This window comes from Pseudomonas sp., assembly GCF_046581935.1.
Lineage (GTDB): Bacteria > Pseudomonadota > Gammaproteobacteria > Pseudomonadales > Pseudomonadaceae > Aquipseudomonas.
Window position 1 is genome coordinate 343836 of the sequence record NZ_JAYGFK010000012.1, and the last position, 115343, is coordinate 459178.

The window sequence follows — 115343 nt, forward strand, 5'->3', positions numbered from 1 at the left end:
ATTTTGTAGATAGTGTCAACGTCTTCCAGGCTGATCACCGCGCGCTCTTCAACGTTGGTGAACAGAGCAATCTTACGGCGCGAAGACACATCCACCGGATGATCGGAGCGGCAAATCAGCACATCAGGCTGTAGACCGATGGAACGTAGTTCCTTCACCGAATGCTGGGTTGGCTTGGTTTTGGTTTCGCCGGCAGTGGCGATGTATGGCACCAACGTCAGGTGCATCAGCATGGCGCGCTTGGCACCCACTTCTACACGCAACTGACGAATCGCCTCAAGGAACGGCTGCGACTCGATGTCACCTACAGTGCCACCGATCTCGACCATGGCCACATCAGCATCGCCTGCACCCTTGATGATGCGGCGCTTGATTTCATCGGTGATGTGCGGAATGACCTGAATAGTCGCGCCCAGGTAATCACCACGGCGCTCGCGGCGCAGCACGTCTTCATAGACGCGACCCGTGGTGAAGTTGTTGTTCTGGGTCATGGTGGTGCGGATAAACCGCTCATAGTGGCCCAGGTCGAGGTCGGTCTCAGCGCCGTCGTGGGTGACGAACACCTCACCGTGCTGGAACGGGCTCATAGTGCCCGGATCGACGTTGATATAGGGATCCAGCTTAAGCATCGTGACCTTCAGGCCCCGCGCCTCCAGGATAGCCGCCAATGAAGCCGATGCGATGCCTTTCCCCAATGAAGAAACAACACCACCCGTGACGAATATGTAGCGCGTCATAAAAACCCTAGAAGTCTGCGTTAAGCGGTCAGTGCCGCCGGGGAAAGCGAAGGAGTGCCCAAGCCATGTACTGCAGCTACTGCAATAAGCTAGCCCTGTCGAAACCTAAAGGAGTCAACAAAAGCACTAGTAAGACGGGAGCGTAGTCTACCGGAAAGGGCTTATCAGCTCAAACCTTGATCGCTCGTCGGCGGCTGCCAATTTAATTGCCAGCTGCCGTCAGCAGCGCCCTGCAAACCTGGCAGGTTAGCGACCGCTACAACCTGATTGTCCAGCCGCAACAACGGCAGCCGATCACGAACAAAAACCGGCACGCGTAATTCGTTGAATAAGCGCTTTAGGTCGCGATGCCCGCGCCCCGGCAACAGGATCTGCTCACCAGTCTGGCGGTAACCTAACTGCCAGTTGCCAGCCGGCAACATGCCGGCAATTCGCACACTGCCATTAGCCGGCAATGCCACGCACTGATCACCCTGAACAACCACGCCAAGCGCCTCAGGCGAGCGCAACCAATCATCCGCCAACCACCACAGCCGCCCATCGCTACGCCGCAACTCCCCTGCTGCCAGCCGCCAGACTGGAGAAGCGCCTGCTGCTGCATCACGCAGAGCCTGCCAACCAGCCCAGTGTTCGCTATCAGGCATCGGCGTTAACGGCCGCAGCCAATAACGCAGCGCATTGCGCTGCCGTGACTCACTCAAGCCGTGCAGCACAGATAACCCCAGATTTGGCAACGGCAACCAGGCGAACTCGGGCAACACCTCAGCACTCGCCAGATCCTGCTGCGCTAGCTCATCAAGCAACTGCCCCGCCTCACACAGATGCGCTGCGCTGCGCGACAAGCTAGCCAATGCCTGCGGCCAGCGATTGAGCAACACAGGCAACACCTGACGGCGCAGGTAATTACGCGAGAAGCGCTCATCAGTATTTGACGGGTCCTCGACCCAGGCTAGCTGGTGCTCGTCAGCGTAAGCCAACAACTCAGCACGCGAACAGTTCAGCAGCGGCCGAAGCAATTGCCCAGCGCCCAGTGCACGACTTGCCGGCATACCTGACAAGCCTTGCACCCCAGCACCGCGCAGCAGACGAAATAACAGGGTTTCCGCTTGATCATCGCGATGTTGTGCAACGAGCAACACCTCACCCACAGCAAGGCGCGTCGCAAAAGCGGCGTAGCGCGCATCACGCGCCGCTCGCTCAAGGCTAGCCCCAGAGGCAACCTGAACATGCTCAACATGCAGGGGGATTGCCAATCCAGCACATAACTCACGGCAATGCGCCGGCCAAGCATCGGCAGCAGCCTGCAGACCATGATGAATATGGATGGCGGAAAGTGGCGGTAATGCCTCGCGTTGCGCGAGGCTAGCCAGCAGGTGCAGCAGCACCGTGGAGTCCAGCCCGCCGGACAAGGCAATATGCCAGGCCGGCGCTGTACGCCAGGGAGCCAGAGATTCCAGCAACCTGGCGTGCAGGCTCATACTGCAGGCCGTTTAAACATGTCGACGAGGCAGCCAAGACAAGGCAGAAGTGACCGAAAAAGCGGAGTGTACGAGTTGTACATGAGCATTTTGAGGCCACTTCTAACGCAGTATTGGCAACGCAGGTAGTGTTTCAACGGTCTGCTAGGCGATGCCGTAGCTCATCAAGCGATCATAACGACGCTTCAACAAGGTATCGGTATCGAAAGCCTTGAGCATGTCCAACTGCCCCAGCAATGCCTGACGGACCGATTCAGCCGCTGCCGCTGGGTTACTGTGCGCCCCACCGAGCGGCTCAGGGATCACTTGATCAACAATGCCCAAGCCTTTCAGACGCTCAGCAGTGATACCCATGGCCTCGGCAGCATCGGGAGCCTTTTCAGCGGTCTTCCACAGAATAGAAGCGCAACCCTCAGGCGAGATCACCGAGTACGTGGAGTACTGCAGCATGTTCAACTGATCACACACACCAATCGCCAAGGCACCGCCGGAGCCGCCCTCACCGATAACAGTGGCAATGATCGGCGTTTTCAGGCGCGCCATAACCCGCAGGTTCCAGGCAATCGCTTCACTCTGGTTGCGCTCTTCAGCATCGATGCCTGGGTAAGCACCCGGCGTGTCGATAAAGGTCACGATCGGCATTTTGAAACGCTCGGCCATCTCCATCAAACGGCAAGCCTTGCGGTAACCTTCCGGGCGCGGCATGCCGAAGTTACGGCGTACCTTTTCGCGAATTTCGCGGCCCTTTTGATGACCAATCACCATCACCGGCTCACCATCCAGACGCGCAACACCACCAACCAGCGCGGCGTCATCAGAGAAATGACGGTCGCCATGCAGCTCATCGAACTCGGTAAAGATGTGCTGCAGGTAGTCCAGGGTGTAGGGACGGCGCGGGTGCCGCGCCAACTGGGCGATCTGCCAGCTGCTCAGGTTGCCGAAAATGCTTTCGGTCAGCGAGCTGCTCTTGTCCTGCAGGCGGGTGATCTCATCGCTGATGTTCAATGAGTTGTCATTACCGACCAGGCGAAGCTCTTCGATCTTGGCTTGCAGGTCGGCGATCGGCTGTTCGAAATCGAGAAAATTCGGGTTCATAGTCATCCGTCTTGCGTCGACGGCCAAGTGGCCGGGAGCTGTATCCGTTATCGCGCCTACCTTATAGCAGCAGGCGCATTCAGGTCGACACCCGGTTCTGCAAGAAATCTTCAATACAGAACCCACTGGGCATCATGGCCAATCAACGAAGCTTGAGCCTCGCAAATTAGCGGTAGTGCAAAAAGACGTTGTCGCGGCCGAACTGGTCACGCAATGCCTGAATCAGACTGTCAGCCGGCTCAATTCGCCAGCCTTCACCGAACTGCAACAGCGCTTTGGCATCGCTGCCACTGTAGTCCACGGTGACCGGACATGCGCCGCGATGGCGGCCACACAGTTCGGCCAACCAACGCAGTCGGTCGCCCTGCAACGCACGGCTGGAAACCTTCAAGCGCAAGCTATCGGCCAGGCCGGTGCGCGCCTCTTCCAGACTCATCACGCGCTTGGCACGCAGGCGCAAGCCGCCCGAGAAATCGTCATTACTCACCTCGCCCTCAACCACCACCAGGGCATCGGTCTGCAGCAGGGCTTGCGCAGTGTTGAACGCTTCAGCAAACAAAGACGCCTCGATCCGACCGGAACGGTCGTCGAGGGTGATAAAGCCCATCTTGTCGCCCTTTTTGTTCTTCATAACCCGCAAATTGACCACCAGACCGGCAATCGTCTGATCACCACGCGCGGCTTTAAGGTCAACAATGCGCTGGCGAGCAAAGCGCCGCACTTCACCTTCATACTCATCAATCGGGTGGCCGGTGAGGTACAAACCGAGGGTATCTTTCTCGCCCTTGAGGCGCTCCTTCAGCGTCAGTTCACGGGCACGCAGGTGATTAAGGTAAACATCCGCGTCGGCATCGGCAAAAACCCCACCGAACAAATCCATATGACCGCTCTCGGCGCTACGCGCGGTCTGCTCGGCGGCCTGCACGGCCTCCTCCATCGCCGCCAGCAATACCCCGCGATTGCGGTCAATATTAGCCTTGTAGGCCTTCAACTCTTCGTGGAAGTACGGCCCCAGGCGATCCAGAGCGCCACTACGGACCAACGCTTCAAGGGTGCGTTTATTGATGCGTTTAAGGTCTACCCGCGCACAAAAATCGAACAGATCCTTGAATGGTCCGCCTTGACGAGCTTCGACAATGGCCTCGACCGGCCCCTCACCGACACCTTTGATCGCACCCAGGCCGTAAACAATCCAGCCTTCGTTGTTCACCGTGAACTTGAACTCGGAGATATTCACATCCGGCGCATCGAGGCGCAGCTTCATGCTGCGGCACTCCTCGATCAAGGTCACGACCTTGTCGGTGTTGTGCATATCCGCCGACAGTACCGCCGCCATAAAGGCCGCCGAATGGTGCGCCTTAAGCCAAGCGGTCTGATACGACAGCAAGCCATAAGCCGCGGAGTGAGACTTGTTGAAACCGTAGCCTGCGAACTTCTCTACCAGATCGAAGATGTTGCCTGCCAGGTTCGCATCGATGCCATTGTTGGCGCAGCCTTCGATAAAGCCGCCGCGCTGCTTGGCCATCTCCTCGGGCTTTTTCTTACCCATGGCACGACGCAACATATCCGCGCCACCAAGGGTATAGCCGGCCATAACCTGAGCAATCTGCATCACCTGCTCTTGATACAGGATGATGCCGTAGGTGGGCTTGAGCACCGGTTCCAGGCCAGCGTATTGATAGTCCTGGTGCGGGTAGGAGATCTGCTCGCGCCCGTGCTTACGGTTGATAAAGTCGTCCACCATGCCCGATTGCAACGGACCAGGACGGAACAACGCCACCAGAGCGATCATGTCTTCCAGGCAGTCGGGCTTGAGCTTCTTGATCAACTCCTTCATGCCGCGCGACTCAAGCTGGAACACCGCAGTAGTCTCGGCCTTCTGCAGCATGCTGAACGTCGGCTTGTCATCCAGCGGGATAAAGTCGATGTTCAGGTCCGGCAAGCCTTGCTTGGCCTGCTCGCGGTTGATGGTCTCCATCGCCCACTTGATGATGGTCAAAGTACGCAAGCCGAGGAAGTCGAACTTCACCAGGCCGGCGGATTCCACGTCGTCTTTATCGAACTGGGTGACCAGACCACCACCCTCGTCATCGCAGGCAATCGGCGAGAAGTCGGTGAGTTTGGTCGGTGCGATAACCACACCACCGGCGTGCTTACCTGTACCCCGACAAATACCTTCGAGCTTGAGCGACATTTCCCAGATTTCCCGGGCGTCTTCGTCGACCTTGAGGAAGTCGCGCAGCGGCTCCTCCATCTCGTAGGCTTTTTCCAGAGTCATGCCGACTTCGAAGGGAATCATCTTCGACAGGCGATCCGCCAAACCGTAGGACTTACCCTGGGCCCGCGCCACGTCACGGACCACCGCTTTAGCCGCCATGGTGCCGAAGGTGATGATCTGGCTTACCGCATTACGACCATATTTCTCGGCCACGTAGTCGATAACCCGGTCACGACCATCCATGCAGAAGTCGACGTCAAAGTCGGGCATGGAGACCCGCTCTGGGTTTAGGAAGCGTTCGAACAGCAGGTCATAGGCCAGCGGGTCGAGGTCGGTGATCTTCTGCACATAGGCCACCAGCGAACCCGCACCCGAACCACGGCCTGGGCCGACCGGCACGCCGTTGTTTTTCGCCCACTTGATGAAGTCCATTACGATCAGGAAGTAACCGGGGAAGCCCATCTGAATGATGATATCCAGCTCGAAATTCAACCGATCAATATAGACCTGACGCTTCTCTTCATAGTTTGGCGTAGTGGCCTTCGGCCAGAGCACGGCCAGTCGCTCTTCCAACCCCTCGAAGGACACTTGGCGAAAGTATTCATCCATGGTCAAGCCGGCAGGCACGGGGAAGTCTGGCAGGAAGTATTTACCCAGCTGCACTTCGATATTGCAGCGTTTGGCAATCTCGATGGTGTTTTCCAACGCCTCGGGCAAATCACTGAACAGCGCAGCCATTTCCTCAGGGCTTTTCAGGTATTGCTGATCTGAGTAGGTGCGCAGCCGGCGCGGGTCATCCAGGCTGCGTCCCTCACCAATACACACGCGGGTTTCATGGGCGGCAAAGTCATCTTCTTTTACAAAGCGCACATCATTGGTCGCAACCAGCGGCGCACCGAGCTTGTCGGCCAGCGCCACAGCCGCGTGCACGTGCTCTTCATCATTAACGCGGTTGGTGCGCTGTACTTCCAGATAGAAGCGTTCAGGGAACACGTCCATCCACTCCGTCAACAGGGCCTCAGCCTCAGCCAACTCGCCCTCAAGCAAGGCGTGGCCAACCTCACCCTCTTTAGCGCCGGACAAGGCAATCAGGCCTTCGGCCGCTTGCTTGATCCAGTCACGCTGGATGATCACCAGATCATTGCTCTGCCCATCACTCCAGCCGCGCGAAACCAGCTCAGTCAGGTTGCGATAGCCCTTGGCATTCATGACCAGCAGGGTCATACGACTCAATGGGCCATCTTCTTCAGCACTTGCCACCCAGATATCGGCGCCACAAATCGGTTTGATGCCGCCGCCCATGGCCGCCTTATAGAACTTGACCAATGAGCACATGTTGCTCATATCAGTCACGGCTACTGCGGGCATCCCAGCTGCCGCCACCGACTTGATCAATGGCTTGACCCGCACCAGCCCATCAACCAGGGAAAACTCGGTGTGCAAACGCAGATGGACAAATGAAGCAGTCATGGCAGTCCTATACAAAACACAAAAACGACAAGGCAGGGATTGTACAACCGCAGCAGTGCGCAACAAGCACTACCCGGCGAAGGATAACGGGGGATTTTGGCTAACGCTGCGTCAGTCGTCCAACAACGCGCGCACAGGTGCAAAGGAGCGCCGGTGGATCGGTGTCGGCCCTAAACGCCGCAAGGCCTCTAAGTGCAGCGCTGTGGGATAGCCCTTGTGTCCGGCAATCCCGTAGCCGGGGTATTGCTGGTCCAGTAGCTGCATTTCCCGATCACGACTGACCTTGGCCAGGATCGACGCAGCAGCAATAGCCGGCACCTGACTATCGCCCTTAACCACAGCCGCGCTAGGCACCTGTAATTGCGGGCAACGGTTACCATCGATCAGCGCCAGCTTGGGCGTCACACTCAGCCCTTCAACGGCACGCTGCATGGCCAGCATGGTCGCGTGCAGAATATTCAGCTGATCGATTTCATCGACCTCGGCACGGGCAATACACCAGGCCAGGGCTTTTTCACATATTTCGTCAAACAGCTTTTCTCGACGCGCCTCGGTCAGTTTCTTCGAGTCGTTGAGACCAAGAATCGGCCGCGCGGGATCAAGAATCACCGCCGCCGTGACCACTGCACCACAAAGCGGACCACGGCCAACTTCATCGACCCCGGCGACCAACTCTTGGACCAAGGTGAAATCCAGTCCGAGCTGCATCAGTTACGCCCAACCAATTGCAGCACGGCCTGCGCGGCCTGTACCGAAGCGTCACGACGCAATGCCCGGTGAATAACATCAAAGCCTTCAGTCTGCACCTCGCCACCCTCCAACAAAGGAGCCAGCAACTGAGCCAAGGCTTCTGGCGTGGCCGCGTCCTGAATCATTTCCGGCACGAGCAAACGCTCAGCCAGCAGGTTCGGCAGGGAAATATAGGCACTGCTCACTAGGCGTTTAAGGATTCTGTAGGTCAGCGGTGCAACCTTGTAGGCCACTACCATCGGCCGCTTGTACAGCAAAGCCTCCAGCGTCGCCGTGCCAGAGGCAATAAGCACAGCATCACAGGCCGCCAATGCCTCATGGGAGCGTCCATCAAGCAAGGTTAGCGGTAAATCACGCCCCACCAACATCTGCTCAATCTGTGCACGGCGCTCAGGGCTTGAGCAAGGCAACACAAACTGAATGCGCGGGCGCAGCGCGCGCAAACGCACAACTGCATCGATAAACAGATTGCCTAAGCGCGCCACTTCGCCACCACGACTGCCCGGCAACAAAGCTACCACCGGCTGATCCTGATGCAGATGCAGCGCTTCACGGGCTGCGGCGCGATCTGCCTGCTGCGGGATCACATCGGCCAATGGGTGCCCGACAAAACGCACAGGGACCTGATGGTCCTGATAGAACTGCGCCTCAAACGGAAACAGGGTCAGCATCAGGTCGCAGGCTTCGCGGATTTTCAATACGCGCTTCTGCCGCCACGCCCATACGGAAGGGCTCACGTAATGCACGGTTTTGATTCCAGCCTGACGCAACTTGAGTTCAAGGGTCAGGTTGAAGTCCGGCGCATCGATGCCGATAAACACATCCGGCCTTGCCGCTATCAACGTCTGGATTAGGCGCTTGCGCCGCGATAAAAGCTCGGGGAGGCGTCCCAGCACCTCAACCAACCCCATTACCGACAACCGCTCCATCGGAAAATAGGAATTGAGCCCCTGAGCCCGCATGAGCGGACCACCGACGCCGATGAACTCAATGTGTGGGTACTGGTTTTTAAGAGCCTGCATCAGGCCCGCACCAAGAATATCGCCAGACGCCTCGCCGGCGACCAGCGCGACACGCATCAGCTCAGTCATAAATTATCGGGTAATACCGCGGCTTGAAGCCTGAATGGAATCGCGGAAGATCGCGACTTCGGGGAACTCTGCAGAGGACTCAGCCAACTCCCCCATCGCCTGCTCAATGGTAAGGCCCTGGCGATAGACAATCTTGTAAGCACGCCGCAGCGCGGCAATCGCCTCGGCACTGAAACCACGTCGGCGCATTCCTTCAAAATTCATGCTGCGGGCTTCGGCCGGATTGCCGACCACGGTGACAAACGCCGGAACATCCTTGCCAATCGCCGTGCCCATGCCTGAGAAGCTGTGCGCGCCAATATGACAAAACTGATGCACCAGGGTGTAACCGGAGAGAATCGCCCAGTCGCCGATATGTACATGGCCGGCCAACGCCACATTGTTGACCAAAATGCAGTGATTACCCACCACACTGTCATGGCCAATATGGGCATAGGCCATGATCAGGTTATGGTCACCGACAGTGGTTTCATCACGATCCTGGATGGTGCCACGGTGCATGGTCACACCTTCACGGATGATGTTGTGATCGCCAATGACCAAACGTGTTGGCTCGCCCTTGTACTTACGGTCTGGCGTATCCTCACCCAGCGAGGAAAACTGGTAGATCCGGTTGTGCTTACCAATACGGGTAGGGCCCTTGATGATCACATTAGGGCCAAGTACGGTTCCCTCGCCAATTTCTACATCGGCCCCGACGATCGACCAAGGGCCGACGACTACGTCGTCAGCCAGCTTGGCACTGGGGTCAATGATGGCGCGAGGGTCAATCAAACTCATAGCTTGCGTTCCGCACAAATAATTTCTGCCGAGCAGACTTCCTTGCCATCAACACTGGCCCTGCACTCAAACTTCCAGATACTGCGCTTGCTGCTCAAGTACTTGGCTTCGAGAACCAGCTGATCGCCCGGCACTACCGGTTGGCGAAAGCGTAGCTTGTCGGAGCCAACAAAGTAATACAGGGTGCCGTCGGAGGGCTTCAGATTCATCATCTTGAAGCCAAGGACGCCTGCGGCCTGAGCCATGGCCTCAATAATCAGCACGCCCGGCATGATCGGATGCTCAGGAAAATGCCCATTAAAAAACGGCTCATTGATGCTGACATTCTTGTAGGCACGAATACGCTTGCCTTCAACATCCAGCTCAGCCACACGATCCACCAAAAGGAACGGATAGCGATGCGGTAAGTATTCGCGAATCTGGTTAATGTCCATCATGTGCAGAGGAGCCTGTAAGAGAAAAAAGAGAAACCGGCAAACACCGGCTCAGGCATCAGATGAAGTGTCGGCCGCCGAGGTCACGGCGGCTAACTGTTTTTCCAACTGTTGCAGGCGTCGCGCCATATCGTCCAACTGACGAATCCGCGCTGCACTCTTGCGCCATTCAGCAGCCGGCTGCATGGCGGTACCCGACGAATAGGAACCGGGTTCTGTGATCGACCGGGTGACCATGGTCATGCCAGTGACGAACACGTTGTCGCACACCTCGATATGCCCAACCATACCGACACCACCAGCAATCATGCAGTTTTTACCAATCTTGGTACTGCCGGAAATACCCGCGCAACCTGCCATAGCGGTGTTATCACCGATCTGTACGTTGTGCGCGATCATGATCTGGTTATCCAGCTTGACGCCATTACCAATCAGCGTATCTGAGAGTGCCCCACGGTCCACAGTGGTATTAGCACCAATCTCGACATCATCACCAATGGTTACACCGCCGATCTGCGCAATCTTCTGCCAAACGCCCTTCTCGTTGGCAAAGCCGAAGCCTTCGCCACCGATCACCGCACCAGACTGAATAACCACGCGCTTGCCGATATGCACATCGTGATACAACGTCACTCGCGGGGCCAACCAACCACCCTCACCAATGACAGAGCGCGCACCGACTACTGATTGCGCACCGACAGTTACGCCAGCGGCAATCTGTACGCCCGACTCAATCACCGCATAAGCACCAATACTCGCGCTCGGATCAATTTGCGCATCAGATGCAACCACAGCAGTGGCATGCACACCAGGCAAAGCCCGTGGTTTGCGATCAAACAGATGGGAGAGCTCGGCATACGCCAGGTAAGGATTAACAACAACCAGTGCATTACCGGCATAGCCTTCAGCATCAGCGGCAGTCAACAGAACTGCGCCTGCCTGACAGCCCGAGAGAAACTTGCGGTACTGAGGGTTGGCCAGAAAGCTCAACTGATCAGCGGAGGCTTCCTGCAAGGTCGCCAGACCCCTGACTGCCTTTTCTGCGGAGCCACACAGGGTGGCTCCCAGACGCTCGGCCAACTGACCAAGGGTATAAACCGTTGCGCTCATGATCAGCGCAGCTGGTTCATGCGCTCGATAACTTGACGAGTGATGTCAAACTGAGGCTTCACATCAATCACCGCACCGCGCTCCAGCACCAGATCGAAGCTGCCAGTTTTGATCACTTCTTCTACAGCCTTGTCCAAATTTGGCTTGAGCTTCTTCAGCATTTCACGGTCAGCAACAGCCTTAGATTCATTCAGCTCTTTGGACTGGAACTGGAAATCACGCGCTTTTTGCTTGAAATCAAGCTCCAGACGCTCACGCTCAGCGGTCTGCATTTTTTCGCCATCTTTTACCAAGCGGTCCTGGATCTTCTTAGCGTCGCTTTCCAGCGTTTTCAGCTTGGTCAGTTGCGGACCAAACTTCTTCTCGGCATCAACGGCATAGCGCTTAGCTGCATCAGACTCCAGCAAAGCCATCTGATAATTCAAAACTGCCACTTTCATCTCGGCAAAAGCCGATGTTGACAGCAGAGCAACACTTAACAGAACCAATTGGGTCAACTTACGCACGGTGCAACTCCTGCAAAACTGTTGGTATTCAATAATCTGACGCTTAGAACGTCTGACCGAGAGAGAACTGGAAAATCTGCGTATCAGCATCGTCAGGCTTGACGATCGGCATAGCCAGGCTGAAGCTCAGAGGGCCCAATGCGGTAATCCAGGTCAGACCAACACCTACCGAACTTGCTAACTGCCCTGGGTCGATATTGTTGCAACTGGTTTGAGTCTTACCGCAATTGGTATCAAACACATTACCAACATCCCAGAACAGTGCAGTTCGCAGTGAACGCTGGTCCTTGACGAACGGCATAGGGAACAGTAACTCAGCGCCACCTTGGATAAGCACGTTACCACCATACGGCAGCGGATCTTGGTCTGGATCCTCAGATGTGCCTGGGTTAGTCCCCTTGCTCGGCGTACTACGCGGCCCAAGACTGCTGTCTTTGAAACCTCGTACCGAGTTGAAGCCACCGGCGTAATAGTGCTCATAGAAAGGCAGGTCGGAAGTTGAGCCGTAGCTTTCACCAAAACCCAACTGAGTATGGAAACGCATGGTGTAGGTATCGCTCAACGGCTTGAAGACCTGACCACGGTAATCCACCTTGAAGAATGACAGGTCGCTGCCAGGCACTGTGGATTCAAACACCAGACTTTGCGAATGACCACGGTTAGCCAAGACACCGCGGTTAAGGGTCGACTCCGACCAGCCGATGGAAGCTTTCAGGTTGAGGTAGTTATCACCTTCAGCCTCGATAAAGTCGAAGATCTCATCAACGGTATAAACACCGGTATTGATGCGGTCATTCTGAACAGTCAGCCCATAGGTCAAACGCGAAGTATCACTGATCGGGTAACCAATACTGACACCAGCACCGTAGCTGTCCACGGCATAGCTGGAAACATCAGTATTCAACTCTTCGTAATCAGTCTCACGGAAGAACGCGTTATAGCCAAGACTTACGCCGTCCGGAGTCCAGTAGGGGTCAACAAAGCCGAAGTTGTAGTTGCTCTGGTACTCACTGCGGGTCAAGCCAAGGCTTACCTTGTTACCCGTACCAAGGAAGTTATTCTGGGTAATCGAACCACCCAAGATCAAGCCGGCGTTCTGCGCAAAGCCAACGCTGGCTGTGATCGAACCAGACGCCTGCTCTTCCACGCTATAGTTAACGTCAACCTGATCATCGGTACCCGGCACTTGCGGGGTTTCGACGTTAACTTCCTTGAAGAAGCCCAAGCGCTCAAGACGAGTCTTAGACTGATCAATCAGGTAAGTCGAGGCCCAACCGCCTTCCATCTGTCGCATTTCACGGCGCAACACTTCGTCTTCTGACTTGGTATTACCACGGAAATTGATGCGATTGACGTAAGCACGCTTGCCCGGGTCGACCACAAAAGTAATGGAGACCGTACCATCGTCATGCGCTTCCGGAACACCATTAACGTTAGCGAAGGTATAGCCTTCATTACCCAGGCGACGGGTGATCAACTCGGAGGTAGTCGTCATCACTTTACGCGAGAACACTTGACCTTCCTGCACCAGCAGTAATGCTCGTACTTGCTCCTCAGGGACTTTCAGCTCCCCGCTCAGCTTGACATCACGCACGGTGAACTTCTCACCTTCGTCAACGTTGACCGTGACATATACGTGCTTTTTGTCTGGCGTAATGGACACCTGGGTAGAGCTGATATCCATATTGATATAGCCGCGATCCAGATAGTAGGAACGCAGGCGCTCCAAGTCGCCGGAGAGTTTCTCACGGGCGTACTTGTCATCATTTTTGAAGAAGGACAGCCAGTTGGTGGTCTTCAGCTCAAACAGGCCAATTAGGTCCTCGTCAGAGAAGACAGTATTACCTACCACGTTGATATGCTGGATCGCAGCAACCGAGCCTTCGTTTATATTGATCTTTAGCGCAACGCGGTTACGCGGCTGAGGGATCACCTCGGCTTCAATTTCTGCGGAGTAACGACCTTGAGCAACGTACTGGCGTTGCAGCTCGTTACGCACACCTTCCAGTGTTGCCCGCTGAAAGATCTCGCCCTCAGCCAGACCCGACTGATTCAAGCCTTTAAGCAAGTCTTCGCTGCTAATGGCCTTGTTACCGTCGATCTCGATGCTGGAGATCGACGGACGCTCAACGACGGTAATAACCAGTACATCGCCATCACGCCCAAGCTGGATATCCTGAAAGAACCCAGTTTTAAATAGTTCGCGAGTAGCTTCGACCAGCGAATTGTCATCGGCTTTCGCCCCAACATTCAGAGGCAAAGCACCAAATACGCTACCAGCGGAAACCCGCTGCAGACCGGTAACCCGGATATCGGAGATGGTGAAGGACTCGGCGTGAACTTCGGTGATCATCAGTGCGGCAAGCACCGCAGGTAGCAGCAGACGTTTCATGAAGTCCTTTCTTATTCCAACTGACAATAAAAAATCTGCCGCTAATAGCGGCACTTTTGTGCGTACGTAGAGCGTAACTCAGCAGCGGTTACAGACGACTCAGGTCGTTCACCAGGGCCAGTAACATCACCCCGACCACCAAACTGATGCCGATCTGCATCCCCCAACCCTGTACCCGTTCAGACAGTGGGCGACCACGCACCCACTCGACCAGATAAAAAAGCAGATGCCCCCCATCCAGCACGGGGATAGGCAGCAAATTAAGAACCCCCAGGCTAATGCTTAGGTAGGCGAGAAATTTCAGAAAATCACTCAAGCCCGACTCAGCGGAAGCGCCCGCCACTTTAGCAATGGTTATCGGCCCGCTCAAGTTTTTTACCGAGAGCTCACCAAACAGCATTTTCTTCAGCGAGTTAAGAGTCAGAACGCTCATGGTCCAGGTATTCCTGGCACCTTCTGCAACAGCCTCTAGCGGGCCAAAGCGCACCTCACGCAGCATCTCCGGCGGCCACTTGCCACCCGCAACGCCTGCCCCCATATAGCCAGTTTGAGCTTGCGCTTCGCCCCGTGCGGCCAAAGTCAGTGGCACATCCAGCTGCCGACCTTGGCGTTCAACCAAAAGACTGATGCTCTTACCTGGCAAACTTCGAACCTGATCAACCAACTGCTGCCAGTCGCCCAGCACCTGTCCGTTCAACGCCAGCAGACGATCGCCCTCCTGCAGACCCGCTGCAAACGCAGGACCATCGGGATCAATCTGGGCCAGCACCGGCTCCAGCACGGGCCGCCACGGCCGAATACCCAGCGAGGCGATAGGATCTGGCTCATCGGCACCACGCAGCCAGTTATCCAGCACGATCTGTCGCGGACTATCGACCGAAGAGCCCAGCTCGCGCACCGTCAGATCCAGGCGACCACTTTCACCTAAACGACTAACCAGCTGCAAATTGACCGCCGCCCAGCCGCTGGTCGGCTCGCCGTTTACAGCAACGATTTCCTGGCCAGCCTGTAAACCCGCCACATCACCCAAACTACCCGCTTCAATCGCACCAATAACCGGCCGCACCTGCTGGCTACCGAGCATTGCCACAACCCAAAAGAACAGCAAAGCCAGAAGGAAATTAGCCACAGGCCCGGCAGCAACGATAGCAATACGCTGGTAAACCGACTTTCGATTGAAAGACTGCCCCAGCAACTCAGCAGGGACATCGCCTTCACGCTCATCGAGCATCTTCACATAGCCGCCCAAAGGAATGGCGGCGACAACAAATTCGGTGCCATGGCGATCATGCCAACGCAGCAGCGGGCTGCCAAAGCCCACGGAAAACCGCAGCACCTTTACGCCACAGCGGCGTGCAACCCAAAAGTGGCCATATTCATGAATAGTCACCAGCACCCCAAGCGCCACCAAGGTGCCAACCAGCATATAAAGCGCACTCATCAAACTTCTCCGCGTCAGCGATCAGCGCCGACTCAGCCATTGTTCAGCCAGACCACGCGCCCGACCATCAGCAGCCAGTACCGTATCCAGATTCTCAACCGCCTGAGCGGGCTCAGCATGCAAAACGTCTTCGATAATACTCGCGATTTCCGGGAAACGAATCCGCCGCTCAAGGAAAGCCGCCACCGCCACCTCATTAGCCGCATTGAGCATGGCCGGTGCCGTGCCGCCAGCCTGCGCAGCCTCACGCGCCAAGCGTAGGCAGGGGAATCGTTGCTCATCCGGAGCTTGAAAATCCAGACGAGCAAGCGCAAACAGATCCAACGGCGCCACACCCGAATCAATACGCTCAGGCCAGGCTAAGGCATGACTGATTGGCGTGCGCATATCCGGATTACCCAACTGAGCCAGTACCGAGCCGTCTACATAGTCGACCAGCGAGTGAATCACGCTCTGCGGATGCACCACCACCTCAACCTGAGCGGGCGCAGCATCAAACAACCAGCACGCCTCAATAAGTTCAAGGCCCTTATTCATCATGCTCGCCGAGTCCACCGAGATCTTGCGCCCCATCGACCAGTTGGGATGGGCACAGGCTTGCTCAGGCGTTACAGCATGCAGTTGATCCAATGGCATTTCGCGAAAAGGCCCGCCAGAAGCAGTCAACAGGATTCGACGAACACCAACCTGCTGTAGACCACGAGCATAGTCACCCGGCAAGCACTGAAAAATCGCATTGTGCTCACTGTCGATAGGCAACAGCACCGCGCCACTGCGCTTGACCGCTTGCATAAACAGCGCGCCAGTCATCACCAGCGCCTCTTTATTAGCCAGCAGGACTTTCTTGCCTGCCTCGACCGCAGCCAGAGTCGGCGGCAAACCTGCCGCACCCACAATAGCCGCCATCACTGCATCGACCTCAGGGGCCGCCGCGACCTGACACAAGCCTTGTTCGCCATACAGCACCTGAGTGACAAGGCCGAGCGCGCACAAAGACAGTTGCAGCTGCTGAGCTGCGCGAACATCCGGCACTACGGCAAAACGTGGCCGATGCAGCACACACAACGCTTCTAATTCAGCCAAACGGCTAAAACCAGTAAGAGCAAAAACCTGATAGCGCTCAGGATGACGAGCAACCACATCCAAAGTGCTCAAGCCAATCGAGCCAGTCGCCCCAAGCACGGTTATCTGCTGCACATCACTCACTGCACGCCCCACCCTGCAAGCCACAGCAGCGCGGCGAACAGCGGAATCGCTGCGGTCAGGCTGTCGATACGATCCAGCACGCCGCCATGCCCCGGGAGCAAATTGCTGCTGTCTTTGATTCCAGCCTGACGCTTGAACATGCTTTCAGTCAGGTCACCCACCACAGAGATCAACACCACCAAAGCGGTACCGAGCAACGCCAGCACAAGGCTGACAAACGACCAGTCGCGATAGAGACCAACGCCAATACAGATCAGCAGTGTCGCCAACAGACCACCGAACACGCCCTCCCAGCTCTTGCCAGGACTGACCTGCGGAGCCAGCTTGCGCTTACCAAAGCGCCGCCCCGAGAAATAGGCACCGATATCAGCCCCCCAAACCAGCACCATAACCGCCAAAATCAGCCAATTCGCTTCAGGCCACTGCTTGAACAACACCAGGCCCTGCCAGGCCGGCAGCAAAATCAACAACCCGATCACCAACTTGACCGGTGTGCCAGCCCAGTATTGACTGCTTGCCGGATAGCCGAGCACGAGAAATGTGGCCCCCCCCCACCAGACGACACCAAGCAACAGCAACCAAGTGGATAACTCCGGAAGCTGGTAGAGGCCGAATAGCAGTACAGCCACCAGCAGCGCATAAGCAACACGCTGAGTTTGCGCAGTAAAACCTGCCAAGCGCGCCCACTCCCACGCACCCAAACTGACTACCGCACCGATAAACAAGGCGAATAACGCGCCCTCCAACAGAAAAAATCCACCCAGCGCAAATGGCAGCAGCACCAAGGCAGTGATAATTCGTTGTTTGAGCATCAGGTACGCGCCTCAGCTACAACCTGCTCGCTGGTTTTCCCAAAGCGACGCTGGCGGCTAGCAAAATCGGCCAGGGCTTTACGCATGGCGTCGTGTTTAAAGTCCGGCCAGAAGAGATCAGAGAAGTACAACTCGGTATACGCCAACTGCCACAGCAGGAAGTTACTGATGCGATGTTCGCCGCCGGTTCGTATGCACAAATCAGGCAGGGGCAAATCGCCGGTGACCAGGCAACTCTGCAGCAACTCAGGGGTAATGTCCTCAGCGCGCAAATGGCCACCTTGAACTTCACGCGCCAAGCGCTGAGCGGCCTGAGCAATATCCCACTGACCGCCATAATTGGCCGCCACCTGCAGGACAAAGCGCTTGTCACCCGCAGTTTGCAATTCGGCATCACGCATAGCGGCTTGCAGCTCAGGGTGAAAGCGCGAACGATCACCGATAATGCGCAAACTGATGTCGTTGGCATTGAGTTTTTTCGCCTCACGCCGCAGCGCGCCGAGGAACAACTCCATCAGCGCACTGACTTCCTCGGCTGGGCGCTGCCAGTTTTCACTGGAGAAGGCAAACAGAGTCAACACCTCAACCCCTGCCTCCGCGCAGACCTCAATTACCGCACGCACGGCATCAACACCCGCTTTATGCCCAGCAACGCCTGGCAACAGGCGTTTCTTGGCCCAGCGATTATTGCCATCCATGATGATTGCCACATGCCGTGGCACGGCAATTCGATTACCGTCGTTGGTTTTGTCCATGGCGATAATCTGACCGTTAAACGGCCATCAGATCCGCTTCTTTCTGCTTCACCGCCACTTCGATTTCCGCGACGAACTTATCGGTCAGCTTTTGCACGTCATCAGCCGCACGACGCTCTTCGTCTTCGCTGATTTCCTTCTCTTTGACCAAGTCTTTCAACTGGCTCAACGCATCACGACGGATATTGCGCACGGCAACCCGGCCATCTTCAGCGGCGTCACGAGCTTGCTTGGTAAAGCCCTTGCGGGTTTCTTCAGTTAGCGCAGGCATAGAAATCAGCAGCAACTCACCCAGGTTGGTCGGATTAAAACCCAAGCCCGAGCTCTGAATCGCCTTGTCGACAGCAGCCAGCATATTGCGCTCAAAGGCTACGACCTGAAGAGTGCGCGAATCCTTGACAGTGACGTTGGCTACTTGATTCAGCGGCGTGTCCGCACCGTAGTAAGGCACCATCACGCCACCGAGAATGCTCGGGTGCGCTTGACCGGTACGGATACGACTGAAGGCATGCAGCAGGGATTCCAGGCTCTTCTGCATCCGCACCTGGGCGTCATTCTTGATCTCATTGATCATGTTTATCTTCCTCAATCAGAGTGCCTTCAGCGCCACCCACTACAACGTTCAGCAGGGCACCGGGCTTGTTCATATTGAAAACGCGCAGCGGCATATTATGGTCGCGACACAGGCAGATAGCCGTCAGATCCATAACACCAAGCTTGCGATCGAGCACCTCATCGTAGGTCAGCCGATCAAATTTCTCGGCATGTGGATCCTTGAACGGGTCGGCAGTGTACACGCCATCAACCTTGGTCGCTTTGAGCACTACGTCAGCATCGATTTCGATAGCACGCAGGCAAGCTGCTGAGTCGGTGGTGAAAAAAGGATTACCAGTGCCAGCAGCGAAAATCACCACCTCACCGGTTTTCAGGTGACGCAAAGCCTTGCGACGGTCGTAGTGGTCGGTCACGCCCACCATGGAAATAGCCGACATAACGATCGCAGGAATATTCGAACGTTCCAGCGCGTCGCGCATCGCCAAGGCATTCATCACAGTGGCCAACATCCCCATGTGATCACCAGTAACGCGATCCATACCCGCAGCACTCAAAGCAGCACCACGGAACAGGTTACCGCCACCAATCACCAGGCCGACTTGCACGCCGATACCGACTAACTGGCCGACTTCCAAGGCCATACGATCAAGCACTTTCGGATCGATACCGAAATCTTCCGACCCCATCAGGGCCTCGCCGCTAAGTTTGAGCAGAATGCGCTTGTAGCGCGGTTGACGACCACTCATCTGCTGAGCCATTGCGAGTCTCTCCTGCGGCGTTTGAATTCTTTATGGGCATAACACCCACACTAGCGAGCGCTTTTACCACGCCCTGGGCTATTGGTGCGAACACTCAATTCCCCGTCTTTATTTGACAAAGAGGCCGCGCGCGTTAGCGGGCAGCCTCTTCGGGGCGACAGCTATTAACCGTCTTACTGCTTGCTGGCAGCCAACTGGGCAGCAACTTCTTCAGCGAAGTTATCAACCGGTTTCTCGATACCGTCACCTACTTTGAAGTAGGTAAACGATACGATTTCTGCACCTGCTTTCTTGGCCAGAGCACCGACCTTGATTTCTGGATCTTTAACGAAAGATTGCTCAACCAAGCTAGCCTCAGCAAGGAACTTGCTGATACGACCAGCAACCATCTTCTCGACGATTTCGGCTGGTTTGCCCTTGATCTTGTCTTCGTTGAGACTGATGAATACGGCTTTTTCGCGCTCAATGGCTTCAGCGGAAACTTCCGAAGGCAGCAGGAACTCAGGGTTGCTGGCAGCAACGTGCATAGCGATGTCTTTAGCCAGCTCAACAGAGCCGCCTTTAAGAACAACAGCAACACCGATCTTATTACCGTGCAGGTAAGTACCGACCACGTCACCTTCAACGCGAACCAGGCGGCGAATATTTACGTTTTCGCCAACTTTACCCACCAGAACCAAACGATCAGCTTCACGCGATTCGATCAATGGAGCAGCGTCAGTCAGTTTGTCAGCAAAGGCTTGCTCAACACTAACAGCAACGAATGCCTTGAAATCCTCTTGCAGGGCCAGGAAGTCAGTCTGCGAGTTAACTTCAAGCAGAACGGCAGACTTGCCATCGTCTTTAACAGCGATCGCACCTTCAGCCGCCACGTTGCCGGCTTTCTTGGCAGCTTTGATTGCGCCGGAAGCACGCATGTCGTCAATGGCTTTTTCGATGTCGCCGCCAGCCTTGGTCAAGGCCTTCTTGCAATCCATCATGCCTTCGCCAGTACGCTCACGCAGTTCTTTTACCAACGCTGCAGTAATCTCTGCCATTTCAAAATCCTCTGGATAGGTTGTTAACCATTCCACCCGCAAAAGAACGGGCGCTCAATTCGTAACGCACTGCCGACTATGACCAGAAACATTTGCAACTGTATGTCGACAATGGTTTTCAAGGTGGCAAAAAGGGGGCTAAGCCCCCTTTTTGCGAACTAAGCAAACGCTATGCGCGTTTTACTTAGCCTTCAGCAACTTCTGCAACCGGGGCTTGCTCGACGAATTCGTCGGTGCCGCCGTTAGCGTTGGTGCGACCACGGATTACCGAGTCAGCCATTGCACCCATGTACAGCTGGATGGCGCGGATGGCGTCATCGTTACCTGGGATGATGTAGTCAACGCCTTCCGGGCTGCTGTTGGTATCGACGATGCCGATAACTGGGATGCCCAGCTTGTTGGCTTCGGTGATAGCAATGCGCTCGTGGTCAACGTCGATAACGAACAGAGCGTCTGGCAGACCGCCCATGTCCTTGATACCGCCCAAGCTGCGATCCAGTTTTTCCAGATCACGGGTACGCATCAGCGCTTCTTTCTTGGTCAGTTTGGTGAAAGTACCGTCCTGAGCCTGAACTTCCAGATCACGCAGACGCTTGATCGAAGCACGGATGGTTTTGTAGTTGGTCAGCATGCCGCCCAACCAGCGATGATCGACGTACGGAGAACCGCAACGAGCCGCTTCATCAGCAACGATTTTGCCAGCGGAACGCTTGGTGCCAACGAACAGGATCTTGTTCTTGCCAGCAGCCAGCTTTTCAACAAAGGACAGCGCCTCGTTGAACATTGGCAGGGTTTTTTCGAGGTTGATGATGTGAATCTTGTTACGCGCGCCGAAAATGTATTTACCCATTTTCGGGTTCCAGTAACGGGTCTGGTGGCCGAAGTGCACACCGGCCTTCAGCATATCGCGCATATTGACTTGGGACATGATAGTTCCTTGATAAGTCGGGTTAGGCCTCCACGTATCCCGATCTCCAACCCTGCGAGCTTGTCGCAAAGCACCCAGGAAACCGTGTCGATACGTGTGTGGGTTTAAGCTTCCGGGCACGCAGCCCGTAAAGCGGCGCGTTTTATACCATAAAAGATAACCCCAAGCTACATGCATCATCAGCAAACAGCAGCACTCCCTCACGTGCGCCTTATGGCTAGCAGCCGGTAGCTGTTAAGATACCGGCCTTTCCTGTTCGCGCCCGAGAACCGCATATGACCGTTACCATCAAAACGCCCGACGAAATCGAGAAAATGCGCGTAGCCGGTCGCCTGGCTGCCGAAGTGCTGGAAATGATCGGCGAACACATCAAGCCCGGCGTCACTACCGAAGAGCTCGACCGTATCTGCCACGACTATATAGTCAACGTGCAGCAAGCCATCCCTGCACCGCTCAACTACAAAGGCTTCCCTAAGTCGATCTGCACCTCGGTGAACCATGTTGTCTGTCACGGCATCCCGAATGACAAGCCGCTGAAAGAAGGCGATGTGATCAACATCGACATCACCGTGATCAAAGACGGCTACCACGGCGACACCAGCAAGATGTTCATGGTTGGCAAAGTGCCAGAGTGGGCCGAACGCCTGGCCAAGATCACCCAGGAATGTATGTATAAAGGTATTGAGCTGGTAAAGCCGGGCACACGCCTAGGCGACATCGGCGAAGTGATCCAAAAACATGCTGAGAAGAATGGTTTCTCAGTGGTTCGCGAATACTGCGGCCACGGCATCGGCGCCGTATTCCATGAAGAGCCTCAGGTATTGCACTACGGTCGCGCCGGCACCGGCATGGAATTAAAAGAAGGCATGACCTTCACCATCGAGCCGATGATCAACCAGGGCCGTCCGGAAACCCGCACCCTGGGTGACGGCTGGACCGCAATTACCAAGGACCGCAAACTCTCGGCCCAGTGGGAACACACCATCCTGGTCACTGCCAACGGCTACGAGATTTTCACCCTACGCAGCGACGACACCATCGCCCGCACCTCAGCCTGACCAGCCAAGGGCTCTCGCCGCGCTTGTTCTATTAAAGGAAAGTTGTCATGCCGCAGGTAGACCCGGAGCTGTTCGACCGCGGCCAGTTCCAGGCGGAACTGGCCCTCAAGGCCAGCCCTATTGCCGCCTTCAAAAAGGCTATCCGACACGCCCACGAAGCGCTCAATGAGCGCTTCCGGAGCGGCCGTGACATACGCCGGCTAATTGAAGACCGCGCTTGGTTTGTCGATCAAATCTTGCGCGAAGCTTGGGATCGTCTGCCATGGAACAAAGATGCCGACATCGCCCTGCTGGCGGTTGGTGGCTACGGCCGTGGCGAGCTGCATCCTTTTTCAGACATCGACCTGCTAATCCTGCTCGACAACGCTGACCACGAAATCTTTCGCGAACCCATCGAGCAGTTTCTCACCCTGCTCTGGGACATCGGCCTGGAAGTCGGGCAAAGCGTGCGCAGCGTTGACGAGTGCGCCGAAGAAGCGCGCGCCGACCTGACGGTCATTACCAACCTGATGGAGAGCCGTACCATCGCTGGCCCCGAGCGGCTGCGTCAGCGCATGCAAGCGGTCACGAGCAGCGAGCACATGTGGCCAAGCAAAGACTTCTTTCTGGCCAAACACAAAGAGCAACGCGCCCGCCACAGTAAGTACAACGATACCGAATACAACCTGGAACCCAACGTCAAAGGCTCGCCAGGCGGCCTGCGTGACATTCAAACCATTCTCTGGGTGGCACGCCGACATTTCGGCACACTGAACCTGCACGCCATGGTCGGCCAGGGCTTTTTGCTGGAAAGTGAATACGCCCTGCTCGCATCTAGCCAGGAGTTCCTGTGGAAGGTGCGCTACGCCCTGCACATACTGGCTGGCCGCGCCGAAGACCGCCTGCTGTTCGATCACCAGAGCAAAGTCGCCGAACTGCTTGGCTTCGATGAGAGCGACAGAAAGCACGCCATCGAACGCTTTATGCAAAAGTACTACCGCGTAGTGATGGCAATTGCTGAACTCAGCGACCTGATCGTCCAGCACTTCGAGGAACAAATTCTGCGCGCTGGCCAAATCGGCAAAGCCACGCCAATCAATAGCCGCTTCTTGCTGCGTGATGGCTATATCGAGGTGGCGCACCCCAATGTCTTCAAGCGCACGCCGTTCGCCATCATGGAAATTTTCGTCTTGATGGCACAACTGCCGGATATCAAAGGCGTGTGCGCCAACAGCATTCGCTTGCTGCGTGAGCACCGCCACCTGATCGATGACGACTTTCGCAGCGACATTCGCAACACCAGCCTATTCGTTGAGTTATTCAAAAGCCCCCAAGGCATTCACCGCAACCTACGGCGCATGAACCGCTATGGCATCCTTGGCCTGTACCTGCCGGAGTTCGGTCATATCGTCGGGCAGATGCAGCACGACCTATTCCATATTTATACGGTCGACGCCCACACCCTTAACCTGATCAAGCACCTACGCAAGTTCAAGTGGGTTGAGCTGGCGGAGAAATTCCCCCTGGCCAGCGAACTGATCGACAAACTGCCTAAGCCTGAGCTGATTTATATGGCCGGGCTCTATCACGACATTGGCAAAGGCCGTGGCGGCGATCACTCGGAACTCGGCGCAGTGGATGCCGAAGCATTCGGCGTGCGCCACCAACTGCCCAAGTGGGACACCAAACTGATTGTCTGGCTGGTGCAAAACCACCTGGTGATGTCCACCACAGCCCAGCGCAAGGACCTGTCCGACCCACAGGTGATTTTTGACTTCGCCCGCCTGGTAGGTGATCAGACACGCCTGGACTATCTCTACGTGCTGACCGTGGCCGACATCAACGCCACCAACCCCAGCCTATGGAACTCCTGGCGCGCCAGCTTGCTACGCCAGCTATACACCGAAACCAAACGCGCCCTGAGTCGTGGCCTGGAAAACCCACTGGACCGCGAAGAGCAGATCCGCCTAACGCAAAGCGCAGCCCTGGACATCCTCGTGCGCGCTGGCATTGATCCAGACGATGCAGAGCAACTCTGGTCGCAACTCGGCGACGACTACTTCCTACGCCACAGCGCAATCGACGTAGCCTGGCACTGCGAGGCCATCTTGCAGCAGCCGACTGACGGAGACCCGCTGGTACTCATCAAGGAAACCACCCAGCGCGAGTTCGAGGGTGGCACGCAGATCTTTATCTACGCCCCAGACCAGCATGACTTCTTTGCGGTAACCGTGGCGGCTATGGCGCAACTCAACCTGAACATCCACGACGCGCGGATTCTCACCTCCACCAGCCAATTCACCCTCGACACCTACATCGTGCTTGAGGCCGAAGGCGGCTCAATTGGTGACAACCCGGCACGCATCAAGGAAATCCGCCAGGGACTGGTCGATACCCTGAAAAATCCGGACGAGTACCCAAGCATTATTCAGCGTCGCGTACCACGCCAACTCAAGCATTTTGCTTTTGCCCCGCAGGTGACCATCCACAACGACGCCCATCGCCCGGTGACCATCCTTGAAGTCACGGCACCCGACCGACCTGGCCTGCTTGCTCGACTCGGACGAATCTTCCTGGATTTCGACCTATCACTGCAGAACGCCAAGATCGCCACTCTGGGCGAGCGGGTAGAAGACGTGTTCTTTGTCACCGACGCGCACAACCAGCCGCTGTCTGACCCTGAGTTGTGCACGCGCCTGCAACAAACCATCATCACCAAGTTGTCCGCAACCGGCAGCCCAACGCCGCAACAAATCAGCATCTAAGTAACAACACGAGCAGGCCTCACCAAGAGGCCTGCTGCATCACCCTCAAATCCTGAAACTGTCCACCAACTGCTTGAGCCGGCCAACCTGTTGATCCAGCTCAGTACAGGCGCTGAGGCTGGACTGCAGGTTGCGCACACCGTCCTGGTTCAGCGTGTTGATCTCGGTGATGTCCATGTTCAGACTCTCGATCACCGACGTCTGCTCCTCGGTGGCGGTAGCCACGGACTGGTTCATGCCGTCGATATCACCGATGCGCCGGGTTACGCCACGCAGGTTCTCGCCCGCCTGCCCGCCAATACGCACGCTGTCATCGCTGAAGCGGCGGCTCTCGCCCATGGTCGTTACAGCATCACGGGCACCAGCCTGCAACTGCTCGATCATCTGCTGGATTTCCTGCGCCGAGCTTTGGGTTCGCTGCGCCAGGTTGCGCACCTCATCCGCGACGACCGCAAAACCACGCCCTGCCTCACCAGCACGGGCCGCTTCGATGGCGGCGTTGAGTGCCAGCAGGTTGGTCTGCTCGGAAATACCCTTGATTACATCGAGAATCTGCCCGATGTCATTGCTCTTCTGGCTCAGCACCTCAATATGACTACCGGAGGCCTGGATCTTGTCCGACAGCTCGCCCATAGAACTCAGGGTGCGCTCGACCATACTCTGCCCCTCTTCAGCATCACGCCGCGCATCACTGGCCTGCACCGAAGCATCAGCGGCGTTGCGGGCGATTTCCTGAGCGGCTGCACCGAGCTCATTGATCGCTGCGGCCACACTGTCAGTGCGCGCGGCCTGCTCGCTGGAGTTACCCATTGAGGCATTGGACGCCTCGACCACTGTACTCACCCGCGCATGCACTTCGCGCGTCGCCGAAGCCACTTCACGGAACGACTCGTGGATGCGTTCAACGAAACGGTTGAAAGCGCCTGCCAGCTCGCCAAACTCATCACCAGAGGCGATCGTTAAACGCTGAGTCAGGTCGCCCTCGCCTTCGGCGATACCGCCCATCGCGTGACTCATGACATGTAGCGGGCGCAGCAAAATACGAATCAGCGCACCGAGAAGCAGCAGAATAACCACCACCCCAATCACCGCCGCCATCAGAGCCGAAAGGCGAGACTCACGCAGCGCAGCGAACGCTTTGCCCTCATCAACGGACAGCCCTACATACCAGCGCACGCCTGCCAGCCCCTGTACCGGCAAAAAGGTCACGATACGCGCACTGCCATCGACAGCCGCTACATTCTGCAAGGCGGACTCAAGACGCGGCGCACCACTGGGGAACAGATCGGGCAGTTTTTTCAGCACCAAACTCTTGTCCGGATGCAGCAGCACAGTGCCCTTGTCGTCGACCAAGAAGGCGAAGCCCATGCCACCCAGGTCAAAGGAATTGAGAATATCGTCGATCGTCTGCAACTTGAGGTCACCACCCACTACGCCTTGCAGACTGCCCCCGGCACTCACCGGACGCGTAATGGTAATAAGCAGGCCATCCCGCGGATCAGCCGCCAGATAGGGCTCAGTCAAACCCGGCCCACTGTTGCCAACTGCACTTTTGTACCAGGGCCGCTGACGCGGGTCGTAGCCAGCAGGAAGTTCACTAATGGGAAACTGGGTATAAGTGCCATCAGCCTGACCGTAGTAGGCATACAGAAAGGCCGCAGCAATGCTGCGATGCTGCAGGTTTCTAGCCAGTGGTTGCGCTGCGCTGTCGTCCTGGATCGACTCAGCAAGGTTCTCCAGCAGTTGCATTCGCCCATTAAGCCAGTGCTGAATATTGCCGGTGGAGACCTGGCCGACATCATTGAGATAGTTAGCCAGGTTGGCGCGAATTGAGGTGCGCTGCAAATAATCGTTATACAGCGCGAATGATGCAAAAGCTGCGATGACTACCAGAGACGCCGCCAGCATAATTTTGTGGCTGAACTTGAGAGTGCGCATAGAAGGTCTCGCTAAAAGAAAGGTCGAATATGTATTGCGATCAGCGTATCGGCTTGAAGCAACCAGCCTTTAGAGCCTCAAGCATCAGCATAGCGACACAAAATGATGCTCATCGGACAGGTGAAAGGGAATTTTCCTAGAGCCACCTCACGTGCTAGTGTCAGCAGCTTTTTCGCCGCCCTACAAAGGACACGTCGGATCACCATGAACCACGCCCTCGCCCAGCTGCAGCCTTACCCGTTCGAGAAACTCCGCGCCCTGCTCGCTGGCGTGCAACCCGCCGCCGACCGCTCAGCCATCGCCCTGTCAATTGGCGAGCCTAAGCACCGCTCGCCGGCGTTCGTCGCCCAGGCGCTGACTGATAACCTCGAACAACTGGCGGTTTACCCAACCACGCTGGGTATTGCGGCGCTGCGCGAAGCCATCGCCAACTGGTGTAGCCGGCGCTTTAATCTGCCTGCCGGGGTGCTCGACCCTGCACGCCATGTGCTGCCGGTGAACGGTACCCGCGAGGCGCTGTTCGCCTTCACCCAAACCGTGGTTAAACGCGATGTCGGCGGTCTGGTGATCAGCCCCAATCCGTTCTATCAAATCTACGAAGGCGCAGCCCTGCTCGCTGGTGCGCAGCCGCACTACCTGCCCTGCTTGGAAGAGCATGGCTTCAACCCAGATTTCGACGCAGTCAGCGATGACACTTGGCAGCACTGCCAGATTCTCTTTCTCTGCTCACCCGGCAACCCCACCGGCGCGCTGATCCCAATCGATACGCTTAAAAAGCTGATCGCCCTGGCCGACAAGTTCGACTTCGTGATCGCCGCTGACGAATGCTACAGCGAGCTGTACTTCGATGAAGACCACCCACCAGCAGGCTTACTAACCGCCTGCGCCGAACTGGGCCGCAATGATTTCAAGCGCTGCGTGGTATTTCACAGCCTGTCCAAGCGCTCCAATCTGCCAGGCCTGCGTTCCGGGTTTGTTGCCGGCGACGCCGATATTTTGAAAGCCTTCCTGCTCTACCGCACCTACCACGGCTGCGCCATGCCGGTACAAACGCAACTGGCCAGCGTGGCCGCCTGGAACGATGAAGAACACGTCAAAGCTAACCGCGACCTATACCGCGAAAAATTCGATGCGGTGCTGGCCATTCTTGACGGTGTACTGGATGTACAGCGGCCTGATGGCGGCTTCTATCTGTGGGCCAAAACACCAATAGACGATGAAACATTTACCCGCGAGCTGTTCGCACGCGAGCATGTCACCGTGGTTCCCGGCTCCTACCTGTCGCGCGAAGTGGATGGTTTCAACCCAGGCGCAGGCCGTATACGCATGGCCCTGGTTGCACCGCTAGCTGAATGTATCGAAGCCGCACAACGAATTCGGCGCTTCGTCAGCAATCAGTAAACGCCCCACTTATCGCCGCCAGCGCGTTGCTATCGGGCAACGCAGCGGCACTCGACACCTCGCTAAGGCGCTGCCCACAGGACAGCGCCCGCCAGCAATCCTCAAGCGCCAGACTTAGTGTCGCAGGACACGTTCAGCAACCAAGCCACCCTGCCCACTGAAGACTCGTTTGTTAAGGTAGCCGCGTAAAGATCCTGATTAACCCCAGAGGAGCGGCATGAACGACCTGTACAACAACGCCCAGAATTGGCTTGAGCACTATCCTGAACTCTACAGCCTGACCGGTTTAACGCTGTTGTTACTGGCCGCCTGGCTAGCCAACTGGATGGTCAAACGCATCCTGCTAAAGGGGCTGTACCGCGCACTGAAAGCCACACCCATAGGTCAGAACGGCACCCTGCATGACTCACGGGTTACCGCGCGGCTTGCCAATGTTGTACCGGCAATGATCATCTCCGCCGGCATTTCCCTGGTGCCTAACCTGCCAGAAACTGCCGTCGCGGTAACACGTAATGTCTGCAGCGCGATTATCGTGCTGACCATTGCCCTGGCCATCAGTGGTGCCCTGACGTTACTCAACACACTTTACGAGAAACGCCCGAATGCCCACCTGAAACCGATCAAGGGTTACGTGCAGGTGGTGAAAATCCTGCTCTTTGCGATTGCCACAATCCTGATGATCGCCAGCCTGATCGATCGCTCACCGCTGATCCTATTGTCCGGCCTTGGCGCAATGGCCGCCGTATTGATGCTGATATTTCAAGACACCTTGCTGTCACTGGTGGCCAGCGTACAGATCACGTCCAGCGACATCATTCGCGTTGGCGACTGGGTTGAAATGCCGCAACTGAACGCTGATGGCGATGTCATCGACATCGCCCTGCACACCGTCAAGGTGCAGAACTGGGATAAAACCATCAGCACCATCCCAACCAAGCGTTTTATCAGCGACCCATTCAAGAACTGGCGCGGCATGCAAGAAGCCGGTGGCCGGCGGATCAAACGTAGCCTGCTGCTCGACCAGACCAGCATCCGCTTCCTCTGCCCAGAACAAATCGCCCACCTGCAGCGTTTTCTACTGCTCGGCCAGTACCTAAGCAGTAAACAGAGCGAGCTGCTCAGCTGGAACAGCGAACTGGCTGAAGCCAGCAAAGAGCCGGCAAACACTCGCCGCGTCACCAACATTGGCACCTTCCGCGCTTATATCGAGCACTACCTGCGCCAACACCCGAGTATTCACCAAGAGATGACCCAATTGGTCAGGCAGCTGGACCCGACAGCAAATGGCCTGCCGCTGGAGCTGTACTGCTTCACCAACACCATCGCCTGGGCCCGCTACGAGGCGATCCAGTCGGACATCTTCGACCACTTGCTAGCGATCCTGCCTGAGTTCGGTCTACGGGTTTTCCAGCACCCCAGTGGGGCCGATATGCGCGAACTGAAAAACGCCACGCAACCGGCTAGCCAAGGCTGACTAAAGAACGGGTGGCGATGACAGCAAAGCCGCCCGCAATTTTCACAAAGCCCAAAGCCTTTTACAGGCATAAAAAACAAACAAAAGCGTATTGCGCAACGATAAACACCAATTTTTTTCGCATTGCTTGCCAGCTTTTACCTCAGGGATTAGGGTTGGCGCTATGAACACTCACCACACCCTCATCCTGCTGCGCCAACACGCCAACCTCTGCTTGGTCAGCCAGCGACTGCGTGGCTAATTTCTAACGCCAGCGCCTCAATTTTGTTTTAGCTTTCGCCCGGTTCGCCATCTGCAACCGAGCCCAAAAGGACTCCCCATGAGCATGCTCAAAGATCCATCCAGCAAATACCGTCCGTTCACCCAAATCAGCATTCCAGACCGCACTTGGCCGGACAAAATCATCGACAAAGCCCCTATCTGGCTCTCCACCGACCTTCGCGACGGCAACCAGTCGCTGATTGAGCCGATGGACGCCGAGAAAAAGATGCGTTTTTTCAAATGTCTGCTGGCGGTGGGTCTGAAGGAAATCGAAGTGGGTTTCCCGTCCGCCTCGCAGACCGACTTCGACTTCGTCCGCGAACTGATCGAAGGTGGCCACATCCCGGATGACGTGACCATCCAGGTGCTGACCCAGGCGCGTGACGACCTTATCGAGCGCACCTTTGAGTCGCTCAAGGGCGCGAAGAAAGCCATCGTGCATTACTACAACGCCTGCGCGCCGAGCTTTCGCAAAATCGTCTTCAACCAGGACAAAGCGGGCGTCAAAGCCATCGCCGTGGCGGCTGGCACCACCATCAAGCGCCTGGCCGATGCCGCACCGGAAACCCAGTGGGGCTTTGAGTACTCGCCAGAAGTTTTTAGCAGCACTGAAACCGATTTCGCCGTTGAGGTATGCAACGCGGTGATCGCGGTGTTCCAGCCAACCCCGACCAACCCGCTGATTCTCAACCTGCCCGCGACTATCGAGTGCGCCACGCCGAACAACTACGCCGACCAGATCGAGTGGTTCGGCCGCCATATCGACAAACGCGACAGCGTGCTGCTCAGCGTGCACACCCACAATGACCGTGGCACTGGCGTCGCGGCTACCGAGCTGGCGGTAATGGCCGGCGCGGATCGCGTCGAAGGCTGTCTGTTCGGCAACGGCGAGCGTACTGGTAACGTCTGCTTGGTAACCGTCGCGCTGAACCTCTACACCCAGGGCGTGAACCCACAGCTGGACTTCTCCGACATCGACGCCGTGCGCAAGGTCGTCGAAGACTGCAACCAGATCCCCGTGCACCCTCGTCATCCGTATGCCGGTGACTTGGTCCACACCGCGTTCTCTGGCTCACACCAGGACGCCATCCGCAAAGGTTTCGCCCAACAGAAGAGCGACGCTGTTTGGGAAGTGCCGTACCTGCCAATCGACCCGGCCGATATTGGCCGCGATTACGAGGCGGTGATCCGCGTTAACAGCCAGTCCGGCAAAGGCGGCATCACCTTCCTGCTTGAGCAGGAATACGGCATCAACCTGCCACGCCGTATGCAGATCGAGTTCAGCCAGGTAGTGCAACGTGAAACCGACCGTCTTGGCCTGGAGATGACTGCTGGGCAAATCTACAAATTGCTCGACAGTGAATACCTGCAAGCCACCACCCCTTATGCCCTGAAAGGCCATCGCCTGCAGGAAGAGAACGGCACCAGCGCGGTCGATGTGGAGATTGTCTGCGAAGGTGAAACCCAGCACTGGCGCGGCATCGGCAAAGGCCCATTGGAAGCGCTGGTAGCCGGCCTGCCGGTCGCAGTGGAGATCATGGACTACTCCGAGCACGCCATTGGTGCCGGCACCAATGCCAAGGCAGCCGCCTATATCGAGCTGCGCGTCAACGGTGGCCGTGCTCTGCACGGCGTGGGCATCGACGAAAACCTGACCACGGCGAGTTTCCGTGCGCTGTTTAGCGCACTCAACCGCGCCATTGCTCAAGCAGCTGAACAAGCCGCCTAAGCACCACCTAGCAAGCCGTCAGCCCTGCTTTACGGCAGCTGACGGCGCGCTGGCCAGGTAACCCGCTGTCGCTTGTAAGGCTTGGCCGATATCTGGCCAAGTCAGTTGGTGTCGCTGAACGAATGCTTCGGTCGCAGCGGTATCGAAGCGCGTGGTCTGGATAAAATCCAGCGACTCGGCATCGGTGCGCAACAAACGCGGAACACCCGGCACCTTTAACAGCGTGCGCAATAAACCTATCGATACATGACGGCTCGGCGCAGGCACCCTCAGCGCCTGCGCCAACAGCTGCAACATGCCTTGTAAGTTGGGTGTATGTGCATCCAACGCCAATATCTCCTGCCCGGCCTGATGCACATCAAACGCAGCCGCCACCATCAACGCCGCCAGAAAGTCCACAGTCACCAGCGGCAGCCAATGAGCTGTTGATCCGGGAATTGCACTCAAGCGGCCGCCGGAAAGATTTTCGATCAAGCCAGCCAAGGGCTGCGCAGGCAAGATATGCCCGCTCTGGCTATGGCCACAAACGGTTGCAGGATGCACCACGGTCAACTCGGCGTTCAGCTCACGCATGGCGGCCACGACGCGAAAATGCGCCTCCAACTTGCTGCCTTCATAGCCGCCGGTACGCCGATAGAGCCGATCCCAGTCAGTATTCAGCGGATTAGCCAGATCAATACCAACACGCTGTAAGTGCCCATGATTAGCCAACATATAACCACCGACCATCAGCAAGCGACTACCCTGCTGCGCGGCCAACTCAGCCACTGCCAAAGCCCCCTCGACATTGACCTGGCGCGCCTGCCCGGCAGATAGCCCCCAGGCAAACTGCGCGCCCAGATGGAACACCACCGCCACATCGCGTATCTGCTCACGGGCCGCGGCATCCAATCCCAGGTCCGCACGCGCTAAATCACCTGTCACAGCCGCAAGCAACTCACCGTCACCACCCAACTGATTGATCTGTAACCGCAACGCCGACAAGGCTTGCGGTTGACGCATCAGCAGCGTGACTGAGTACCCCTTACGGGTCAGCACAGCCAAGAGGTGCTGGCCGATAAAGCCGCTGCCGCCGGTTACCAAACAGTGTTTATGCATGATCAATCCACCCGAGCCGTTAATAACCCGAGCACGCTAAACTATCGAGCACACTCTACAGTCAAGCGAGATTTTCATGCGAATTGGCGAGTTGGAAAAACGCAGTGGCGCAAGCCGGCACACCCTGCGCTATTACGAAAGCCTGGGACTGATCAGCACCGGACGATCAGCCAACAACTACCGCGAATACAGCCCACAAACACTTGATGACCTGAGTTTTATTCAACAAGCACAGAGCATGGGTTTTACCTTGGGCGAAATCGGCGAGATTCTCCAGGCCAGGCGTGAACAACAAATGGACTGTGCGCAAGGTGCGCGACTGGTCACGCGCAAGCTGGCGGAGGTTGAGCAGAAGATTGCCGAGCTGCATCAGTTACGCGAGTTTCTACACAACGAGAAGCTACGACTGGAAGCCAGCGCTGCCGCGCAAGCAGCACTGGCCAAGCAGCCCACACGCTAAGCGAGACCACTCAAAATAAAATCATCGGCATCCATATATGCAGGGAAGCGCTGCCGATAAGCAGCCAGTTCTGCCGCTTTGAGTGTCGTGCGGAACACTCCATCTGCACCTTGCGGCATAAGCAATGGCTCACCCTGAAAGTCCAGCACCTGGCTGTCACCGCTGTAGGCATAACCGTTGCCGTCTTCACCGATGCGGTTAACCGCCGCCACATAACACAGGTTCTCGATCGCCCGCGCAGGCAGTAGACGATTCCAGTGATTACGCCGCGCCGCCGGCCAGTTAGCGGTGTACAGCAACAGATCAGTCGCCTGCGAATCTCGACTCCACACCGGAAACCGCAGGTCGTAACAGATCAACGGCCGCACCTGCCAACCTTTCACGTCCAGTACAACTTGCTGCTCGCCAGCGCGGTAATGCTTATGCTCACCGGCCATGCGGAATAGATGACGCTTGTCGTAATGCACCAAACTGCCATCCGGCCGCGCCCACAGCAGGCGATTGCGGTATGAACCGTCAGCAGCCTGAATAATCAGGCTACCTGTGACCACAGCCTGTAGCTCCTGGGCCTGCTCAAGCAGCCACTGGCTGGTCGGGCCATCCTCAGGCTCGGCCAGGGCAGCAGAATCCATGGAAAAGCCGGTGCTGAACATCTCCGGCAAGACGACCAGATCTGCCCCCTTTGCCTGCTGCAGTAACGCCTGAAAGTGCGCGCGATTGGCTGCTGGGTCTTGCCAGGCCAGCGTGGTCTGGATCAGCGCCAATTCCAGATCGGGCAACCGGGTTAAATCGCGCATAGTTTTTCCGCCGCCTGGCTCAGGGTTTCTTCACGTTTGGCAAAGCAGAAGCGCACAAGACGTAAATCCTTGGGTGGCTGCTGGTAGAACACCGATACAGGGATTGCCGCCACGCCATGCTCGCGGGTCAGCCATTCAGCCATCGAAACATCATCCAGATCGGGGCGAATATCCGAATAGTCGGCCAGCTGGAAATAGGTGCCGGCGACGCGGGTAAAAGCAAAGCGCGAGTCAGCCAGCAGGTCGCAGAACAGATCACGCTTGGCCTGGTAGAACGCCGGTAGCTCGTCAACGTGCTCAGGATGCTCAGCCATGTAATCCGCCAACGCCCATTGCAGCGGCGTCACACCACAGAAACTGACGTACTGATGCACCTTACGCAACTCCGCACTCAAGGCGGGTGGCGCGATCACATAGCCAGTTTTCCAGCCGGTGACGTGATAGGTCTTGCCGAATGAACTTACGACAAAAGCGCGCTGATACAACTCGTCATGAGCCAGCACACTGGCGTGCTGGCGACCATCGAACAGCAGATGCTCATAGACCTCATCGCTGATCAGGTAGATATCGCGCCCGCGAATCAGCGCAGCGAGTTGATCCAGTTCTTCTCGGCTAATCAATACACCGCTGGGGTTATGCGGACTGTTAAGAATGATCAGCCGCGTCTTGCTACTCAGCGCTTCCTGTAGCCGCTGCCAGTCGATAGCGAAATCAGGCAAGGCCAGCGGCACATGCACGCAACGCCCGCCGGCCAGTTCGACTGAAGGTTCGTAACTGTCGTAGCAGGGATCAAAGACAATCACTTCATCGCCTGGGTGGACCAGAGCCTGTACCGCGCAGAAAATTGCCTGTGTGGCACCCGGTGTGATGGTGACTTCACTGTCGGCACTGACGACTCGGCCATAACAGCGGGCGATTTTTGCCGCTACCTGCTCACGCAGGGCCGGCAAGCCAGTCATCGGCGCGTATTGATTATGCCGGGCAGCGATATGCCGGGTGACGGCATCACGCAGCCCCTGCGGACCATCGAAGTCCGGAAAACCTTGGGACAGGTTTAGTGCGCCGGTTTCGGCGGCAAGTTGCGACATGCGAGTAAAGATGGTGGTGCCGACGTTCGGCAATTTGCTGACAATCATTAAAGCGGCATCCAGCTTGAGCGCGAGTGATGCAGCAGAATAGCCGATCCCCCAGATACACAAAAGGCACCCGAAGGTGCCTTTTAAGAGCGTTTTAACCCAAGCTTAGCGCTTGTCTTTACGCTTTTTCTCAGCCTTCTTGTGGTGGCTCATCAGGCGACGCTTCTTGTTCACCTGACGATCCGTGAGGGTGTTTTTGTTGCCCTCATACGGGTTATCGCCGCCCTTGAACTCGATACGGATCGGCGTACCGACCAGTTTGAGCACACGGCGGTAGGTGTTTTCCAGGTAACGGATATAGGACTTGGGCACCGCCTCGACCTGGTTGCCGTGAATAACGATCAGCGGCGGGTTAGCACCACCCAAGTGGGCATAGCGCAACTTGATGCGGCGGTTTTGCACCATGGGTGGCGCGTGATCGCTGACGGCGTCTTCAAGAATCGTAGTCAGACGGTTGGTCGGCCAGCGGGTGATCGCCGACTTGAATGAGGCCTGCACCGACTTGTACAGGTTGCCCACCCCGGTACCATGCAGCGCTGAGATAAAGTGGATATCGGCGAAGTCGACGAAGAACAGTCGGCGTTGCAGTTCGACCTTCACATAGTCGCGCTCGCTGGGTTCCATGCCGTCCCATTTGTTCAGGGCGATTACCAGAGCGCGGCCGCTTTCCAGCACGAAGCCGAGCAGATTGAGGTCATGGTCAACCACACCTTCGCGGGCATCCATGACGAATACAACGACGTTAGAGTCCTGGATCGCCTGCAGGGTTTTCACCACCGAGAATTTTTCCACCGCCTCGAAGATCTTGCCGCGACGACGTACGCCGGCAGTGTCGATCAAGGTGTACTTCTCTTCATCACGCTCGAACGGGATATAGATACTGTCGCGGGTAGTGCCGGGCTGGTCATAGACGATCACCCGGTCTTCACCCAGCATGCGATTGACTAGGGTCGATTTACCGACGTTGGGCCGACCGATAATCGCCAGCTTGATGCCATCCTTCTCGCTCGGGCCGGGAATACGTTTAGCTTCCTGACCTTCAAGAACGACTTCCTCTTCCTCGCCCTCTTCCGGCTCGCTGGCATCCTTGGGGAAAGAACCCAGCACGGCTTCGAGCATCTGGGTGATACCGCGACCATGAGCACCGGCAATCGCTAGGGACTCGCCCATGCCCATACTGGCGAACTCGGCGCGAGCCAGATCAGTATCGATGTTGTCGACTTTGTTGATCACTAGAAAGCTGCGTTTGTTACGACGACGCAAGTGCTCACCAATCATCTGGTCAGAGGCAGACAAACCTGCGCGAGCATCAACCAAGAACAGTACGGCATCGGCTTCTTCAATAGCCTGCAGCGACTGCTCGGCCATTTTCGCGTCAATGCCTTCTTCGTCACCGGAAATACCACCAGTGTCGATGACGATGTAGGTTCGCCCCTGCCACTTGGCCTCGCCGTATTGGCGATCACGGGTCAGACCAGACAGGTCGCCGACAATCGCGTCACGGGACTTGGTCAAGCGGTTAAACAGGGTGGACTTACCGACATTCGGACGGCCCACCAGGGCAATTACGGGAACCATTAGGCTCTCCACTTCGTTATTTCAGAAAATACAAAAGCCGCTGCAGAGGCAGCGGCCGGAATTAATTGCACTGGCTATGCTGCACAACCCTATGTGTTGGGCAGCATAACCAAAGCGTCAGCGAACAATCACTTGATGGTCAGCGCCACCAGTTTGCCGCTGTTGCCAAAGGCATACAGCCAGTCGCCCACTACTAGCGGGCGAGCACGCATGCCATCGCTGTCAATGCGTGTACGACCAACGAAACGACCATCCACCTGACTAACCAGATGCAGGTAGCCTTCCAGATCACCGAATGCTACATAGCTAGAGAACACTTCCGGTGCCGACAGTTGGCGGCGTGCTAGAGCATCATTGCTCCACAGTGCCGACGCCGAACGCTCATCGATACCTTCAACAGTACCGCTGGCCAGGTTGACATAAACGCTGCCATAACCCTTGGCCACGCCTACTGAGCTGGATGCTTCACGCTGCCAAAGGATGCGCCCGCTTTCCAAATCCATCGCGGCGACGCGGCCCTGGTAGCTGACGGCATACAGCGTGCCGCCCGAAAGCAGCAAACCACCGTCGATATCCACGACGCGATCCAGCTCGGAACGCCCCTGCGGAACAGCTACACGCTGCTCCCACACAGGAATGCCGCGCTGCGCATCCAGAGCAATCACCTTACCGGTCGACAGACCGGCAATCGCGAGGCGGTTGGTCAGTACAGGACTACCGGTACCACGCAGAGTCAACACAGCCGGAGTGTTTTCGAAAATCCAGCGCTGCGAACCCGTGTTCGCGTCCAAAGCGATCAAGCGATCATCCTGGGTTTGCACCAGCACCACATCGCCATTCAACGCAGGTGCAGCCAGCACCTCGCTGGTCACGCGGGCACGCCACTTCTCTTCACCTGTAGCGATGTCCAGGGCAATGATCTCGCCTTTCAACGTACCGACCACAACCAAGCCATAACCTGCAGCTACGGCACCGGAAACTGGCAGTTCCAGATCAGCCTTCCAGATAACCTTGCCGGTCATGCGATCCATGGCCACGACCAAGCCTTCGACGTCTGCGGCATAAATCTGCTCGCCATCAATGGCCGGCACCAGCATGTTGAAGGTTTCGCCTTGGCCATCGCCAATTGAGCGGCTCCACTCTTTTTGCAGCTGAACCTCTTCCTCGAACTTAGGCAGATCGGCCGGAGGCAGTTCCTTCTTGCTATTGCTGCTGCAACCTACAGCCAGAACGGCCAGGGCCAGCAGTGCGGCATTCTTCCAACGCATCACGTCACGCATCCCCTTTTGCCAGATCATCCAGCTTCATTTGTAAACCCCCGACAGCAGCATCGTCAGAGAGCGCAGCTTTGGCTTTTTCGTAGGCGGCATGGGCATCATCGGCACGGCCGAGTTGCACCAAAACATCACCTTTAACCTCTTCGCGACCGGCTGCAAACGCTGGGTCAACCTTGGCATCCAGCAATTTCAAGGCATCTTCGGGCTTGTTCTGAGCAGCCAAAACACGCGCCAGGCGCTGACGCGCCAATTCACCCAGGCTGTCGTCAGCCGGCTTATCGACGATGGCCTGTAGCTCGCTAGCGGCGTCATCCAACTTACCCGCCTCGACCGCCACTTTGGCCACGAATAGGCTGCCGTATTGGGCGTATTGAGTACCGGCATAATCACTTTTCAGGGTGTGGGCCAGTTCTGCAACTTTACCAGCGTCAGGCTTACCGCTCGGATCCAGAGCGGCTTCTAGCAATTGCTGATAAACCAGCGAGGCACCATGAGCCTGATTACTCTGATACCTCTGCCAGCCCTGCCAGCCGAATACCAGCACTAACGCAAGCGCAACACCGGTCAGCAGTGGCATGCCGTTACGCTGCCACCAGTCCTTGATTACCGCCAGTTCTTCATCATCAGTACGCGAAACCACCCCAACACTCCTATTCGCTAAATCACTTAACAGGCGCTCAGGCCTAATTGGCGCAAGTCGCCAGATGATCGGCGAGTGCCGACCAGGCAATACTTTGTTGCTCGCCCTGACCGCGCAACGGCTTGCAACCTACCACTTGCTGGGCCAGCTCGTCTTCACCAAGAATCAAAGCGTACAACGCACCACTTTTATCGGCCTTTTTGAACTGGCTTTTGAAGCTGCCAGCGCCGGCATTTACCTGTAGACGCAAACCAGGCAACTGATCACGCAGTCGTTCGCTCAAAGCCAGCGCGGCCAACTCAGCAGGCTCACCGAAAGCGCACAGATAGACATCGACCGTGCGGGCGATTTCAGCCGGTACTTTACCTAGAGTTTCGAGTAACAGCACCAAACGTTCGATACCCATGGCAAAACCCACACCAGTGGTCGGCTTGCCGCCCATCTGCTCGACAAGGCCGTCATAGCGGCCGCCGGCGCAGACAGTACCTTGGGAGCCAAGCTGATCGGTGACCCACTCGAAGACCGTCTTGCTGTAGTAATCCAGGCCACGCACCAATTTCGGATTGATTACGTAAGGCACACCGACCGCATCGAGGCGGGCTTTGAGGCCTTCGAAGTGGACCCGCGATTCCTCATCCAGGTAATCCGCCATCTTCGGCGCATCTTGCAACAGCGCCTGAGTCTCTGGCGCTTTGCTGTCGAGCACACGCAATGGATTGCTAACCATGCGCCGACGACTGTCTTCATCTAACTGGTCGGCATGCGCAGTCAAAAACTCGACCAGCGCATCACGGTACACCGCACGAGCAGCGCTGGTGCCCAGACTATTGAGCTCAAGCTTCACGGCATCACGAATGCCCAACAGACCCCATAGACGCCAGGTCAGAACGATTAGCTCGGCATCAATATCCGGGCCATCGATATTGAAAACTTCCACACCAATCTGATGAAACTGGCGGTAACGGCCTTTTTGCGGACGCTCATGACGGAACATCGGACCGATGTACCAGAGTTTCTGAGTTTGCCCACCACCAGACAAGCCATGCTCAAGTACCGCACGTACGCACGCAGCGGTACCCTCAGGACGCAAAGTCAGGGAGTCGCCATTACGGTCATCAAAGGTGTACATCTCTTTTTCGACGATGTCAGTGACTTCACCTATCGAGCGCTTAAACAGCTCGGTGAACTCAACGATGGGCATGCGCATCTGCCGATAGCCATAGCCATCCAACAGACTAGCCACGGCACCTTCAATGTAACGCCAAAGCGGAGTCTGCTCGGGCAGGATATCGTTCATGCCACGAATGGCTTGCAGGGGCTTGCTCAATTTACTTCCTTAATAGTCCTAGCTGCGCACGATAACTGCGGCGTCAGCAGCGACCTTATCAGCCGCTTTCTGGCGGATCAGTTTTTCCAACTCATCAACCAGGTTGTCATTGCCCAGCTTTTGCGCTGGTTTGCCATCGATATAAATCAGGTTCGGCGAACCGCCGGTAAGGCCAATATGAGCCTCCTTGGCTTCGCCAGGACCGTTAACTACGCAGCCGATCACCGCCACATCGAGCGGCACCAAGAGGTCTTCAACGCGCTGTTCCAGCTCGTTCATAGTTTTCACAACATCAAAGTTCTGCCGCGAACAGCTCGGGCAGGCAATGAAGTTGATCCCACGCGAACGCAAGCGAAGGGACTTCAAAATATCGAAGCCAACCTTGATTTCCTCTACAGGATCAGCGGCCAAGGAAATACGAATCGTGTCGCCAATACCCTCGGCCAGCAACATACCCAGACCGACTGCGGACTTGACGGTACCCGAACGCAAACCACCCGCCTCGGTAATACCCAAGTGCAGCGGCTGCTCGATTTGCTTGGCCAACAGGCGATAGGCCTCAACGGCCATAAATACGTCGGAAGCCTTTACGCTGACTTTGAAATCAGGAAAGTTCAAGCGATCTAAATGCTCGACATGGCGCAATGCAGACTCGACCAGAGCAGCAGGGGTCGGCTCTCCGTATTTTTTCTGCAGATCTTTTTCCAGCGACCCGGCATTCACACCAATACGGATCGGAATACCTTTGTCGCGCGCAGCTTCAACTACGGCTCTGACCCGATCTTCGCGGCCGATATTACCCGGATTGATGCGCAGGCAATCAACCCCAAGCTCAGCCACGCGCAAAGCGATCTGGTAATCGAAGTGGATATCGGCCACCAGTGGAACATTGACCTGCTGCTTGATCCGACCAAAAGCTTCAGCGGCATCCATATCTGGCACCGAGACCCGCACGATGTCGGCACCAGCAGCTTCAAGGCGACGAATCTGCGCGACAGTCGCAGCCACATCATTGGTATCGCTATTGGTCATGCTCTGTACGGCAATTGGCGAGTCACCGCCAACAGGTACTGAACCAACCCAGATTTTGCGTGAAATACGACGTTTGATTGGCGACTCGCAATGCATGTTATTGCCCACCCAATTTTAGGCGTGCGGTTTCTCCAGAGACAAAAGGAGCAACATCAACCGGACTACCATTCACACTGACCTGTGCGCCGCGAGCAAAGCCCAGGCGCAATTCCAGTGGAGCCCTGCCTGCAAGCTGCAAGGTGTCACCTTTGCGCTTGAGAGCACTAAACAGCACCTTGCCATTGGCATCAGTCAACTGTGTCCAGCAATCAGCGATATAGACCACTGTCACCGACACCTCACCAGCAGCAGCCTGAACCGGCGTTGCAGCAACCACCTCTGGCACAGCAACGGGGGCTACAGGACTTGTTACTGGAGCAGAAGGCTGTGAGCCGGTAGCTAACTGGGCGTCAACACCAGCAGCCGCACTAGGCTCCGAGTTGGTTGCAGAATCAGGAGTGCTTACAGTCTCCTCATCCAGCATCAGAGGCAGTTCAGCATCGTCTTCGGCCTGCCCTGCTTCTACCGCTTGGTCTTCAGGCTCATCAAGCGGATGAATCTGCGTCATACCATCAGCCCCGTCGACCTCGACATGCTCAAGGCTGGTCGAAGCAAGATCCTGTGCACGACGCTCAGACTGCTCTTGCCACCAGAAAAAACTCAACCCGGCCAACGCCAACAGCAGGACAAAACTGACTAAACGCAACACGTGCTGCGAATAGCTCACAGGCTCTTCAATCCGCCCCAGGCTATGCACGTTACTGCCAACGGCGTCACTCCCAGTAAACTGATCAAACTCCAGCACTAAGCGGTTTTGATCGACTTCCAGCAACTTCGCATATGCACGGACATAACCACGGGCAAAGGTATGTCCAGGCAACTTATCGAACGCACCTTGCTCTATCTGAGTCAGGCGTTGCGAGGTCAGGTTAAGTTGGCCAGCGACTTCAGCAATGGTCAAACCGCGACTCTCACGCGCCTTGCGCAAAGTCTCACCCGGATTAACACGGGGAACTGCTAGCACTTCAGGATGCGCCGCTTTCATCATTGCTCCGACAGATATTGCTGATATTCCGGCGTGCCCGGATAAAGTCGCTTCAACTGCAAACCGAGGCTCGCTGCATTGTCACGCTCCTCAAAAATCTTTGCCAAACGAATACCTAATAACAGGCTGCGTGCGTCATGTGGTGCCAAAAGCAGATAGTTTTCGTAGTAACCACGAGCGGGGACGTATTGCTTATCCTCATAGGACAGCTGAGCCAACTCCATTAATGCTCGGGGCTGGCGACTGTTCAAACGCAAAGAGCGTTCCAAATACGCCTTGGCTTGCTCACGCTGCTTCAACTGTAACGAGACCAAACCGAGGTTTTCAAAAACTCGCGAACGCTCTGGGTAAAGACTGTCCTGAGAGGCCTGGGTGAAACGCTCTAAAGATTCCTGATAGCGCTGCTGTTCAAAGAGGAAACTTCCGTAATTATTCAGTAGCCGAGCATCGTCGCTGCGCAACGAAATAGCCTTGCGAAAGTGATCATCTGCCAGTTTCGGTTCCATCTCAACCTGAAACACCAAGGCCAGAGCGGCATGCGCATCAGCATTGGAGGAGTCAAGTTCCAGTGCTTTTTTCAATGGCACCTTGGCGCGCTCAGTAGAACCCTGCTTTAGATAGCCAATACCTAACTGTATATAGGCATCGCGAGCTTCGTCGCGACCCTTGCTGGTTTTCATCGGATCAACAGTGCCGGTAGTAACACAACCGGCTAATAGACTGGCGACCAACAGCAATAACGCGGGACGCAAGGTCATCGGTATCCTCCCCTTTGGTTCAATTGGCGGCGGAACTTGGCGTTTCGGCCTCGCTACTCAATTCACGCACAGCAATATAGCGCTCGCTACGACGGGTACGGTCCATAACCTGGCCAACCAACTGACCACAGGCCGCATCAATATCTTCCCCGCGCGTGGTGCGTACGGTGACATTGTGCCCTGCTTTGTGCAGCAGGTCCTGGAAACGGCGGATTGCATTGTTGCTAGGTCGTTCGTAGCCCGAGTGCGGGAAGGGATTAAACGGAATCAAATTGATCTTGCAAGGCACATCATTGAGAAGTGCGATCATCTCCTCAGCATGGGCAACCTTATCGTTCACATCTTTAAGTAAGGTGTACTCGATAGTCAGTACGCGCTTCTCGCCAAGACGTGAGACATAACGTTTGCAGGCAGCCAGCAGCATTTCTAGCGGGTACTTTTTATTGATCGGTACCAGCTGGCTGCGCAATTCATCATTAGGCGCATGCAGCGATAACGCCAGCGACACATCAATCACCTCGCCTAGCTTGTCGATCATCGGCACTACGCCTGAGGTAGATAGCGTCACCTTGCGTTTGGAGATGCCATAACCGAGATCGTCCATCATGATTTTCATGGCGGCGACGACGTTGTCGAAATTCAGTAACGGCTCGCCCATGCCCATCATCACTACGTTAGTGATGGCTCGATCGACCTTCGCCGGCACACTACCGAACGACTTGTTAGCGATCCACACCTGACCGATCACTTCGGCAGCAGTGAGGTCGCTATTGAACCCCTGCTTACCGGTTGAGCAGAAACTGCAATCCAACGCGCAGCCGGCCTGCGACGACACACACAAGGTGCCGCGAGTACCCTGGGGGATATACACAGTTTCTACGCAACTGCCTGACGCCACGCGCACTACCCACTTGCGTGTGCCGTCAGTAGAAATATCTTCGCTGACCACTTCTGGGCCGCGGATTTCAGCACAGGCCTTGAGCTTCTCGCGCAAGGCCTTGCTGACATTACTCATGGCATCAAAATCATCGACACCAAAATGGTGAATCCACTTCATCATCTGACCGGCGCGGAAACGTTTCTCCCCGAGCTGTTCGAAGAACTGTTCCATTTCTGCCTGGGTCAGACCCAACAGATTGGTTTTGCCGGTCGATGCGATCATGATTTCACCCTCACTCAATTCGCTTAGCGAATGCGAGCGCAAACTTCGGTGGACGCGAAGAAGTATGCGATTTCGCGAACTGCAGAAGCTTCCGAGTCAGAACCATGTACGGCGTTTTCGTCGATGGAAACGGCGAAGTCAGCACGAATGGTGCCAGCAGCAGCTTCTTTTGGGTTAGTAGCGCCCATCAGGTCACGGTTAGCCAGAACAGCGTTTTCGCCTTCCAGAACCTGAACGATAACCGGACCGGAAGTCATGAATGCAACCAGGTCCTTGAAGAAACCACGCTCGCTGTGCTCAGCGTAGAAGCCAGCAGCTTCACGCTCGGACAGCTGAACCATTTTCGAAGCAACGACGCGCAGGCCGGCTTTTTCGAAACGGCTAGTGATCTCACCGATTACGTTTTTAGCAACAGCGTCAGGCTTGATGATGGAGAAAGTGCGTTGAACAGCCATGTGAAACTCCAGAAACAGTAGTTAAAGCGAAAAATTAAACCCGCGAATTATACGCGGGTTTATAGGGATTGCCTAACAGCGTACAGGCCAGACTTAGTCTGCCTCTTCAATCCAGGCGGCCTGAACCGCCTCCAGCACCTTCTCACCACCGCGCGCAGGGTCATCACTGAACTCCGGCAAGGCCAGAATCCACTTACGCAGATCGACAAAGTTCACGTAGCGCGGATCAACATCAGGCTTGGACTCAGCCAACTGAATGGCGACCTCCAACACATCAACCCATTTCAGGCTCATAGCAAACTCCCGGGATCAGTGCGGCGCTTCGGCAGCGTGGTTAAGCGAATACTTGGGAATCTCGACGGTCAGATCCTCATCGCCGACAATCGCCTGGCAAGACAAGCGTGATTGCGGCTCAAGCCCCCAGGCCTTATCCAGCATGTCCTCTTCCAGCTCATCAGCCTCAACTAGCGAAGCAAAGCCCTCACGGATAATGCAGTGGCACGTAGTGCACGCGCAGACACCACCACAGGCGCTTTCGATTTCAATATGGTGCTCATGCGCCAATTCAAGTACTGAAGTACCTGGCGCCGCGTCAACGACCAAACCATCCGGACACAACACAGCGTGAGGCAGAAAAATAATCTGCGGCATGCTTATTCCCCAATCTCATTAAGACTACGGCCCGCTAATGCAGCCTTGACCGTGGCATCCAGGCGACGCGCAGCAAAGGCATCGGTCACCAGGGTTAAACGTTTCGTCTGCTGCTCGATAGCCAAACCATCGTTGCCGGCCATCAGCTCACGCAACAACTCTATCTGCGCTTCAATAGCCAAGCGCTCATCAGCGTCCAGCAGGCGCTCACCATCGGCCAGCAACGCGGCTTCCACAGCTTCAATCAGGCGTTTAGCATCAACCTGCTGCTCACGCAGCACACGAGCAGCTTTGTCGTCACCCGCGTTACTAAAAGAGTCCTGCAGCATTTTGGCAATTTCGCCATCGGTCAGCCCATACGACGGCTTAACCTGAATGCTAGCTTCAACACCCGAGGCCAACTCACGCGCTGCCACACTGAGCAAACCGTCCGCATCGACCTGGAAGGTCACGCGAATTTTCGCCGCCCCAGCGACCATCGGAGGAATACCGCGCAACTCGAAACGTGCCAGGGAACGACAGTCGCTAATCAGCTCGCGCTCACCCTGCAGTACATGAACCATCATGGCCGTCTGACCATCTTTATAGGTGGTAAAGTCTTGGGCGCGCGCAACAGGGATGGTGGTATTGCGCGGAATCACCTTTTCCATCAACCCGCCCATGGTTTCCAGACCAAGCGACAATGGAATAACATCCAGCAGCAGCAGTTCTTCACCGTCGCCACGCTTATTGCCTGCCAGGGCATCAGCCTGGACCGCAGCGCCGATAGCCACTACTTGATCAGGGTCAATGTCGGTCAACGGCTCACGCGCAAATAATTCCGCCACCGCCTGGCGCACGCGCGGCACACGAGTAGAGCCGCCAACCATCACGACAGCCTCAACCTCATCAAGCTCAATACCGGCATCACGGACTGCGCGACGGCACGCTTTGAGGCTACGCGCCAGCATTGGCTCGATCAGCGCATCAAACTGCCCACGACTTAACTGCCCCTGCCAACCGGCATAGCTAAGTACTGTCGCAGAGCTGTCAGTGAGCGCCTCTTTAGCCGCACAAGCCGTCTCCAGCAACAGACGCTGTTCACCCGGATCGAGATCAGCCGAAACACCGGCCTGCTCAACAACCCAACCCGCTATCGCATGATCAAAATCATCGCCGCCCAGCGCGCTATCACCACCAGTAGCCAACACCTCAAACACGCCACCGGTAAGACGCAGCACGGAGATATCGAAGGTGCCACCGCCCAGATCATAAATAGCCACCACGCCTTCAGCGTGCTGATCGAGACCATAAGCGACAGCAGCGGCGGTAGGCTCATTGAGCAAGCGCAGCACATTCAGACCAGCCAGACGCGCAGCATCTTTGGTGGCCTGACGCTGGGAGTCATCAAAATAGGCCGGCACGGTAATCACCGCCCCCACCAACTCACCACCCAGAGTCGCCTCTGCTCGCTGACGCAACACTTTGAGGATATCCGCCGACACCTCAACAGGGCTTTTGGGCCCCTGTACCGTTTCAATGAACGGCATATGCGACTCGCCGCCAACGAAACGATAAGGCAGCTGCTCACCAAGCTGCTTGACGTCAGCCAGGCCGCGCCCCATCAAGCGCTTAACCGACAACACGGTATTCAACGGGTCACCCGAGGCCGCCGCCTTGGCCAGCTCACCGACTTCGACGCGATCAGCGTGGTAGCGCACAGCCGACGGCAAGATGACCTGGCCATCAGCATCAGCCAGCGGCTCGGAGAGCCCACTGCGCACAGCAGCAACCAGCGAATTGGTGGTACCCAGATCAATCCCCACCGCCAGTCGACGCTGGTGTGGCTGGGGGCTTTGTCCGGGCTCAGCGATCTGCAGTAAGGCCATGATTAGTCAATGCTTAGATATCAGGCGCGCGACAACAGGCGCACGAGTGTTAATCGTCGAGGCGCTCTTCGAGCTGGCGAACCTCGTGGGAAAGCTTGTCGAGGAACTGCATACGGCGCATCAGGCGCTCGGCCTCTTCGCGCCGTGCAGCGTCATTCCAACAAACGGCAAAACTCTGGTTAAGCTCATCCTGAGCCACTTTCAAACGCTGCTTGAACCGCGCGACACCAGCCAGATCCGCACTTTCATGCAAATCCTCCAGCTCTTCACGCAACTGCATTTGCTGCATCAAGAAGCTCGGATCCTGCACGGTGACTTCCAGCGGCAACTCAGGACCACTCAAAGCCAGCAGGTAACGCGCACGCTGCGGCGGATTCTTTAGCGTTTGATAAGCCTCATTGAGACTAGCCGAACGCTCCAGCGCCAAGCGCTGGTCACGCTCGGAAGCATCAGCGAAACGATCCGGATGAACCTGCCCAGCAAGCTCACGATAGCGACTTGCCAGCAGTTTCAAATCCAGATCAAAACCTGGCTGCAGATCGAACAGTGCAAAGTGACAAGGACTGCCCACGAGCACCTCAGATATTGAAACTTTCGCCGCAGCCACACTCGCCGCGCACGTTTGGGTTATTGAACTTAAAACCTTCGTTCAACCCCTCTTTAACGAAGTCGAGCTCAGTACCATCGAGATAAACCAAACTCTTGGGATCAATGATTACCTTGACACCATAGTTCTCGAACACCTGATCTTCGCTGGCGGCCTCATCGACAAACTCCAGCACATAAGCCAAACCGGAACAGCCCGTGGTGCGCACACCCAGGCGAATGCCTTCGCCCTTACCACGTCCGTCGAGGGAGCGACGCACGTGCTGAGCTGCAGCTTCGGTCATGCTGATAGCCATCGACAACCTCCTTAAAGCAAGCCTTTCTTCTGCTTGTAATCGCGCACGGCCGCCTTAATGGCGTCCTCCGCAAGTACCGAGCAGTGGATTTTCACCGGTGGCAGAGCCAATTCCTCAGCCAGCTGGGTGTTCTTAATGGTTTCTGCTTCATCCAAGGTTTTGCCCTTCATCCACTCGGTCGCGAGGGAGCTGGAGGCAATTGCCGAGCCGCAGCCATAGGTCTTGAACTTGGCGTCTTCAATTACACCCAGCTCGTTAACCTTGATCTGCAAACGCATCACATCACCGCAAGCCGGCGCACCGACCATACCGGTGCCAACACTTGGATCTTCCGCGTCCATCTTGCCGACGTTGCGCGGGTTCTCGTAGTGGTCAATGACCTTTTCACTGTAAGCCATGCTGGTATTCCTTCCTCATCAGAGAGTCGCTCTTGCTCGGCGACTACTTAGTGCGCCGCCCACTCGATCTTGGAGATGTCGACACCGTCTTTGTACATATCCCATAGCGGCGATAATTCGCGCAGCTTGGTCACCGCCTCGCACACTTTCTGCGCGGCGTAATCGACCTCTTCATCAGTTGTGAAGCGGCCGAAGGTAAAGCGAATGGAGCTATGCGCCAACTCATCATTGCGGCCCAAGGCACGCAACACGTAAGACGGCTCCAACGAAGCAGAGGTACAGGCCGAACCGGAGGAAACAGCCAGATCCTTGAGCGCCATAATCAGCGACTCACCTTCGACATAGTTGAAGCTCAGGTTGAGGTTGTGCGGCACACGGGCAGTCATGCTGCCGTTGATGTACAGCTCTTCCAGACCATCAACCTGCTTGAAGAAACGGTCACGCAACGCCAGGATGCGCTGGTTTTCTTGGGTCATTTCTTCCTTGGCAATACGGAATGCCTCACCCATACCTACGCACTGGTGAGTCGCCAGGGTGCCGGAACGCATACCACGCTCATGACCGCCGCCATGGGTCTGCGCCTCAAGACGCACGCGCGGCTTACGACGCACAAAAAGAGCACCAACCCCTTTAGGGCCGTAGGTCTTGTGTGCAGAGAAGGACATCAGATCGACCTTAAGCGACTCCAGATCGATTGCCACTTTGCCAGTGGACTGTGCCGCATCGACATGGAAGAACACACCACGCGAACGCGTCAACTCACCGATCGCGGCGATATCGTTAACAGTGCCAATCTCGTTATTCACGTGCATAGCCGACACTAAAATGGTGTCCTCACGCAGCTCTGCCTCGATCATGGCCGGGGTAATCAGACCGTCTTCGCCAGGCTCTATGTAAGTCACTTCAAAGCCTTCGCGCTCAAGCTGGCGCATGGTATCCAGCACCGCTTTGTGCTCGATCTTCGAAGTGATCAGGTGCTTACCCTTGGCTTTATAAAAGTCAGCAATGCCTTTGATCGCCAAGTTGTTCGACTCGGTAGCACCGGAGGTCCAAACAATTTCACGCGGGTCGGCATTAACCAGCTCAGCCACCTGACGACGAGCGTTCTCGACCGCCTCTTCAGCCTTCCAACCGAACACGTGCGAGCGCGACGCAGGGTTACCAAAATTGCCATCGACCAGCAGGCATTCGCTCATTTTTTGCGCAACACGCGGATCAACCGGCGTGGTGGCGGAATAATCGAGATAAATCGGCAATCTCATCAACTTTCTCCTAAATCAGGTATCAGGCCAGCGCCTTACGCTCAGTCAATAGCGGACGCTTCGATCTTATCCAGCAGCGGCGCCCGGCCATTGCAGCGGCGCTGATCCTGGCGCTGGGCGACCTCTTGCACTTCGTGACGGCTCACCAAGTCAGCGAGACTGATGCCACTTAGAAATTCGTGTATCTGCTGACTGAGGTCACACCACAAGTGATGCGTAAGACAGGTATCACCAGCATGGCAATCACCCTGCCCTTGGCAACGCGTAGCATCAACTGACTCGTTGACCGCATCGATCACCTCAGCCACCTGGATACCCTGCATATCTCGCGACAGCTGATAGCCACCGCCAGGTCCACGAACACTGGAAACCAAGCTACCGCGACGCAACTTGGCAAACAGCTGCTCCAGATAGGAAAGGGAGATACCCTGCCGCTCGGAAATGTCCGCCAGTGAGACCGGGCCACGCTGCGCGTGCAACGCCAAGTCAAGCATGGCAGTGACGGCATAACGGCCTTTGGTGGTTAATCGCATAAGGTATTACCGCGTGATCGCAATATGCCGCGAGTATGCAATTCCCGAGCATTTAAGTCAACTATAAGACCAAGTAATTTAGTCGGGATTAAGCTAAGTGAGGGTCCGAATCATAGCAAAATATCCAACCTCATACAGCAGACTCACCACTCTGCTCCTTGCACACACCGGCAAAATCCTCATCGCGCAACTGCGGCAAATCCTTCGCGCAATAATCACTACCGAGCGACTTCAACGCGCCACACATACCTTCTAAGCGACCGTCAACTGCATGCAGGTGATCAAGCAGCTGACCAATGGCACGCGCAACAGGGTCAGGCATATCCTGACTGACGCCATAAGCGTCAAAACCGAACTTCTCGGCAATAGCCTGGCGCTTAGCTTCCTGCTCATCATCCAAGCGAACAATGACCCGCCCCGGAATACCAACCGCCGTAGCGCCAGCCGGTACTGCCTTGGTCACCACGGCATTGGAGCCAATCTTGGCCCCAGCACCAACGGTAAAAGGCCCAAGCACCTTGGCCCCAGCGCCAACAACAACCCCATCCTCCAGAGTCGGATGACGCTTACCCTTATTCCAACTGGTGCCACCCAAGGTCACACCCTGGTAAAGGGTAACGTCATCACCGATTTCCGCGGTCTCGCCGATAACGATGCCCATACCATGGTCAATAAAGAATCGCCGACCGATTTTCGCCCCGGGATGGATCTCAATCCCGGTCATCCAACGCCCGAAGTTTGACACCACGCGCGCCAACCACTTCCAACCAGCCACCCACAGCGCGTGCGCGACGCGATGCAGCCAAACCGCATGCAGCCCTGGATAGCAAGTGACCACCTCAAAGGCATTTCGCGCCGCCGGATCGCGATGAAATACGCTCTGAATATCCTCTCGCATGCGCTCAAACATCTACCTTCTCCTGCTTCTGGTGCTGACCACGCGCAGCCTTGATGGTTTCCGTCAAGATACCGCGCAAAATATTCATTTCCAGCTTGCTCACCGAACTACGCCCATACAAACGACGCAAGCGACTCATCAAGCGTCGAGGCCTAACAGGATCGAGAAATTTGATCTCAATCAGCGCCTGTTCAAGGTGGGCATAAAACGACTCCAGCTCATCTGCCGTAACAGGCTCATCATCCTGCTCGACTACGACCTCCGGCCTCAGCGGCAGCTCTTCTGCCGCCAACCAGGCCATACGTACTTCGTAAGCTAATACTTGAACCGCCGCTGCCAGATTCAACGAACTAAACGCAGGGTCAGAGGGGATATGTACATGAAAATGACAGCGCTGCAGCTCCTCATTAGTCAGGCCGGCATATTCACGCCCAAACACCAACGCAACCTGCGCGCCCTGTTGCGCCTGCTCACACGCTGCAACACCACACTCGCGTGGCTCCAGCATCGGCCAGGGAATATGTCGATCCCGCGCACTGGTGCCCAAGACTAAACGGCAACCGACCAGCGCCTCCTCAAGCGTGCCAACCACCCGAGCACTGTCCAGAATATCAGCAGCCCCTGAAGCTCTGGCAACCGCCTCAGCGCTGGGAAAGTCCTGCGGATCAACCAGCACCAACTGCGATAACCCCATGTTCTTCATGGCCCGCGCCGCGCCGCCGATATTGCCCGGATGACTGGTATTGACCAAGACCACACGAATATTTTCCAGCAACACGAACACCCACAGACAATGCATAGAGCAGCAAATCTTACAGAAGCCACCTGACTTACGCCACGCAAGGCGCAGGTTGCACTTCATCCGCGACACTTTTCTGCTAACATGGCCGGCTTTCTTTAACGACCCAGGTGACAATCCATGCAGCCCATGCTGAATATCGCGCTGCGCGCAGCCCGTAGCGCCGGCGAAATGATCTTCCGCTCGACCGAACGCTTGGACGTCATCTCGGTCGACGAGAAAGAAGCCAAGGATTATGTGACTGAAATTGATCGCTCTGCCGAACAGCTGATCATTCAGGCTCTACGTAAGGCCTATCCAACCCACGGCATTCTTGGCGAGGAAAGCGGCCTAAGCGAAGGCAGCGGCGATGGTGCAGATTATCTGTGGATCATCGACCCGCTAGATGGCACCACCAACTTCATTCGCGGTATCCCGCATTACGCCGTAAGCATCGCCTGCAAATACCGCGGCCGACTTGAGCACGCTGTAATTATCGACCCGGTTCGCCAAGAAGAATTTACCGCTAGCCGTGGCCGCGGTGCTGCGCTCAACGGCCGCCGCCTGCGCGTAGGCAGCCGCAAGAGCCTGGAAGGTGCGCTACTGGGCACTGGCTTTCCATTCCGTGACAGCCAAATGGAAAACCTCGAGAACTACATTGGCATGTTCCGCAGCCTAGTCGGCCAGACAGCTGGCGTACGTCGCGCAGGCGCAGCAAGCCTAGACCTGGCCTACGTTGCGGCAGGCCGTTTCGACGCATTCTGGGAGTTTGGCCTGTCCGAGTGGGACATGGCAGCAGGCGCCCTGCTCATCCAGGAAGCCGGCGGTCTCGTCAGCGACTTCAGCGGCGGCCACGACTTCCTTGAAAAAGGCCAGATCGTTGCCGGCAACACCAAATGCTTCAAGGCTGTTCTGACAGCTATTCAGCCGCACCTGTCAGCCTCATTGAAGCGCTAACTATACGGCAATAAAAAAGCGCCTTACGGGCGCTTTTTTATTTAGCAGTTCAACAAGCCAAGCGACTTATCAATCACTTAGCAGCCTCATCTGACAGCACCAATTGACCATCCTTGACCGGGATTTTTCGACCCGGATCACTGGCCATACGCACCTGACCCACCTTGCCATCCAGGTCGTACTTAACGTCATAACCCACCAGCTTCTCACTGGCGTCGGTTACCGTACTGCAACGCGTTTCAGTGGTGGTGTAGGTATCGCTGGCCTGCATATTTTCCTGCACCTTGTTGCCTGCATAACCACCGCCTACAGCACCAGCAACGGTGGCCAGTTTCTTACCGTTGCCACCACCCACCTGATTACCCAGCAAGCCACCCACTACCGCACCAATAGCTGTGCCGGCAATCTTATGCTGATCCTTTACCGGCGCCTGACGCGTAACCGCCACATCCTTGCACACCTCACGCGGGGTTTTGATGGTTTCCATAACCGGTTTCACAGCAAGCACTTCGGCATACTGTGTCGCATTGACAAAGCTGTAGGTCGCCACAGCGCCACCCGCCGTCACGCCAACAGCCCCCAATACCGCACCAACCAACAATGACTTATTCATATATGCCTCCTTGACCTATTGCTGCGGCGCTCATTGCGCCTTACTCCCAGCCTTGGAGCATAAAAAAACCGAGCAAGTTCAACACCGCCCGGTTCTTTCAATAAATTGCGACTGAACACCCAGTATTAGGGGCGATCATCAACCTCTTCGGCCACTACCGGCGGAATCAGGTCATCAACCGTCAGATCCAACCAAACCAGCACAACGTTAGCGATATAGATCGACGAATAGGTACCCGCCGCCACACCGATAAACAGCGCCACCGAAAAACCAAACAGGTTGTCGCCCGCGAACAGCAGTAGCGCGGTAATAGCCAGCAAGGTAGAAAGGGACGTAGCCATGGTACGCAACAGCGTTTGTGTCGTAGAGATATTGATGTTTTCAATCAACGTCGCCTTACGCAACACGCGAAAGTTCTCACGAACACGATCGAAAACCACGATGGTATCGTTCAACGAGTAGCCAATAATGGCAAGCAACGCCGCCATCACCGTCAGGTCAAACGTGATCTGAAAGAACGACAGAATGCCCAACGTAACGATCACGTCGTGAATCAGCGAGATAATTGCCGCCACACCAAACTTCCACTGGAAGCGGAACGCCAGATACAGCATCACGCCACCCAATGCCAACAGCAGGCCGAGCCCACCCTGGTCGCGTAACTCCTCACCCACTTGCGGGCCGACGAACTCGACCTTTTTCACCTCAAGCTGCTCACCAGCCTGGCGCAGCACAACGGCCACCTTATTACCGAGCGCAGGATCATTACCCTGCATACGCACAACCACATCAGTGGTAGCGCCAAAACTCTGCACCACAGCATCAACATACCCAGCAACAGACAGTTGCTCACGGACTTTGCCCAAGTCCGCAGGCTGCTCATAGCTCAGCTCGATTTGCGTACCACCGGTAAAATCCAGCCCCAGATTCAACCCTTTGGCAAACAGGCTAACCAGCGACAGCACCGTCAGCACCACGGTGAAGGCAAACGCAATATTGCGCACCCCCATGAAGTTGATCGTACGATTCATAACAGCCCCTTAAATCCACAACTTCTTGAAGTCACGCCCACCGCAGGTCAGGTTGACCATGCAGCGCGTTACCAGAATGGCGGTAAACATCGAGGTGAGGATACCCAGCGACAGCGTCACAGCGAATCCCTTGACCGGCCCCGTACCCATGGCGAACAGTATCCCGCCCACCAACAGAGTCGTCAGGTTAGCGTCGACAATCGCCGAATAAGCCCGATCAAAACCCTCATGAATGGCGCGCTGGATCGACATGCCATTGGCGATTTCCTCACGAATACGCGAGAAGATCAGCACGTTGGCATCCACCGCCATACCCATGGTCAAAACGATACCGGCAATACCCGGCAGGGTCAGCGTGGCACTGAGCAGTGACATCAGCGCCAGCAGCAGCACCATGTTCAAACCCAGAGCAATAGTGGCCAGCACGCCAAAGAAACGGTAAATGGCAATGATAAACAGCGAGACAAACAGCATTGCCCATAGCGACGCGTTAACACCCTTGGTGATGTTGTCAGCACCAAGACTCGGACCAATAGTGCGCTCCTCAGCGAAGTACATCGGTGCAGCCAGACCACCAGCCCGCAGCAGCAATGCCAACTCGGACGACTCACCCTGACCATCCAAGCCAGTGATACGGAACTGGCTACCCAGCGGCGACTGAATCGTAGCCAGGCTAATGATCTTCTTCTCTTCGCTGAAGGTCTGTAGCTCAACTTCTTTCTCGACACCATCCACAACCTGGCGCACGGTTCGAGCGACTGGCTTCTGCTCGATAAAGATTACAGCCATGCTGCGCCCAACATTATTGCGGGTCGCACGATTCATCAGGTCACCGCCACGGCCATCCAGACGGATATTGACCTGCGGACGGCCGTTTTCGTCGAAGCTCGCCTGCGCATCAGTCACCTGATCGCCGGTGATGATTAGATCTCGCTCCAACTGGGCTGGCGGACGGCCCTCTTGGCGGAATTCAAAACTCTCAGTTGCAGCCTTGCTCGCATCCGGTGCAGCAGCCAGACGGAACTCTAGATTGGCGGTTTTACCGAGGATGCGCTTAGCCTCAGCGGTATCCTGCACACCCGGCAGCTCAACCACGATGCGATTAGCACCCTGACGCTGCACCAGCGGCTCAGCCACACCCAACTCATTCACCCGGTTACGCACCGTGGTCAGGTTCTGCTTAATTGAGTACTCACGAATTTCTTTCATCTTGGCCTGTGTAAGCGCCAAGCGCAGCACCTGCTGCTCGCCGCGCGGCACAGCAGTCAGATCAAAATCATTGAAATCCTTACGAATCAACTGCCGGGCCTTCTCCAACGTTGCTTCATCGGTAAAGCCCAACTGAATAGCACCATCAAGCTCAGGCAGACTGCGATAACGCACACGCTCCTTGCGCAGCAGGGTCTTGACCTCACCCTCATACACCTTGCGGCGTGCATCCAGAGCTTTGTCCATGTCCACTTCCATAAGAAAGTGCACACCACCAGACAAGTCCAAACCCAGCTTCATCGGGCTGCCACCCAGGTTACGCAACCAATCAGGCGTGGTCTGTGCCAGGTTCAGCGCGACCACAAAGTCATCACTCAAAGCCTTGCGCACCAGGTCTTTGGCTGGCAATTGATCTTCAGCACTGTTCAGACGCAGCAAGCCAGCACGACCCTGCTCGGCCAGACTAGTCGCCTTTACACTGATACCTGCCGCATCCAGAGCGCGAACGGCGCGATCCAGGTCGGCCTGCTCGACGCGCAAAGCGGAGCTGTTGCCACTGATCTGGATCGCCGGATCGTCCGGGTACAGATTGGGCACGGAATAAAGAAAGCCGACTGCCAGTACAGCCAGAATCAGCAGGTATTTCCAAATAGGGAATTTGTTGAGCATGACGCCGCCCGTTATGACGCGGGGCGCATTAAGCGCCCCGTCGAATGGTAAAGGTGTGTTGCTTAGATCGCTTTCAACGTGCCTTTAGGCAGCGAGGCGGCAATCGCCACTTTCTGGATTTTCAGTTCGACGGTATCGGACACTTCAATAACCACGAAGTCATCAGAAACCTTGGTGACCTTGCCAGCAATACCGCCGCTAGTTACCACTTCATCACCCTTCTGCAGGCCGCCAAGCAAACCCTTGTGCTCTTTTGCACGCTTGGCCTGAGGACGCCAGATCATCAGATAGAAGATGACCAGAAAGCCGACCAGAAACACCCATTCAAAACCACTACCAGCAGGACCGACAGCCGGTGCGGCACCATCAGCGAACGCTGCGGGAATAAAAAAGCTCATGTAACACTCCTGTATTAAAGGTACTTATAAGGTTAAGAAATCAGTCCAGAGGCGGCGTTGGCAGCCCGCGCTTGGCATAGAAGGCATCGACAAAGGCGGCCAATGTACCCTGTTGAATAGCCTCGCGCAAACCAGCCATAAGCACCTGATAATGCCGTAAGTTATGGATTGTATTGAGCATGCTGCCGAGCATTTCGCCACACTTGTCCAAGTGATGCAGGTAGGCGCGGGAGAAATTTTTACAGGTGTAGCAATCGCAGGTCGGATCCAGCGGAGAATTGTCCTGCTTATGGAAGGCGTTGCGGATTTTCAGCACACCGGTATCAATGAACAAATGGCCATTGCGCGCATTACGGGTCGGCATCACACAGTCAAACATGTCCACGCCACGACGCACACCTTCAACCAGATCCTCTGGCTTACCCACTCCCATCAGATAGCGCGGCTTATCGGCCGGCAACTGAGCAGGCAGGTAATCCAGCACCTTGATCATCTCCTCTTTCGGCTCACCAACTGACAACCCACCAATGGCATAACCGTCAAAACCGACCTGTTCCAGGCCATCCAGAGAAACTTTACGCAACTCTTCGTACATGCCGCCCTGAACGATGCCAAACAGCGCCGCTGTATTGTCGCCATGCGCCTCTTTCGAGCGCTTGGCCCAACGCAAGGACAACTCCATCGACTTTTTGGCCACATCAAACTCGGCCGGATACGGTGTGCACTCATCAAAGATCATCACGATGTCAGAGCCCAGGTCGCGCTGTACCTGCATCGACTCCTCAGGCCCCATAAACACCTTGGCACCATCAACCGGAGAAGCGAAGTACACACCCTCTTCCTTGATCTTGCGCATGGCCCCCAAGCTGAACACCTGAAAACCACCCGAGTCAGTGAGAATTGGTCCCTGCCACTGCATAAAGTCATGCAGATCACCGTGCTTCTTGATCACCTCAGTGCCAGGACGCAGCCACAAGTGGAAGGTGTTACCAAGAATGATCTGCGCACCAATGGCCTCGATATCGCGCGGCAGCATGCCTTTGACCGTGCCGTACGTACCTACAGGCATAAATGCCGGAGTTTCCACCACACCACGCGGGAAGGTCAGCCGACCACGTCGCGCTTTACCCTCGGTCGCCAACAATTCGAAAGACATGCGACAGGTGCGCGTCATAGCTGTTCCTCTGGCCCGCGCGGCGCGGGATTGCGGGTGATGAACATGGCATCACCGTAACTGAAAAAACGATAATTCCCGGCAATTGCCGCCTGATAGGCAGCCATAGTTTCCGGGTAGCCAGCAAACGCCGACACCAGCATCAGCAGGGTCGATTCCGGCAAATGAAAATTAGTGACCAGCGCGTCGACCACATGCAGCGGCCGACCAGGGTAGATAAAGATGTCGGTATCACCACTAAAGGCCTTGAGCACGCCATCGCGCGCGGCACTTTCCAGTGAACGAACACTGGTGGTGCCCACCGCCACCACCCGGCCACCGCGCGCGCGGCAAGCGGCCACGGCATCGACCACATCCTGGCCGACCTCCAGCCATTCGCTGTGCATATGGTGATCTTCGATCCGATCCACCCGCACAGGCTGGAACGTTCCCGCACCCACGTGCAGGGTCACGAATGCCTGTTCAACACCCTTTTCAGCAAGCGCCGCCAGCAACTGCTGATCAAAATGCAGCCCTGCGGTAGGCGCCGCGACAGCACCGGCACGATCCGCATAGACCGTCTGATAACGCTCACGATCCGCCTGCTCATCCGGCCGATCAATATACGGCGGTAACGGCATATGCCCGACCCGCTCAAGCAGCGGCAGCACTTCTTCACTAAAACGCAGCTCAAACAACGCATCATGACGGGCGAGCATCTCAGCCTCGCCACCACCATCAATCAGAATGCTTGAGCCAGGCTTAGGCGACTTGCTTGAACGCACGTGAGCCAACACGCGATGACTATCCAACACCCGCTCAACCAGAATCTCTAGCTTGCCGCCTGAGGCCTTCTGCCCAAACAGCCGCGCCGGAATCACTCGGGTATTGTTGAACACCATCAAATCGCCTGGCCGCAGATAATCCAGCAGGTCACTGAATTGCTTATGCGCCAGCTCGCCAGTAGAGCCATCGAGCACCAGCAGGCGGCTAGCACGGCGTTCGGCAAGAGGGTGGCGGGCAATCAGAGCATCTGGCAGCTCGAAATTGAAGTCGGCAACACGCATGGTCGGAAAGGAGTCATCTGGCAGGGCGGCAAAGCTTACCGGAAATCGCACATTCTGGCCACGCAATGGATTGACCAACCCAAAAACCATCTCTATACTCCGCCGCCATTGTGCCCCGGTGGCGGAACCGGTAGACGCGGCGGATTCAAAATCCGTTTTCGAAAGAAGTGGGAGTTCGAGTCTCCCCCGGGGCACCATTAGATTCTGTCAGGACGTACCGAAACGACCTGAAACCCCTAGAAAACCGGCCTCTGAGCCGGTTTTTTTATTGCCTGGAATACCCTCAAGCAATGCTTATCAGGCCAGGTAAGCTGGCAGCCAGCAGCCCCCCCCCCAAAAAAAACACAGCCGCAAGAAAGGCATCAATAAATGGCCTCTCAGCCCACCACCAAAACTGTCAGCAAAATATCTTGGCTCGCGACTCTTCTCCTGCTCTTGGGGTTAAGTGAACTCTGCACAGCCGCCAATCACCCCTGCTCCGGCAAGAAAGGTGGCATCGCCCGCTGCGACGGCGAACTGTTCGTGTGCAATGACGGCTCAATCAGCGCCTCAAAGCGCAACTGCAGCACTGAGCGGCACAGCGGTAACGTGGCGCCGTTAAGAACAATAGGCAACAGTGGCGGCTGCCCATGTGGCGAAGGAACGCTCTGTACCGGCCCAAAGGGCGGGCAATATTGCATCACAACCAGCGGCAACAAGAGCTACAGACGCAAGTAATCTGCAACCAGCAACAGCAGCATTCAAGCCAGCACAACCACACCACTGATGCGCGCATCCCAGCAGTAAACAACCAAAATAAACACCCAAAAGCACTCGACCAACACCGGCATTAGCATGGCGTTCAGGGGTTGGCATTTGCCTAATAGTTGGCGTAAAGTTTCGGCCACTGTGTTTGCATGGGTCGCCGAAATTCGTGACCTGGTGCAGTAGATCGACCCGATCCGCTACATCCCGCTCGACGTCGCATAACTCCTTGCAACCAGTATTCAGCCCCTCATGTCGAGTAGCGGCTGTCATCAACTTTAGGTTCAAGGAAATACAATATGTCGAATCGTCAGAACGGTACCGTCAAGTGGTTTAACGACGAGAAAGGTTTTGGTTTTATCACGCCCGAAAGCGGTCCGGACCTATTCGTGCATTTTCGCGCCATTCAAAGCAACGGCTTCAAGAGCCTGAAAGAAGGCCAGAAGGTCAGCTTCATCGCTGTGCAGGGCCAAAAAGGCATGCAGGCTGACGAAGTGCAGATCCAGGAATAATCCTGCCGAGCTGAAGAACCCCTGATGGCAGCATCAGGGGTTTTTTTATGCCTTCGGATACCGCATTGTTACCGCCCCTTTCGACAGCCCGATGAACTAAAGAGCCAACCATGCCGAAACACCTGCTGCACCCGCAGGGAGACTTCCCCCACGCCGGACTTATCCGCCGGTTCGCCGCGATGTTCTATGACCTTCTGCTGTGCATTGCATTGCTGATGGTGGTGACCTTTATCTACAAGCTGATCCTGATGGGGTTCTACGGCGAGGCTCAGCTCAAGCAAATGTCGGACGCTGGCGCACTGGATGGCGACCCACTGTTATCGACACTGCTGTTTTTCAGCCTATTTGGGTTTTTCGCCAAGTTCTGGACGCATACCGGGCAAACACTGGGCATGCAGGTTTGGGGTGTACGCATCCAGAACAGCGACGGCACGGCGATCAGCCTGTGGCAGGCGCTGCTACGCTTTCTGGTCTCTATCGGCTCCTGGCTGTTATGTGGCCTGGGCTTTCTCTGGGTGCTTTGGGACAAGGAGAAGCGCAGCTGGCACGACATTTACTCAGGTAGTCAGGTGGTGCAGCTACCAAAGAACATCCACAAGAAATAGATCGATAGTGACAAGCATGACGCGACGCTACGTCTCACGCCACCCATAAGCTCCCGAAGCTCCCGAAGCTCCCGAAGCTCCCGAGCACAAATTACACGCACTAAAAAGCCGGCTTGCGCGCACTGCGCAAGCCGGCTTTTTTACGCCGAGATCAGATCAACCGGCGCGGCGCAGCAACCAGACACCAGCAAGGGCACAAATACCCGCAGGAATCAGCACCGCCAGTAACGGCGAAAAACCGAACACCAAACTCGACGGCCCGAGCAGATCCTGACTGATTTTGAACACGAAACCGACCAGCACACCGGTAAAGATTCGCTGCCCAAGGGTCACGGAACGCAGCGGCCCGAAGACAAAGGAGATGGCCATCAACACCAATGCCGCCGTCACCAAGGGCTGCAGTACTTTGGTCCAGAACGACAACCAGTACTGACCATTATTCAGGCCTTGATCCGCCAGGTAATGGATGTAATTCCACAACCCGGTTATCGACAGAGCTTCCGGTGATAGCACCACCGTTCCGAGCAACTGTGGCGTCAACTCAACATCCCAACGCTCATGGTCCTGCTTGATGACTTCACTGCTGCGCTCGCGGAAATACGTAGTAGCAACATCCTCCAACTGCCAGTAACCGCCTTCGTAATGAGCGCGCCGCGCAAAGCTGGAAGACTGCATGCGCTTTTGATCATCAAAGCGGTAGCGGGTAACCCCAAACAGCACACCATTAGGTTGCACGGCGTTGATGTGCACATATTCCTGCCCCTGGCGATGCCACAAACCACGCTTGGCTGATTGCGCCTCACCACCACCTTGAGCCATCGCCCGACTGGCTTGGGCCTGATTCTCGGCATAAGGTGCCAGGTACTCACCGACCAGCACACCGACGAGCATCAACACCAACATTGGTTTCATCACTGCCCAGACGATGCGCCCAACCGACACACCCGCCGCACGCATGATGGTCAATTCACTGTTACTGGCCAAAGAGCCCAAACCAATCAAGCAGCCGATCAGCGCCGCCATCGGCAACATCTCATACAAACGGCGCGGCGTAGTCAGAAACATATACCAGAGCGCATCAAGCAGACCGTAGTTGCCCTCAACATCACCCAGCTCATCAATAAAGGCAAACAGCAGGGCCAGGCCCACAAGAATCCCTAACACGCCAAGAATGGCGGTAAATACCTGCGAACCGATGTAGCGATCCAACTTAACCACGGGCCACCTCCAACACAGCACGACGAGCGGCCCAACGTAAGCGCAGAGGCTCCCAATAAAGCAGTAACAATCCAATCAAGGCGAACATCCCATGCACCCACCACAAGCCCAATGCAGCGGGTATTTTTTCTTTATCCAGCGCGCCGCGTGCCGCGATAAGCAGGGCTAGATACGCCATATATAAAAGGATGGCGGGTAACAGCTTGAGGAAGCGCCCCTGCCTTGGATTGACTCGCGACAATGGCACTGCCAGCAACGTGACCACGAACACCAGCAGCGGGATAGACAGCCGCCACTGCAACTCAGATTGCAATTTGCGCTCATCACTGCCGATCAACTTACTCGTGGGAATGGCTTCGCGCTCGGTGACATCTACCGCCACGTCAGGCTTGGGCAGCAACACACCATAGGTGTCGTACTTAATAGCGCGGTAGTCGGCCTGCCCTGGATTACCGTCGTAACGGTAACCGTTTTCCAAAATCAGGTAGCGACTGCCATCTGCTTGAATCTCTTGGCGACCAGAGTCGGCGACCAGCACCGAGATACCACGCTCCTTGTCACCTTTGCTCGACAGTTGCTTCTCGGAGATAAACACCCCGCCTAGCGAGCCACGATCCTTGGACAACTCCTCGGCATAGGTCACCCGCGTACCATTCCTCATGGACTGGAAGCGCCCCGGCACCAATGTATCCAGTTCGGTCATGGCACTCTGCTGATTGAGAATCCGCGCCACATGTTCAACGCCCTGCGGAGCCAAACCAAGGCTTAGCCAGCCGGCCAGCAGCGCGACAACAGTGGCCGGCGCCAGGCTATAGGCGAACAAGCGCTGCTGGCTCATGCCAGTGGCGGCAAGCACGGTCATTTCGCTGTCCAGGTACAAGCGGCCATAAGCCAGCAAAATGCCAAGAAACAGTCCCAAGGGCAGAATCAACTGCAAAAAACCCGGAATCCGGTACGCCATAATCAGCAGCAGCACGCCTGGGTCGAGAAACCCCTGAGCGGCCTGGGCCAGATAGCGAATAAAGCGACCACTCATAATAATGACCAGCAGCACCGCGCTCACGGCACTCAGGGTCAACAACACTTCACGGGACAGATAACGGAAGACGATCAAACCAGACACTCCAGGGTTGTCAGGCTCAGGTGGCTAAGATCAAACTAGCCACACTGCTTGCCGGCTCGCCCAACTGGCGAACCATCGAAAAATTTGCCGGCATTATCCTGCAATACCGACTCGTTGTCTTGGGGACTCCACGTAATGGAATTTATTGTTAAAAGCGCTAGCCCGGAAACATTGAAAACCGCCACCTTGGTTATCCCGGTCGGAGAAGGCCGCAAACTCAGCGAAACCGCCAAGGCGGTCGACGCCGTCAGCGCCGGCGCACTAAGCGCCCTGCTCAAGCGCGGCGACCTGGCTGGCAAGATTGGCCAAACGCTGCTGGTACACAACCTGGCCAACCTCAAAGCCGAGCGCGTGCTACTGATCGGCACCGGTAAAGAAAGTGAACTGACTGCCCGCCAACTGCGCAAATTGATCACTGCTGTTTACGCCACGCTGAAAACCCTCGGCGGCAGCGATGCTACCTTGGCACTCGACGAACTGCTGGTAAAAGGCCGCGACACCTATGGCAAGACTCGCCTGATGGTGGAAAGCCTAGCTGATGCTGGCTACTGCTTTGACCAGTTCAAGAGCCAGAAGGCCGAAGCCGGCGCACTGAAAAAAATCACCCTGCTCAGCGACAAAGCCGGCCTGGCCGACGCTCAGCGTGCCAGCACCCATGCTCAGGCGATTGCCACGGGCATGGCGTTCACCAAAGACCTTGGCAACCTGCCGCCGAACCTCTGCCACCCAAGTTTCCTCGCGGAAGAAGCCAAGGCACTGAGCAAGGCCTACAAAAACCTTAAAGTTGAAATTCTCGACGAGAAGAAGCTTAAAGAGCTCGGCGCCGGTGCCTTCCTCGCCGTCGCCCAGGGCAGCGACCAGCCGCCACGCATGATCGTGCTTAACTACCAAGGCGGCAAAAAGACTGAAAAACCTTACGCCCTGGTCGGTAAAGGCATCACCTTTGATACCGGCGGCATCAGCATCAAGCCAGCCGCCGGCATGGATGAAATGAAGTACGACATGTGCGGTGCTGCCAGCGTCTTCGGCACCCTGAAAGCCGTGCTCGAACTGCAATTGCCAATCAACCTGGTATGCCTGCTGGCCTGTGCTGAAAACATGCCAAGCGGCGGCGCGACTCGCCCTGGCGACATTGTCACGACCATGAGCGGACAGACCGTGGAAATCCTCAACACCGACGCCGAAGGCCGCCTGGTGCTGTGCGACACCCTGACCTACGCCGAACGCTTCAAGCCGCAGGCAGTTATCGACATCGCCACCCTCACCGGCGCTTGCATCGTCGCACTGGGCAGCAATGTCTCCGGCCTGATGGGCAATAACGACGAACTGGTACAGCAGATTCTCGGTGCAGGCCTGACCGCCGACGACCGCGCCTGGCAGCTGCCGCTGTATGACGAGTACCAGGACCAGCTCGACAGCCCGTTCGCGGACATCGCCAATATTGGTGGCCCCAAAGCCGGCACCATCACCGCCGGCTGCTTCCTCTCGCGCTTTGCCAAGAAATACCACTGGGCGCATTTGGACATCGCTGGCACCGCCTGGATCAGCGGCGGCAAAGACAAAGGCGCGACCGGTCGTCCAGTGCCAATGCTGACGCAGTACCTGCTAGATCGTAGCAACGCCTAAGCGTTGACCGGCAACGACGAGGTGCGCAGCGGCTGCATAGTTGCGTACCTCGCGCGCTCCAGCTCGCGAAATCCGCAACAGCTTCTACGCCCCAGGCACATTGCCGGAGCGTTGACTGATAAGCTGCGCGCCTGACAGCAAGCCGCTCCTGCACTTAACGCCGAAACGTGTCGCCATGCCCCGAATTGAATTCTACGTACTCTCCACCGCGCAGCCGGGTGACCGCCTGCGCGCGGCCTGCCAACTGGCGATGAAAGCCTGGCGAGCTGGCCTGCCGGTATTTCTGCGTGGCAGTGATGCCGCGCAGTGCGCGGAGTTAGATAACTGGTTGTGGCGCTTCAAAGCGGAAACCTTTGTACCGCACAGCTTGCATGAAGATGATGGGCACGCACCCGTGGTAATCGGCTTGGACGAAGAGCCGACAAATACCCAAGGCGTGCTGATTAACCTTGGCAGCACGCTCTCCCCACAGGTTGAGCGCTTCAGCCGGGTAATCGAAATCGTCAACCAAGAACCCGACCTGCTGACCGCCTGCCGGGAGAATTTCCGCAGTTACCGCCAGCGCGGGTATGATCCAAAACGAGTCGAACTCTAGTTGCACACCATGGACAACCCAAAGCCGCCACAAAAACCTGCCCACCTGCTGAACGACCTGGAGTCGATCCGCCAACTGCTGGGCGATGAAAATCTCGAACCGCCACTGCTGATCGATTCACTCGACCCAGACAGCATTCCCCTGCTCTCCGAAATCGTCACCCCGCCGTCCAGCCTGGCAGCCCCAGCAGCTGCAGCGAAGGGCACGTCTAACGTTGCGCAAACACTGCGCGAGACGGTCAACCAAAGTATCGGCCGTGACAGTGAATTGAATCGTCTAGACAGCGAACTGCGCGCCGCTGCCCAGTTGATCCTGCAGGATGTGATCGACGATTTCGTCCCACAAATCGAAGCCGAACTGAAGCGCCGCCTGGAAGCCCGCTTGCCTCGCCTACTGCCGCGCCGTAAATAACGCCCAACCCGAAGCCTGGATAAGCCCCAGCGCAATCCGGGGAGACGCTGCCCCGGATTACATCCGGGCTACAAGTAACGCCATACAGCCTTACACCCACCAGTCAGCCGCACCAAGCACGCCCTTACGTCGCACAGGCCATCCCCGCTATACTTGCCGGCTTTTCCGTCTAGCCGTCATGAGGGTCCCGCCGCGCATGGACAAGACCTACCAGCCGCACGCCATTGAAACCGCCCTGTACCAGAACTGGGAGGCGAACAACTATTTCGCCCCGCAAGGTGCAGGCGAGCCGTACACCATCATGATCCCGCCGCCGAACGTCACTGGCAGCCTGCACATGGGTCACGGTTTCAACAACTCGATCATGGATGCACTGATTCGCTTCCGCCGCATGCAGGGCCGCAATACCCTGTGGCAACCGGGCACCGACCACGCAGGTATCGCTACCCAGATGGTGGTTGAGCGCCAACTGGCCGCCGACGGCATTGGCCGCCACGACCTGGGCCGCGAGAAATTCCTGGAGAAGGTCTGGGAGTGGAAGGAACAATCCGGCGGCACCATCACCCGGCAGATCCGCCGTTTGGGCAGCTCGGTGGACTGGTCGCGCGAGCGCTTCACCATGGACGACGGTCTGTCCGAGTCGGTGAAAGAAGCCTTCGTGCGCCTGCACAAAGACGGTCTGATTTACCGCGGCAAGCGCCTGGTCAACTGGGACACCAAGTTCCACACCGCCATCTCCGACCTCGAAGTGGAAAACCACGACGAGAAAGGCAACCTGTGGAACCTGCGTTACCCGCTGGCCGACGGCAACAAAACGGCTGACGGCAAGGATTACCTAATTGTCGCCACCACCCGCCCTGAAACCATGCTCGGCGACAGCGCCGTAGCGGTAAACCCGAGTGACGAACGCTACCAAGCGCTGATTGGCACCTTCGTCGAGCTGCCATTGGTGGGTCGGCGCATCCCGATCATTGCCGACGACTACTGCGACCCGGAATTCGGCACCGGCTGCGTGAAGATCACCCCAGCCCACGACTTCAACGACTATGAAGTCGGCAAGCGCCACAACCTGCCGCTGCTGAACATCTTCGACAAAAACGCTGCGGTACTGGCGCAAGTCCAGGCGTTCAATATCGACGGCAGTGTCAACAGCGACATCGACGGCAGCCTGCCCGCGCAATTTGCCGGCCTCGACCGTTTTGAAGCGCGCAAGCAGATCGTTGCCGCCTTCGAGGCTGCTGGCCTGCTTGAAGGCATCGAGCCGCACGCCCTGAAAGTGCCGAAAGGCGACCGCTCCGGCACCATCATCGAACCCTGGCTGACCGACCAGTGGTACGTCAGCACCAAGCCGTTGGCCGAAAAAGCCATCGCCGTGGTCGAGAGCGGTGAAATCCAGTTCGTGCCCAAGCAGTACGAAAACATGTACTTCAGCTGGATGCGCGACATTCAAGACTGGTGCATCAGCCGTCAGCTCTGGTGGGGCCACCGTATTCCTGCCTGGTACGACGATGCCGGCAACGTCTATGTCGGCCGCGACGAAGCAGAAGTGCGCGCTGAACACAACCTTGGCGACGCCAACCTGCGCCAGGACGAAGACGTACTGGACACCTGGTTCAGCTCCGGTCTGTGGACCTTCTCCACCCTCGGCTGGCCTGAGCAGACCGATGCATTGAAAACCTTCCACCCGACCGACGTGCTGGTGACCGGCTTCGACATCATCTTCTTCTGGGTTGCCCGGATGATCATGCTGTCCACTCACCTGACCGGGCAGACTCCGTTCAAGACCGTGTACGTGCATGGTCTTGTGCGCGACGGTCAGGGCCAGAAGATGTCCAAGTCCAAGGGCAACGTGCTCGACCCGCTGGATATCGTCGACGGCATCACCCTAGATGCTCTGCTGGAGAAACGCACCACGGGCTTGATGCAGCCTAAGCTCGCCGAGAAGATCGCCAAGCAGACTAAAGCGGAATTCCCTGACGGCATCGCCGCCTACGGCACCGACGCCCTGCGCTTTACCAACCTGGCGCTGGCCTCCACCGGTCGCGACATCAAGTTCGACATGGGCCGAGTTGAGGGTTACCGCAACTTCTGCAACAAGATCTGGAACGCCGCCAACTTCGTCATCGAGAACACCGATGGCCAGGACACCGGTATCAACGGTGAAGAAGTTGAGCTGTCCTCGGTGGACCGCTGGATCATCTCTGCCCTGCAGCGCACCGAAGCCGAAGTGACCCGTCAGCTCGACGCCTTCCGCTTCGACCTGGCCGCGCACGCGCTATACGAGTTCATCTGGGACGAGTACTGCGCCTGGTACCTGGAACTGGTCAAGCCAGTGCTGTGGGACGAGAACGCGTCCATCGAACGTCAACGCGGCACCCGTCGCACCCTGGTACGTGTACTGGAAGTCGCGCTGCGCCTGGCCCATCCGTTTATGCCGTTTATCACCGAAGAAATCTGGCAGCGCATCAAAGCGCAGGCTGGCGTCAGCGGTGAAACCATCATGCTGCAGGCCTGGCCAGTAGCAAACGAAAGCCGCATCGATGCCGCTGCCGAAGGCGATATCGAGTGGGTCAAGCAACTGATGCTCGGCCTGCGGCAGATCCGTGGCGAGATGAAAATCTCCATGGCCAAGCGCATCGACATCATCCTGCAGAACGCCAGCGCGGAAGACTTACGCCGCCTGGCCGACAACGCGCCGCTGCTGAACAAGCTGGCCAAGCTGGAGTCGGTACGCGTGCTGGAAGCTGGCGAAGAAGCACCGATGTCCGCCACCGCCCTAGTCGGCGACATGCAGGTGCTGGTGCCGATGGCTGGGCTGATCGACAAGGACGCCGAACTGGCGCGCCTGGATAAAGAGATCGCCCGCCTGGATGGCGAAGTCAAACGCGTCGGCGGCAAGCTGGCCAACGAAGGCTTCGTCGCCAAGGCCCCAGCCGAGGTGCTCGATAAAGAGCGCGCCAAGCTGGCCGAGGCTGAGCAAGCCCTGAGCAAGATGGTTGAGCAACGCGGCAAGATCGCCGCGCTTTAACCATTAGCAACACCCAAAGCCCGCGCCCTCAAAGACGCGGGCTTTTTTGTGGGAGGGGCTTTAGCCGCGATCAACGCGCCGTCGCGGCTAAAGCCCCTCCCACACATCATTTACGCCACGACATATTCGTAGCGGGCGCGACGCCCTGTCGCATAACCACGCGGCACAGCGCTGCTAAAGCATCCAACCCCGCGAAACCAGGGCGCGGCAGCCCTCATTGCAGTAGCCAGCAAAAGCTGATTGAAGCTCGCCCTAAGCGGCTACGTTGTAAATCCGCTGCCAATTTCTGCGTAATTCAGGCATCTTCTGCGACGCTGCAAACGTTGCAGGCACTTCTAACGCAATAAAAAAGCCCTGAAAGTGGAATCCTGACCATGTACGCATTAATGGCGTTGATCTTTGTCCTCGGTTATCTGTGTATCGCCCTCGAACACCCGCTGAAGGTCGATAAGGCCGCTTCGGCGATCCTCACCGCCGTTATCTGCTGGACCATTCTGGTGCTGGGCGCAGACAGCATTCTACCGCTCATCGGTGCTGCGACCGCTGGTGCCAGCGGCAATGACCACCATGTCACCGAAGAGCTGCGTCATCACCTCGGCGAGATTTCCGAGATCCTGTTCTTCCTGATGGGGGCGATGACCATCGTCGAACTGATCGACGCCCACGAAGGGTTCAAGGTCATCACCGACCGCATTCGCAGCAATAAGCGCGTCACCCTGCTCTGGGTAGTGGCGCTGATCACCTTCTTCCTGTCGGCAATGCTGGATAACCTGACCACCACCATCGTCATGGTCTCGCTGCTGCGCAAGCTGGCCGCCGACCAGAAAGAACGCTGGTTCTACGTCGGCATCGTGGTGATCGCCGCCAACGCCGGCGGGGCTTGGTCGCCGATTGGCGACGTGACCACCACCATGCTGTGGATCGGCAACCAGGTCACCACCAGCGGCATTATCAGCAGCCTGTTTATCCCCAGCGTCGTCTGCTTGCTGGTGCCACTGCTGGTACTCAGCATGACCATGAAGGGCGAAATCCAGCGCCCGCAAGTCAGCGCGCTGGATGAAGAACGTCGCGACCCGACCACGCCTTTCGAGCGTAATCTGGTGTTCGCCCTGGGTATCGGCGCACTGGTCTTTGTACCGGTATTTAAAACCGTGACCCATCTGCCGCCCTACATGGGCATCCTGTTTGGCCTGGGCGTGCTCTGGGTGGTGACCGAGGTGATCCATCGCGGCAAGAATTACGAAGACAAACACCCGTTGTCCGTAGTCGGTGTACTGCGCCGTATCGACATCACCAGCGTGCTGTTCTTCCTCGGCATCCTGCTGGCGGTTTCCAGCCTGGCCACTGCTGGCCATCTAACCCAAGTCGCCACCTTGCTGCGCGAAAACCTGGGTGACGTCTACGCCATCAACATCGCCATCGGCCTGCTGTCATCGGTGGTGGATAACGTGCCGCTGGTTGCCGGGGCCATGAAAATGTACCCACTAGCAAGCCCTGCAGACCTCGCACTGGCGGGTGCGGACACGGCCTGGCTAAGCAACTTCCAGGCTAATGGCGTGTTCTGGGAAATGCTCGCTTATTGCGCCGGTACGGGCGGCAGTTGCCTGATCATCGGCTCGGCTGCCGGGGTAGCGGCCATGGGCATGGAGAAAATCAACTTCATCTGGTACTTGAAGAAGATCAGCCTGCTGGCGTTTCTCGGTTACATCTCCGGTGCAGCCGCCTATATCGCGATTGCCACACTGGGCTGACTTTTAACCAGGCCGTGTGCCCTACACACGGCTGCGTGCCAGGAACCTTGCCATGGACGTGAGCAAAACCAAAACCAGCTTCTATCGCCGCCTGTATGTGGCCTGGCTAATCGACAGCGGCAGCGCCAGCAGCGTGCCGGCACTGATGGAAGCGACCGGCATGCCCCGGCGCACAGCGCAGGACACCCTCAGCGCCCTGGTTGACCTGGATATTGATTGCGTGTTCGTGCAACAGCCTGGCGAGCGCAACAATGCCGGGCACTACGCGATTCACAGTTGGGGGCCGTTCGACAAAGGCTGGATCGCCGCCAACCTGCAACAGATCAAGAGTACCCTGGGTTATCCCTGAGACAATCGCCTTCCATTTGTCACGGATGTTGCGATGAACCCCGAGTTGCTCTGGGTGCTTGGCCTGCTAGCCGGTGCCGTTACCCTGTTCGTTATTGGCAAGCCACGCATGGACGTGGTCGCTCTGCTACTGATCCTGGCGTTGCCGCTGTGCGGGGTGCTCGACATCCAGCAAACCCTGGCCGGGTTCAGCGATCCCAGCGTGGTTCTTATTGCAGCGTTGTTCGTGATCGGTGACGGACTGGTACGTACCGGCGTCGCCTATCGCTTGGGTGACTGGCTGGTGGCCAAGGCCGGTAGCAGCGAAACGCGCCTGCTGATCCTGCTGATGCTTGCGGTCGCCGGCCTCGGTTCGATAATGAGTTCCACAGGCGTGGTGGCGATATTTATCCCTGTTGTGCTGGGCGTGGCAGCGCGCCTGCGCATCGCCCCTGGCCGACTGATGATGCCTCTGGCCTTCGCCGGACTGATCAGCGGCATGCTTACCCTGGTGGCCACGCCACCCAACATGGTGGTGCACGCCGAACTGCGCCGCGCCGGCCTGGATGGTTTTAACTTTTTCGCCTTCACCCCAATCGGCCTGGTTGTGCTGGTACTGGGTATCGGCTACATGCTGCTGATACGGCATTGGCTCGTGCGCGAAGACACCAGCGACCAAGACAAGCTGCCGCGCCTGACCCTGGCCGACTTGGCCGAGCGTTACCAACTGAGCGGCCGCGAACGCCGCCTAAAACTACGCAGCGATTCGCCGCTGGCCAATCAAGTGCTCAACGAGCTGACGCTGCGCCGCGACCATGGCATCAACGTGATCGCCGTCGAGCGCCGGCAACGCCTGCGCACCCTGCTTCTGGTCGCTAGCGGAAACACCCTGCTGGAACCTGGCGACGTACTACTCGTGGACATCGCCAGCCCCACCATTGGCCTGCTGGGTACTTACCAGGTACTGGGTCTGGAGCCCATGCAACTGGCGAGTTCCTACTTCAGCTTGCACGCCCACGTCTTGGGCATGGCCGAAGTGGCGCTACCACCGGAGTCGCAGCTGCCGGGGAAGACCATTCAAGAGTTGGGCTTTCGCTCGCGGCACAAACTCAACGTAGTCGGCCTGCGCCGCCAAGGCCAAGCGCTGGAGGGCGTACTGGTGGACGAGAAGCTCAAAGCCTCGGACTGCCTACTGGTGGCCGGCGACTGGAAGGACATCTACCGCCTACAAGGACAGAACCGCGATTTCCTGGTGCTCAGCCTGCCTGCCGAGGTGGCCGAGGTCGCACCTGCTGCGCGCAAGGCACCTTATGCCTTGCTCAGCCTGGGGATTATGGTCGGCCTGATGGTCAGTGGCCTGGTGCCTAACGTTATGGCGGCGCTGATCGGCTGCCTGCTGATGGGGGCATTCCGCTGCATCGATATGGACAGCGCCTACCGGGCGATTCACTGGCCTACGCTGCTGCTGATTGTCGGCATGCTGCCCTTTGCGCACGCCCTACAAAAAACCGGCGGCGTCGACCTGGCAGTCAACGGCCTGGTCAGCCTGTTGGGTGAAGCGAACCCCCGACTCCTCCTAGCCTGTCTATTCAGCGTTACAGCGTTGATCGGCCTGTTTATCTCCAATACGGCCACAGCGGTGTTGATGGCCCCGGTGGCCATTGCCACGGCACAAGCGCTGAATGCCTCGCCCTACCCCTTTGCGCTAACCGTCGCCCTGGCAGCTTCGGCAGCCTTTATGACACCCATTTCCTCGCCGGTGAATACCCTGGTGCTCGGCCCCGGCCAGTACCGCTTTGGCGACTTTGTGCGTATTGGGGTGCCCTTTACTCTGCTGGTGATGCTGGTCAGCGTGCTGATGGTGCCCTGGTTGTTCCCACTCTAGCGCCAGCACCGACACGCAGCAGATCGCCAACAGCTGCTGACGGAATATCCTGCAGCCGCGCGCCAGCTGTGGGAAAATCCCGCGCCCCAAGCCTGCGATCTGCCTGCCATGTCCCTGCCGCCGAAACGCCCCAGCCGTAACCCCGCAGAGCCGCGCCCTGCTGCCAGCAAGCCTGCCGCAGCCAAACCAGATGCAGCCAAGGGCCAATTGCACCCGCGCAATCGTCATCAGGGGCGTTATGACTTCCCCGTGCTGACCAAGGCCAGTCCGGAACTGGCAAGCTTTGTGATCCTCAATCCGTATGGCAAAGAGAGCATCGACTTCGCCAACCCGGCAGCCGTCAAAGTGTTTAATCGGGCGCTGCTGAAACAGTTTTACGGCATCAATCATTGGGATATTCCGGCGGATTATCTGTGTCCACCGATCCCTGGCCGTGCCGATTACCTGCATTACCTGGCCGACCTACTGGCGAGCAGTAACGCCGGCGAAATCCCCCGTGGCGCCAAGGTGCGCGCACTGGATGTCGGCGTTGGTGCCAACTGCATCTACCCGCTGCTGGGTAACCGCGAATACGCCTGGCACTTCCTCGGCTCCGATATTGCCGCCAGCGCCATTGCCTCAGCCAAGACCATCGTGCAGGCCAACCCGGGGCTGAGTGAGGCGATCGAACTGCGCCAGCAGAACGACAGCACACATATCTTCCAGGGCCTGCTGCGCAGCACTGAGCGCTTTGATCTAACCCTGTGCAATCCACCCTTCCACGCCAGCGCAGAGGAAGCCAGCAGCGGCAGCAAGCGTAAATGGCGCAACCTGGGCAAGCTCGACCCCAAGCGCAAACTACCGGTACTGAACTTCGGCGGTCAGGCGGCAGAGTTGTGGTGCAAGGGTGGCGAAGCGGCGTTTGTCAGCCAGTTGATAAGGGAAAGTGCCGAAGTCGGCCAACAGGTGCTGTGGTTTAGCAGCCTGATCTCCAAGGCCGGCAACCTGCCGGGCGTTTACAGCGCGCTGAAAAAGGCTGGCGCGCTACAGGTAAAAACCGTGGAAATGGCCCAAGGCCAAAAACAGAGCCGCTTTGTTGCCTGGACCTTCCTGACGCCGGAACAGCAACAGGCTTGGCGCAAAGAGCGCTGGAAGTAAGTCGTAGTCGTAGGGTGGGTTGAGCGCAGCGATACCCATGCCGCCTAGGTGCCCGTGAAGGGTTACGCCGCGCCTAAGTCTCAGAACGTAGCCCGGATGCAATCCGCGAGCGGATCTTACAACAAGCAAAGCGCCCCGGATTGCATCCGGGCTAGGGGTTACACCTACCAGGGCAACCAGCCGCCCAACACCAGCCATAGCCCTGCCAGGCTGATGCTTAACAAGGTAACGGGGAAACCACTACGAGCGAAGTCGACAAAGCCTAACGGCACACCTTGACGCCCTGCGCTTTCGGCGACGATCAAATTGACCACACTGCCGATCAGCAGCAGGTTGCCGGCCAGCGTCGACATGATCGCCAACCCCACCAACAAGCTCTCGCTAGCATCGGGCAATACGCCCAACAGCAACATCACGTAGGGCACATTGCCGATCAGGTTGCCGCCCAGCAACGACAGGCTTGCCAGGGAAATCACCCCATGGGGCAGCAGGCCCAGCTCGGCCAGTTGCCTGGCCACTGCGGCTACCTGCGGCAGGTCCATCGCCGCACCAGTCACCACAAACAGCCCGACAAACAGCAGCAACAGGTTCCAATCGACCTTCTGCACATAATCGCGGCTATCCACTCGGCGCGAGATCATCACCAGCACGGCAATCAGCAGGGCGGAAAGCTCGCGCGGCATGCTGGTGGAAAACAGCCCAATCAACACCAGGCTGGCGAGTATGGGTTTGAGATAACTACGCGCCCCATAGATATGCTGCACCGGGGTTTCTTCCTGAAGCGCTGGTTTGGCCACCCCCCACCGCTTACGCCATTGCAGCCAAATCACCAGGTAGGTAATGGCCAACGCCGCCAGCGCAGGAGGCCCGGCAATCCAAGTGTATGACCAAAAATCCAAGCCGCCGGCCTGGCCGATCAAGATGTTCTGCGGATTACCTATCAAGCTAGCGCTTGACCCGGCATTGCACGACAACGCCAGGGCCAGAAGAAAGGGCCGCGGATCAAGACCACGCGCAAGCAAGCTATGGCAGAGCAGCGGGGTCAGGGCAAAGGCGACAATGTCATTCACCAGCAGCGCCGAAAGCACACCCCCTAACAGCACCACCCCGAGCAGCAACAATGCGGGCCGCTCGGCAGAGAGGCTGAGGCTCTGGTTGAGCCAGCTGTACACGCCGGAAAAATCGAATTGTGCCGAGATAAGCATCAACGCAAACAACAGCAACAGCGCACCGGCATCCAGATGGCTGGCCGCTACGGCGGGTGTCTGCGCACCGCTAACAAGCAATAACACCGCCGCGCAACCGGCAATCCAACTGCGGTCGACACGTAAGCCGCGAATACCACCAGCGGCCATGCCCAGGTAGGTCAATATGAACAAAATTGCAACAACCCAGAAGGTCATGCCTCGCCATCCCTTGTTATCCGCCCGATTGCGCTGCCGCACTCTAGCAGGCCGTTTTAAAACAACCTACGCCGCCTGCTAACGGGGGATAACGCGGGGAACTAGCAGCCATGAAAAAGCCGGCACAATTGGCCGGCTCAACAACGGTTCGGGATCCGCTACCTGTCAACGTAGGTCACAGTACGGCACAGCCTTGCGGTCACGAGAGCGACCTAAACGGCCGACCAGATCAAGCACTGCATCTGGCCGGCAACAGGCTTGTTACTTAACCAGCTCGAATAGTGCGACGTTACCGCTCTTCTCCAGGCCAGTAACCAGAAAGTGCCGACCGTTCTGCTCGACATGGGCCAAGCCTTCCGGTGCTAGCAAGCCAGAACCCGCGCCCTCGCCGGCGCCAATTACCTGCAGCACCTTAGGCTGTGCCGGCTGATCGAGATCAATCAGCGCCAGGGAATCGGCGCGTTCCAGGGTGGCCACGGCGATGCGTTTGCCAAAAGCATCGAAGCTGACCACACCTTCCGGCTCGCTGCCTTTGTTAGGGCTGCGCGCATCCGGATAAACACCGGCCTCGGCGGCTTTATCGTCCAACTGGCTGGCGGTATCACCGAGCAGCTTGCCGCTCAGAGCATCGAATACACTGACCGTGCGGCCACCACCACTGGGCAGGCCGGGCTTGGTCTTAGCGATTTTCGGATCGCTATCACCTTCATCGGCGCTGATCAGGTAACGGCCATCGGCGCTCACTGCCAGGGCATCCGGCTCGCGCAAGGCGAACAGCTCGGCACTAGGATCGTATTTGCCATCATCAACAATATCCGCAGCATGGCGCACGGTGCCCAAGCCAAAGACTTTATCCAACTTGCCTTGCAGTACATCGACCACTGCGATGGCGTTGTTTTCCTGCAGGCTGACATAGGCGCGCGCGCCATCCGGGCTGAAAATCACGTATTCCGGCTCGATATGTTCGGGGCTGGTACCGAAAGGAACCTTCAACTCCTCACCATCAATCACCCGTTCCAGCAGACGTTGATGCTCCTTCTGGGTCGCGCCTTCAACACCTGCCAGATCCGGCAGTTTGATTAAGGTGTGCTTGGCCGCTGTCACGCCGCCACGCAAATCAATCAAGCTGATCGAGCCTTCGCCGCTACGGAAGCCCTCGCCATCACGTACGTAACCCTCACCTTCGTTGGCTACTACAACGAAATCACCGTTCGGTGAAAACGCCACACTGTCCGGCCAGATACCGATCTCGACTGACTTCAGCAGCGAACCATCAGCCGCTGCACGAAACTCGACGTGACCACTCTTCAGCCCGTCGCTGTCGCGCACGCAGACGGCGAAGATATCTTCACGCGGGTGAAACGCCACCGAGGTAATTTCCCCCGCGCCTTCAGCCACCAGCTTATGCCGGGCGATACGCTCAAGCCCCTTGGCAGGATCTAGCTGCAAAATATCCACCAGGCCTTCGGCACTATTGGACACAGCAACGCGCATACTCGTGGCCTGCACGCTAACAATTTCAGTACCGGCGGCAAAACCGCTCTGGTAAAGCGCCAGGGGTTTCAGCTCAAGGGCCGAAGCCAGTGGCGCCAAGGCAAAGAGTGCACATAAAGCCGGGATTCGCAGCACAGCAACTATCCTTATGCAAAGACATGGGAATTGAACAAATCCGCAGCAGTCTTAACCCGCAAGATGACGCTTTGATGAAGAATTGAAGACGTTTAACCTACGACGCCGCGACCATCCGCCCGGCACCACGGGATGCATTCACAAGCAACACAATGCTATTACTAACGGGTGAACATGCCGGAATAGACAGCCCGCTGGAGTTAGAGGTCGATCAATGATGTTGAAAAGCCTGCTCGTCGCCGTGTGCTTGCTGTTGGCGCTAGCCGCACAAGCCTACGAACAGCCAGAGCTGAAAATAAGCCTCGGTGATTGGCCGCCCTATCTGTCCAGCGATCTGAAGCACAACGGCGTGATTGCTCACCTGATCAGCGACCTGTTGGCCGATGAAGGTTACCGTGTCAGCTTCCAGTTTCTGCCCTGGCCACGCGCCTATTCGGCTGCTGCGGCTGGCCGCTTCGATGCCACGGCAGTGTGGATGCACAAAACTGAGCGCGAGGCGGACTTCCTCTTCAGTGCACCACTACTGAACGAGCAGTTCGTGTTCTTTCACCTGAAAAGCCTGCCCTTCGACTGGCAGAGCTTTGATGACCTAACCGGCATGAACCTCGGCGGCGGCCTGGAGTACAGCTACGGCCCAGCCTTCGATACGTTTCTCGCCCAGCACAAAGTGAAGATGGAGCGTGTCTCCACGGACATGCAGAACTTCGAGAAGTTACTCAAAGAGCGAGTGGTTCTCTACCCACAGGAAATTCATGTCGGCTATGCCGCACTGCGCAGCCATTTCAGTGCAGCGGATCAGGCACGTATCACCCATAATCCGAAGCCGCTGCTAACTAACGCCAGCTACTTGATGCTGCCTAAAAGCCTGGCGGGCAGCCCGGCATTGCTCAAGCGCTTCAACAAACGCTTGCAGCTCTACCGCGACAATGGGCGTTACCAGCGCTATTTCGACGACTTGCAGCAGGGTAAATACCAGCCTGAGCCGGTAGCCAGCACACCCAATGCGCAAGAGTAGAAACCCTTTCCCCATAACGGACTACAGTGTTCCAGAGATACCAATGCCGCTGCTCCTGATATGTACCCACAATAACAACCGCTCAGCGGCCGCCCCCAGACGCGACCATTGCTTATGCCGAGGAACCCACGGATGACACTCCGACAGCTGCTGCACAGCCTTGCTGTCACCTGTCTTCTGCTGTCGCCCTTCGCGGCCACAGCAGAAAATGGCGTTAGCGCGACAGAGCTTCGCGTAGGCATGGTCAACGCCCAGAGCGGCCCAGCTGCCGACCTCGGCCTAGGCATGCACAGCGGGGTCCTTGGCTACTTTGCGCGGATCAACGCCGCCGGCGGTGTGCACGGTCGCAAGCTGGTACTGATCAACATGGATGACGGCTACGAGCCCGAACGCACCGCCGAACAGACTCGTCTGCTGGTGAAAACGCACAAGATATTTGCCTTGCTTGGCTATGTCGGCACACCCACATCGAGAGCCGCACTGCCAATTGCCCAGCAAGCTCAGATGCTCTACCTGTTTCCACTCACCGGCGCGGAATTTCTGCGCACACCGGCCAAGCCTGAGGTTTTCAACATTCGCGCCTCATATATTGAGGAAGCCGAGCGCCTGGTTCAGCACGCGACTGAAGACCTTGGCCTGCAACGTATCGCCATCCTGATGCAGGACGACTCCTTCGGCGAGGCGGTAAAAAGCGGGCTAAGCGGAGCCCTGCACAAACGCGGTTTGCAGATTGACGCGCAAACGCGAATCCAGCGCAACTCACTGGAGGTCGACAAAGCCATCGAAACCTTGCGTAGCACGCAACCGCAGGCGGTGTTCTTTGTTGGCACCCACCGACAACTGGCAGCGGCGATTAAAAAGGCCAAAGCCGTTGGCCTGAAAACGCGCTTTATCACGGTGTCATTTATCGGCACGGAAGAATTTATCCGCGAAGCCGGCAGCGACGCGAACGGTGTCTACATCAGCCAAGTCGTGCCATCGCCGCATGACCGATCGCTCAAACTGGTCCAGAACTACCAGGCCGACGTCGACCCGCAGAACATCAGCCATGCGTCGCTGGAGGGCTATATCGGTGCAATGGTGTTTGTCCAGGCCCTGCGCAATGCCGGCAAGGCACCAACCCGCGAGCGTTTTATCGACGCACTGGAGCATACCGACAGCGATCTAGGCGGCTTTAAAGTGCGCTTCTCGCGCACCGATCATCAAGGTTCCGAGGCTGTGTTCCTAACTCGGGTAGAAAATGGCCAGGCTATCACCGTAGACAAGATGCGCGACTAAACCACGCGCACTGCTATCAAGGTTGCGCACGGGCGAGGAACGCCTGCACCTGCTGTTGATACACCGTCGACTCACGCTGGCGCTCTATCTCATCCCAAAGCTCACTGGCCTGCTGCGGGTGAGCGGCGACATACCCATTGGACAGCATCAGGTAGTAGGCCTTGTCCTCTAACGGCAGCTCCAACTTCTCCAACTGCGCCGCCAAGTCCGGATTAGCCAGCAGGACAAAATCGCCTCGTAGGCTCTGCAAGGCGGCGGCCTCGATACGCTTATGACTAAGCATGCGCAGCAGTGCCACGGGGTCACGATTGGTCTCATCCACCTCTGCGCCCTGCGCCCGGATAAAGTCACTGATCGAGAAACCGCTCAACGAGCCAATACGCCCATGCAACTGGCGAAATTCCTGGCCATTCCAACTGACCGTACTGCCCTTGCGCCGGTAAAGGGCATAAGTTGAGGTGTGCAAACGCTTGCGCTCATCCAGCCGGCCATCGGCATCCAGTGGATAGCGCCCCAAACTCAAACGTTCCGCCTTGAAGCTGGCGGCAAAGGCACCGTCATAGACACCCTGCGCAAGCCCCGCCAGGCAGCGCTTCCAAGGTACCGCAACGAGGCTGAGTTGAATGTGCTGAGCACTGGCAACCAAGTGCAGTAGCTGCAAGTTGAGCCCGCTGCCGTCGGTCATGACCCACGGGTAGGAGTTCTGATCTTCATAACACAGCGTCAAAGCCTGCCCCAAAATAGGGGCTGCTATGGCATTGCTCGCCAGACAGCAGCAACACAGCAAACCGCACAACGCTCTGATCAAATGCAACGCTCCAAGACATACCTCGATATGTACCGATACCGCAGTGACTAAAACGCATCGCTACGCAGTATAGGTAAGCATGTACGGGAAGCCCTGCGGTAAATCAATCTCTGCCAGTGTTGAGCGCAAAACGCCGGTCCAGCGTGCTGTAGCCCATACCGACCGATTTGTGCACTTTCAGCTGTACCGGAATGCGCTCTTTGAGCGCCGCCACATGGCTAATCACGCCGATCATCTTGCCGCTGGCGTTGAGGTTGTCTAGAGCGTCCAGCGCCACCTCTAGGGTTTCGCCGTCGAGGGTGCCGAAGCCCTCATCAAGAAACAGTGAGTCAATGCTGGTCTTGTGACTGACCAGATCAGACAGTGCCAAGGCCAAAGCCAGACTAACCAGGAAACTCTCGCCTCCAGACAGGGTGCGCGTGTCACGGGCGGCATCCGCCTGCCATGTATCGAGCACCTCCAGTTCCAATTCGCCGCTGCTGCGACGTGCCAGTTGGTAACGACCGTGCAAGCGTTCGAGTTGCTGATTGGCCAGATAGACCAGGTGATCAAGGGTCAGGCCCTGAGCAAACTTGCGGTATTTAGCGCCATCGGCCGAGCCAATCAGGCTGTTGAGTTGCTGCCACAGGTCGTACTCGCCCTGCTTGGCGCTGATGGCGGCGAACAGGCTTTGCTGGCCCTGGCGACGCTCCTCATCCCCCGTGAGCTGGGCGCGGATTTCCCCCTGACGCTGGCTCAGCCCACGCAATTGCGCGCTCAGTTCTTGCAACTGCTGCTCCAGCTGTTCAAGGCTCAACGCGTTATGCGGCAACGCCTGCAACTGCGCCAGCTGTTGTGCACTGGACAGCTGCAACGCTTGCGCTTCGGTCAGGGCTTTTTCCAAGCGCTCCTTGAGGGAGCTCAGTTGCGCCTGTTGCTCATCACTGAGTAACGCCGCCTGATAAGTCGCTTCATCGGCAAAGGGGCTAAGGGCTAGCGCTGCGTCCCACGCCTGTTGTTGCTGATCCAGAGCCGTTTGCGCCTGACTCAGCAACTCGCCGAGGGTTTGCTGCTTGCCCTGCAAAGCACTGACGGTCTGCACTGCGTCATCGTAGCCTTGCTGGGCAGCCGCCAAGCGCTCACGGGCATCGGCGACCGGCGGTAGAGCCGGCAAAGCGGGCAGCACTTGCTGATGCAGACGCTGCTGCCAGAGCTCGGCCACCTCCTGGCTGCTGCTCAGGCCGTGCTGCTCATCGCGCAGGCGCTCTTGCAGTTCATGTAGCAGTTGCTGATCCTGCTGCCAGTGCGCCCACTCCTGCTCGCGCTGCTGCAGCCAGTCTTCGCCCTGTTCCGGCAGGCTGTAGTCAAACTCGGACAAGGCGGCCGCGAGCTGCTCCTGCTGTTGTTGCTGTTGCTGTTGCAGGTGCTGCAACTGGCTGTCGATGCTCTGTTGCAGGCTCTGCTGGTGCGCCTGCTGATTGAGCAGCACGGCCTGATCGGCGCGCCGTTGTTGCTGGGTTTTCTCCGCCTGCTGGCTGGCCGCACGGGCGCTGTCCACGGCAACTTTAAGCAGTTCGAGTTGCGCCAGACGCGCCTGCAACTGCTGCACCTGCTCGGCGTGTGTATGCAGTGCGGCCTTGAGCGCGGCGGCATCGGCCAGCGGCTGGCCAAGCAACGCGGTTTGCTGCTGCCATAGCTCAGTCTGTTGCTGACGCTCCTGCTCTACGCGCTGTGCTTGCAGCTGTTGTTGCTCGATGCGCTCACTCAAGGTAGCGACGTCGCTGCGCAGGCTTTCGCCTTGCTCAGCCAGGGCTTGCAACTGCTCGCGCTTGAACTCTAATGCGGCCGCAGTGGCCGAGCTATCCAACGTTTGATACGCCGTTATCGCTGGGTGATCCAAGGAGCCGCAAAGCGGACAGGCCTGCTCGGGCTGCAATTGCTCGCGGTACTGTTCCAGGGCCTGAATGCGTTGCTCCTGCAACAACAGGGTTTCCTTGTCGCGCACCTGTTGCTGCACATCGCGGTACTGCTCACGCAAGCTCAGCAGAGCCTGCTCCTGGATGGTTTTTTGCTGCGTTTGCACCTGCAAGGCATCGCTCAATTGCCCCGCCTGCTTGCTCAGTTCCTGCCGGCGTTGGGCAATTTGCTCCAGACGCTGCAACCCATGCCCCTGTTCCAGCAAGCGCTGCCAGTGCGCGTGCAAGGTCGCTTCCGGCTCCCCGGCCAACAGTTGTTCCAGCTGCGATTGCTGGTCACGCTCGCGGTCCTGCGCGCTAACCAGCGCCGTATCCGCCTGCGCCAATTGCGCGTGCAATTGCTGCTGTTGCTCTGCCAACTGCACGCCAGCCGCTCGTTGCTGCCGCTGCCGGGCCAGCTGTTCGGCCACGGCCACAGCCAACTGTTGGCGCGCGACGAACTGCTCGCGCCAAACACCCAATTGCGCCCCCAGCTGAGCGCGCTGCGGGTGCTGAGCCAGTTGCGCTTGCACCGCCTGCTGCTGGTCACTGAGCTGAGTAATGGTGGCCTGCCTGGCCGCCACCAGTTGCTGGCTAAGCTGGCTGGCCTGCCACAACTGCTGCGTCACCTGCTCCTGCGCCTGCTGCTGGGCACTGGTATTGCGCTGCAGTTCAACCTGACGCTGCGCGAGCAGTTGCTGAGCGTGCTGCCAGGCCTGATGCGCGGGCTGTAGTTTCAGCGCGGGGGCGCACGCCGCGAGTGCTTGCAGCGGCTCTTGGGCAGCCCGCCAGGCTTGCTGTGCCTGTTGCGCCTGTGCCTCGGCCTGCTGATGGTGGCTGTGGGCTTTGGCCAGGTCGAGCGCATGCTGGCGTTGCTGCTGGCAATCTTGCTGCTGCTGGTTGAGGGCCGCCTCCTGTTCACTCAGTAGGCTGGCGTCATCGCGTAACTGCTGGCGTTGCTCCTCACTCAGCAACTCGATACCCGATGCCTTGGCGCTGAGTTGCTCCAGCTCGTTCTTAACCGCGCGGGTCTGCTCAAACACGCGCTGAGAAATCTGCCCGTAGATATCGGTGCCGGTCAGCTCTTCCAGCAACTCAGCGCGCTGATTGGCATTGGCCTCAAGAAACGCCGCAAACCCGCCCTGGGCCAACAGCATGGATTTGGTAAAGCGTTCGAAATCCAGGCCGGTCAGGCGCTCGGTTTCGCGCAGTTTTTCGTTGATCTTGTCAGTGATGATCTGCCCATCGGCACACGCCAACTCAACCTTGGGTGCTTGCAGCGCACCATCAGCCTTATCGCGGGCGCGGCGCTGGCTCCAGAAGGCGCGGTAACCGACGCCCTTGACCTCAAACTCGACCTCGGCCAGGCAATCGGTGGTGTGCCGGCTCATCAGCTCGTTGGCACTGGCCGACACCGTGCTCATACGCGGCGTGCGGTGATACAACGCCAGGCAGATGGCATCGAGCAGCGTGGTCTTGCCCGCCCCGGTCGGCCCGGTAATGGCGAACAGGCCGTTGTCCTTGAACGGCTCGGCAGTAAAATCGATCTTCCATTCGCCCTTGAGCGAGTTGAGGTTTTTCAGGCGCAGACTAAGAATCTTCATGCCTCGCCCTCACGCAACTCACTCACCACCTGCTGATACAACCCCAACAGTTGCGCCTGCTCGGCGTCATCCAGGCTTTCGCTGCTCAAGCGCTGGGCAAACACATCCTCCACACTCAATTCATCCAGGGTTTCCCTGGCCTGGCCCTGCAGGCTGGCGCTGGAATTGCCGCGCTCGCGGCGGATACGCAGCACCTCCACCGGCAAGCCCTCACACATCGCGGCGATGCGCTGTTGCAAGTCACTCAGGTAATCGTCGGTGCCAACCATCACCTCCAGCCAAACCGGCTGCTTAGCACTGCCTTGCTCGGCGGCTTGTTTAATCTGTACGTCTAGCTCTTTCAGCGAACCACGCAGCGACAACAACGGCTGAAAACGCGGCACCGGCAGCGCGGTGATCTGGCTCAGACCGTTGCCATCCAACTGCACCAGCAACACTTCCTTCTGCTGCTTGGCTTCATCAAAGCTCAGTGGGATCGGCGAGCCGCAGTAGCGGATATGCTCCAGGCCACCGACCTTCTGCGGCCGGTGGATATGCCCCAAGGCGATGTAGGCGGCCGGCGGGAAGGCGCTGGTGGGAAACGCCTCCAGACTGCCGACGTAAATTTCACGCACCGAATCGCTGGCACTGGCACCCACAGTAGTCAGGTGGCCGGTGGCGATAATCGGCAGCTCGTCGCCTAGCTCGGCGCGTTTGGCGATCGCCAGGGCATACAAATCCTGGTAGTGCTGTTGAATCGCCTGCTGCAGCGACTGCTGCTTATCCTGGGCGCTCTGCCCGGCCTGGCTGAGCAACACATCGCGCGGGCGAATAAAGGGGATGCCGCAAAGAATCGCCCCTGGCGCACCATCACGCGTATGCAGCACCAGCAATTGTTCCTCAAGCTGCTCACAGACACCGGGAATTACCCGCGTGCCGAGCTGCGCCAGCAGGGTTTGGCTTTCACCGAGCATGGCCACCGAATCATGATTGCCACCCAGCACCACCAGTTCACAGCCGCTGGCGCGCAGCTCGACGATAAAGCGGTTGTACTGCTCGCGGGCATAACTGGGCGGCGCGCCGGTGTCGAAAATATCACCAGCGATCAGCACGGCATCCACCGCCTGCTCGCGCACCTGCTCGATCAGCCAAGCGCAAAAGGCCTGGTGCTCGGCCTGGCGGGTCTTGCCCATAAAGTGCTGGCCGAGATGCCAGTCAGAGGTGTGCAGAATACGTATGGGCTGAGTCAAAACTGCCAATCCTTAACCACCATATGGGTTTTCACCTTCTGCATGCCGGGGAAGTTTTCGATCTCGCCACGCACTTCGCTGAAGCGCAGCATTGATGGCGCTTCGATATACACCAGCAAGTCGGTCTCACCGCTAATGCCACTGCAACGGCGTACTTCCGGGAACACCCGCATCAACTCGACGTAGTGTTCGCAACGACCACCGCTATAGAACAGTTCCAGATAGACCTTGATCGCCGCCTCGCCCGGCGTCGCGACCTGAGCGTGATAGCCACTGATCACACCGCCCTCTTCCAACTGACGAATGCGCTCACTGACCGCCGAGCGTGACAGGCTAACCTCGCGCGCAATCTGGCTGACGGGTAAGCGCGCATCGGCACGCAACAGAGCGAGTATTTGCTGATCAAACTTGTCCACGGGGCTTTCTCAGAAAAAGGTAATTCGACGGCTAATTCCGTCACTTTGCCGGATAACGCCGACGCTTCTACAGCGGCGCTTTGCAGGGCTTAGCCCTACCATAGCCGGCAAAACAACAGAGCATACAACATGAGTCGTCTGAACCAGGAACTGGGCCTACTGCAAGGGATTGGCCTGCTGAGCACCTCACTGCTTGGCACCGGAATTTTCGTCATCCCTGCACTAGCAGCAACGGCAGCGGGCGAAGCTTCGTTATGGGCCTGGATGCTGCTGATTGCCTTGGTGCTGCCAGTGGCGTTTACCTTTGCTCAACTAGGCCGTCGCTTTCCCCATGCTGGCGGCGCACCACACTTGATTGGCCGTGCCTTTGGCTCACGCATGGAGCGCATCAGTGCATGGCTGTTCCTCGCCGTGCTACCGGTAGGTTTGCCGGCAGCGCTGAGTATCGCCAGCGGCTTCTGGCAGGCGCTATTCGAGCTAAGTAGCGGACAAGCACTGATCATTCAACTGGCCACCCTGGCCGCGATCCTGTTGCTTGGCCAACGCCCGGCCAAGGCCTCCGGCTTGATCCAGGGCGCTATCGCCGTGGCGATTATCGGCACCATCGCGCTGATCTGGTGGGTTGGCGATCTACCCAGCAACAACCAGCCGCTACTGCCCACGATCAGCGGCTCTTGGCACCTGCTGCCGGCAGCGCTGGGGGTGATGTTCTGGTGTTTTGTCGGCATCGAGGCTTTTACCCATATGGGCGAGGAGTTCAAGAACGCCGAGCGCGACTTCCCCCTCGCCCTGCTGTTCGGCGTACTACTCGCCGGCCTGGTGTACTGGGCGTGCTCGGTCGCGGTATTGAGCTTCCATGCCTACGGCGACGTACAAACCGACGCCGCCTCGCTACCGCGCCTGCTCGACCTGCTACTGGGCGAAAAAGCCCGCTGGCTGGCGGCGACTGTCGGTTACCTGGCCTGCTTCGCCTCGATGAACGTCTATATGCAAGGCTTTGCCCGGTTGATATGGAGCCTGGCTGACGAAGGCAAACTGCCGACTAGCCTAGCCCAGCGCAACCATCACGGCGTGCCTGCCCGCGCCCTGCTGCTGGTGGTAGTGAGCTGCGCCCTGTGCGCCAGCCTGGCTGCCCTGTTTAACCTGACGGTGGATGACCTGATCCGCTACGCCAACGGCAACTTTGTCCTGATCTATCTGCTGAGCATGGCCGCCGGCTGGGTGCTCCTGCGCGGTATATGGCGCTGGCTGGCGGCATTCAGCGCGCTGCTGTGCAGCTTGGTATTGCTGATGCTCGGCATGGATGCCGGCTATGCCCTGGCCTTGCTCCTGGCGCTCGGTCTACTAGACCGTTGGCGCGAGCAGCGCAACAGCCGGCTAGCTACAGGGCAGGTAATACGTAGGGTGGGTTAGGCGCATGGACACGGACTAGCGGCGTACCCATGGTCAGTGGCGCCGTAACCCACCGGACAGGGCATTTAGCTTGGCCGCTTATTGCGGCTATCCTCAGCCCATGTAATGACAAGGACTGACCATGCGCCGCATTCTCCGTGACCTGAAAATCCTTATTCTTACCAACCTCTGGCTCGTGCCCGTAATCGCCGGCCTGGTTGGTGCACTTTTCTACTTTGTTGCGCCACCACCGCCGATGCACGCGCGCATGGCCACGGGTGCAGAAGGCGGTGGTTACCACGCGTTTGCTGAGCGCCTGCAAGCTGAGCTGGCGTTACAGGGATTCAGCCTGGAACTCGTGCCGAGCGCAGGCTCTGCAGACAACCTGAGCAAACTGGGTAGCGGCGAAGTGGAGCTGGCGCTGGTGCAGAGCGGCCAGGAACTGACCCTCAGTGACGAGGCGCGCGACAAGCTCAGCGGCCTGGGTGTGATGTACCGCGAACCGCTGTGGCTGTTTCTCGGCAACAAGGTCAAGTTCGAGCGCCTGGCCGATCTGCTAAAACTCCGCCTGGCCATCGGCTCGCCAGGCAGCGGCACCCAAGCGGTAACCGCTGCGCTATTCGCCGCCAACCAGATCGACCAGCCGCAGTACCCCGAGAGCTGGCAGCAACTGGGCGGTAGTCGCGCCGCCGATGCACTGATTGACGGCAAGCTGGACGCAGCCTTCTTTGTCGGCCCAGCGGAAAACGCGCTAATTCAGCGCCTGGCGGCTGAACCGAAGGTGCACCTGGTCAGCCTGCGCCGGACCGAAGCCTACCTGGCGCGCCTGCCTTACCTGAGCCAGTTACAGGTGGGCGAAGGCATGCTCAACATGGCGCACAACACCCCGGACCACAAAATCGTCACCCTTGGCCCAGTCGCCACGCTGGTGGCCGGCAAGGAGTTCCACCCGTCACTGACGCCACTGATTCTCGAAGCGGCAAAAACCGTGCTGAAAAACGGCAGCCTGCTTGATCCAGCGGGCAGCTACCCGGCCAAACCACCGCTGTCGCTGAACACCCTGAGCGAAGCCGATTACTACTACGACAAGGGCCTGCCGATTCTGCAGCGCTACCTGCCCTTCCGTATCGCCTCACTGGCCGACCGCTACATCATCCTCGCCATTCCGTTGCTGGTATTGCTGTTCCCACTCTTCAAGGCCATCGGGCCGATCTACCAGTGGCGCATCCGCGCGCGCATCTACCGTTGGTACAAGCACCTGCGCGAGATCGACCAACAGCTGTACAAAGGCCAACTGGACAGCGATATCGGTGCTGAAATCGAGCGTTTGGAAAAACTCGAAGACGAGCTCGCCCGTGTGGAGGTGCCGCTGTCCTACTCCAACGAGCTGTATGAACTGCACATGCACCTGCGTTACATGATCGAACGCCTGATCGCCTACAAGCGACGCACGACTACCGCAGCGAAGGTCGGGTAACATGCGCGCTTTCCGTTCACGTACCACGAGGCCGCTATGCCGATCCGCCACTGTATCGTCCACCTGATCGACAAAAAGCCCGATGGCACCCCCGCTGTATTGCATGCACGGGATACCGAGCTGGCGGCCTCACAGGCGATCGAGAACATGCTCGCCGACCTTAACGAGAGCTATAACGCCAAGCAGGGCAAGGCCTGGGGGTTTTTCCATGAGGAATCCGGGGCCTTCCCGTTCAGCGGCTGGCTCAAGCATTACCTGAATGAAGGTGAGGATTTCGCAGCGTTCAGCCGTCAGGCCGTAGAGCAACTGCAAAAACTGATGGAAGAATCCAACCTGTCCACCGGCGGCCATGTGCTGTTCGCCCATTACCAGCAAGGCATGACCGACTACCTGGCCATCGCCCTGCTGCATCACAGTGATGGCGTGGCCGTCACCGACACGCTCGACGTGACCGCCGCCAAACACCTGGACCTCAGCCAGCTGCACCTGGCCGCACGCATCAACATCTCCGAGTGGCGCAACAACGCCAACTCCAAGCAGTACATCTCGTTTATCAAAGGCAAGAACGGCAAAAAGGTCTCGGAATACTTCCGCGACTTTATCGGCTGCCAGGAAGGCGTCGATGGCCCAGGCGAAACCCGCACCTTGCTCAAGGCCTTCAGCGACTTCGTGGAAAGTGAAGACCTGCCCGAAGAACAAGCCCGCGAGAAGACCAAGACCCTGGTTGGCTACGCCAGCAGTCAAGCCAAGATGGGCGAGCCCATGACCCTGACTGAACTCTCAGGGCTGATCGACGAAGAACGACCGAAAGCCTTTTACGACCATATCCGCAACAAGGACTACGGCCTGTCACCGGAAATCCCGGCAGATAAACGCACAATCAGCCAGTTTCAGCGTTTTACCGGGCGTGCCGAAGGCCTGTCGATCAGCTTCGAAGCGCACCTGCTGGGTTCGAAGATCGAATATGACGAAAGCAGCGATACCCTGGTGATCCGCAACTTGCCGACGCAGCTGACCGATCAACTCAAGCGCCGCAAAAACTAGCGATGACACGCCTGCCAGACCACCTGCTGGATGCCTGCCGCTGCGATCCCAGCGCACCCTTTGGCCAAGATCCGGCACGCGACTTCGGCCTCAACAAGCAGGAATCGCAGCAGGCCCTGGCAGAGCTGCGGCCCTGGCTCAACACCCAGCAGCGTATGCTCTGGGCCAACCGCCGTAATGCGCTGCTGCTGATCTTGCAAGGCACCGATTGCTCTGGCAAAGACGGCGTGATCCGCCGAGTGATTAGCAGTTTCGATCCCCAAGGGGTGAGCATTCAAGGCTTTCAAAAACCTGATGCCTGCGAACAGCGCCACGCGTTTCTCTGGCGCTACCAACGCCGTCTGCCAGGGCCTGGTCTGCTCGGCGTGTTCAACCGTAGCTACTACGAAGGGCTGATCAGCGACCCGCTGGACGGCCTGTGCAGCGCCGCCGAACTGCCCGCACGCCAGCAGGCGATTGCGGCCTTCGAGGCGCACTTGCTCAGCGAATCAATTCGGCCACTGAAGTGTTTTTTGCAGATTTCCAAAGGCGAACAAAAGCAACGCTTACAGGAGCGTCTGGAGCAGCCGCATAAACGCTGGAAGCTGCACAGCAGCGATCTGCAGTCCTACCGCGAATTCGATCTGCGCCAGCAGCGCTGGGCCGAGCAACTGAGTGCCAGCCACACGGAAGCTGCGCCGTGGTATGTGATCCCAGCCGACCATCGCTGGTTACGCGACTGGCTGATCGCCAGCCTGCTGACCCGCGAGTTGGAACAACTACAACTGGACTGGCCAGACAACCCGCCACCGTTCAGCGCGGAAGCGTTACAACAGCTATAAAAAATCGCGGGCTTACCCGCGATTGTTCGCAGCCCTACAACGCCTTGATAGCAAAGCCCATGCGCGGGAAGTGCACATGCACAGTGCCGGCACGTGGGTCTTCGCGGCGCAGGATCAGCTCTTCAGTGCCGCTGAACACCAACTCGCCCTCTACCGCATCAACCCCATAGTCGATGGCGGAAATGGCCACCTGTTGGCCAATGGCAAAACCATTCGGGTCAACCAGCGCCAGATCCGGCAGCGCAGCCGGAGTCGCCTCGCGGGCAATATTGATGGCTTCTTCACCGCTCATATCGCTGAAAGAACCGTGACCAAAATCCAGCACCCGCGCCAACCAACTGGCCACTGCCGGATAGTCATCGACCAGTGGCGCAGTCACCGGCGTACCGCGCAAAAACCACAGCGGATGGGCCATGGCGATATCCGCCAGCGATGGTTCGCCGAAGAGGAAGTCACCAGGTTCACGCTCAAGCTGCTGCTGCAAACGCGCCATCAGTGTTGGCCATTGATGTTTGGCCACGTCTAAGGGAACCCGAGTGGCCAGCCCGCCGTTGAACAAGGTCGAGCGGTCCGCAATAAAGGTTTTTATAAACTCCGGCGGCAGCTTGCCGAAGCGCACGGCGATGGATTCTGGCTGAAACACCAGACTTACCGCATGCAGAAATACCTGGGAGTCGGCCCATTGCGCGAAGCAGGCGACATTGAACGCCTGGCCTTCAGGAAACAGCGCTGGTGTACTCTTTTCGGCCTCCAGGCGGCGGGCGATCAACGCGGTATCGCAGTAAATATCAGCACCTACTTGCAGCACCGGGGTTTTGCGATAACCACCGGTCAGGGCAGTCAAATCCGGTTTGGGCATCACCGGCGGAATCATCACCGAGCGCCAGGACAACTGCTTGAAACCAAGCATCAGCCGCGCCTTTTCAGCGAAGGGCGAGGTCGGGTAATGGTGCAGGATCAACTCATGCATGGCAGGCTCCGCAAGGATTCAGGTAGACCAGCAGCTTAACCGCCTAGGCGCTGGCGGCCTACCCGCTTAGCCTGATGGCGCGTTATCAACCGGGGCGATAACAGCGGCACTGACGACCAGGGCTTCTTTGGCCAACTTGCTCATGCCCTTGACCGCCCGCTCGCGGCGCAGCGCATCGCCTTTGCCCGCGCAGGTTTCGATATACACCAACGCCTGCGCCGGACTGGAATGGAAGAAGCGCGCGCCCTTGCCGCTCAGGTGCTTGGCAAAGCGCTTGTGCGGATCATCGCTGATGCCGCAGTACAGCGCGCCGTTAGCCGCCCGCACCAAGTAAACAAACCAGGGTTTACCAGCGGGGGCGACAACAGCAATTGAGGATTCAGGCATCAGTCAAATCGGCAGGCGGTAAATACGGCCACCGAGCTTAACGGCTCTTCTGGAAAGCCGCCAAACCTTTGGCCGCCTGCTGGCGAATGGCGTTCTGTACAAACGGCGCCCACCCTAGCAACAAACCTTTAACGCCCAAGGCCTGACGCGACCAGCGCCATAGATCGAATTGATCGTGATGCTCGCAGATCTTGCCGTCACGCAAGCGAAAGCTCGCGTCGATGTAGTTGACCACCGTGTTACCGGTTTGGCTGAAGGTATAAGTGGCGACCCAACGTGCTCGCCCGGAGTGATCATCTGCGGCTACGTCAGTAAACGTCAGCGAAAAATCCTGCGCCTTGGTGCACAGCATGCGCCACATGTCGCCGGCATCCGCACCGCGCAAATCAGGAAAAACCGGATCGCTAAAACGCACGTCAGCGGTATACAAGCTGGCCATGGTCTCGGCATCCAGCTGCTGAAAGGCCTGGTAGAAACGGCTAATCAACTCGGCGTTGGGATGGCTCATGGGGCAAAACTCCGTATGGGAACTGCAGCCAGTATTGCCCTAAAAACCCAGAACTGCGATTGGCGTAAAAGACAGCTTTGTGTCAATAATCGCCAAAACCTGCCAGCGATAACACGCCATGCTGAAGATTGCCCTGTACGTCTGCCCGCAAACCGTGTGTTCCAGCCTCAGCATAGCGATGGATGCCTTTACCCTGGCCAACCGCCTGGCCAAGCAGCCACTGTTCGAACTTCAGCGTTTTAGTCAGGATGGGCAAGCGGTCGATCTAGGCTTTGCGCAGATCCAGGTCGATGGTGATTTGCGTCTCGCCGAAGCCGCCAACCTGATTCTGCTGCCCGCCAGTGGCAGCGCCCTCGACAGCACCCTCGCCAACAATGCCCGGTTGTTGCCCTGGCTGGCGCAGCGCCCGGCGCAACAACAACTCGCAAGCCTGTGTAGCAGCGCGGTGCTGCTGGCCGCTGCCGGCGTACTCAATGGACGCCGCGCAACCACTCACTGGGCGCTGGCCAGCCAGTTTCGCCAGCGTTTCCCGCAGGTCAATCTGCAGATCGAACAGCTGATTTGCGAAGACGGCCATCTGCTCAGCTCCGGCGGCGCGCAAGCAGGCCTCGACCTGTGCCTGCACTTGATCGGCCAGCATGGCGGCGACGGGTTGGCGCAGCAGGTGGCCAATGCCCTGGTGTTCGACACCCAGCGCGGCCAACAGTCGCGCTTCGCTCCGCTGCTACCGCCAGCCAGCAACGATTGCCCGCTCGCCCCACTGCTGCAGTGGATGCACAGCCACCACGCCGAGGTGATTGACCTTAATCGCCTTGCGGCTCAGGCCAACTGCTCGTCACGCACCCTGTTACGCCGCTTCAAAACCAGCACCGGGCTGACCCCCAACGACTACCTACAGCGCGTACGCATCAGCGCCGCGCAGCGCGCCCTGCGCAGCCCGGCGTCGCTGGAGCAGATAGCCGAGCAAGTCGGTTATAGCGACCGCGCCACCTTCGCCAAGCTGTTCAAGCAGCTCTGCGGCGAAAGCCCAGGCGCGTTTCGCAAGCGCCTGCGTCAACCGCTCTAGGGCAAACGCCGCAACAACGGCATAAAGCGACAATTTCAACGGCTCTCAGCAACTACGTGTAAGCCCCGTCATGCTGCGTATCTGGTGAAGCGACTGCCTGTAAAAAACCCAAGCTGCTGCCAGCAAAAACGCTGTTCCAGAACAGTCTTAAGTCCTCATTAAGTACAAGGTTTCTGTCCTTCAGCTTGGCTTCAGAATTGGGGGCTAAGGTTGCGCCATTCCCTACGGAGGTTCAGATGAACAAGACCACTCTCACCCTCGCTTTAGCCGGTTTGGCGGCACTGCCCGCGCTGGGCCAGGCCCGCGAAATCACCCTGCAAACCACCTTGAAAGAGTACCGCGGCAACGATGCCTACCTGGTGTTCTATGTCACCGATGCACAGGGCAATTACCAGCGCACGCTGTGGGTCTCCGGCAAGAAGGCCAAGTACTACAAGCACCTGCGTGACTGGGTGCGTGACGGTAACAAGCCTGCCGAATACGACGGTCTTACCGGTGCCAGCGTTGGCAGCGGGCAAACCTTGAAGGTGGCGGTTGAACTGGAAGATGCGCTGATTGATGCCGGCTATGAAATCCGCATCGACAGCGCCGTCGAGAACAAGCAGGACAATCGCGCCGAGATCAAAGTGCCGCTCACACAACAGCCCACACCAGTCAGCGGCAGCACAACAGGCTACGTCAACACCTTCAGCTACCAGTTTTAACCCAGGAGCCCGCTCATGCTGCAACGCACCCACGTGGTACTCAGCTTGCTCCTTGGCGTCTTGCTGATGGTCTCGGCGGCCACCGGCCTGGTGTTGTCCAGCAGCACCCTGGTTGCACACCTGCAAACGGCACCTGCGGCTGGCGAGAATGTCGCCGACGTTGCCGCGCGTATCGCCGACCAGGTGCAAGGTATCGAGCGCATCGAGCGGGCACCCAGTGGTGAGTTGCGCGTCGCGCTCAGCACGGCAAACGAGAACAGCACCGTGGTGGTTGATCCGCTCAGCGGCTCGGTTATCTCGCCCTACCAGCCTTCCGCCCTGCTTGCCTGGACGCGCAACCTGCACCGCGAGTTGCTGCTTGGCGAGTCGGGCCGCTGGTTCAGTGGTCTGGCGGCGTTGGCCTTGCTGATACTGGTGGTCACTGGCGCTTGGTTGTTAGCGCGCCGACTCGGTGGTTGGAGCCACCTAGTGCGGCCTATTCCAACCAGCAGCGGGTTGATTCACTGGCATATGGTCGTGGCCCGCTGGACGCTGCCGGCCCTGGCGATTCTTGCCCTGAGTGGGCTTTATCTGGCGGCCATCAGCCAGGGCTGGATCAACGATGGTCAAGACGCCTCACCGACCTACCCAGAAGCCAGTTACTCAGCACCGGCTGCCGAGTTGAGCAGTCTTACTGCTCTGCGCAACCTGGACCAGCAAGACTTGCGCGAGCTGGAGTTTCCCAACGACCCGGATGCCAATTTTTACACCGTGCGCACGGCGGCGGGTGAAGGCTTCATCAATGCCAATACGGGGCAATGGATCAACTATCAGCAGCACGGTTTTGCCACGCGCCTGTACGAGAACATCTATGAACTGCACACCGGCGCGCATTCGCCACTCTGGACGCTGATCCTCAGCGGCTCCAGCCTGGCCGTGTTGTTCCTCAGCGGCTTCGGTCTGCTTTCCTGGGCGCGGCGCAAGCGTCTGGCTGGCGCACGGCCTGATAACACGCCGGCCGATCAAGCACAGATCATTCTGCTGGTTGGCAGTCAGGGCGGGGCTACTTGGAGCTATGCCCGGCAGTTGCAGGAACAATTGCAGAGCCAGGGCCTGAGGGTGCACTGCGCCAGCATGAATCAGCTGCAGCCGCACTACCGCCAAGCCAACCAACTGCTGCTACTCACCTCGACCTATGGCGATGGCTAGGCTCCCGATTCGGCCAAGGCGTTTCTCGGGCGCTTGCAGCGCAGTGAGCTAAACCCAACGCTGCAAGTCGCGGTGCTGGGCTTTGGTGATTCGCAGTTTCAGCACTTTTGCGGTTATGCCGAGCAAGTCGAGCAATGCCTGCAGCAAAAGGGCTTAGCGACTTTGCTGCCCTTGCAGCGCATCGACCGCAACGCCTTGGGCGAGCTCAACCAGTGGGCGCAGCGGCTTGGTCAGGAACTCGACGTTGCCCTGCACTTCACTGCGCACGCCAGCCGCGAAACCCCACAACAGCTGCAGCTGCTGAGCCGCGAGCTTTACGGCGAGGGCAGCGAGTCACCGGCCGCCGTTTTACGCTTTGCCGTATCGCCCGCAAACAACAGCCGCTTCGCGCCCGGCGACCTGCTGGCTATCCGTCCGGGTACTGATCTGCCGCCTCGCTTCTACTCGATTGCCAGCGGTGATGAAGATGGTGTGCTGGAAATCTGCGTGCGTAAACAGCCCGAGGGCGTTTGCTCAAGCCTGCTGCATAGGCTGCAGGTGGGTGAATGTATTGAAGGGGTTATCCAAGCGCACCCCGAGTTTCGCCCGACTGCCGGCCAGCACCCGCTGATTCTGGTGGGTGCCGGCACTGGGCTGGCGCCGTTGATTGGCTTTGTCCGCAAGAATGCCCATCAGCGTCCGCTGCACCTGTACTGGGGTGGCCGCAGCGCGCAATCGGACTTTCTTTATGAAACGCAACTGAATGAGTACCTGGCTGACGGACGCCTGAGCCAACTGGGCCTGGCATTCTCCCAGGCGGCTAAGCCAATGTATGTGCAGGACCGCCTCCTGCAGGACGCCGACAAACTGGTGGCGCTGTTGCAACAAGGCGCTCAGGTGTTGGTATGTGGCTCCCGCGACATGGCAGCCGGGGTGCGCAACGTGCTGGAACCCTTGCTGCAGCAACTGGGCTTGAACATCGACCAACTCCGCCAACAAGGACGCTACCGTGAAGATGTCTACTGAGACCAACGCAGCGCAGCGCCACAACTTGAGTGGTGCCACCATGGGCACGCGCTGGAGCGCGGTGCTGTATGCACCGGCCGAACTCGACCTGAGCGTGATCAGCAGCGAGCAGCAACAGGCGGTCGGTCAGGTTGACCAGCAAATGTCGACCTGGAAGCCCGACTCCGACCTGATGCAACTCAACGCGGCCAACTGCGGCCAGTGGCTGAGCGTGCCCGATGAGCTGCTGTGGGTGCTGAGCAGCGCACTGCGCATCAGTGCCGAGTCCGAAGGCGCGTTCGAGATTGGCGTCGGCGCGCTGGTCAGTGCGTGCGGCTTTGGCCCACACGCGCCGCTCAACACCTGGCCGGACAAGCAAACCAGCGCGCGCGAGGTGCTGGAAGTCGACTCGGATAACGCTCAGGTACGCAAACATGCGCCCATCACCCTGGACCTTAACGGCATCGCCAAAGGCTTTGCCGTGGACCAGATGGCCCGCTGTCTGGCACGCCACGGCATTACGTCCTACCTGGTTAGCATTGATGGCGAGATGCGCGTCAGCGGCGTAAAGGCCGATGGCAGCGAATGGTCAGTCGCCCTGGAAAAACCCAGCAAAGGCCAGCGCGAAGTGCTTGGCTCGCTGGCCCTGAGCAACACCGCCATCGCCACCTCCGGCGACTACCGCCACTGGCGTGAGCAGAACGGCCAGGTGTTTTCCCACACCATGAACCCGCACACCGGCGCCCCGCTGCTCTCTGACCTCGCCTCGGTGTCGGTGCTATGCACCAGTTGCATGTACGCCGACGCCTGGGCAACCGCACTGATGGTGCTCGGTGTGGAGCGCGGCACGCAGTTGGCCAAAGCCAAAGGGTTGAGCGCCATTTTTGTTCTGCGCGACGGCGATGAGTTGCGCGAGGTGACGGTTGGCCTTTAAGCCGCAGGCGTTATCAATTCCTACCGCCGACAATCCAGCGCACAGGCGATACACGCCCTCAGCCCGCGACAATTGAGCCGTCGACATGCAGCGGCGGAATAAGCCATTCGCCCGGCGATAGGAACTTGTGTAACGTCTGTCATCAGGATCGGGTTAACTCGACCGCATTGATAGAGCTTAAGGAGTCACCGGGATTGCGTGCTTGGCGTATTAACTGGCAGAAAATTGCTGAAAAGAACCGATCCTTTGCACCACAGTTGCTTGAGCAGAACATACGACGCCTGCGGCTTGCAGCGCCCTGGATTCCGCCAATCAACCTGCTGCACATCTGGCTGTTCTGGCAACAACAACCCGAATCGGCGAATGAAGCCTTATGGCGTCAGGGCATTCTCGCCACGCACACCGGGATGCTCGTGTTCTTCAGCGCATTGGCGCTGACGGCCTGGTATCTAGAGCGCCGCCCCGAGCAGGTTCGACTGCGTGAAATCAGCGTCAGTGTGGCTGCACTCGGGGCCTTGTGCTTCGCCGCCCTCATCAGTGCAATTGATCAACTTATAACCAGCAACATCACCCCGCTATTGATCGGTTGCACCTTGGTCGCGCTGGTTTTTCTGCACCGCCCCCTCTCGGCCTTATGGTTATTTAGCCTGACCCTGGCGCTATTTCTGTTTGGCATACAACAGACCCAGAGCGCCCCAGCAGTGCTGCTGAGCAATCAGGTCAACGGCCTCTCCTCCTGTTGTATCGGCCTGCTGCTGGCGTGGCTGCAATGGCGCTACTTCATCCGCATCAACACCCAGGAACAGCGGTTGCAAGCGCAAGCGCAGCTCCTTGAAGAGCAAAACCACAAGCTCAGCTACCTCGCCGAACACGACCCGCTCAGCGGTCTGCTCAACCGGCGGGCATTTAGCAGCATTGTCGAGCACGAATTGATACGCAGCCAACGCACGCAACAACCCTTGTGCTTGCTGCTGCTAGACCTCGACCACTTCAAGACCATCAACGACCGCTTCGGCCACCCGCTGGGCGATGCAGTGATCAAGCGCGTGGCGGCCCTGCTGTCCAGTCAGGTACGCAGTCTCGATAGTTTGGCGCGCTTGGGCGGCGAAGAGTTCATGCTGCTACTGCCAGACAGCAACCGCGAGCAAGGTCAGCAAGTTGCCGAAAAATTGCGCCAATTGCTGCAGTCGCAGTTACAGGAAGTAGACGGTGTAGCTGTAACGGTTACCGTCAGCATTGGCATGAGCTACCTGGATGCCGGCCAGTCGAGTACGTACGACAGCCTCTACGTGGCCAGCGACCGAGCGCTATACAACGCCAAGCACGCCGGACGTAACTGCGTAAAGGTTGCTGTAGCCAACTAAAACCGCGCCTAGGATCTGCAGCAATGACCACACAACCGCCGACATATCACGCTTAGAGCTTCATCCCCACAGCGAGTCGGTTAAAGGCATTCATCAAGGCGGCGGCCAACGTCAGATCAGAAATCTCGACATCGTTGAAGTGGCCACGCAACGGTTCGTACAAATCGTCTGGCGCACCCTTCTCACTGACGTAGGTTAGCGTCTCGGCCCAGGCCAGAGCCGCGCGCTCGCGGTCGTTGAACAGTTCGCTGATACGCCAGCCAGCCAGGCAATCCAGCTTCGCTTGCGTCACCCCAGATTCGCGCAGAGCCTGCGAGTGTTTACCCAGGCAAAACGCACAGCCGTTGATCTGCGAGATACGCAAATACACCAGTTCAAGCAGCGGTAAGCCTAGCGAGCTAGCGGCAAGCGCCGTATTGCTGGCGATCAGACCTTGATAGGCCGCAGGCGACAGGGAGGAAAACGGCAGTCTAAGTTGGCTCATGGTGAAACTCCGGTGTAGAGAAATGGGTCAGGCGCTGTTCAGATGGCTGAACAGCGGTTCCAGTGCCAGCCGGGCACGGGCAGCGTCGAGCGTTGTACTCACCGCGTCATCACCGCAGACCAAGCCCTGAAGGTAGGTGACGTGCAGGTTGAACAGCCCTAAAGTGTTAAGCACGTGGCGCAAGTAAGACGTCAGAAAGTCAGCTTGGCTGGCCGAGGCACCTTGGTGAAAACCGCCAGAACCAACCAGCAGGTAAACCGGCCGATCGCTCAGCAGACCGACCTTACCCTTGGGGCCAGAACTGAATGTGCGGTGTATACGCAAGACGTAGTCGACCCACAGCTTGAGCGCAGCGGGAAAGGTAAAGTTGTGCGTGGGGGTCGCGATAAGCAGGATATCGCTGCGTTCCAGTTCACCGATCAAGGCTTCGGAAACCTCGAACACCGGCGAGTCAAATGGCGTTGCCGTGGTCAGCGCTCGGACATAGTCCATGCTCAATACTGGCAACGGATACGCAGCTAAATCACGCTCAACCAATTCAAGCTGCGCATAGCGCTGCTGCAGACAAGCGCACAACTCTAGGGCTAACTGATTGGCGTGAGACACCGCGCCCTGTGGACTGGCATTGATCAATAGAACATTGTTCATGCGTGAAGGCTCTGCGTGAAATGCATGCCACGGGCCAACAACCCCTGACGGAAATAGAAACGCTGGGCCAACGGCATATGCAGGCCGGTATCCAGTACCAAGTGATCACAGCCGCGCTGTACGGCTTGCGCCCTAACCGCGCTCAATAGCTGCGCACCCAGGCCACTGCGCTGGAGCGTGGGGCTCACGACGAGATCATCGACGTAGATAAAACGTCCATAGAGCAGGTTTTCCAGTTCGCGGTAACCGGCCAGACCAACCAGTTGCTGAGCCTTGCACAGCGCGAGCAAGCGGTAGCCCTGTTCGACCTGTCGAAGCAGTTGCGCCACATAAGCAGCCGGTTCGCTCATATGCGGCCGCAAGACCCGCATCAGGTCGAAACTGGCGGCAAAACCCGAGGCGTCTTCAAGGTGTTTAAGGGTGTATGTCATGTTCATCGTCCGCTGTAGCGATGACTTACTTTAGGGGCGTAATGACATAAGCTACAGGGCCGAAAAATGCACAAACGACTAGGCCATGATTCCTCACTTAGAACTGGACCGCAGCCACTCAGCGCCGATTTATCGCCAGCTCTATCAGCGATTTCGTCAATCCATTGCCGACGGCCGTTTAAAGCCAGGAGATCGGGTGCCTGCCGTTCGAGCGCTGGCAGCAGAGCTAAACCTAGCCCGGGGCACGGTGGAAGCGGCCTACCAGTTGCTGATTGGCGAGGGCTATTTGATTGCTCGCGGAGCAGCCGGAACGGTTGTTACACCGCAACTGACACTCGCACCCTCGCCCAAACCTAGCGCGCCAGTGGCGGCGACGGCGTATCAATCCACCCATTCCAGCACGCTGCCGCTCGCTTTACAGATGGGCCTGCCCGCATTGGATGCCTTTCCGCGCAAGCTCTGGACACGGCTGGCCGGCCGACAACTGCGACAGGCCGGCCTCGAAGGGCTCGTTTACCCAGACCCATGCGGCCATGCGCCCTTACGCACAGCAATCGCGGCTTACCTGGGCATTTCGCGGGGCATCACCTGTCAGCCTGAACAGATATTTGTATGCGCCGGCTATCGTGCATGCCTGGATCTGATTAGCCACACACTGATGCACCAAGGCGATAAATGCTGGCTAGAAGAGCCCGGCTACTTCATGGCCAGAAATGCCCTATTAGAAGCAGGTGCAGAGCTGGTGCCCGTTGCGGTGGATGATCAGGGGCTGGACGTCGCACAAGGTATTGCCCATGCCGCAGATGCGCGCTTTGCAGTGGTCACCCCGACCCACCAAAGCCCACTGGGTGTATCGCTGTCATTGCCGCGTCGGTTAGCGCTACTGAACTGGGCCGACAGCCAAGGCAGCTGGATCATCGAGGACGATTACGACAGTGAGTATCGCTATCAGGGTAAACCGCTACCCGCTCTCAAAAGCCTCGACCAACAGGGCCGCGTGCTCTACACCGGCACCTTCAGCAAGGTACTGTTTCCTGGTCTGCGTCTGGCCTACCTGGTTGTACCGGCCGAACAGAGTGAGGCATTCGCCCGCACGGCGGACCGCTTGCATAACCACTGCCCACACGTACTGCAGGCAACCGTCAGCAACTTCCTCAACGAGGGTCATTTTGCCCGGCATTTAAACAAGATGCGCAACCTCTACGCCCGCCGCCGCCAATGGCTCGTCGAGGCACTCCAGCAACAGTTTGGCGAACGTCTACTGCTCAACCATCAAGTAGGTGGCATGCATCTGCTCGCGGGGCTTCGCGAAGGTGATGATGTCGCATTCGCTCAACGTGCCCGCCGCGCAGGCCTGGCTGTCGAACCGCTTTCACGCTGGTATATAGGGGCCAAGCCTAGGCACGGCCTGCTTCTTGGGTTCACCAACATTGCCAGTGCACAGCAAGCGATGGCAGTGGCTACGCGCTTGGCGCAAGTCATCTAGGCAGTGGGCTGAAGCCTGACACCTATTCAGCACCGTACAATGCCCGCTTTACCAAGGAGTTCAGCCGATGCAGCAAGCAGTTTACGGTGTAGGCGATGCCTCTTATCAGGCGGCGGGTGGCATTGACGGCTTACGCCTGTTGGTTGGGGACTTTTACCGGTTGATGGATGAGCAGCCAGAGGCCGCAGCGTTGCGCCGCTTGCATGGTGCAAACCTGGAACTGGCGAGTGACAAACTGGCCTGTTTTCTCAGCGGTTGGCTCGGCGGTCCACGGCTATTCAGCGAGCGCTATGGCTCCATCGCTCTGCCGGCTTTTCACGCGCAGTGGTCGATCAACGAGCAACTCAGCCAAAGCTGGCTCAGCTGCATGGCCCAGGCCATTGCCCTGCAGCCTTACACAGCGGAATTTGCCGAGTACCTACTAAGCCAGCTGCGCGTGCCCGCCCAACGCATCGTGCAGGCCAGCCGTAATCGCCATGGTTCAGCCAGCGAATAATAGAAAGCCGCGCACTTCGCGGCTTTCTGCTTCGCCATGACAGCAGCCTAGGGCTGCTGTTTCCAGCGCTCTAAGGCGGCCTGATCAGAACCACGGCCTTCGACCCAGCGCGGACCGTCGGCGGTGTCTTCTTTCTTCCAGAACGGCGCGCGGGTTTTCAGGTAGTCCATGACGAAGTTGCAGGCATCAAACGCGGCCTGGCGGTGGGCGCTGGTGGTGCCAACAAACACGATTGGCTCGCCCGGTTCCAGGCGGCCGATGCGATGGATGATCTCGATGCCCAGCAACGGCCAGCGCTGCTCCGCTTCTGCGGCGATCTTGCTCAGGGCTTTCTCGGTCATGCCGGGAAAGTGTTCAAGGAACATCCCAGCAACTTCGTGCCCGTCATTGAAGTCGCGCACATAGCCAACAAAGCTGACCACCGCGCCGATGCCCAGGTTGGCGGCATGCAGGCTATTGAGTTCAACGCCCGGATCGAAGGGTTGCGGTTGGACGCGAATACTCATGCAGATGCTCTCTGTGGGGGGGCGTAGGGTGGGTTAGCGGCGCAAAGCCAGGCTGGCAAAACCACCGCGCAATCCGTGCGTCGCGTAACCCACCATGGATTTAACTGGCGGCATGGGTATCGCTGCGCTCAACCCATCCTACAAATTACCTTTAACCACCGGTTACCGTGGGGAAAAATGCCACTTCATCGCCAGCCTGCAGTGGCTCATCCAGGCTGCAGAGTTCCTGATTACGCGCGCACATCAGGTTCTGTTCAGCCAACACTTCCCACACACCGCCACGGGCCAGCAGGTGCTGACGTAGTTGTTCAAGGCTGCTGAAAGCAGCGCTTAGTTGCTCGCCATCCAGCCCCAAGACCTCGCGGTAACGGGCGAAATACTGCACGCGAATCATGCCTCGCCCCCTGCTACAAAGTGGCCGCTCTTGCCGCCAACCTTTTCCAGCAGGCGTACGCCTTCGATCACCATGCCGCGATCAACTGCTTTGCACATGTCATAGATAGTCAACGCGGCAACGCTGGCGGCGGTCAGAGCTTCCATCTCCACCCCGGTTTGCCCGGTCAGTTTGCAGCGCGCGGTAATCCGCACCGCGTCAACGCCTTCAGGCTGCAACTCAACCTTGACGCTGGTAAGCATCAACGGATGGCACAGCGGGATCAGCTCACTGGTTTTCTTCGCGGCTTGAATACCGGCAATCCGCGCCACGGCGAATACATCGCCCTTGGGGTGGTCGCCTTGGGCAATCATCTGCAGGGTTTCAGGGCGCATGCGCACCAAGGCTTCAGCCACAGCTTCACGGACGGTCAGGGCTTTATCGCTGACGTCGACCATATTGGCGCGACCTTGGGAATCGAGATGGGTTAACACGGACAGGCTCCAGAAAAGGATGGTCCGATTGTAAACCCACCGGTCAGGATATGGCAGGCATAAAAACGCCCCTTGCCGCTGGGCAAGGGGCGTATGGGCTCGCGACTAAAGATGATCCTACAGGTAGGTGACGTTAAGTATGAGTACCAGCACAAGGCCAGGCCCTGCAGACACCGAATCTTTTCAGATGCTCATCCGTCTCATGAAACTCGCCTCCACCGGCCCATTGAAAGCGAAGCGTCACCAAACACTCACTCTCATCAACCACCTCAAGGTTTTGCACTCCCGGAATTGAAGACAGCCCGTTCAACGCATCGGTACCAACGCTAGATGACGACAGGAAACCTCGTATGTCATCACTTCGCTGAACCTTAATGATGTAGTCGTTCATGACGATGTAACCCTCGCTATAAGTTTTTAACTTATGTTCGTCAGTCAAACCTCCTTTACATATGGGTTTCGGCGTACTCGGCGAGGATCGAGCGTGGCACCCCTTGCAGGGTGATATGTACGCCATGCTCAAAGTCTTTGAAGCGCTCCGTCAGGTAGGTCAGCCCAGAACTGGGGGCCGACAGATAAGGTGTATCGATCTGCGCCAGGTTACCCAGGCAGACCACTTTGGAACCGCTGCCGGCCCGGGTGATGATGGTTTTCATCTGGTGCGGCGTAAGGTTCTGGCATTCGTCGATAAGGATCAGGCTCTGCTGGAAACTGCGGCCACGAATGTAGTTGAGGGATTTAAATTGCAGCGGGACCTTTTGCAGGATGTAGTCGACGCTGCCGTGGGTGTTCTCGTCGTCCATGTGCAGGGCTTCGAGGTTGTCGGTGATGGCTCCGAGCCAGGGCTCCATCTTCTCGGCTTCGGTGCCCGGCAGAAAGCCAATTTCCTGATCCAGCCCCTGCACACTACGGGTGGCAATGATGCGCCGGTAACGCTTGCTAACCATGGTCTGCTCAATGGCCGCCGCCAGGGCCAGAATGGTTTTCCCGGAGCCGGCCGCGCCGGACAGGTTGACCAGGTGAATGTCTGGATCAAGCAAGGCGAACAGCGCCAGTGACTGGTAGATATCCCGTGGGCGTAGGCCCCAGGCTTCTTGGTGCATCAACGGTTCTTGGTGCATGTCGAGAATCAACAGCTCGCCGTGCTTGATGCCCTTGATCCAGCCGACAAAGCCCTGCTCGTCGATGATGAATTCATTGACGTGCACCGCCGGCAGATTGTCGGTGAGCTGAACGCGATGCCAGGTGCGGCCGTGGTCCTGGCGGGTTTCCACCTTGTTCACGCGATCCCAGAAGGAGCCGTCCATGTTGTGGTAACCCTGCGACAACAGCGATACGTCGTCGACCAGTTGGTCGGTGTGGTAGTCCTCCGAGTCGATGCCACAGGCGCGTGCCTTTAGGCGCATGTTGATGTCTTTGGTGACCAGCACCACATTCAACCCAGGGCGACGGGACTTCAGTTCGACCAGTTGGTTAATGATCTTGTTGTCGTTGAGGTCTTCCGGCAGCCAAGTAATCGGGGCTGCACTTTTGCTCATGAGAATCGACAGAAAGCCGCATGGCCCGCTCTTGTCGCGTTGGATAGCAACGCCGTGCTCCACCTCCTCCGGATTGGCGCTGCCGAGGATCTTGTCAATCAGACGGATGGCCTGGCGGCACTCAGCGGCCACCCCCTGTTTACCGGTTTTAAGCTTGTCCAACTCCTCCAGTACGGTCATGGGAATGGCGACGTGGTGCTCTTCAAAATTCAGCAGCGCGTTGGGATCGTGGATCAGCACATTGGTGTCGAGGGCGTACAAGGTTGGGGCGGTGGGCTTGCAGCGTCCGTGGTCATCCATACTCGGTCACCTTGTTGTAGTAGCCAAGCGGCGCAGGGGCGAATGCGTCGCGGGGGGCCGCCAACTCCTCAGTTGCCGGGCTGAGGAGGCTGCAATTAGGTGAGGGCCAATGGCCGCCACCTGTCTGCAGGGTTCGGCGGTCTTAAAGGATGCGTCTTCTTGATACTCCAAAAAAGATGACAGAAAAACGTATTTTTAAGTTTTTTCAGGTTTATTTGTCGGGCCGATAAATAGCGCTTGGCGACCTGCGCAGTCGCCGTTAAAGTCGATAGTCCCACCGGCCTTCGGGCCTGCAAAGATTTCCCTCCCCCGCGCAGTTCCTCAAGCTCAGCGCCACCAAAGCGTATGGCGCAAGCTACCCGGCCAATCACCTAGCCTGCGTATCACTAATCGCCCTAATAGGTAGTCTCAGCCGCCGTCAGCTTCTAGAATCGCCGCAGACTTTCAGGAGCAGACTTATGTTGATGGTGATTTCCCCGGCCAAGACCCTCGATTACGAGACGCCGCCGGTAACCCCGCACTTTACCCAGCCAGAACACCTCGACCATGCCCAGGAGCTGATTGTGCAGCTACGCGAGTTCAGCCCGGCGCAGATCGCCGAATTGATGCACCTTTCAGACAAACTCGCCGGCCTCAACGCTGCGCGCTTCGGCAGTTGGCAGCGGCCCTTCAACCCGTCCAACGCCAAACAAGCGCTGCTGGCGTTCAAGGGTGACGTCTATACCGGGCTGAATGCCGAGGATTTCAGCGAGGCCGATTTCGACTTCGCCCAAAACCACCTGCGCATGCTCTCAGGTTTGTACGGTGTGCTGCGCCCGCTCGACCTGATGCAACCCTATCGCCTGGAAATGGGCACCAAGCTGGCCAACCCGCGTGGTAATAACCTCTATGACTTCTGGGGTGAGCGCATTAGCGGCTGGCTCAATGAGGCGCTGGCGGCCCAAGGTGATGACGTACTGCTCAATCTGGCGTCTAACGAGTACTTCAGCGCGGTGAAACGCAAAGCGCTGAATGCGCGACTCATCAACACCGAGTTCAAGGATCTGAAGAACGGCCAGTACAAAATCATCAGTTTCTATGCAAAAAAAGCGCGCGGGCTAATGGCGCGCTACGTGCTCAAGGAACGCCTCAGCGACCCGGCAGGCCTCATGGATTTTACCTACGAGGGTTACCGCTATTCGGCCGAAAACTCGAAACCAGACACCCTGGTTTTCCTCCGCGACCACCCTCAGGATTAACCCCTTCCTCCCTCTGCGGGCCGCGAAAACGGCCCGTCCAGCCATATATCCCAAACTCTCCAAGCCCGCCCAAAACACCCAGCCTTATTGAACTAATCATTCACGATTGAACTTTTCCCAACATATACAGACGACACGACTTACTTCACCAAATCATTTCATATTGCCATCACCGCATAACTACCAAGCAGTTCTCATTTCTCCAAACAAGTTGACGAACGGTAGGAACCATCAGAAAAGCAACAGACTCATAGCGACACGATGTTTATCTTCACGCAACTTGCACATGACTAACTTCAGCATTAAACGCTGGTATGAATCCGGCATTTAAAGCCCGGTCAAAATAGAACCGGGCAGAAAAGGAGATGCACAGCATGGAACTATCAAATTCTTGAAGGCTCTGTAAAACCCTAACGCTAGAGCCCTGCAATCTGCTTGCACGGCAAATAGCATAGGCACCACAACTATAATTAAATCTCTGGCAAGCACTTCGCCTTGCTAACCAACCATTATGCCTAAATTAGTTCACACGGCTTAACAGCCAGAACTAACGAACAACTGTGCCTAATAACTACCAATCAACTGTGCAACAAATGGACGAGGTAAATACAATGCGAATTAGCATATTTGGCTTAGGTTATGTTGGCGCTGTTTGCGCAGGCTGTTTGTCGGCTCGCGGCCATCACGTGATCGGTGTCGATATATCCGCCAGCAAGATTGACCTGATCAACAATGGCAAATCGCCAATCGTCGAAACGGGGCTGGAAGAACTGCTGCAAAAGGGCTTGGCGTCTGGCCATTTGCGCGGCACCACCGATGTCGCCGACGCAGTACGTAACAGCGATATTTCTTTCATCTGCGTGGGTACGCCAAGCAAGAAAAACGGCGACCTGGAGCTCAACTACATCGAAGGCGTATGCCGCGAAATTGGCCTGGCCATGCGCGACAAAGCCGAGCGTCACACCGTTGTGGTACGCAGCACCGTATTGCCTGGCACGGCTAAAAATGTCGTGCTGCCCATTCTGCAAGACTGTTCCGGCAAGCAGGCTGGGGTCGACTTCGGCCTGGCGGTAAACCCGGAGTTTTTGCGCGAAAGCACCGCGATCAAAGATTACGACTTCCCGCCCATGACCGTTATCGGTGAGCTGGACCAAGCCTCTGGCGACATGCTGGAAGCCATCTACAGCGAGCTCGACGCGCCGATCATCCGCAAGAGCATCGATGTAGCCGAGATGATCAAGTACACCTGCAACGTCTGGCACGCTACCAAGGTCACTTTCGCCAACGAAATCGGCAATATCGCCAAGGCGGCCGGGGTGGATGGCCGCGAAGTGATGGAGGTGATCTGCCAGGATCACAAACTCAATCTCTCCAAGTACTACATGAAACCCGGCTTCGCCTTTGGTGGCTCGTGCTTGCCCAAAGACGTGCGCGCCCTGTCCTACCGCGCAGGCAGCCTGGATGTTGACGCACCGCTGATTGGCTCGCTGATGCGCAGCAACGGCATCCAGGTGCAGAACGCCTTCGACATCATCGCCGGTTACGACAAACGCAAAGTGGCCCTGCTCGGTTTGAGCTTCAAGGCCGGCACCGATGACCTGCGTGAAAGCCCGCTGGTTGAGCTGGCGGAAATGCTTATCGGCAAAGGCTACGACCTAAGCATCTTCGACCGCAATGTTGAGTACGCCCGCGTTTACGGCGCGAACAAGGAGTACATCGAGTCGAAGATCCCCCACGTGTCCTCGCTGCTCAGCAGTGATTTCGATGCCGTGGTGGAGAACGCCGACATCATCGTCCTGGGCAACAGCGATATGCACTTCGCGCCACTCGCCCAACAAGCCCTGCAGGATAAACACGTGGTTGACCTGGTCGGCTTTATGCCAACGGCATCGCGTGCGGGCAGTGAAGGGATCTGCTGGTAAGCGCAGCAGCTCGTTAGCTGAAGCAAGCCCTGGGCAGGCAACGCCAGCCCAGGGCTTATCGGGCACAAACGATGGATAGGCTCATGCAATCACAAACGCTGAAAAGCGCCCTCAACCAAGCCGCTGGCTGGTTGTTCTACATATCACTGCTGATGCTGCTCGCGCTGGCGTTGCCCAGAAGCGTGTTCGACCCTGAGTCGCGCGACTACCTGCTGCTGATCGGTGCGGTGGGCATCTGGCGTTATTCCATGGGTGCAGTGCATTTCGTGCGCGGCATGCTGTTTCTCTATGTGGTGTTCCCTTACTACCGGCGCAAGGTAGCCAAACTCGGCAAAGCGGCCGACCCGTCCCAGGTATTTTTGCTGGTCACCAGTTTTCGCATCGACGCCCTGACCACGGCTCAGGTGTACCAATCGGTGATTCGCGAAGCGATTGACTGCGGCTACCCCACAACCGTGGTCTGCTCAATCGTCGAGCTGTCCGATGAGTTACTGGTGAAGGGCCTTTGGGCACAAATGCAGCCACCGCAACACGTCACCCTAGACTTCGTGCGGATTCCCGGCACCGGCAAACGCGATGGCCTGGCCTATGGCTTCCGTGCGATTTCCCGGCAAATGCCCGATGCCGATGCGGTTGTGGCCGTTATCGATGGCGACACCGTGCTCGGCGAAGGCGTGGTGCGCAAAACCGTACCCTGGTTCAAGTTGTTCCCGAATGTCGGCGGCCTCACCACCAATGAGTTCTGCGAGGTACGCGGCAGCTACGTGATGAGCGAATGGCACAAGCTGCGCTTCGCCCAGCGCCACCTCAACATGTGTTCGATGGCCCTGAGCAAACGCGTGTTGACCATGACCGGACGCATGTCGGTGTTTCGCGCCGAAGTGGTGACTGATCCCGACTTTATCGCCGACGTGGAAAGCGACCACCTCGACCACTGGCGTCTGGGCCGTTTCCAGTTTCTCACTGGTGACGACAAGTCCAGCTGGTACAGCTTGATGCGCTTGGGCTACGACACGTTTTACGTGCCGGACGCGGCCATCAACACGGTCGAGCATCCACCAGAAAAAAGCTTTATCAAAGCCAGCCGCAAACTGATGTTTCGCTGGTACGGCAATAACCTGCGGCAGAACGCTCGCGCCCTGCGCTTAGGCGTGCGCCGCCTGGGTGGCTTCACCAGCGTGGTGCTGTTCGACCAACGCGTGTCGATGTGGACCAGCCTGCTCGGCCTGAGCGTGGCGATTATTGCCAGCATCAAATATGGCCTGGGGTTCTTCCTGGCCTACCTGCTGTGGATCGGTCTGACCCGTCTGGTGCTCAGCCTGCTGCTAAGCGTCACCGGCCACCACATCGGCCCGGCTTACCCGCTGATTCTCTATTACAACCAGATCATTGGTGCACTAGTGAAGATCTACGTGTTCTTCCGCCTCGACCAACAATCCTGGACCCGCCAAAACACCAAGCTCGATCGTGGCCTGGTGAGTTTTCAGCGCTGGTTCAACACATGGTCCTCACGTGCCATGACTTTCTCTGCCGCCAGCCTATTCGTCGCCACCCTAATGGTCCTGGTGTGACGATCGCGACCCTTTTGAACAGGAATTTGCAAGCATGAATACAGCCGCCAACGTCAATGTGGTCCATGAATCCGAAGCCCAGCGCCAACATGCCCGGGTGAAGATCCCCGCTCAGGTGCACTACCTGAACAAGAGCCGCGAGCCTATCGAGTTATCGCTCAGTGATATCTCTGCCGGTGGCTTCAGCGTCATCGACAAACAGCACGCCCTGCAGATCGGCGACTTTCACAAAGCCCGCCTGCAATTCAAGCTCGACAGCTTCAACCTGGGCATCGACATCGAATTCCAGGTGCGCTCGCTGGACAGCGACAGCAACCGTGTCGGCTGCCAACTGCACAACCTAAAACCGCGCGAGCAAGCCACCCTGCGCCACCTGATCAGCGCCTACCTGGGCGGTGAACTGGTGAGCTCTGGCGACCTGCTCAGCACCTTACAGCGCGATAACTTCACCAAGGCGCGCAAGAACGCCAGTGGCGGCAACGCCATGGGAGTGTTCGGACGGCTCAAGGCCGTGACCTTCAGCCTGGCGATCTTCCTGGTTGGCTTGGCCGCGTTCGGCTTTATCTTCAAATCGGTATACGGCCTGTACTTCGTCACCCACGCCCAATCAGCGCAGGTCAATGTGCCCAGCCTGCAGGTCACCATGCCGCGTGAAGGCACGGTGCAGAGCCTGATCGGCGTAGACGGCAGTGTCGCTAAAGGTGCGCCCATTGCATCGTTCTCGGCGAGCATGCTGGAAATGCTCAAAGGCCACCTGAATGACGAGCAGCTAGACCCAGCGAATGTCGAAAGCCTGTTCGGCAAGCAAGTTACCGGCACGCTGACCAGCCCGTGTGACTGCAAGGTAGCGCGCCAGTTAGTCGCTGACGGCCAGTTCGCCAGCAAGGGCGATGTGATCTTTGAATTGGTCCCGCAGAACACCCGCGCCACAGTGCTGGCGAGCTTCCCCTTCCGTAACTTCGCCCAGGCCCGTATCGGCAGCCGCGCCAGCTTTCTGGTGGCCGGCGAAGACACCCCGCGCCACGGCAAGATCGTCAGAAGCAGCCTGCATGAAGGCGGCCTGAAGTCAGACATCCGCGTAGAGATTGAGCCGGAGCAAGCCTTGAACAGCAGCCTGGCCGGGCAACCGGTGGAAGTGGTGCTCGACCGTGGCCCGTCGTTCGACTGGATGATCGACCAAGCCCTGGCCGCTGGTCGCTAAGGAGCCGCCGCATGTCGAACCTCAACGCCCGCCCACTGGCCACGCCGCTGCTCACGCTAAGCCTCGCGCTCGGTTTGAGCGCCTGCGCCAACCTGCCTGACCAGCGCCTGGCTATGGAGGCGATGCAGCAAGGTGATAACGCCACCGCTGAGCAGAACTTCCGGCAGTTGGCCGAGTTGGGCTATGTCGACGCGCAAATTGGCCTGGCCGATCTACAACTGGCCAGCGGCACCGCAGACGGTCTGCAACAAGCCGAGCAGACCTACCGCCGCGCCCTCGGCGGTTCACCACGGGCCCAGGCGCGGCTGGGCAAATTGCTCGCCCGCAAACCAGACGCCAGCCACGCCGAGCGCCAGGAAGCGGCGCAGTTGCTGGAGCAAGCCTTCGCCGCCGGGGAACCCGGCAGCCTGCTGCCGCTGGTGATGTTGTACCTGCAATACCCACAGGACTATCCCGATATGAACGTACAACAACGTATCTCCACCTGGCGTCAGCAGGGCCATGCCCAGGCTGACCTGGCGCAGATTCTGCTGTACCGCAGCCAGGGCAGTTACGATCAGCACCTGGACGAGATCGAACAGATCTGCCAGAACCTGATCAACCAGACCGACGTGTGTTATGTCGAACTGGCCACCGTGTACCAAAAGCAAGGCAGAACCAAGCAGCAGAACAACCTGGTCAAACGCCTGATGGCCAGTTATCGCAGCGGCGCAGTCCCGGCCCAGCGCGTCGATGCCGTGGCACAAGTGCTCGCCGACGCCGAGCTCGGCAAGCCGGATGAGGGCCAGGCGCAGGAGATGCTCGAAGCCATTGCGCCGGACTATCCCGCCGCCTGGGTCAGCCTGGCGCGCCTACTCTATGACTACCCAGCGCTAGGTGATGTTGAGCAAATGCTCGGCTACCTCGAACAAGGTCGTGCCGCCGCCCTGCCGCGTGCTGAATTGCTCCTCGGGCGGCTGTACTACGAAGGCAAGTTGCTCCCACAAGACCCGCACAAAGCCGAACAGCACCTGCGCAAAGCCGCGCCCAGCGAGCCCAGCGCTAACTACTTTCTCGGGCAGATTTACCTGCGCGGCTACCTCGGCGACATCTACCCGCAACAGGCGCTCGACCACCTGCTCAGCGCGGCGCGCAACGGCCAGATCAACGCCGACTTCGCCCTCGCGCAGATGTACTCGCAAGGCAAAGGCATCCTGCCAGACCCGGTTAACGCCTTTGTCTTCAGCCAACTGGCCTTGCCGAAAAACACCCCCCAGGCCGACGAACTGGCCCACAGCATTGAACAACAACTGAACGCCAGTCAGCGCGCCAAGGCCGAGCAACTGCTCAGTGCCGAACGCCAACTGCGCGGTACGGCCTGGCAGGCTCAACCTACTCTGCAGGCGCATAACCTATGACATGCAGCGCAATGCAAAAACTCAACCCCATTCGCCTCGCCATTGGTCTGTCGCTTGTCTGCGCCAGCCCCGCGTGGGCCGTGCAAACGGATGCCCTGAATTTCGGCAGCGACATCAAAATTACCGCGCAATCGGAAGAAGACCGCGACCTCGGCACCCGCGATGGCGGCGACGTCAACGGCATCGCGTTCGATGTGCGCCCCTGGCTGCGTGCAGAGCGCGGTGACTGGAGCGCCTTCGCCATGGGCCAGGCTGTGGTGTCCAGCGACATCATCCAGACCGATACCCTGGAGTCATCCAGCGGCGAAACGTCGTCCAACCAGAACGACGGCCGCACGCGCAAAAAGAACTACCTGGCGCTGCGTCAGTTTTGGGTCGACTACGCCGGCATTACCGCCTACCCCGGTGAGCATCTGCGCTTGGGCCGCCAACGCCTGCACAACGCTGACGGGCAATGGCGCGACACCAATATCGAAGCGCTGAACTGGAGCTTCGACACCACCCTGCTCAAGGCCAACCTCGGCGTTGCCGAACGCTTCAGCGAGTACCGCAGCGATCTTGATGAGCTAGCCCCGGAAGACGACGGCCGCCTGCACCTGTTCGGTGATATCGCCGGGCAATGGCAACCCGGTCACTGGGTTGGCTTGCGTGTTCACCACTCGCGTGACGATGGTTCGCTGGCCGACCCCAATCAGCCGATCGACTCCCTCGACAAGCGCAGCAACGGCAACCTGACCTGGCTGGGCCTGCACGCCGATAGCGATGCCTATAACTTTCGCAACCAGCAGCGCCTCAACTACTGGGCCAGCCTTACCTCGCTAACCGGCGAGCGTAATAGCCTCAACAACACCGAGGATGGCGAAACCGCCCGAGGGCAAAGCAGCACCGACCTCAACGCCTGGGCCACGGACTTAGGGCTGCGCCTGCGCCTGGACCCGCACTGGCAAATCGGTGCGGCCTATGCACGTGGTAGCGGCGGTGGCGATGCCGACGGCAACGGTAATGACAACTATCGGCAGACCGGCCTGCAGAGCAACCGCTCGACCTTTACCGGCACGCGCAGCAGCGTCAATCGCTTCGGTGAAGCCTTCCGTGGCGAGCTGAGCAACTTGCAAGCCGTGACCCTGTTCGGCTCCTGGCAACTGGATGACGAGTACGACGCCAGCCTGGTTTATCACCACTTCTGGCGCGTTGATGCGCACCAGCAAATCGGCCGCAGCGGTATTAATGCGCGCTTCGATGACCCACTTAGCGACTCCGATCCGGCCCCACAAGTCGCGCTGGTCGACGGTGAGAAAGAACTCGGCCAAGAGCTGGACCTGGTCGTCAGCAAATACTTCAAGCAGGGCCTGCTACCAGCAGCAATGAGCGAAGCCATCGACGAGCCAGCCGCACTGGTACGTTTTCGTGGCGGCGTATTCAAGCCAGGTGATGCCTACGGCAGCGATACCGACTCGCTCATGCACCGCGCCTTTATCGACGTTATCTGGAAATTCTAAGGACCCGCGCCATGACGCCACGCCCCAGCAAACTCAAACGCGCCTTCGCTTTCGCGCTGCTGTGCCTCGGCATTCTGCTTGGCGTGCTGCAACTGGCTGAGCCATCGATTGCTGCGCCGCTGACCAGCCAACCAGCAAGGCAGGCATCGGCGCAGCAGAACTACAGCGTCAGCAGCGCGCCCATCGCCGAACTGAAGCTGGCCACGCCGCAATTGCCAGACCTCAGTGGCTACACCAGCGCCGCCGTCGAAGCCAAAATCAAGCGCACACCCGGCGGCAAAGTAGTGGTGCGGCGCATGCTGCAACAGGACGCTTTGAAGGACTTTATCGGCGGTAACGAACGCCTGCGTGAATGGGTTACCCGCCAGCGCGGCATGCCCCAGGCGATCTTTGTCGAAGGCGGTTACGTCACCGCCAAGGACCTGGCCAACGCCCTGCCAGACAACCAGTTCAGTGAAGTTGAACCGGGGGTTTACCTGGCGCGCCTGCCTATCGTAGTGGCCCAAGGCGCAACCCTGCACATCGGCAAGGACGTCAAAGAGCTGCGCCTGTCGCAAGAGCGCGGCAGCTTTATGGTCAACGACGGCCAGCTGTTTTTCACCCACACCCGCCTCACCGCCTGGCGTGAAGCAGACAACGGCCCGGCCACCTTCCGCCGCCCGGATGAGTTCCGCCCGTTCCTGGTGTCCTGGGGTGGCAGCGAGCTGTATGTCGCCGCCAGCGTGTTCACCAGCCTGGGCTACAACACCAGTAAGTCTTATGGCGTGAGCATCACCCAGTACACCTCCGACCTGCAGGAGCGCTTGCAACGCCCGGAGCCGAGCGGCTGGTTAATCGATTCAGAGTTTGTCGACCACTGGTACGGCTTCTACTGCTATGAAGCGCAAAACGTGGTGATCAAAGGAAACACCTACCGCGACAACATCGTTTACGGCATCGACCCACACGACCGCTCGCACGGTCTGATCATTGCCGAGAACACCGTGCATGGCACCAAGAAGAAGCACGGCATCATCATCTCCCGCGAGGTGGATGACAGCTGGATCATCAACAACAAAAGCTACGACAACAAACTCTCCGGCATCGTTATCGACCGTAACAGCGTCAACAACCTGATTGCCTACAACCAGGTGTACCGCAACCACAGCGACGGCATCACCCTCTATGAAAGCCCGGACAACCTGCTGTGGGGCAATAAGGTACTGAACAATGCCCGCCACGGTATTCGCCTGCGCAACAGCTTGAATATCCGCCTGTACGAAAACGTCTCGGCGGCCAATGGCCTGAGCGGGG

General features: G+C 57.7%; 105 protein-coding genes, 1 tRNA gene and 2 pseudogenes (2 of these 108 cut by a window edge). 41 read left to right on the plus strand and 67 right to left on the minus strand.

Features of this window, described 5'->3' with window-relative positions:
- The 19 genes from VCA57_RS09440 to rpsB all read right to left on the minus strand — a co-directional run.
- Positions 1–737 carry the 5' portion of a CTP synthase gene (locus tag VCA57_RS09440; protein ID WP_411184735.1) on the minus strand. It extends 895 nt beyond the left edge of the window, so 737 of the gene's 1632 nt are visible here — the first part of the coding sequence; it begins with the start codon at positions 735–737; its stop codon lies off the left edge, out of view.
- 164 nt (positions 738–901) lie between these two features.
- Positions 902–2215, minus strand: a complete 1314-nt coding sequence (tilS, locus tag VCA57_RS09445; RefSeq protein ID WP_411184736.1) for a tRNA lysidine(34) synthetase TilS — start codon at positions 2213–2215, stop codon at positions 902–904.
- 144 nt (positions 2216–2359) lie between these two features.
- Positions 2360–3310 (minus strand): acetyl-CoA carboxylase carboxyltransferase subunit alpha, encoded by a 951-nt coding sequence (locus VCA57_RS09450; protein ID WP_411184737.1) that lies wholly within the window; start codon positions 3308–3310, stop codon positions 2360–2362.
- A 166-nt stretch (positions 3311–3476) separates the two neighbouring features.
- Positions 3477–6998: a DNA polymerase III subunit alpha gene (gene dnaE / locus VCA57_RS09455; RefSeq protein WP_411184738.1), complete on the minus strand. Its 3522-nt coding sequence runs from the start codon at positions 6996–6998 to the stop codon at positions 3477–3479.
- Between the two features lie 111 nt (positions 6999–7109).
- Entirely contained in the window at positions 7110–7706 is a 597-nt protein-coding gene (gene rnhB, locus VCA57_RS09460; RefSeq protein ID WP_411184739.1) for a ribonuclease HII, read from the minus strand.
- Positions 7706–8839 carry a lipid-A-disaccharide synthase gene (gene lpxB / locus VCA57_RS09465; protein WP_411184740.1) on the minus strand — a complete coding sequence of 378 codons (1134 nt, stop codon included), beginning with the start codon at positions 8837–8839 and terminating at the stop codon, positions 7706–7708. Before lpxB ends, rnhB begins: the two co-directional genes overlap by 1 nt.
- 3 nt (positions 8840–8842) lie before the next feature.
- Complete coding sequence (lpxA, locus tag VCA57_RS09470) at positions 8843–9619, minus strand: acyl-ACP--UDP-N-acetylglucosamine O-acyltransferase (protein WP_411184741.1); 777 nt, start codon at positions 9617–9619, stop codon at positions 8843–8845.
- On the minus strand, positions 9616–10056 hold the full coding sequence (fabZ, locus tag VCA57_RS09475) for a 3-hydroxyacyl-ACP dehydratase FabZ (protein ID WP_411184742.1): 441 nt from the start codon (positions 10054–10056) through the stop codon (positions 9616–9618). The genes lpxA and fabZ overlap by 4 nt, the downstream gene beginning before the upstream one ends.
- Before the next feature lie 48 nt (positions 10057–10104).
- Positions 10105–11166, minus strand: a complete 1062-nt coding sequence (gene lpxD, locus VCA57_RS09480; RefSeq protein ID WP_411184944.1) for a UDP-3-O-(3-hydroxymyristoyl)glucosamine N-acyltransferase — start codon at positions 11164–11166, stop codon at positions 10105–10107.
- Positions 11166–11669 (minus strand): OmpH family outer membrane protein, encoded by a 504-nt coding sequence (locus VCA57_RS09485; RefSeq protein ID WP_411184743.1) that lies wholly within the window; start codon positions 11667–11669, stop codon positions 11166–11168. The genes lpxD and VCA57_RS09485 overlap by 1 nt, the downstream gene beginning before the upstream one ends.
- 43 nt (positions 11670–11712) lie before the next feature.
- A complete protein-coding gene (gene bamA, locus VCA57_RS09490) occupies positions 11713–14061 on the minus strand; it encodes an outer membrane protein assembly factor BamA (RefSeq protein ID WP_411184744.1) in 2349 nt (782 codons plus the stop codon).
- Between the two features lie 88 nt (positions 14062–14149).
- Complete coding sequence (gene rseP, locus VCA57_RS09495; RefSeq protein WP_411184745.1) at positions 14150–15502, minus strand: sigma E protease regulator RseP; 1353 nt, start codon at positions 15500–15502, stop codon at positions 14150–14152.
- A 21-nt stretch (positions 15503–15523) separates the two neighbouring features.
- Positions 15524–16708, minus strand: coding sequence for a 1-deoxy-D-xylulose-5-phosphate reductoisomerase (gene ispC, locus VCA57_RS09500; protein ID WP_411184746.1), 1185 nt, complete (start codon positions 16706–16708; stop codon positions 15524–15526).
- Positions 16705–17520 (minus strand): phosphatidate cytidylyltransferase, encoded by an 816-nt coding sequence (locus tag VCA57_RS09505; protein WP_411184747.1) that lies wholly within the window; start codon positions 17518–17520, stop codon positions 16705–16707. Before VCA57_RS09505 ends, ispC begins: the two co-directional genes overlap by 4 nt.
- Positions 17520–18275: a polyprenyl diphosphate synthase gene (uppS, locus tag VCA57_RS09510; protein ID WP_411184749.1), complete on the minus strand. Its 756-nt coding sequence runs from the start codon at positions 18273–18275 to the stop codon at positions 17520–17522. The genes VCA57_RS09505 and uppS overlap by 1 nt, the downstream gene beginning before the upstream one ends.
- Before the next feature lie 16 nt (positions 18276–18291).
- Positions 18292–18849, minus strand: coding sequence for a ribosome recycling factor (gene frr, locus VCA57_RS09515; RefSeq protein ID WP_411184750.1), 558 nt, complete (start codon positions 18847–18849; stop codon positions 18292–18294).
- On the minus strand, positions 18839–19588 hold the full coding sequence (gene pyrH / locus VCA57_RS09520; protein ID WP_090248393.1) for a UMP kinase: 750 nt from the start codon (positions 19586–19588) through the stop codon (positions 18839–18841). Before pyrH ends, frr begins: the two co-directional genes overlap by 11 nt.
- Before the next feature lie 173 nt (positions 19589–19761).
- Positions 19762–20625 (minus strand): translation elongation factor Ts, encoded by an 864-nt coding sequence (gene tsf / locus VCA57_RS09525; protein WP_411184751.1) that lies wholly within the window; start codon positions 20623–20625, stop codon positions 19762–19764.
- Positions 20626–20809: 184 nt separating this feature from the next.
- Positions 20810–21553 carry a 30S ribosomal protein S2 gene (gene rpsB / locus VCA57_RS09530; RefSeq protein ID WP_411184752.1) on the minus strand — a complete coding sequence of 248 codons (744 nt, stop codon included), beginning with the start codon at positions 21551–21553 and terminating at the stop codon, positions 20810–20812.
- Positions 21554–21828: 275 nt separating this feature from the next.
- Between rpsB and map the strand changes: the two genes are divergently transcribed.
- Positions 21829–22611 (plus strand): type I methionyl aminopeptidase, encoded by a 783-nt coding sequence (map, locus tag VCA57_RS09535; protein WP_411184753.1) that lies wholly within the window; start codon positions 21829–21831, stop codon positions 22609–22611.
- Positions 22612–22658: 47 nt separating this feature from the next.
- The gene (locus tag VCA57_RS09540) at positions 22659–25355 is read left to right on the plus strand and encodes a [protein-PII] uridylyltransferase (RefSeq protein WP_411184754.1); all 2697 of its coding nucleotides are present in this window, start codon (positions 22659–22661) and stop codon (positions 25353–25355) included.
- A 45-nt stretch (positions 25356–25400) separates the two neighbouring features.
- Here the strand turns inward: VCA57_RS09540 and VCA57_RS09545 are convergent, their stop codons facing one another.
- Both VCA57_RS09545 and VCA57_RS09550 read right to left on the minus strand, forming a co-directional pair.
- Positions 25401–26165 (minus strand): methyl-accepting chemotaxis protein, encoded by a 765-nt coding sequence (locus VCA57_RS09545; protein ID WP_411184945.1) that lies wholly within the window; start codon positions 26163–26165, stop codon positions 25401–25403.
- A 90-nt stretch (positions 26166–26255) separates the two neighbouring features.
- Positions 26256–27293 (minus strand): annotated as a pseudogene (locus tag VCA57_RS09550) (cache domain-containing protein); the annotation flags it as partial.
- Between the two features lie 204 nt (positions 27294–27497).
- Between VCA57_RS09550 and dapC the strand changes: the two are divergent.
- The 3 genes from dapC to leuA all read left to right on the plus strand — a co-directional run bounded on the left by dapC (position 27498) and on the right by leuA (position 32158).
- Positions 27498–28694 carry a succinyldiaminopimelate transaminase gene (dapC, locus tag VCA57_RS09555; RefSeq protein WP_411184755.1) on the plus strand — a complete coding sequence of 399 codons (1197 nt, stop codon included), beginning with the start codon at positions 27498–27500 and terminating at the stop codon, positions 28692–28694.
- Between the two features lie 217 nt (positions 28695–28911).
- On the plus strand, positions 28912–30168 hold the full coding sequence (locus VCA57_RS09560; protein ID WP_411184756.1) for a mechanosensitive ion channel family protein: 1257 nt from the start codon (positions 28912–28914) through the stop codon (positions 30166–30168).
- 319 nt (positions 30169–30487) lie between these two features.
- Complete coding sequence (gene leuA / locus VCA57_RS09565) at positions 30488–32158, plus strand: 2-isopropylmalate synthase (RefSeq protein WP_411184757.1); 1671 nt, start codon at positions 30488–30490, stop codon at positions 32156–32158.
- An 18-nt stretch (positions 32159–32176) separates the two neighbouring features.
- Here the strand turns inward: leuA and VCA57_RS09570 are convergent, their stop codons facing one another.
- Positions 32177–33256 (minus strand): SDR family oxidoreductase, encoded by a 1080-nt coding sequence (locus VCA57_RS09570; protein WP_411184758.1) that lies wholly within the window; start codon positions 33254–33256, stop codon positions 32177–32179.
- A 76-nt stretch (positions 33257–33332) separates the two neighbouring features.
- On the opposite strand from VCA57_RS09570, the gene VCA57_RS09575 reads away from it, so the two are divergent.
- A complete protein-coding gene (locus VCA57_RS09575; protein WP_411184759.1) occupies positions 33333–33716 on the plus strand; it encodes a MerR family transcriptional regulator in 384 nt (127 codons plus the stop codon).
- On the opposite strand, the gene VCA57_RS09580 is transcribed toward VCA57_RS09575, so the two are convergent.
- From VCA57_RS09580 to trmJ, 21 genes are all read right to left on the minus strand, one after another.
- Positions 33713–34513, minus strand: coding sequence for an amidohydrolase (locus VCA57_RS09580; RefSeq protein ID WP_411184760.1), 801 nt, complete (start codon positions 34511–34513; stop codon positions 33713–33715). The genes VCA57_RS09575 and VCA57_RS09580 overlap by 4 nt on opposite strands.
- Entirely contained in the window at positions 34501–35649 is a 1149-nt protein-coding gene (locus tag VCA57_RS09585) for a pyridoxal phosphate-dependent aminotransferase (protein ID WP_411184761.1), read from the minus strand. The genes VCA57_RS09580 and VCA57_RS09585 overlap by 13 nt, the downstream gene beginning before the upstream one ends.
- A gap of 105 nt (positions 35650–35754) precedes the next feature.
- On the minus strand, positions 35755–37227 hold the full coding sequence (gene der / locus VCA57_RS09590) for a ribosome biogenesis GTPase Der (RefSeq protein WP_411184762.1): 1473 nt from the start codon (positions 37225–37227) through the stop codon (positions 35755–35757).
- A gap of 128 nt (positions 37228–37355) precedes the next feature.
- Positions 37356–38507, minus strand: coding sequence for an outer membrane protein assembly factor BamB (gene bamB / locus VCA57_RS09595; protein WP_411184946.1), 1152 nt, complete (start codon positions 38505–38507; stop codon positions 37356–37358).
- Positions 38500–39081, minus strand: a complete 582-nt coding sequence (locus tag VCA57_RS09600) for a tetratricopeptide repeat protein (protein WP_411184947.1) — start codon at positions 39079–39081, stop codon at positions 38500–38502. Before VCA57_RS09600 ends, bamB begins: the two co-directional genes overlap by 8 nt.
- 106 nt (positions 39082–39187) lie before the next feature.
- Positions 39188–40471, minus strand: a complete 1284-nt coding sequence (gene hisS / locus VCA57_RS09605; protein ID WP_411184763.1) for a histidine--tRNA ligase — start codon at positions 40469–40471, stop codon at positions 39188–39190.
- An 18-nt stretch (positions 40472–40489) separates the two neighbouring features.
- Positions 40490–41599 (minus strand): flavodoxin-dependent (E)-4-hydroxy-3-methylbut-2-enyl-diphosphate synthase, encoded by a 1110-nt coding sequence (gene ispG / locus VCA57_RS09610; protein ID WP_411184764.1) that lies wholly within the window; start codon positions 41597–41599, stop codon positions 40490–40492.
- Between the two features lies 1 nt (position 41600).
- A complete protein-coding gene (locus VCA57_RS09615) occupies positions 41601–42587 on the minus strand; it encodes a RodZ domain-containing protein (protein WP_411184766.1) in 987 nt (328 codons plus the stop codon).
- Positions 42587–43345 (minus strand): type IV pilus biogenesis/stability protein PilW, encoded by a 759-nt coding sequence (pilW, locus tag VCA57_RS09620; RefSeq protein WP_411184767.1) that lies wholly within the window; start codon positions 43343–43345, stop codon positions 42587–42589. The genes VCA57_RS09615 and pilW overlap by 1 nt, the downstream gene beginning before the upstream one ends.
- A 19-nt stretch (positions 43346–43364) precedes the next feature.
- Positions 43365–44507, minus strand: coding sequence for a 23S rRNA (adenine(2503)-C(2))-methyltransferase RlmN (rlmN, locus tag VCA57_RS09625; RefSeq protein ID WP_411184768.1), 1143 nt, complete (start codon positions 44505–44507; stop codon positions 43365–43367).
- A gap of 23 nt (positions 44508–44530) precedes the next feature.
- The gene (ndk, locus tag VCA57_RS09630; RefSeq protein WP_411184769.1) at positions 44531–44962 is read right to left on the minus strand and encodes a nucleoside-diphosphate kinase; all 432 of its coding nucleotides are present in this window, start codon (positions 44960–44962) and stop codon (positions 44531–44533) included.
- 93 nt (positions 44963–45055) lie between these two features.
- The gene (gene iscX / locus VCA57_RS09635) at positions 45056–45256 is read right to left on the minus strand and encodes a Fe-S cluster assembly protein IscX (protein ID WP_411184770.1); all 201 of its coding nucleotides are present in this window, start codon (positions 45254–45256) and stop codon (positions 45056–45058) included.
- 15 nt (positions 45257–45271) lie between these two features.
- Positions 45272–45613: an ISC system 2Fe-2S type ferredoxin gene (gene fdx, locus VCA57_RS09640; protein ID WP_411184771.1), complete on the minus strand. Its 342-nt coding sequence runs from the start codon at positions 45611–45613 to the stop codon at positions 45272–45274.
- A 2-nt stretch (positions 45614–45615) separates the two neighbouring features.
- Positions 45616–47481, minus strand: a complete 1866-nt coding sequence (gene hscA, locus VCA57_RS09645; RefSeq protein WP_411184772.1) for a Fe-S protein assembly chaperone HscA — start codon at positions 47479–47481, stop codon at positions 45616–45618.
- A 49-nt stretch (positions 47482–47530) separates the two neighbouring features.
- Positions 47531–48052, minus strand: a complete 522-nt coding sequence (gene hscB / locus VCA57_RS09650) for a co-chaperone HscB (RefSeq protein WP_411184773.1) — start codon at positions 48050–48052, stop codon at positions 47531–47533.
- A gap of 7 nt (positions 48053–48059) precedes the next feature.
- A complete protein-coding gene (gene iscA / locus VCA57_RS09655) occupies positions 48060–48383 on the minus strand; it encodes an iron-sulfur cluster assembly protein IscA (protein WP_411184774.1) in 324 nt (107 codons plus the stop codon).
- Positions 48384–48394: 11 nt separating this feature from the next.
- Positions 48395–48781, minus strand: coding sequence for a Fe-S cluster assembly scaffold IscU (gene iscU / locus VCA57_RS09660; protein WP_147172052.1), 387 nt, complete (start codon positions 48779–48781; stop codon positions 48395–48397).
- A 47-nt stretch (positions 48782–48828) separates the two neighbouring features.
- On the minus strand, positions 48829–50043 hold the full coding sequence (locus VCA57_RS09665) for an IscS subfamily cysteine desulfurase (RefSeq protein ID WP_411184775.1): 1215 nt from the start codon (positions 50041–50043) through the stop codon (positions 48829–48831).
- Between the two features lie 41 nt (positions 50044–50084).
- On the minus strand, positions 50085–50576 hold the full coding sequence (gene iscR / locus VCA57_RS09670) for a Fe-S cluster assembly transcriptional regulator IscR (protein WP_411184776.1): 492 nt from the start codon (positions 50574–50576) through the stop codon (positions 50085–50087).
- Positions 50577–50706: 130 nt separating this feature from the next.
- Positions 50707–51486: a serine O-acetyltransferase gene (gene cysE / locus VCA57_RS09675; RefSeq protein ID WP_411184777.1), complete on the minus strand. Its 780-nt coding sequence runs from the start codon at positions 51484–51486 to the stop codon at positions 50707–50709.
- Entirely contained in the window at positions 51479–52273 is a 795-nt protein-coding gene (trmJ, locus tag VCA57_RS09680) for a tRNA (cytosine(32)/uridine(32)-2'-O)-methyltransferase TrmJ (RefSeq protein ID WP_411184778.1), read from the minus strand. The genes cysE and trmJ overlap by 8 nt, the downstream gene beginning before the upstream one ends.
- A gap of 120 nt (positions 52274–52393) precedes the next feature.
- On the opposite strand from trmJ, the gene suhB reads away from it, so the two are divergent.
- Positions 52394–53209: an inositol-phosphate phosphatase gene (gene suhB, locus VCA57_RS09685; protein ID WP_411184779.1), complete on the plus strand. Its 816-nt coding sequence runs from the start codon at positions 52394–52396 to the stop codon at positions 53207–53209.
- A gap of 73 nt (positions 53210–53282) precedes the next feature.
- On the opposite strand, the gene VCA57_RS09690 is transcribed toward suhB, so the two are convergent.
- From VCA57_RS09690 to queA, 6 genes are all read right to left on the minus strand, one after another.
- A complete protein-coding gene (locus tag VCA57_RS09690) occupies positions 53283–53822 on the minus strand; it encodes a glycine zipper 2TM domain-containing protein (protein ID WP_411184780.1) in 540 nt (179 codons plus the stop codon).
- Between the two features lie 125 nt (positions 53823–53947).
- Complete coding sequence (gene secF / locus VCA57_RS09695) at positions 53948–54853, minus strand: protein translocase subunit SecF (RefSeq protein WP_411184781.1); 906 nt, start codon at positions 54851–54853, stop codon at positions 53948–53950.
- A 9-nt stretch (positions 54854–54862) separates the two neighbouring features.
- Positions 54863–56731: a protein translocase subunit SecD gene (gene secD, locus VCA57_RS09700; RefSeq protein WP_411184782.1), complete on the minus strand. Its 1869-nt coding sequence runs from the start codon at positions 56729–56731 to the stop codon at positions 54863–54865.
- 62 nt (positions 56732–56793) lie between these two features.
- The gene (gene yajC, locus VCA57_RS09705) at positions 56794–57129 is read right to left on the minus strand and encodes a preprotein translocase subunit YajC (RefSeq protein WP_411184783.1); all 336 of its coding nucleotides are present in this window, start codon (positions 57127–57129) and stop codon (positions 56794–56796) included.
- 40 nt (positions 57130–57169) lie between these two features.
- Complete coding sequence (gene tgt / locus VCA57_RS09710; protein ID WP_411184948.1) at positions 57170–58285, minus strand: tRNA guanosine(34) transglycosylase Tgt; 1116 nt, start codon at positions 58283–58285, stop codon at positions 57170–57172.
- Positions 58286–58299: 14 nt separating this feature from the next.
- Positions 58300–59349, minus strand: a complete 1050-nt coding sequence (gene queA, locus VCA57_RS09715; protein WP_411184949.1) for a tRNA preQ1(34) S-adenosylmethionine ribosyltransferase-isomerase QueA — start codon at positions 59347–59349, stop codon at positions 58300–58302.
- A gap of 112 nt (positions 59350–59461) precedes the next feature.
- Between queA and VCA57_RS09720 the strand changes: the two genes are divergently transcribed.
- The 4 genes from VCA57_RS09720 (at position 59462) to VCA57_RS09735 (ending at position 61210) form a co-directional block, all read left to right on the plus strand.
- Positions 59462–59546 (plus strand) — tRNA-Leu (locus VCA57_RS09720).
- 172 nt (positions 59547–59718) lie between these two features.
- On the plus strand, positions 59719–60066 hold the full coding sequence (locus tag VCA57_RS09725) for a hypothetical protein (RefSeq protein WP_411184784.1): 348 nt from the start codon (positions 59719–59721) through the stop codon (positions 60064–60066).
- A 326-nt stretch (positions 60067–60392) separates the two neighbouring features.
- Positions 60393–60605, plus strand: a complete 213-nt coding sequence (locus VCA57_RS09730; RefSeq protein WP_411184785.1) for a cold-shock protein — start codon at positions 60393–60395, stop codon at positions 60603–60605.
- Between the two features lie 110 nt (positions 60606–60715).
- Entirely contained in the window at positions 60716–61210 is a 495-nt protein-coding gene (locus tag VCA57_RS09735) for an RDD family protein (RefSeq protein WP_411184786.1), read from the plus strand.
- A 156-nt stretch (positions 61211–61366) separates the two neighbouring features.
- On the opposite strand, the gene lptG is transcribed toward VCA57_RS09735, so the two are convergent.
- Both lptG and lptF read right to left on the minus strand, forming a co-directional pair.
- The gene (gene lptG, locus VCA57_RS09740; RefSeq protein WP_411184787.1) at positions 61367–62428 is read right to left on the minus strand and encodes an LPS export ABC transporter permease LptG; all 1062 of its coding nucleotides are present in this window, start codon (positions 62426–62428) and stop codon (positions 61367–61369) included.
- Entirely contained in the window at positions 62421–63542 is a 1122-nt protein-coding gene (gene lptF, locus VCA57_RS09745) for an LPS export ABC transporter permease LptF (protein WP_411184788.1), read from the minus strand. Before lptF ends, lptG begins: the two co-directional genes overlap by 8 nt.
- A gap of 144 nt (positions 63543–63686) precedes the next feature.
- Between lptF and VCA57_RS09750 the strand changes: the two genes are divergently transcribed.
- From VCA57_RS09750 to rlmF, 8 genes are all read left to right on the plus strand, one after another.
- The gene (locus VCA57_RS09750; RefSeq protein ID WP_411184789.1) at positions 63687–65177 is read left to right on the plus strand and encodes a leucyl aminopeptidase; all 1491 of its coding nucleotides are present in this window, start codon (positions 63687–63689) and stop codon (positions 65175–65177) included.
- Positions 65178–65352: 175 nt separating this feature from the next.
- Positions 65353–65772, plus strand: coding sequence for a DNA polymerase III subunit chi (locus tag VCA57_RS09755; protein WP_411184790.1), 420 nt, complete (start codon positions 65353–65355; stop codon positions 65770–65772).
- Between the two features lie 9 nt (positions 65773–65781).
- Positions 65782–66183 (plus strand): DNA polymerase III subunit chi, encoded by a 402-nt coding sequence (locus VCA57_RS09760; RefSeq protein WP_411184792.1) that lies wholly within the window; start codon positions 65782–65784, stop codon positions 66181–66183.
- Positions 66184–66379: 196 nt separating this feature from the next.
- Positions 66380–69211 carry a valine--tRNA ligase gene (locus VCA57_RS09765; protein WP_411184793.1) on the plus strand — a complete coding sequence of 944 codons (2832 nt, stop codon included), beginning with the start codon at positions 66380–66382 and terminating at the stop codon, positions 69209–69211.
- A gap of 374 nt (positions 69212–69585) precedes the next feature.
- Complete coding sequence (gene nhaD / locus VCA57_RS09770) at positions 69586–70962, plus strand: sodium:proton antiporter NhaD (RefSeq protein ID WP_411184794.1); 1377 nt, start codon at positions 69586–69588, stop codon at positions 70960–70962.
- Between the two features lie 52 nt (positions 70963–71014).
- Positions 71015–71311: a winged helix-turn-helix domain-containing protein gene (locus VCA57_RS09775; protein ID WP_411184795.1), complete on the plus strand. Its 297-nt coding sequence runs from the start codon at positions 71015–71017 to the stop codon at positions 71309–71311.
- Between the two features lie 33 nt (positions 71312–71344).
- On the plus strand, positions 71345–73174 hold the full coding sequence (locus tag VCA57_RS09780; protein ID WP_411184796.1) for an SLC13 family permease: 1830 nt from the start codon (positions 71345–71347) through the stop codon (positions 73172–73174).
- Between the two features lie 108 nt (positions 73175–73282).
- Positions 73283–74311, plus strand: a complete 1029-nt coding sequence (gene rlmF, locus VCA57_RS09785; RefSeq protein WP_411184797.1) for a 23S rRNA (adenine(1618)-N(6))-methyltransferase RlmF — start codon at positions 73283–73285, stop codon at positions 74309–74311.
- A 164-nt stretch (positions 74312–74475) separates the two neighbouring features.
- On the opposite strand, the gene VCA57_RS09790 is transcribed toward rlmF, so the two are convergent.
- A complete protein-coding gene (locus VCA57_RS09790; RefSeq protein ID WP_411184798.1) occupies positions 74476–75714 on the minus strand; it encodes an SLC13 family permease in 1239 nt (412 codons plus the stop codon).
- 261 nt (positions 75715–75975) lie between these two features.
- On the minus strand, positions 75976–77343 hold the full coding sequence (locus VCA57_RS09795; RefSeq protein ID WP_411184799.1) for a choice-of-anchor I domain-containing protein: 1368 nt from the start codon (positions 77341–77343) through the stop codon (positions 75976–75978).
- Positions 77344–77560: 217 nt separating this feature from the next.
- Here VCA57_RS09795 and VCA57_RS09800 point away from each other — a divergent pair, with 217 nt between their 5' ends.
- Together VCA57_RS09800 and VCA57_RS09805 are read left to right on the plus strand one after the other, a co-directional pair.
- Positions 77561–78358, plus strand: coding sequence for a substrate-binding periplasmic protein (locus VCA57_RS09800; RefSeq protein WP_411184800.1), 798 nt, complete (start codon positions 77561–77563; stop codon positions 78356–78358).
- A 132-nt stretch (positions 78359–78490) separates the two neighbouring features.
- Positions 78491–79636 carry an ABC transporter substrate-binding protein gene (locus tag VCA57_RS09805; protein WP_411184801.1) on the plus strand — a complete coding sequence of 382 codons (1146 nt, stop codon included), beginning with the start codon at positions 78491–78493 and terminating at the stop codon, positions 79634–79636.
- Positions 79637–79652: 16 nt separating this feature from the next.
- On the opposite strand, the gene VCA57_RS09810 is transcribed toward VCA57_RS09805, so the two are convergent.
- The 4 genes from VCA57_RS09810 to VCA57_RS09825 all read right to left on the minus strand — a co-directional run bounded on the left by VCA57_RS09810 (position 79653) and on the right by VCA57_RS09825 (position 85627).
- The gene (locus tag VCA57_RS09810; RefSeq protein WP_411184802.1) at positions 79653–80363 is read right to left on the minus strand and encodes a substrate-binding periplasmic protein; all 711 of its coding nucleotides are present in this window, start codon (positions 80361–80363) and stop codon (positions 79653–79655) included.
- Between the two features lie 184 nt (positions 80364–80547).
- Positions 80548–83982 carry an AAA family ATPase gene (locus VCA57_RS09815; protein ID WP_411184803.1) on the minus strand — a complete coding sequence of 1145 codons (3435 nt, stop codon included), beginning with the start codon at positions 83980–83982 and terminating at the stop codon, positions 80548–80550.
- Positions 83979–85199: an exonuclease subunit SbcD gene (gene sbcD, locus VCA57_RS09820; protein WP_411184950.1), complete on the minus strand. Its 1221-nt coding sequence runs from the start codon at positions 85197–85199 to the stop codon at positions 83979–83981. The genes VCA57_RS09815 and sbcD overlap by 4 nt, the downstream gene beginning before the upstream one ends.
- An 8-nt stretch (positions 85200–85207) precedes the next feature.
- Positions 85208–85627: an Lrp/AsnC family transcriptional regulator gene (locus VCA57_RS09825; RefSeq protein ID WP_411184804.1), complete on the minus strand. Its 420-nt coding sequence runs from the start codon at positions 85625–85627 to the stop codon at positions 85208–85210.
- A 129-nt stretch (positions 85628–85756) separates the two neighbouring features.
- On the opposite strand from VCA57_RS09825, the gene yjeH reads away from it, so the two are divergent.
- The 4 genes from yjeH (at position 85757) to VCA57_RS09845 (ending at position 90361) form a co-directional block, all read left to right on the plus strand.
- Positions 85757–87040 (plus strand): L-methionine/branched-chain amino acid transporter, encoded by a 1284-nt coding sequence (yjeH, locus tag VCA57_RS09830; RefSeq protein ID WP_411184805.1) that lies wholly within the window; start codon positions 85757–85759, stop codon positions 87038–87040.
- Positions 87041–87161: 121 nt separating this feature from the next.
- A complete protein-coding gene (locus VCA57_RS09835; protein WP_411184806.1) occupies positions 87162–88496 on the plus strand; it encodes a TAXI family TRAP transporter solute-binding subunit in 1335 nt (444 codons plus the stop codon).
- Positions 88497–88532: 36 nt separating this feature from the next.
- A complete protein-coding gene (yejK, locus tag VCA57_RS09840; protein ID WP_411184807.1) occupies positions 88533–89540 on the plus strand; it encodes a nucleoid-associated protein YejK in 1008 nt (335 codons plus the stop codon).
- Positions 89541–89542: 2 nt separating this feature from the next.
- Positions 89543–90361 carry a PPK2 family polyphosphate kinase gene (locus VCA57_RS09845; RefSeq protein WP_411184808.1) on the plus strand — a complete coding sequence of 273 codons (819 nt, stop codon included), beginning with the start codon at positions 89543–89545 and terminating at the stop codon, positions 90359–90361.
- Positions 90362–90395: 34 nt separating this feature from the next.
- On the opposite strand, the gene VCA57_RS09850 is transcribed toward VCA57_RS09845, so the two are convergent.
- The 3 genes from VCA57_RS09850 to VCA57_RS09860 form a co-directional block, all read right to left on the minus strand.
- A complete protein-coding gene (locus VCA57_RS09850; protein WP_411184809.1) occupies positions 90396–91331 on the minus strand; it encodes a glutathione S-transferase family protein in 936 nt (311 codons plus the stop codon).
- A gap of 66 nt (positions 91332–91397) precedes the next feature.
- Positions 91398–91718, minus strand: a complete 321-nt coding sequence (locus tag VCA57_RS09855) for a GIY-YIG nuclease family protein (RefSeq protein WP_411184810.1) — start codon at positions 91716–91718, stop codon at positions 91398–91400.
- A gap of 37 nt (positions 91719–91755) precedes the next feature.
- Positions 91756–92226, minus strand: coding sequence for a nuclear transport factor 2 family protein (locus VCA57_RS09860; RefSeq protein ID WP_411184812.1), 471 nt, complete (start codon positions 92224–92226; stop codon positions 91756–91758).
- A gap of 118 nt (positions 92227–92344) precedes the next feature.
- Here VCA57_RS09860 and VCA57_RS09865 point away from each other — a divergent pair, with 118 nt between their 5' ends.
- The 7 genes and pseudogenes from VCA57_RS09865 to VCA57_RS09895 all read left to right on the plus strand — a co-directional run bounded on the left by VCA57_RS09865 (position 92345) and on the right by VCA57_RS09895 (position 98466).
- Positions 92345–93292, plus strand: a complete 948-nt coding sequence (locus tag VCA57_RS09865; protein ID WP_411184813.1) for a GlxA family transcriptional regulator — start codon at positions 92345–92347, stop codon at positions 93290–93292.
- Positions 93293–93528: 236 nt separating this feature from the next.
- Positions 93529–93996 (plus strand): DUF2271 domain-containing protein, encoded by a 468-nt coding sequence (locus tag VCA57_RS09870; protein ID WP_411184814.1) that lies wholly within the window; start codon positions 93529–93531, stop codon positions 93994–93996.
- 15 nt (positions 93997–94011) lie between these two features.
- Positions 94012–95184, plus strand: coding sequence for a PepSY-associated TM helix domain-containing protein (locus VCA57_RS09875; protein WP_411184815.1), 1173 nt, complete (start codon positions 94012–94014; stop codon positions 95182–95184).
- Positions 95185–95199: 15 nt separating this feature from the next.
- A pseudogene (locus VCA57_RS09880) lies at positions 95200–95367 on the plus strand (flavodoxin domain-containing protein); the annotation flags it as partial.
- 12 nt (positions 95368–95379) lie between these two features.
- Entirely contained in the window at positions 95380–96189 is an 810-nt protein-coding gene (locus VCA57_RS09885; protein WP_411184952.1) for an FAD-binding oxidoreductase, read from the plus strand.
- Positions 96179–97102 carry an FAD:protein FMN transferase gene (locus VCA57_RS09890; protein ID WP_411184953.1) on the plus strand — a complete coding sequence of 308 codons (924 nt, stop codon included), beginning with the start codon at positions 96179–96181 and terminating at the stop codon, positions 97100–97102. The genes VCA57_RS09885 and VCA57_RS09890 overlap by 11 nt, the downstream gene beginning before the upstream one ends.
- Before the next feature lie 194 nt (positions 97103–97296).
- Positions 97297–98466, plus strand: a complete 1170-nt coding sequence (locus tag VCA57_RS09895) for a GGDEF domain-containing protein (RefSeq protein ID WP_411184816.1) — start codon at positions 97297–97299, stop codon at positions 98464–98466.
- Positions 98467–98518: 52 nt separating this feature from the next.
- Here the strand turns inward: VCA57_RS09895 and VCA57_RS09900 are convergent, their stop codons facing one another.
- From VCA57_RS09900 to VCA57_RS09910, 3 genes are read right to left on the minus strand one after another with little or no spacing between them, the layout of a single operon-like run.
- A complete protein-coding gene (locus VCA57_RS09900; RefSeq protein WP_411184817.1) occupies positions 98519–98950 on the minus strand; it encodes a carboxymuconolactone decarboxylase family protein in 432 nt (143 codons plus the stop codon).
- Between the two features lie 27 nt (positions 98951–98977).
- Entirely contained in the window at positions 98978–99598 is a 621-nt protein-coding gene (locus VCA57_RS09905; RefSeq protein ID WP_411184818.1) for an FMN-dependent NADH-azoreductase, read from the minus strand.
- Positions 99595–100029, minus strand: coding sequence for a GNAT family N-acetyltransferase (locus VCA57_RS09910; protein ID WP_411184819.1), 435 nt, complete (start codon positions 100027–100029; stop codon positions 99595–99597). The genes VCA57_RS09905 and VCA57_RS09910 overlap by 4 nt, the downstream gene beginning before the upstream one ends.
- 85 nt (positions 100030–100114) lie before the next feature.
- On the opposite strand from VCA57_RS09910, the gene VCA57_RS09915 reads away from it, so the two are divergent.
- Together VCA57_RS09915 and VCA57_RS09920 are read left to right on the plus strand one after the other, a co-directional pair.
- Positions 100115–101515, plus strand: coding sequence for a PLP-dependent aminotransferase family protein (locus VCA57_RS09915; RefSeq protein ID WP_411184820.1), 1401 nt, complete (start codon positions 100115–100117; stop codon positions 101513–101515).
- 67 nt (positions 101516–101582) lie between these two features.
- On the plus strand, positions 101583–102011 hold the full coding sequence (locus tag VCA57_RS09920) for a group II truncated hemoglobin (RefSeq protein WP_411184821.1): 429 nt from the start codon (positions 101583–101585) through the stop codon (positions 102009–102011).
- Between the two features lie 47 nt (positions 102012–102058).
- Here the strand turns inward: VCA57_RS09920 and moaE are convergent, their stop codons facing one another.
- From moaE to VCA57_RS09940, 4 genes are all read right to left on the minus strand, one after another.
- Positions 102059–102517 carry a molybdopterin synthase catalytic subunit MoaE gene (gene moaE / locus VCA57_RS09925; protein ID WP_411184823.1) on the minus strand — a complete coding sequence of 153 codons (459 nt, stop codon included), beginning with the start codon at positions 102515–102517 and terminating at the stop codon, positions 102059–102061.
- 151 nt (positions 102518–102668) lie between these two features.
- Positions 102669–102911, minus strand: a complete 243-nt coding sequence (locus tag VCA57_RS09930) for a MoaD/ThiS family protein (protein ID WP_411184825.1) — start codon at positions 102909–102911, stop codon at positions 102669–102671.
- Positions 102908–103384, minus strand: a complete 477-nt coding sequence (gene moaC, locus VCA57_RS09935; RefSeq protein WP_411184827.1) for a cyclic pyranopterin monophosphate synthase MoaC — start codon at positions 103382–103384, stop codon at positions 102908–102910. The genes VCA57_RS09930 and moaC overlap by 4 nt, the downstream gene beginning before the upstream one ends.
- 446 nt (positions 103385–103830) lie before the next feature.
- Positions 103831–105222: a PhoH family protein gene (locus VCA57_RS09940; RefSeq protein ID WP_411184828.1), complete on the minus strand. Its 1392-nt coding sequence runs from the start codon at positions 105220–105222 to the stop codon at positions 103831–103833.
- A 458-nt stretch (positions 105223–105680) separates the two neighbouring features.
- Between VCA57_RS09940 and yaaA the strand changes: the two genes are divergently transcribed.
- The 7 genes from yaaA to algG form a co-directional block, all read left to right on the plus strand.
- Positions 105681–106460: a peroxide stress protein YaaA gene (gene yaaA / locus VCA57_RS09945; protein WP_411184829.1), complete on the plus strand. Its 780-nt coding sequence runs from the start codon at positions 105681–105683 to the stop codon at positions 106458–106460.
- Positions 106461–107071: 611 nt separating this feature from the next.
- Positions 107072–108382 carry a nucleotide sugar dehydrogenase gene (locus VCA57_RS09950; RefSeq protein ID WP_411184830.1) on the plus strand — a complete coding sequence of 437 codons (1311 nt, stop codon included), beginning with the start codon at positions 107072–107074 and terminating at the stop codon, positions 108380–108382.
- A gap of 83 nt (positions 108383–108465) precedes the next feature.
- Complete coding sequence (alg8, locus tag VCA57_RS09955; protein ID WP_411184831.1) at positions 108466–109953, plus strand: mannuronan synthase; 1488 nt, start codon at positions 108466–108468, stop codon at positions 109951–109953.
- Between the two features lie 34 nt (positions 109954–109987).
- Positions 109988–111154, plus strand: a complete 1167-nt coding sequence (locus VCA57_RS09960; protein ID WP_411184833.1) for a PilZ domain-containing protein — start codon at positions 109988–109990, stop codon at positions 111152–111154.
- An 11-nt stretch (positions 111155–111165) separates the two neighbouring features.
- On the plus strand, positions 111166–112551 hold the full coding sequence (gene algK, locus VCA57_RS09965) for an alginate biosynthesis TPR repeat lipoprotein AlgK (RefSeq protein ID WP_411184834.1): 1386 nt from the start codon (positions 111166–111168) through the stop codon (positions 112549–112551).
- Entirely contained in the window at positions 112548–114050 is a 1503-nt protein-coding gene (locus VCA57_RS09970) for an alginate export family protein (RefSeq protein WP_411184835.1), read from the plus strand. The genes algK and VCA57_RS09970 overlap by 4 nt, the downstream gene beginning before the upstream one ends.
- An 11-nt stretch (positions 114051–114061) precedes the next feature.
- Positions 114062–115343, plus strand: the 5' portion of a protein-coding gene (gene algG / locus VCA57_RS09975) for a mannuronan 5-epimerase AlgG (protein ID WP_411184836.1). Its footprint extends 308 nt past the window's final position; 1282 of the gene's 1590 nt are visible here — the first part of the coding sequence; it begins with the start codon at positions 114062–114064; the stop codon falls past the right edge of the window.

What these genes read in the sequence shown, in the direction of transcription:
- tilS (WP_411184736.1), bottom strand. Translation starts at nt 2,215, where the DNA reads ATGAGCCTGCACGCCAGGTTGCTGGAATCTCTGGCTCCCTGGCGTACA.
- VCA57_RS09450 (WP_411184737.1), bottom strand. Translation starts at nt 3,310, where the DNA reads ATGAACCCGAATTTTCTCGATTTCGAACAGCCGATCGCCGACCTGCAA.
- dnaE (WP_411184738.1), bottom strand. Translation starts at nt 6,998, where the DNA reads ATGACTGCTTCATTTGTCCATCTGCGTTTGCACACCGAGTTTTCCCTG.
- rnhB (WP_411184739.1), bottom strand. Translation starts at nt 7,706, where the DNA reads ATGCAGCTCGGACTGGATTTCACCTTGGTCCAAGAGTTGGTCGCCGGG.
- lpxB (WP_411184740.1), bottom strand. Translation starts at nt 8,839, where the DNA reads ATGACTGAGCTGATGCGTGTCGCGCTGGTCGCCGGCGAGGCGTCTGGC.
- lpxA (WP_411184741.1), bottom strand. Translation starts at nt 9,619, where the DNA reads ATGAGTTTGATTGACCCTCGCGCCATCATTGACCCCAGTGCCAAGCTG.
- fabZ (WP_411184742.1), bottom strand. Translation starts at nt 10,056, where the DNA reads ATGATGGACATTAACCAGATTCGCGAATACTTACCGCATCGCTATCCG.
- bamA (WP_411184744.1), bottom strand. Translation starts at nt 14,061, where the DNA reads ATGAAACGTCTGCTGCTACCTGCGGTGCTTGCCGCACTGATGATCACC.
- rseP (WP_411184745.1), bottom strand. Translation starts at nt 15,502, where the DNA reads ATGAGTGCGCTTTATATGCTGGTTGGCACCTTGGTGGCGCTTGGGGTG.
- VCA57_RS09505 (WP_411184747.1), bottom strand. Translation starts at nt 17,520, where the DNA reads ATGCTCAAACAACGAATTATCACTGCCTTGGTGCTGCTGCCATTTGCG.
- uppS (WP_411184749.1), bottom strand. Translation starts at nt 18,275, where the DNA reads ATGGACAAAACCAACGACGGTAATCGAATTGCCGTGCCACGGCATGTG.
- frr (WP_411184750.1), bottom strand. Translation starts at nt 18,849, where the DNA reads ATGATCAATGAGATCAAGAATGACGCCCAGGTGCGGATGCAGAAGAGC.
- pyrH (WP_090248393.1), bottom strand. Translation starts at nt 19,588, where the DNA reads ATGGCTCAGCAGATGAGTGGTCGTCAACCGCGCTACAAGCGCATTCTG.
- tsf (WP_411184751.1), bottom strand. Translation starts at nt 20,625, where the DNA reads ATGGCAGAGATTACTGCAGCGTTGGTAAAAGAACTGCGTGAGCGTACT.
- rpsB (WP_411184752.1), bottom strand. Translation starts at nt 21,553, where the DNA reads ATGTCCCAAGTCAATATGCGCGATATGCTGAAGGCCGGTGTGCACTTC.
- map (WP_411184753.1), top strand. Translation starts at nt 21,829, where the DNA reads ATGACCGTTACCATCAAAACGCCCGACGAAATCGAGAAAATGCGCGTA.
- VCA57_RS09540 (WP_411184754.1), top strand. Translation starts at nt 22,659, where the DNA reads ATGCCGCAGGTAGACCCGGAGCTGTTCGACCGCGGCCAGTTCCAGGCG.
- VCA57_RS09545 (WP_411184945.1), bottom strand. Translation starts at nt 26,165, where the DNA reads ATGGGTAACTCCAGCGAGCAGGCCGCGCGCACTGACAGTGTGGCCGCA.
- dapC (WP_411184755.1), top strand. Translation starts at nt 27,498, where the DNA reads ATGAACCACGCCCTCGCCCAGCTGCAGCCTTACCCGTTCGAGAAACTC.
- VCA57_RS09560 (WP_411184756.1), top strand. Translation starts at nt 28,912, where the DNA reads ATGAACGACCTGTACAACAACGCCCAGAATTGGCTTGAGCACTATCCT.
- leuA (WP_411184757.1), top strand. Translation starts at nt 30,488, where the DNA reads ATGAGCATGCTCAAAGATCCATCCAGCAAATACCGTCCGTTCACCCAA.
- VCA57_RS09570 (WP_411184758.1), bottom strand. Translation starts at nt 33,256, where the DNA reads ATGCATAAACACTGTTTGGTAACCGGCGGCAGCGGCTTTATCGGCCAG.
- VCA57_RS09575 (WP_411184759.1), top strand. Translation starts at nt 33,333, where the DNA reads ATGCGAATTGGCGAGTTGGAAAAACGCAGTGGCGCAAGCCGGCACACC.
- VCA57_RS09580 (WP_411184760.1), bottom strand. Translation starts at nt 34,513, where the DNA reads ATGCGCGATTTAACCCGGTTGCCCGATCTGGAATTGGCGCTGATCCAG.
- VCA57_RS09585 (WP_411184761.1), bottom strand. Translation starts at nt 35,649, where the DNA reads ATGATTGTCAGCAAATTGCCGAACGTCGGCACCACCATCTTTACTCGC.
- der (WP_411184762.1), bottom strand. Translation starts at nt 37,227, where the DNA reads ATGGTTCCCGTAATTGCCCTGGTGGGCCGTCCGAATGTCGGTAAGTCC.
- bamB (WP_411184946.1), bottom strand. Translation starts at nt 38,507, where the DNA reads ATGCGTGACGTGATGCGTTGGAAGAATGCCGCACTGCTGGCCCTGGCC.
- VCA57_RS09600 (WP_411184947.1), bottom strand. Translation starts at nt 39,081, where the DNA reads ATGCCACTGCTGACCGGTGTTGCGCTTGCGTTAGTGCTGGTATTCGGC.
- ispG (WP_411184764.1), bottom strand. Translation starts at nt 41,599, where the DNA reads ATGCATTGCGAGTCGCCAATCAAACGTCGTATTTCACGCAAAATCTGG.
- VCA57_RS09615 (WP_411184766.1), bottom strand. Translation starts at nt 42,587, where the DNA reads ATGAAAGCGGCGCATCCTGAAGTGCTAGCAGTTCCCCGTGTTAATCCG.
- pilW (WP_411184767.1), bottom strand. Translation starts at nt 43,345, where the DNA reads ATGACCTTGCGTCCCGCGTTATTGCTGTTGGTCGCCAGTCTATTAGCC.
- rlmN (WP_411184768.1), bottom strand. Translation starts at nt 44,507, where the DNA reads ATGATCGCATCGACCGGCAAAACCAATCTGTTGGGTCTGACCCAGGCA.
- ndk (WP_411184769.1), bottom strand. Translation starts at nt 44,962, where the DNA reads ATGGCTGTTCAACGCACTTTCTCCATCATCAAGCCTGACGCTGTTGCT.
- iscX (WP_411184770.1), bottom strand. Translation starts at nt 45,256, where the DNA reads ATGAGCCTGAAATGGGTTGATGTGTTGGAGGTCGCCATTCAGTTGGCT.
- fdx (WP_411184771.1), bottom strand. Translation starts at nt 45,613, where the DNA reads ATGCCGCAGATTATTTTTCTGCCTCACGCTGTGTTGTGTCCGGATGGT.
- hscA (WP_411184772.1), bottom strand. Translation starts at nt 47,481, where the DNA reads ATGGCCTTACTGCAGATCGCTGAGCCCGGACAAAGCCCCCAGCCACAC.
- iscA (WP_411184774.1), bottom strand. Translation starts at nt 48,383, where the DNA reads ATGGCTATCAGCATGACCGAAGCTGCAGCTCAGCACGTGCGTCGCTCC.
- iscU (WP_147172052.1), bottom strand. Translation starts at nt 48,781, where the DNA reads ATGGCTTACAGTGAAAAGGTCATTGACCACTACGAGAACCCGCGCAAC.
- VCA57_RS09665 (WP_411184775.1), bottom strand. Translation starts at nt 50,043, where the DNA reads ATGAGATTGCCGATTTATCTCGATTATTCCGCCACCACGCCGGTTGAT.
- iscR (WP_411184776.1), bottom strand. Translation starts at nt 50,576, where the DNA reads ATGCGATTAACCACCAAAGGCCGTTATGCCGTCACTGCCATGCTTGAC.
- cysE (WP_411184777.1), bottom strand. Translation starts at nt 51,486, where the DNA reads ATGTTTGAGCGCATGCGAGAGGATATTCAGAGCGTATTTCATCGCGAT.
- trmJ (WP_411184778.1), bottom strand. Translation starts at nt 52,273, where the DNA reads ATGCATTGTCTGTGGGTGTTCGTGTTGCTGGAAAATATTCGTGTGGTC.
- suhB (WP_411184779.1), top strand. Translation starts at nt 52,394, where the DNA reads ATGCAGCCCATGCTGAATATCGCGCTGCGCGCAGCCCGTAGCGCCGGC.
- VCA57_RS09690 (WP_411184780.1), bottom strand. Translation starts at nt 53,822, where the DNA reads ATGAATAAGTCATTGTTGGTTGGTGCGGTATTGGGGGCTGTTGGCGTG.
- secF (WP_411184781.1), bottom strand. Translation starts at nt 54,853, where the DNA reads ATGAATCGTACGATCAACTTCATGGGGGTGCGCAATATTGCGTTTGCC.
- secD (WP_411184782.1), bottom strand. Translation starts at nt 56,731, where the DNA reads ATGCTCAACAAATTCCCTATTTGGAAATACCTGCTGATTCTGGCTGTA.
- yajC (WP_411184783.1), bottom strand. Translation starts at nt 57,129, where the DNA reads ATGAGCTTTTTTATTCCCGCAGCGTTCGCTGATGGTGCCGCACCGGCT.
- tgt (WP_411184948.1), bottom strand. Translation starts at nt 58,285, where the DNA reads ATGTCTTTCGAATTGTTGGCGACCGAGGGTAAAGCGCGACGTGGTCGG.
- queA (WP_411184949.1), bottom strand. Translation starts at nt 59,349, where the DNA reads ATGCGTGTTGCCGACTTCAATTTCGAGCTGCCAGATGCTCTGATTGCC.
- VCA57_RS09725 (WP_411184784.1), top strand. Translation starts at nt 59,719, where the DNA reads ATGGCCTCTCAGCCCACCACCAAAACTGTCAGCAAAATATCTTGGCTC.
- VCA57_RS09730 (WP_411184785.1), top strand. Translation starts at nt 60,393, where the DNA reads ATGTCGAATCGTCAGAACGGTACCGTCAAGTGGTTTAACGACGAGAAA.
- VCA57_RS09735 (WP_411184786.1), top strand. Translation starts at nt 60,716, where the DNA reads ATGCCGAAACACCTGCTGCACCCGCAGGGAGACTTCCCCCACGCCGGA.
- VCA57_RS09750 (WP_411184789.1), top strand. Translation starts at nt 63,687, where the DNA reads ATGGAATTTATTGTTAAAAGCGCTAGCCCGGAAACATTGAAAACCGCC.
- VCA57_RS09755 (WP_411184790.1), top strand. Translation starts at nt 65,353, where the DNA reads ATGCCCCGAATTGAATTCTACGTACTCTCCACCGCGCAGCCGGGTGAC.
- VCA57_RS09760 (WP_411184792.1), top strand. Translation starts at nt 65,782, where the DNA reads ATGGACAACCCAAAGCCGCCACAAAAACCTGCCCACCTGCTGAACGAC.
- VCA57_RS09765 (WP_411184793.1), top strand. Translation starts at nt 66,380, where the DNA reads ATGGACAAGACCTACCAGCCGCACGCCATTGAAACCGCCCTGTACCAG.
- nhaD (WP_411184794.1), top strand. Translation starts at nt 69,586, where the DNA reads ATGTACGCATTAATGGCGTTGATCTTTGTCCTCGGTTATCTGTGTATC.
- VCA57_RS09775 (WP_411184795.1), top strand. Translation starts at nt 71,015, where the DNA reads ATGGACGTGAGCAAAACCAAAACCAGCTTCTATCGCCGCCTGTATGTG.
- VCA57_RS09780 (WP_411184796.1), top strand. Translation starts at nt 71,345, where the DNA reads ATGAACCCCGAGTTGCTCTGGGTGCTTGGCCTGCTAGCCGGTGCCGTT.
- rlmF (WP_411184797.1), top strand. Translation starts at nt 73,283, where the DNA reads ATGTCCCTGCCGCCGAAACGCCCCAGCCGTAACCCCGCAGAGCCGCGC.
- VCA57_RS09790 (WP_411184798.1), bottom strand. Translation starts at nt 75,714, where the DNA reads ATGACCTTCTGGGTTGTTGCAATTTTGTTCATATTGACCTACCTGGGC.
- VCA57_RS09800 (WP_411184800.1), top strand. Translation starts at nt 77,561, where the DNA reads ATGTTGAAAAGCCTGCTCGTCGCCGTGTGCTTGCTGTTGGCGCTAGCC.
- VCA57_RS09805 (WP_411184801.1), top strand. Translation starts at nt 78,491, where the DNA reads ATGACACTCCGACAGCTGCTGCACAGCCTTGCTGTCACCTGTCTTCTG.
- VCA57_RS09815 (WP_411184803.1), bottom strand. Translation starts at nt 83,982, where the DNA reads ATGAAGATTCTTAGTCTGCGCCTGAAAAACCTCAACTCGCTCAAGGGC.
- yjeH (WP_411184805.1), top strand. Translation starts at nt 85,757, where the DNA reads ATGAGTCGTCTGAACCAGGAACTGGGCCTACTGCAAGGGATTGGCCTG.
- VCA57_RS09835 (WP_411184806.1), top strand. Translation starts at nt 87,162, where the DNA reads ATGCGCCGCATTCTCCGTGACCTGAAAATCCTTATTCTTACCAACCTC.
- yejK (WP_411184807.1), top strand. Translation starts at nt 88,533, where the DNA reads ATGCCGATCCGCCACTGTATCGTCCACCTGATCGACAAAAAGCCCGAT.
- VCA57_RS09845 (WP_411184808.1), top strand. Translation starts at nt 89,543, where the DNA reads ATGACACGCCTGCCAGACCACCTGCTGGATGCCTGCCGCTGCGATCCC.
- VCA57_RS09850 (WP_411184809.1), bottom strand. Translation starts at nt 91,331, where the DNA reads ATGCATGAGTTGATCCTGCACCATTACCCGACCTCGCCCTTCGCTGAA.
- VCA57_RS09855 (WP_411184810.1), bottom strand. Translation starts at nt 91,718, where the DNA reads ATGCCTGAATCCTCAATTGCTGTTGTCGCCCCCGCTGGTAAACCCTGG.
- VCA57_RS09860 (WP_411184812.1), bottom strand. Translation starts at nt 92,226, where the DNA reads ATGAGCCATCCCAACGCCGAGTTGATTAGCCGTTTCTACCAGGCCTTT.
- VCA57_RS09865 (WP_411184813.1), top strand. Translation starts at nt 92,345, where the DNA reads ATGCTGAAGATTGCCCTGTACGTCTGCCCGCAAACCGTGTGTTCCAGC.
- VCA57_RS09870 (WP_411184814.1), top strand. Translation starts at nt 93,529, where the DNA reads ATGAACAAGACCACTCTCACCCTCGCTTTAGCCGGTTTGGCGGCACTG.
- VCA57_RS09875 (WP_411184815.1), top strand. Translation starts at nt 94,012, where the DNA reads ATGCTGCAACGCACCCACGTGGTACTCAGCTTGCTCCTTGGCGTCTTG.
- VCA57_RS09890 (WP_411184953.1), top strand. Translation starts at nt 96,179, where the DNA reads ATGTCTACTGAGACCAACGCAGCGCAGCGCCACAACTTGAGTGGTGCC.
- VCA57_RS09900 (WP_411184817.1), bottom strand. Translation starts at nt 98,950, where the DNA reads ATGAGCCAACTTAGACTGCCGTTTTCCTCCCTGTCGCCTGCGGCCTAT.
- VCA57_RS09905 (WP_411184818.1), bottom strand. Translation starts at nt 99,598, where the DNA reads ATGAACAATGTTCTATTGATCAATGCCAGTCCACAGGGCGCGGTGTCT.
- VCA57_RS09910 (WP_411184819.1), bottom strand. Translation starts at nt 100,029, where the DNA reads ATGACATACACCCTTAAACACCTTGAAGACGCCTCGGGTTTTGCCGCC.
- VCA57_RS09915 (WP_411184820.1), top strand. Translation starts at nt 100,115, where the DNA reads ATGATTCCTCACTTAGAACTGGACCGCAGCCACTCAGCGCCGATTTAT.
- VCA57_RS09920 (WP_411184821.1), top strand. Translation starts at nt 101,583, where the DNA reads ATGCAGCAAGCAGTTTACGGTGTAGGCGATGCCTCTTATCAGGCGGCG.
- moaE (WP_411184823.1), bottom strand. Translation starts at nt 102,517, where the DNA reads ATGAGTATTCGCGTCCAACCGCAACCCTTCGATCCGGGCGTTGAACTC.
- VCA57_RS09930 (WP_411184825.1), bottom strand. Translation starts at nt 102,911, where the DNA reads ATGATTCGCGTGCAGTATTTCGCCCGTTACCGCGAGGTCTTGGGGCTG.
- VCA57_RS09940 (WP_411184828.1), bottom strand. Translation starts at nt 105,222, where the DNA reads ATGGATGACCACGGACGCTGCAAGCCCACCGCCCCAACCTTGTACGCC.
- yaaA (WP_411184829.1), top strand. Translation starts at nt 105,681, where the DNA reads ATGTTGATGGTGATTTCCCCGGCCAAGACCCTCGATTACGAGACGCCG.
- VCA57_RS09950 (WP_411184830.1), top strand. Translation starts at nt 107,072, where the DNA reads ATGCGAATTAGCATATTTGGCTTAGGTTATGTTGGCGCTGTTTGCGCA.
- alg8 (WP_411184831.1), top strand. Translation starts at nt 108,466, where the DNA reads ATGCAATCACAAACGCTGAAAAGCGCCCTCAACCAAGCCGCTGGCTGG.
- VCA57_RS09960 (WP_411184833.1), top strand. Translation starts at nt 109,988, where the DNA reads ATGAATACAGCCGCCAACGTCAATGTGGTCCATGAATCCGAAGCCCAG.
- algK (WP_411184834.1), top strand. Translation starts at nt 111,166, where the DNA reads ATGTCGAACCTCAACGCCCGCCCACTGGCCACGCCGCTGCTCACGCTA.
- VCA57_RS09970 (WP_411184835.1), top strand. Translation starts at nt 112,548, where the DNA reads ATGACATGCAGCGCAATGCAAAAACTCAACCCCATTCGCCTCGCCATT.